Raw genomic sequence first — 112257 nt, 5'->3', positions numbered from 1 at the left:
GAGGGCGACGACCACACCGAGCACGATCACGGTCCGCAGCGTGTCCTTCAGGAAGCGCAGAAGTGTGTCGAAGACGGAGGCCGCCGCCGGTTCGGACAGCACGGTCGGTGGCAGATGGTCCAGGTAGTAGCGGCGGGCGACGACGAGCGCGATGGCCACAACGAGACAGCCGAAGGCCGCTCCCAGGGCCGCCTTCGCCAGGGCACGGCGGCGACGGCGGGCCAGCAGGACGCCCGCCGCTCCGAGCAGCAGGGTGATCACCGGCATCCAGTACCCGGCGAGGTCCAGCGCGTGTGCCGCGTCCTGGAACTGGTCGAGCTTGTCGGACTTGAACAGGACCACCTGCTTCTCGACGGTCGGGACATGGGACGCCACCTGCACCCCGGCGTCCACCAGTTCCTTCTTGACCTGTTCCACGGCGGTTCCGACGTCGAGGGTCACGGTGCCCTCCTCGACGCCGATCGCCCCGCGCCCCTTGCCCGTGAGGGCGTGCACCACCGCGGAGTGGGCGGTGCGGTTCGCCGTGACCCACAGCTTCTCGAACCGATCGCTCTCCACGAAGCGTTTCGCCACCTGGTCAGCGGCCGCGTTGGCGGCCTCGTCGACCTGGGGGGCCAGCGCCTTGACGGCGTCGGCCGCGCGGGGCGGCAGCCCCTGCGACTTCAGCCAGTTCGAGATGTCGGTGGTGATCTGCTTGCCGTTCACACGGACGTCCACCGCGTCGACGAGCCGGTGGCGCACCGCGTCCTCGATGTCGCGGTCGGTGGCGAGCGGCTTCATCGTCTTGACGTAGCGGTCGGTGTCGAGGGCGATGTCGTGCACCCACACCGTGATCACGGTGACGGGGACCAGGATGCACGCGAGGACGATCAGCACCGCCGAGGCCGTGCTCCGCACGATCTTGCCCGCACGATCCCCCTGTGGTGGGTTCGACATCCGCCCTCCGGCCTCGGGACACCGGCCGTGACCGGCCGCGCTCGTGTCCATTCCCGCCGAACTCGGGGGTTGCGGCATCCCGGAGTGGGCCATCCGGACGCTGCGTCGACCGCGTTGTCACGCACTGTGTGGGCGATGTCTCGTTCGGTGGAGGATCGCCAGGTCAGCGCGGGTACGCCAGGCCCCGGTCGGGTCCCGTACGGGTGCCCCGAGTGGCCGTTCCACGGCCCCGAACCTAGCGTCGTACTAAAATTTCCGGCTTGTTACGGAGCTGGAGCCGGACAACCCCAGGCAAACCTGCGGGCCCGCCAGCGCCCCGGAGGCATCCGGGATCGAGACGCGAGGACCGGATGGCAGCGATTCACGAGAGCGATGCTCTCGGCCTGCTCGACGATGAGCTCCGCGAGAAGTTCGGCGACACGGCCCGTTTCTCCGGGGGCCCCGCGGCCTCCCCGCGCACGCTCGTCGACGTCTTCGACGCGTCGGTGCGCTCGTACCCGGACGAGCCGGCACTGGACGACGGCACGACCAGCCTGACCTACCGGGCGCTGGCCGTCGAGGTGGAGCGGCTGCGGCGGGCGCTCGGCGCGGCCGGGGTCGGGCTCGGTGACCGGGTGGGTGTGCGGGTGCCGTCCGGCACCAACGACCTCTATGTCGCGATCCTCGCCGTGCTCGCGGCCGGCGCCGCCTATGTCCCGGTGGACGCCGAGGACCCGGACGAGCGGGCCGAGCTGGTGTTCGGGGAGGCGGATGTACGGGCCGTCGTGGGCGCCGGGCACGAGCTGACCGTGCACTCCCGCAGTGACGTTCCCGCCGCACGCCCCGGTGTCGAGCACGACGCCTGGATCATCTTCACGTCCGGCTCCACCGGGAAGCCCAAGGGCGTCGCCGTCTCCCACCGCAGTGCCGCCGCGTTCGTGGACGCCGAGGCCGCGCTGTTCCTCACCGAGGAGCCGATCGGGCCCGGCGACCGGGTCATGGCGGGTCTGTCGGTCGCTTTCGACGCGTCCTGCGAGGAGATGTGGCTGGCGTGGCGGTACGGCGCCTGTCTGGTGCCGGTGCCGCGTGCGCAGGTCAGGAGCGGTGCCGATCTCGGGCCGTGGCTGGTGGAGCAGGAGATCACGGTCGTGTCGACCGTGCCCACGCTCGCCGCGCTCTGGGAGCCGGAGACCCTCAACGACGTACGACTGCTGATCTTCGGCGGTGAGGCCTGCCCGCCGGAGCTGACGCAGCGGCTGGTGACCGAGGGCCGCGAGGTCTGGAACACCTACGGGCCCACCGAGGCGACCGTGGTGGCCTGTGCTGCGCTGATGAGCGGCGAGGAGCCGATCCGGATCGGGCTGCCGCTGAACGGCTATGAGCTGGCCGTCGTGGACGAGGCCGGGGAGCCCGTGGCGATGGGTGAGAGCGGGCAGCTCGTCATCGGTGGCGTGGGGCTCGCGCGGTATCTCGACGCCGAGAAGGACGCGGAGAAGTACGCGCCGCTTCAGTCGCTGGGCTGGGAGCGGGCGTACCGCAGTGGTGACCTCGTCAAGGCGGAGCCGGAGGGTCTGGTCTTCCTCGGGCGGGCCGACGAGCAGATCAAACTCGGTGGGCGGCGGATCGAGCTCGGCGAGGTGGACGCCGCGCTGCAGGCACTGCCCGGTGTCGCCGGTGCGGCGGCCGCCGTGCGGACCGCCCGCAGTGGGAATCAGCTGCTGGTCGGGTACGTCGTCACGCAGGACGGCTGGGACCAGGCGACCGCGGTGGAGAAGCTGCGGGCGGAGCTGCCGGCCGCGCTGGTGCCGCTGCTGGCGCCGGTGGACGACCTGCCGACCCGTACGAGCGGCAAGGTGGACCGCAACGCCCTGCCGTGGCCGCTGGAGGGCCTGGAGAGCAGCGGCCCGGCCGAGCACCTCTACGGCACCGAGGCGTGGCTGGCGGAGCAGTGGACCGAGGTGCTCGGCATCCCCGTCACCAGCGCCTCCGACGACTTCTTCGCGATCGGCGGTGGCAGTCTGGCCGCCGCGCAGCTGACGACGCGGCTGCGGACCCGCTATCCGAGCGCTGCCGTCCTGGACATCTACCAGCAGCCGGTGCTGCGCAAGCTGGCCCGGCACCTCGAGGAGTCGGCGCACGACGACGGGGCGGAGCGGATCGTCGCGCCGTTGCCCCGGCGTGCGCAGCTGATCCAGCTGCTGCTGCTCGTTCCGCTGTTCACGGTGCTCGGTCTGCGCTGGACGGTCGCGCTGGCCGCGCTCGGGAATCTGCTGCCGGCCTACGGGTGGCTGCCGACGGCGCCCTGGTGGCTGCTCACGGCCGGGGCCGTGGTGCTGTTCAGCCCGCCCGGACGGCTCGCGCTGGCGGCCGGCGGGGCGCGGCTGCTCCTCAAGGACGTGAAGCCGGGCCGGTATCCGCGCGGTGGCCGTGTGCATCTGCGGCTGTGGACGGCCGAGCGGCTCGCCGAGTTCAGCGGGGCGACCTCGCTGACCGGGGCCTGGCTGGAGCGGTACGCGCGGGCGCTGGGCGCCAAGGTCGGGCCCGAGGTGGACCTGCACTCGCTGCCGCCGGTCACCGGTCTGCTCAAGCTCGGGCGCGGTGCGGCGGTCGAGTCCGAGGTGGATCTGTCCGGGTACTGGCTGGACGGGGACCGGCTGGAGATCGGCGCGGTCAAGGTCGGCGCGCACGCCGTCGTCGGCACCCGCAGCATGCTCTTCCCGGGCGCCCGCGTCGGCAAGCGGGCCGAGGTGGCACCCGGCTCGGCGGTGACCGGGCAGGTCCCGACCGGGCAGCGCTGGGCGGGCGCGCCCGCGGTCAAGCTCGGCAAGGCCAAGCGCAACTGGCCCAAGGACCGGCCGCGGCGCGGCACGTACTGGCGGGTGATGTACGGCCTGACCGGCTTCGCGCTCAGCGCGCTGCCCGTGCTGGCGGGCGCGGCCGCCTTCCTCGTGGGCCGGGTGTTCTTCACGCCGGACTCGCCCCTGGCGGGCGCCGCGTCGGCCCTCGTCCCGGCGACGCTCGCCTTCGGGGCTGCGTACGCGCTGCTGATCCTGGTCGCCGTACGGCTGCTGAGCCTCGGTCTGCGGGAGGGCACGCATCCCACGCACAGCCGGGTCGGCTGGCAGGCCTGGACCGTCACCCAGTTGATGGACCGCGCCCGCGACACCCTGTTCCCGCTGTACGCGGGGCTGGCCACGCCGGTGTGGCTGCGGCTGCTCGGGATGCGGATCGGGCGGGGCGCCGAGGTGTCCACGGTGCTCGCGCTGCCGAGTCTGACGACGGTCGGCGAGGGTGCGTTCCTGGCCGACGACACGCTGACCGCGCCGTACGAGCTCGGGGGCGGCTGGATGCGGATCGGGCGGGCGCAGATCGGGCGTCGGGCGTTCCTCGGGAACTCGGGGATGACCGGGCCGGGGCGGTCCGTGCCGGACGGCGGTCTGGTCGGTGTGCTGTCGGCGACGCCGAAGAAGGCCAAGAAGGGCACCTCGTATCTGGGGCTGCCGCCGGTGAAGCTGCCGCGGGCCGCGTCCGACGGCGACCGGAGCCGGACGTACGAGCCGCCGGTCCGGCTGCTGTGGGCGCGAGGGATGGTGGAGCTGTGCCGGCTCGTGCCGGTGTTCTGCTCGGCGGGGCTCGCGGTGCTGACCATCGCCGCGCTGTGTGCGCTGGAGGTCTGGGCGCCGCTGCTGTCCGGGCTCGTGCTGCTGGCGGCGGGTGCCGCGGCCGGGCTGGTGTCGATCGTCGCGAAGTGGCTGCTGGTGGGGCGTCATCGCAGCGGGGAGCATCCGCTGTGGTCGTCCTTCGTATGGCGCAACGAGCTGGCCGACACCTTCGTCGAGGTGCTCGCCGTGCCGTGGTTGGCGGGCTCGGTACCGGGTACGCCGGTGATGACGGCGTGGCTGCGGGGGCTCGGCGCGCGGATCGGCAAGGGCGTGTGGGTGGACAGCTACTGGCTGCCGGAGACGGATCTGGTGACCCTGGAGGACGCCGCGACCGTGAACCGGGGCTGTGTGCTCCAGACACACCTCTTCCACGACCGGATCTTGCGGACGGATACTGTGGTTCTCCGTGAGGGCGCGACGCTGGGTCCTGGCGGGATCGTTCTGCCGGGTAGCGCGATCGGGGCCCGCACGACACTGGGTCCCGCGTCGCTGGTGATGGCGGCGGAGTCGGTCCCCGACGACACCCGGTGGCTCGGCAATCCGATCGAGGCATGGCGTTCCTGAGCGCGGCCCGCTCAGGGCCGGAGAGCAGTGGGCTGGCACGGAGTGGCAGCGGTACGGCGCAGGGAGCACAGACAGCAGTGGCAGTTCAGCAGACGGCGGGCGCGGACCCGTACTTCCCGGAGCACGGCGACCCCCGCTACCGGGTGCACCGGTACGAGCTGGCGCTGGACTACCGCCCTGGCCCGAACCGGTTGTCGGGGACGGCCCGGATCAACGCGATAGCGGGCCGGGCACCGCTCACCGAGTTCATGCTGAACCTGGCCGACTTCAAGATCGGGCGGGTCCGGGTGGACGGGCGCCAGCCGCACTACACACACCGCGGCGGCAGGCTGCGGCTGCGCCCCGCGAAGCCGATCCGGGCCGGGGCGGCCTTCACGGTCGAGGTGCACTGGTCGGGCAACCCCAAGCCGGTGAACAGCCCCTGGGGCGGGCTCGGTTGGGAGGAGCTGGAGGACGGGGCGCTGGTGGCGAGCCAGCCGATCGGGGCGCCGTCGTGGTACCCGTGCAACGACCGGCCGGCCGACAAGGCGTCGTACCAGATCTCGATCACCACGCCGTCGGCGTACGCGGTGGTGGCGGGCGGGCGGCTGCTGACCCGGACGACCAAGGCCAGCACGACCACCTGGGTCTACGAGCAGGCCGCCCCGACGTCCAGCTATCTCGTCGGACTGTCGATCGGGAAGTACCAGACGGTGCTGCTGGGCGACCCGGGGCTGGGCGGGGTGCCGCAGCACGGGCACATCCCGGCGCATCTGCTGGCGGACTTCTCTCGGGACTTCGCGCGCCAGCCGCAGATGATGGACGTCTTCCAGGAGCTGTTCGGGCCGTACCCGTTCGACGAGTACGCGGTCGTGGTGACCGAGGAGGAACTCGATGTGCCCGTCGAGGCCCAGGGGTTGTCGCTGTTCGGCGCCAACCACGTGGACGGGGCGCGGGGTTCGGAGCGGTTGGTGGCGCACGAGCTGGCGCACCAGTGGTTCGGCAACAGCGTGTCCATCGCGGACTGGCGGCACATCTGGCTGAACGAGGGGCTCGCGAAGTACGCGGAGTGGCTGTGGTCGGAGCGCTCGGGCGGGCGTACCGCACAGCAACTCGCTTCCGCCGCACACCGGTTGCTGTCGTCGATGCCGCAGGATCTGCGCCTTGCCGACCCCGGCCGTAAGGCCATGTTCGACGACCGGCTCTACGAACGCGGCGGGCTGACCCTGCACGCGGTGCGCTGCGCGCTGGGTGACATCGCCTTCTTCCGCATGCTGCGCAGCTGGGGTCAGCTGCACCGCAACGGGACGGTCACCACGGCCGCCTTCGCCTCGCACGTGGCACGGTTCGCGACCGAGCCGGTGGAGGAGCTGCTGCAGGCATGGGTGCACGGGGCGTCGCTGCCGCCGCTGCCGGGGGCCCGGACGCGGGCGGCGGGCTAGGGGCGCCTCGCTACTGCGAGGTCCATTTCGTCATCCAGCTGTCGTTGAGCGCGGAGATCAGCCGCTCGCAGCGGGCGACCAGGGCGTCCTCGGTGGCCGGGTCGGTGTGCTCGCCGGTCTCGCGGTGCCGTTCCACGGTGTCTTCGAGGGCGGCGGCGGTGGAAGCGAACCGGGCCTGCTGATAGGCGTAGTTGGCGGCCAGGCCGTGGGCGCCCACGGCGGCGCCCGCGGTGGTGGCGACGGCCACCCATGCGGCCGCCTGCTCCACCGCGAACGCACCCGCCAGGGCGCCCAGCAGCACTCCGGTCACGCCCAGCGCGAGTTCGGTCCCGCGGACCAGGGCGAGGCGGCGGCCCATCGTGCGGGCGCGCGCCAGGTAGTAGCCCCCGATCTGCGGCGTCAGACAGCACTCGATGTAGGTGTCGACGTCCGACACGGCGGGCAGCCGCCGCACCGCCGGGGTGATGCCGAGGGTGGCGGGGACGAGGTGGGCGGCATCCTGGCGCACGTCTTTGAGACGCTGTGCCAGGACGGCGCGGGCGTCGGGGCCCCGGTAGGGCGTCACGCCCGCCAGCCACATGTGGATCTCCCGCTTCATCGCCTCGCTGGTCACCCTGAGCCCGGTCCAGTCGCGTACGGCGGCGGGGCCCGCGTGTCTGGAGACGAGCGGTATCAGTCCGGTGGCGGAGGCGGCGCCGAAGGCCAGTGCCTTGCCCAGCATGCTCTGAGCGGTCATGACCTGGGAGGCGGCGGTGCCCAGTACGGCGGCGGCCAGCCCGAGCACGAGGCTCCACGTCCTGGCCCGCTCGATGGCCGTCTTCGCCCGGTCCGCCGCCTGCGACCACACGCTCTGCTGGTCCCAGGCCCGCGCCGCCACGGTGTCGGCCGCCCGTTCGGTCGTCATGTCAGTACCTCGCGGCAGGAGCGTGGGCCGGGGCGCCCGCCCCGGCCGGCAGGCGTGGGCAGGTGCGTTCATAGGGTCGTCCGGGCACGTACTGCCGCCACTCCGCCGCGGTGAGGTTGCGGTCGACGAGGTCGCAGCCGTACCGCACCCAGGAGTCGAAGTCCCGGTTCCACAGGCGTGCGGTGTCGTCGGTGCCGGCGGAGGCGATCCACCGTCCGTCGGGGCTGAAGGCGACGGCGAGGATCTCGCCCCGGTGGCCGGTGAGGACGCGTCCGGCCGGCTTTCCGGTACGTGCGTCCCAGGTCCGTACGGTGCCGTCGTCCCCGGCGCCGGCGACGAGACGGCCGTCGGGGCTGAAGGCGACATCCTCGACGCCTGCGGTGAACCCGGTGAGGGGGGTGCCGCGCTGTCGGCGCGTCGACATGTCCCACAGGCGCACGGTGTGATCGAGGCTCGCCGTCGCGAGCAGCCGGCCGTCGGGGCTGAACGCCACTTCCTGCACGGCGTTCGTGTGTCCCTTCAGCGGCTCTCCGGCACGCTTCCGCCCGGCGACGTCCCACATCAGCACGGTCTGGTCGTCGCTCACCGAGGCCAGCAGCCGGCCGTCCGGGCTGAACGCGACGCCGTTCACCAGCTCACCGTGCCCGCCGGGCAGGGCGCCGAGGCTCCGGCCGGTGTCGACCGACCACATCCGCACCTCGGCGTCTCCGGCCGCGGCGGCCAGCAGCCGGCCGTCGGGGCTGAACACGATGTCCATGACGCCCTCGTGGGAGCCGGTGAGGGTCCGCAGCCGGGGCCGATCGGGGCGCAGGCCCCACAGCCGTACGGTGTCGTCCTCACCGGCGGTCGCGAGGAGGCTCCCGTCGGGGCTGAACAGCGCCCGGTAGACCTGGCCGGTATGGCCGCGCAGCACCCGGGCGGTGGCCGTGTCCCGGCCGTGGCGCCACAGGCGTACGGTGCCGTCCTCGCCCGCGGTGGCGAGCAGCCGGCCGTCGGGGCTGAACGCGACGCTGTCGACGTCGCCGTCATGTCCGACGAGGGGCGTGCTGACGGAGTGGGTCCGGGTGACCTGCCAGAGCCGGGCCGTGCGGTCCCAGCTGGTGGTGACGAGCCGCTTGCCGTCCGGGCTGAAGACGACCTGGTTGACGAGGTTGGTGTGCCCGGTGAGCGGCAGGCCCTGCGGAGTCCCGGTGCGCGCGTCGTACAGCCGGGCCGTCCCGTCCTCGCCCGCGGTCGCGAGCAGCCGGCCGTCGGGGCTGAAGGCGACGGACCAGATGTCGCGGCTGTGGGCGTCGATGTGCCATCCGCGAGGGTGTCCGGAGGCGGTGTCCCAGAGGCGGGCGGTCCCGTCGGCGGCGGCGGTGGCGACGCTGCGTCCGTCGGGGCTGAAGACCACACGGCGCAGCCGGTCCCTGTGGCCCTTGAGGACCCGCACCTGGCGTGGGGCGCCCGGTCCGAGGCTCCACAGCCGTGCGGTCATGTCCCAGCCGGAGGTGGCGAGGAGGCGCCCGTCGGGACTGAAGTCGACTCCCGTGACGGCCTCCCGGTGGCCGGTCAGGACGTCGCGCAGCCGCTTTTCGCGTACGTCCCAGAGGCGCACGGTGCCGTCGAGGCTCGCGGAGGCGAGGGTGCGGCCCGCGGGGTCGAAGGCAAGGTCGTGCACCATCTCCGCATGTCCTTCGAGCACGGCGGTCGGCCGCCGCTTCGCCACGTCCCAGAGCCGGATGCCGCCGTCCAGGTCGCCGGTGGCGAGGAGGCGGCCCGAGGGGTCGAACTCCACTTCGGTGACCGCGGATCGATGCGCGGTCAGGGGCTCGCCGAGCGGAGCGCCCGTCGTCGCGTTCCACAGTCGGACGGTCCGGTCCCAGCCGCAGGTGGCGAGCAGACGGCCGTCGGGGCTGAACGCCGCTCCCTGGACCTGGTCGGGGTGGGCGAGCAGGGTCGAGGCGTGGGTGATCCTGGACAGTCCGGTGATCAGGCCGGCCGGTGGCTGGGGCTCCGGGCGGTCCTGGTGGGCCACGCTCAGGCTCTGGAGGCCGACGAGGACGGCCACGTCCGGTCGGCTGTCGACGAGTTGATCCGACTCGGCACTGAGTTTGCCGGCGAGGGCCAGCCGGGCCCGGGATTCGGCGCGTGCGTTGCTGACGTAGGCGAGCCCGGCGGCCAGGACCGTCAGGACCAGCAGCACGCTCAGGCCGGCGGCGAGTGAGCGCAGACGTCGGTTGGAGCGCTTGGCCGCTTCGAGCTCGCTGGTGGCCTGAGCGCGGCTGGCGGTGAGGAACTGGCGTTCCGGCGGGCCGAGTTCACGGGGGTGCCGGCCGGCCCAGTCCTCGAAGGCGTCGAGCCGGGCCCCGCGCAGCAGGTAGGCCTGGTCCTGGTCGCCGCGTTCCCAGTCGGCGGCCAGCCGTTCGAGGTCGGAGCGCAGCCGCAGCAGGTTCCGGGACTCCTCGATGCGGTCCCGCAGCGGCGCCCACTGGCGCAGCAGTGCTTCATGAGCGACCTCGACCGTCGCCCCGTTGCGGACGAGCAGACGCGCCTCGACGAAGGCGTCGACCACGCGCTGTTCATCGGCGGCGAGTTCGCCGTGGGGGACGCTTCGGCCGGCCGGGGGCCGGTCGCCCTCCACGGCGGCGAACTTCAGAAGGGTGGGCAGTACGGCGCCGCCCATGTCGCGTCCTTGCAGTTCCAGGTGGATGCGGTCCGCCCGGCCGCGCAGCGCGCCCACGACCCCGCCGAGCCGCTCGTAGTGGTCGCTGGTCACGGCTCCGGCGTCGGCGGCGAGGAGATACAGCTCGCGCAGGGTGTAGGCCAGCAGGGGCAGTGCGTCGCCGCCGGTGGTCTCCGCGACGATGCGGGTGACGAGGCCCGCTTCGAAGGTCAGCGCGGCCTGTTGCGCGGGACGTTCGATGACCTCGGACAGCCGGTCCGGGCTGATCGGCTGGACGAGGACGGAGTCGTCGACGGCCTCGGCGAGTCCCGCACGCTCGGGGCCGGCGGCGGTCAGGAACTCCGAGCGCACGGTGACCAGCACCCACAGCGGGCTGTCGGGGCCCAGGCTGTCGCGCAGGAGCCGCAGGAAGGAGTGCTGTTCCGTGACGCCGGTCAGGCTGAGCAGTTCCTCGGCCTGGTCCACGGCGACGAGGACGGCACGGGTTTCGCCGTCGGCCCCGGACGGGCGGGCGAGTTGTTCGGCGATCCGGGTCAGGGCGGCCGGGCCGTCGGCGAGGGCCCGGCGGAGTTCGTCGTGCGTTCTCGGGTGGCCCTGGTCGGCGAAGGCGCGTACCAGGGCGTCGATCAGCCGGGCGGTGGGCCGTCGTCCGGGCCGGAAGGGCGGCAGCACCACCCAGCGGTGCCGTCGGCGCAGGAGGCGGGGCAGGACTCCCGCGCGCATCAGCGACGACTTGCCGCTGCCCGACGGTCCGACCACGGCCACGAACCGGCCGCCGTCGTACCGCATGACGGGGTCCAGTGCCCGCAGCAGCCGCTCGATCTCGCTGTCCCGCCCGAAGTACACGGCCGCGTCCGCCGTCGAGAACGGCTCCAGTCCCGGATAGGGCGGGCGGGCCGGATCCCGGTCGAAGGAGTCGGCGGCGGTGATGCCGGCCAGCCGCAGTCCTTCCAGGATCCGGCCGAAGACCTGTTCACCCTGCCTGAGATCCACCCATTGGGCATCGCTGAGGATGCCCGGGCGGGGCGCGTCGTCGAGCCGCACGGGAACGACCGGCCGCTTGGCGCGCCGTGCGTGGGTGAGCTCGGCGAAGCACCAGTGCGATGCTCGCGACGCCGCGCTCGCCAGGTAGATCACCGCGTCGGCCCGGTGCAGCTGCCGGTAGAGCTCCGTCTCCCACCGATGGCCCGCGGGGATGCCCGCGTCGGGGTCGATGTCGAGGAACAGGCCCTCGAACCCGACCGACTTGAGCCAGTCGGCGACGCGCTGCGCCACGGCACGGTCCTGGCTGCTGTGGCTGATGAACAGCTGGGGCATCGCTACGGCGTCGGGGTGGGCGACGGCGGGTACGGGATGCGCTGCAGGTACCACTTCTCACCCTGGTCCGAGGTGGCCAGGTTCGTGTTCGCCAGCGGCACCCTGTAGGTCCTGTCGTTCTCCCGGTAGACGCACTGGTAGTTCTCGATGATGCGGGCGGCGTCGGCGGGCCGCAGGGCGCAGGAGAACTCCTTGGGCGCGGCGAGATACTTCCAGCCCTTGTCCTCCCACCAGAACCCGGAGTTGTCCCCACGGCTCAGCATTTGATTGAAAAGGATCGCTGTACCGTTGGGCCCCGCCTGGCAGACATGATCCTCGACCACAATGCGGCCGACTTTCTCCAGATATTTGCAGGAGAACTTGTCCGGGGGCTCATAATCCTGCGCGAATGCGGCGAGTGAAATGTTCTTCTTCGGCTTCTTCCGTTTGGCGAACGCGTCGGTGGCGGCGGCCAGTACCAGGGCACCGACCAGCGCCACGACGAGTAAGCCAATCAGGGCACGGCCTCGGGTCAAGGCACGATCGATCAACAAGGACTTCCCTTTCGGGCAGGCATGTGTGAGGTCAGCACCTCATTTGGCGCCAGAATTCGACTTCACGTACGAATCGGGTACGCGGGCCAGTCGAATAGGACCGATTCAAGCGGCACGAGATTACTGGGCCCACATATTCCGAGTCAACCCGGAATTTCCGCTCTCAATTCCGGGGCGGGAGTGACGCATAATGGTGCCCATGTCTCGCCGCGCCTCACGTTCCCAGCCGCACCCCACGAGCACCGTCTGCCCGTGCGGGCTGTCCGAGCCGTACGACCGGTGCTGCGGCCGGTATCACTCGGGCACCGGGGCCGCGCCCACCGCCGAGGCGCTGATGCGGTCGCGGTACTGCGCGTTCGTCAAGGGCGATGTCGCGTATCTGCTGCGGACCTGGCATCCGCGGACGCGGCCGGCGCGGCTGGAGCTCGATCCGGGGATGCGGTGGACCGGGCTGGAGATCCTGGACACGGCGGACGGTTCGGCCTTCCACACCACGGGGACGGTGGCCTTCCGGGCCTCGTACCGGGGTGGGTCGCTGCATGAGCGGAGCAGGTTCGAGCGGGTGGACGGGGCCTGGGTGTACGTGGACGGGGAGTTCCCGAGTTAGGAGGGTTCCTGCGTTGGCGGATGCCCTACGGCGCCAGGATGTCCAGTTCCTGAAGTGCTCCGACCGTGATCTCGCGGGTCAGGTGCTCCGCTCGTACCGCGTCGCCCGCGCGGACCGCCTCGGCGACCTGGACGTGCAGGGTGACCGCCGCCGGGTCGGGGTCCTCGAACATGACCTCGTGGTGGGTGCGGCCGGTGAGGACCTCGGCGACCACATCGCCCAGGCGCGCGAACATCTCGTTGCCGGAGGCGTTGAGGATGACGCGGTGGAAGGCGACGTCGTGGACGAGGTAGCCCTCCAGTTGGTGGCCGCGTGAGTGGGCGACCATGCCGAGGGCGCACTCGGTGAGTTCGGCGCACTGGTCGGCGGTGGCGTGCTTGGCGGCCAGGCCGGCGGCGACCGGTTCGATCGCCGAGCGCAGGACCGTGAGCGAGCGCAGTTGCCCGGGGCGGTCGGCGCCGGCCAGGCGCCAGCGGATGACCTGGGGGTCGTAGACGTTCCACTCGGACTTCTGACGGACCGTGACGCCCACGCGGCGGCGGGACTCGACCAGGTGCATGGACTCCAGGACGCGGACCGCCTCGCGCATCACCGAGCGGGACACCTCGAAGCGCTGCGCCAGTTCGTCGGTGCGCAGGACGCTGCCCGGCGGGTACTCGCCGGCGGTGATCGCGGGGCCGAGTGTTTCCAGTACATGGCCGTGCAGACCCCGGCCCGGAGTGGTCATGCACTCAGCGTACGCGGTGGATCACGATCCTAAAAAGTCAGACTTATACATCACACACTCTTGAATTCGTCGTACCTATGGGTTTCAGTTGCGTCGACATCACGTGTCGACGAGGACAGCAGACAGTGAGGCAGCGATGAGTACCCCCCATGTCGTCGTGGTCATGGGCGTAGCGGGCACCGGGAAGACCACCATCGGTCCCCTGCTCGCGGCCCGGCTCGGCGTCCCCTATGCCGAGGGCGACGACTTCCACCCGCAGGCCAACATCGCCAAGATGTCGGCCGGCGTCCCGCTCGACGACGACGACAGGTGGCCGTGGCTGGATGCCATCGGCGCCTGGGCGCACGGGCGGGCCGGGCTCGGCGGGGTGGTCAGCTGCTCGGCACTGAAGCGGTCCTACCGTGACCGGCTGCGGGCCGAGGCGCCCGGGGTCGTGTTCGTGCACCTCAGCGGCGACCGGGCCCTCATCGAGGACCGGATGGCGCACCGGCAGGGGCACTTCATGCCGACCGCGCTGCTGGACTCGCAGTTCGCCACGCTCCAGCCGCTCCAGGCCGACGAGGCCGGGGTCGCGGTGGATGTCACCGGCAGCCCCGAGGAGATCACCGGGCGGGCCGTCGAAGCGCTGAACGGGATTCCCGAGTCGGCCGCGTAACCCGCACCACCCCCGCTCCACCCCCCGGCAGCCGCCGGACACCCCCCACGGCAGTACCCCCTCCCCAACCCCCGTCTCTGCAAGGGAAACCCCCGTGACCAGACTCAGCGTCGAGATGCTGGCAGCGGACACCGTCGAGCCCATCACCTCGGCCGGCCACGCTCAGCTCGGTGTCGCCGTCCTGGTGGGCATCGGCGTCATCGTCCTGCTCATCACCAAGTTCAAGCTCCACGCCTTCCTGTCGCTGACCCTCGGCTCGCTGGTGCTCGGCGCCATCGCCGGGGCGCCGCTCGACAAGGTCATCGCCAGCTTCACCACCGGGCTCGGCACCACCGTGGCCGGCGTGGGCGTGCTGATCGCGCTCGGTGCGATCCTCGGCAAGATGCTCGCCGACTCCGGCGGCGCCGACCAGATCGTCGACACCATCCTCGCCAGGGCGAGCGGCCGTTCGATGCCCTGGGCGATGGTGCTGATCGCCTCGGTGATCGGTCTGCCGCTGTTCTTCGAGGTCGGCGTGGTGCTGCTGATCCCGGTCGTGCTGATGGTCGCCAAGCGCGGCAACTACTCGCTGATGCGCATCGGCATCCCGGCCCTCGCCGGTCTGTCCGTGATGCACGGCCTGGTCCCGCCGCACCCGGGCCCGCTGGTGGCGATCGACGCGATCGGCGCCAACCTGGGTGTGACGCTGGCGCTGGGCATCCTCGTCGCCATACCCACGGTGATCATCGCCGGTCCCGTGTTCTCGCGGTACGCCGCCCGCTGGGTCGACGTCCCCGCTCCCGAGCGGATGCTGGCCGAGACCCGAGGTTCCGCCCAGGACGCCACGCAGGGCGTCGCCAAGGACGCGGAGAAGCGGCCCGCCTTCGGGGCCACGCTCGCCACGATCCTCCTCCCCGTCGTCCTGATGCTCTCCAAGGCGCTGGTCGACATCGTCATCGACGACCCCGAGAACAGCGTCCAGCGGGTCTTCGACGTCATCGGCTCGCCGCTGATCGCGCTGCTGGCCTCCGTGCTCGTCGGCATCTTCACCCTGCTCAGGCCCGCGGGCTTCAGCAAGGAGCGGATCTCGCCGCTGGTCGAGAAGAGCCTCGCCCCGATCGCGGGCATCCTGCTCATCGTGGGCGCCGGCGGCGGCTTCAAGCAGACGCTGATCGACACCGGCGTCGGCCAGATGGTCCTGGAGATCTCCGAGGACTGGTCGATCCCGGCGCTGCTGTTGGCCTGGCTGATCGCGGTGGCGATCCGGCTCGCGACCGGTTCGGCGACCGTGGCCACGGTTTCCGCGGCCGGTCTGGTCGCCCCGCTCGCGGCCGACATGTCGACGACCCACGCCGCCCTGCTGGTCCTCGCCATCGGCGCCGGCTCGCTGTTCTTCAGCCATGTCAACGACGCCGGTTTCTGGCTGGTGAAGGAGTACTTCGGCCTGAACGTCGGACAGACCGTCAAGACCTGGTCCGTCATGGAGACGATCATCTCGGTGGTCGCCGGCGGTCTGGTCCTGCTGCTCTCACTGGTCATCTAGCACTGCGACGCCTTCAGGGACACGACGATGACGGCTCACCCCCTCTTCGACATCAGCGGCCGCACGGCCCTGGTCACCGGCTCCAGCCGGGGCATCGGCCTCGCGCTCGCCCGCGGTCTGGCCGAGGCCGGCTGCACGGTGGTCCTCAACGGACGGAACGCGCGGCGCCTGGCCGAGGCCGCCGGGGAACTCCTTGGCGATGTGCACACGGCCGTGTTCGACGTGACCGACGGCCCGTCCGTGGCCGCCGGGATCGCGGACGTCGAGGAGCGGGTGGGCCCGCTCGACATCCTGGTCAACAACGCGGGGATGCAACTGCGTGCGCCCCTGCTGGAGTTCGGGGACGCGGACTGGCACCGCATCCTGGACACCAATCTCACCAGCGCGTTCCTGGTGGGCCGGGAGGCGGCCCGCCGGATGACGGAACGCGGCCACGGAAAGATCGTGAACATCTGCTCGCTCCAGAGCGAGGTGGTCCGCCCCGGCATCGCGCCCTACGCCGCCACCAAGGGCGCGCTGAAGATGCTCACCAAGGGCATGTGTGCCGACTGGGGCCCGTCCGGCGTGCAGGTCAACGGCCTGGGCCCCGGCTACATCGAGACCGAACTGACCCGGCCCCTGGTCGAGGACGCGGAGTTCAGCGCCTGGGTGCGCCGCCGCACCCCGGCCGGACGCTGGGGACGCACCGAGGACCTGGTCGGCGGCGTGCTGTTCCTCGCCTCCCCGGCCGCGGACTTCGTCAGCGGACAGGTGCTGTACGTCGACGGCGGCATGACCAGCGTGCTGTGAAGGAGGCCCGAGGGATGCTCGGTTGTGTGATCCACGGACAGGGCGATCTGCGGGTCGAGGAACTGCCGGTGCCGCTCCCGGGCCCCGGACAGGCGCTGGTGGCCGTACGGTACGGCGGGATCTGCGGCTCCGATCTGCACTACTGGCGGCACGGCGGGGTCGGCGACTTCCGCTTGAGGGAGCCGATGCTGCTCGGGCACGAAGTGGTCGGGACGGTCGTGGCGTACGGCGACGGGGCCTCGGGTCCTTCGGTCGGTACGGCCGTCGCCGTACACCCCGCCACCCCCTGCGACATCTGCCCGGAGTGCGCGGACGGGCGGCGCAACGTGTGCCGGGACACCCGCTACCTCGGCAGCGCGGCCCGCTTCCCGCATGTGCAGGGCGGTTTCGCGGCCCGGATCGCCGTTCCCGCCGACCAGGTGCGGCCGCTCCCCGCGGGCCTCGATCCGCGGCGGGCGGCTCTCGCCGAGCCACTGTCGGTCGCGCTGCACGCCGTGCGGCGGGCCGGAGCGGTGGCCGGGAGGCATGTCCTGGTCACCGGTGCCGGGCCCATCGGATGTCTGGTGGTCGCGGCGGCGCGGGCGGCCGGCGCGGCGAGCGTGACGGTGACGGACCTGCTGCCGGCGGCACTGGAGTACGCCCGTGCCGCCGGGGCCGACACCGTCCTACGGGCCGACGATCCCGGCGCTGCCGGGTGGCCCGCCGAGGTGGACGTGGCGATCGAGGCGTCCGGGGTGGCCGCCGGTCTGGACACCTGTCTGCGGCTGGTGCGGCGCGGTGGTGTCGTGGTGCAGCTGGGGATGCTGCCGCCGGGGCAGAGCCCGTTCGCGGGCAACCTCGTGGTGAGCCGGGAGGTCGAGCTGCGCGGGGCGTTCCGCTTCGACACGGAGTTCGACGCGGCGCTGGAACTGCTCGCCGCCGAGGGCGCGTTCGACGGGCTGGTCAGCGCGGTCGTGCCCGTGCGCGACGCCGAGGAGGCGTTCGCGCTGGCGGCCGACCGGAGCCGTTCGTGCAAGGTGCTGCTGGACTTCGGAGGCTGAACCTCCGCCGTGCGGGGTGTCGGAACTCGCACCGACGATCACCGGTAGTGGCTTCCATGGAGACGTCTTCGACCCGATGATGAGGTGACCCCTGGAGGCCGCGTCAGCCGTCGGGGGCGAGGACTTCGGGGGGCGTCATGGCGGTTTCCCTCGGGATGCGCATCTCGGGGCTGCTCTTGGTGGGTGCGGTGGCGGTGGCCGCCGCGGCCTTCACCGATGACGGAAGTGGTCCGGCGGACGGCAGGGGTGGCGGGGGCACCGTCGTCACCGCCGACCCGACGGCCGGTGCCGGAAAGCCGCCGACCGACCCGGCGGGCAACTCCTCCGCGCCGGTGGGGCAACGGCCCGACGGGCACATCGGGGCACCCGCGGCCACGGGCACGCCCGGCCCTCCCCCGGTCATCGGCACGCCGAGCCAACCACCGCACCCCTCACCCAGCCCTTCCGCGAGCCAGAGGGTCCTCGAGGTCCCCGACTGGCTGCCACCGGGCCCCGCTTCACCGGACGCCGACGGCATCCCCGACCCTGCGAGCGTGTACGACCTGCTGAGCGACCCCGCCGAGTGCGGGGCCGCCCTGGACGTGATCCCCCGGCTCACCGCCGAGGACGATCGGACCCTGCTCCACGGTCTGGCCACCGCCTGTCTGGCCGTGCAGGGCGAGGGCGGCGACTGGGAGCAGGCGGTCCGGGACCACGCCGCCCTGGCGGACACGGCCGACTCCTGCAAGGGACGGGCCGCCCACGCCGTGCTCGGCGCGCTGCTCGACTTCCATCGGCGGCACCCCGAAGGCACGGTGCGGCTGAAACCCGCGTCGGGCCCGCCCGCCTGCGGCTACCGGATCGCCGGGGTGGACACGGGCGGCGACGGCACGGCGAAGCCGGGGGAGGTGATCGGGATCGAGCTGGCCGACGTGTACTTCGACCTCGCCGAGGTGCTGCGCGAGGGCGTCGTGAGCGTCGGTGGACTGCCGGTTTCCCTCGTGCAGTCGGGTGCGGGCGACCGGGCGTCGCTGTCCGTCGTCGTACCGGCACTGGAGCCCGGCCCGGTGGAGGTGGCCGTACGGTACGGGGGAACCGAGGTCCGGCTGCCGGATGCCTTCACGGCCACGGCTCCCGACGTGGTGCCGGAACCGAGCGTGGACACCGGCACCCCCGCTGCTCCGGCGGCGGATACGGCTGCGGCTCTGACCACCTCATGGTCGCCAGAGCCGGTGCTCCCGCTCGGCCCACTCCCGGCTGACCAGGCCGGTGCGCATGCCGCGGCGGGCCTCGGGATCCCCCAGCGCCATGCCGATGTGGCCGGCGAGGACGATGCCGACGGTCAGCGCCAGCCAGTCGTGCACGAAGGTGGCGCTGGTGCGCCACTGCAAGGGCGTGAGATGCGTGAACCACATGATGAGTCCGGTGCCGAGCATCACCAGCGTGGCGCCCGCGATCCAGGCCGCGTAGATCTTCTGCCCGGCGTTGAACTTCCCCGCCGGACGCGAGGACCGCTGCTTGTCGCGCCGCAGGGCGGCCCGCAGCCAGACGCGGTCGTGCGGGCCGAAGCGGTTGAGGAAGCCCAGGTCGGCACGGAACAGCCGGGAGGCGAGCCCGGCCAGGACGGGCACCGGCAGGGCGAGGCCGGCCCACTCGTGGATACGGACCACCAGCTCGCGGCGGCCGACGAGTTCGGCGAACTGCGGGATGTACAGACAGGCCGCCGTCACCACGCACACGCCCATCAGCAGGGCCGTCGTGCGGTGCACCCAGCGCGTGGCCGGACCGAAGCGCCGGACGCCGGTGGTCGCGCCGGGGGCGTCAAGTCGTAGGCTCATCGTCGCGTCCGTTCGAGCGGCCGACCCAGGCGTCGACGTCGTATCCCCGTTCCTCCCAGTAGCCCGGCCGCACGTCCTTGGTGACGGTGATGCCGGAGAGCCACTTGGCGGACTTGTAGAAGTACATGGGGGCGACATAGAGGCGGACGGGGCCGCCGTGGGCGTGGCCGAGGTCCTTGTCCTGCATGCGCAGCGCCACCATGACGTCGGCGCGGCGGGCCTGGTCGAGGGTCAGGCTCTCGCTGTAGGCGCCGTCGAAGCAGGTGAAGCGCACCGCGCCGGCTCCGTCGCGCACTCCCGCGGCATCCAGCAGCCGGGACAGCCGCACCCCCTCGAAGGGTGTGCCGGGGACCCGCCAGCCGGTGACGCACTGGACGTCGCGGACCAGCCGGGTCTGCGGCAGGGCGCGCAGGTCGGCCAGGGTGTAGCTCCGGGGGCGGTCGACCAGTCCGTCGACGGTGAGGCGGTAGGTGGTGGCGTTCTTGCGGGGTACGGAGGAGGTCACCGAGTAGTAGCGGAAGCCGCCGCCGTTGGGCAGCAGGCCGGTCAGACCGGTGGGGTCCTTGTCGGAGGCGCCCGCGAGGAAGGACTCCAGGCCGCGCTGGAGCGTGGGCGCGGTGACGACGCCGAGGGCGCCCAGGCCGAGCGTGCCGAGCAGCACTCGGCGGCCGATCGGTGTGCCCCGCGGCTCTTCGGGCTGTTCGTTGTCCACCTACTCATCGAACACCCGCGCCCCCTCGCCGGACCAGGGAACGCGGGTGCCCGTCAGATTTCCGTAACCACCTCTCACCTGGCTCTCATGAGTCGCCGTGAGCGGCCTTCTCCAGCTGGAACGCCTCGTTGCCGAGCCCGATGCGGGCGTGCCGCTCGGGGGCGCGGGAGCGCAGCAGCAGCCCCTGGACCACGCCGACCGCCAGGGCGAGGGCGATGACGGCGGGCAGCGCCCAGCTCAGGGACGAGCCGGGGCCCGCCCCGATCAGGACGTCGAAGTCCTTGACGGTGTAGACGACGATGAAGAGCAGCGCGAGAACGGCCAGGCCGGAGGCGGCGAGCCGCCAGAACTGGGCAGCGGCGGCACCCCGTCGCAGGAAGAACACGATCACCGAGACCGAGGCGGCCGCCATCAGCGCGGTGACGCCCAGCGCGCCGAGGCTGCCCATCCAGGTGAACAGGTGCAGGACGGGGGCGGTCGGGTCGCCGACCGGGCCGTCGTCGGCGATCGCGAAGGCGGCGACGACCACGAGCGAGACGCCCGTCTGCAGCAGCGAGCCCGTGCCGGGGGCGCCGCTCGCTCCGCTGGTGCGGCCGAACGCGGCGGGCAGCAGGCCCTCGCGGCCCATGGCGAAGGCGTAGCGCGCGACGACGTTGTGGAAACTGAGCATCGCCGCGAACATGCCGGTCACGAACAGCACGTGCAGGACGTCGGTGAACGTCTCGCCCAGCAGATCGGTCGTGAGGAAGAACAGCAGCCCGGCGCTCTGCTTCTCGGCGGTGCCGACGATCGCCGAGGGCCCGGCGGCGACGGTGTACGCCCAGCAGCTGATCGTGTAGAAGACCGCGATGCCGCCGACGGCCAGGAACATCACGCGGGGCACGAGGACGTGCGGGCGGCTGGTCTCCTCGGCGTAGACGGGGGCCTGCTCGAAGCCGAGGAAGGCGGCGACGCAGAAGCACAGGGCGGTGCCGATGCCCGCGCCGCTGAGGGTGTCCGGGTTGAAGGCGTGCAGGGACAGTCCCTCCTTCGCCGGGTCGGCGATGGCCGCGATGTCGAAGATGACCACGAGGACGACCTCGATGATCAGCAGGACACCGAGCACGCGCGCGTTGAGGTCGATCTTCAGCCAGCCGAGCGCGCCGACCAGGAGGACGGCGAGGAGGGCCGGTATCCACCAGGCGACCTCCATCTCGAGGTACGTGGCGAACAGCCCGGAGACCTCGAAGCCGAAGATGCCGTAGATGCCGACCTGGAGGGAGTTGTAGGCGACGAGTGCGACCATCGCGGCGCCGGAGCCGGCCGTGCCGCCGAGGCCGCGGGAGATGTAGGCGTAGAAGGCGCCGGCGTTGTGGACGTGCCGGCTCATCTCGGCGTACCCGACGCTGAACAGGGCGAGGACGGCGCCGAGGATCACGAAGAGCAGCGGCTGGCCGAGGATGCCCATCACCCCGAAGGTCGTGGGCATGACACCCGCGACGACCATCAGGGGCGCGGTGGCGGCGAGCACGGACAGCAGCAGGCCCGTGGTGCCCAGCCGGTCGGCGCGCAGGGCGCGGTCCTGTCCTTTGAACGTACTGATGCCACCGCCGTCGGCGGTGGCTCTGCTCGTACTGGAACTGCCCGTCGTCATCGAATGACCGTCCTTCGTCGGGTCGGGGGCGCTGGTGTGCGGTCGGTGTCGGTGCGGGTTCGTCGGGGCGGTGCGGGTTGTCCGAGGCGGTGCGGGTTGTCCGCGGTTATGGCCGTCGGGGTGGGTGGCCGTCAGGGATGTCGCCGTCGAGGGTGTGCGGCCGTCGGATGTGCTGTGCTCCTGCCGCCGCCCCTAGGCCGTGCCGAGGGCGGTGTCGCGGGCGGTGCGGAAGGCGGCGTACGGATCGCGATCGGGGTAGGACCAGGGCGACGGGGTGGCGTGTTCGCCGATGCGGTGGAAGAGGGCGGCGGCCTCGGCGCCCCGGCCCTCGCACACCTTTGCGTGCGCGAGGAAGTTCAGGTCGATCAGCCGGCGCGGGTGGCCCTCCTGCTCCCACTCCAGCCACCAGTCGAAGGCGGCCCGCATCACCTGCCGGGCCCGGCGGCCCGTCCAGTGCCCGGAGGCGACCGCGTCCCGCGGCTCGTGGCCGGCCGCCGCGAGGACGCGATAGCGCTCGGCGTGCGCGATGACCGGCAGGACGGCGAGCGGGGAGTCGGCGGGCGCCTGCTCCGCCGCCGCGTTGGCGAAGTCGTAGACCTCGTGCAGCGGGTCGGTGCCGGTGCCGGACTGGTGCTCGGCGAGCCGGGCGATCATCAGGTGGTGGGCGTGGTGGTGGTCGGCGTACCGGGCGCGCACCTCGGCGAAGAGGCGGCGCACCTCCGGCTCGGCGCCGAGGTTCTTCTCCAGCATGAGCAGCCCGAGCCAGGGGGTCGGATCGGCGGGCGCCAGCGCGGCGGCGGCGTGGCAGGACTCGCGGGCCCGGACCGGCTTCTCCTTGCCGCGCAGGGCGCGCCGCACCTGGGCGAGGCCCAGCAGAACGGCGGCGTCCACGGAGTCCGGCTCGGCGAGCAGCCAGTCGCGGGTCCAGGGGACGCAGTACTGCTCCTGGGCGAGGACGGTGACGCGGTGCCCTCTGCGGTCCCAGTCGTCGCCGGTTCTGGCGAGCAGCGAGCGTGCCGTCTGCCACCTGCCCTGGGCGAGGGCGGAGCGGGCGGCGGCGAGCTCGGCGTCGTCGAGGGCCGCGTCGTAGGCATGGGCAGCGCGCTTTCGGCCGCGGCCCAGAGGGGGTGGTGGGGACACCGGCTTGGGTCCTGTGGTGAGCAAATCGTGGACTGTCATCAAGCGATCACTCGCAGCAAACCCCCGCCAAGGGTTCACGTCAAGTGCCGCAGACGCGTTACACGCGTCAACTACTGTTACTGATGGGGCAGTTGCGACATTCAACCTGTCCACAATGCCGGATTTGTTCGTACTGTGTGGCGTACGTCATGGCGGTGTCCGTTTGGGCACCGCACGATGGTGGAACGCGCACGCCGGGCCAGGGGCCGCTACAGTCGGCCCTTAACGCACCCCGTCCCAGCCCGGCAGGATTCGAGGTACGCAGCGTGTCGCTCCAGATCCTCATACTCGCCGTGACCGCCGCGTGCTGTCTTGGATTCGGATTCGTCCTCCAGCAGAACGCGGCCCAGAAGGCTCCGCTCAGCGACTTCCTCTCGCCGCGGATCCTGCTGGACCTGATGAAGGTGCCGCGCTGGCTCGGCGGCATCGGCCTGATGGTGGTCGGCATGGCCCTGGGCGCGATGGCCCTGGGCCAGGGCGAGATCTCCCTGGTGGAACCCCTGCTCGCGACGAACCTGCTGTTCGCGCTGATGCTCTCCCGCCGTCAGACCAAGCAACCCCTCGGACGCCAGGGCTGGACCGGCCTCGCGCTGCTCGCGGGCGGTGTGACGGCGTTCATCGTGGCCGGCCAGCCGACCGGCGGCACGGCCACCAGCGACCCGTTCCGGCACTGGCTGATCATCGGCGTCATGGTCGGCGTGGCCCTGCTGCTGACGGCGTACGCCAAGCGTTCCCGGCTCAGCTCGGGCCCCGCGCTGCTGGCGACCGCAGCCGGTCTTCTCTACGGCGTGCAGGACGCCCTGACCCGGGTGACCGGGGAGCGGTTCGCCGAGGGCGGCATGGCGGAGGTCCTGACCGGCTGGCAGCCGTACGCCGTGGTGGCGCTCGGCCTGACCGGGCTGATCCTGGTCCAGAGCGCCTTCGAGACGGCCTCCCTGCGCATGTCCCTGCCCGCTCTGACCGCCGCCCAGCCGCTGGCCGGCATCCTCTGCGGCGTCGGCTTCCTCGGCGACCGGCTGCGCACCGACGCGGGCGCGCTGGCCTGGGAGGCGGCCGGGCTCGCCGGGATCGTGGTCGGCATCATCATGCTCGGCACGCACTCGGCGATGCCGTCCGGGGCGATCCAGCCGAAGCGCACGCCGGCCTTCCAGACGCCCTGACCGCGTCCGGGCCGTCCCTGCTTGGATGGCCCCATGAGCTCTGCTGACGAGATCCTCGACATCGTCGACGAGAACGACCGGGTCGTCGGACGGTCCCCGCGCGGCGAGGCCTATGCGAAGGGGCTGCGTCACCGCTGCGTCTTCATCGAGGCACGCGACGCCGAGAACCGCCTCTTCGTGCATCGCCGCACCCCCACCAAGCTGGTGTTCCCCTCCCAGTACGACATGTTCGTGGGCGGGGTGGTCGGCGCGGGCGAGTCGTACGACGACGCCGCCCTGCGTGAGGCGGAGGAGGAGCTCGGGGTGAGCGGGCTGCCCCGGCCGACGTTCCTGTTCAAGTTCCTGTACGACGACGGCGCCGGGCAGACCTGGTTCTCGGCCGTGTACGAAGTGCGCTGCGAGCTTGAGGTGAGCCCTCAGGTCGAGGAGGTCGCCTGGCACGACTTCCTGCCCGAGTCCGAGGTGGAGCGGCGGCTGACGGACTGGGCGTGGGTGCCGGACGGCCTGGCGGCGTACGAGCGGCTGCGGGCCCATCGCGCCGCCCGCTGAGCCGGCCCCGGGCGGCTGGCTCCGGCGTCGTCCCGGCGGAGCGGAGCCACCCGCTGAGCCGGCCCCGGCGGGCGGATCCGGCTACGTCCCCGGCGGAGCGGCCGGATAAGGTCGGGCATGTGAGCGAGTTCGTGCGAAACGTCCGGCTGTGGTTCGCGCCGCAGGAGGTGCGCCAGGAGGGCGGCACCCCCGACTACCGGTTCTCGCTGGCGAACGAGCGCACCTTCCTGGCCTGGCTGCGGACCGCGCTCGCGCTCATCGGCGGCGGCTTCGCGGTCGACCAGTTCCTGCCGGACCTGCGCTGGGGGTGGCGGGTCGGCCTGGCCCTCGCGCTGCTCGCGGCCGGCGTGCTGTGCTCGCTGCGCGCGGTCAATCACTGGGTGCGCTGTGAGCGGGCGATGCGCCGGGGCGAGGACCTGCCGGTGTCCCGCTTCCCCGCGGTGCTGAGTCTCGTGGTCGCCGTCGTGGCCGTCGCGATGGTCGTCGTCGTGCTCGTCGGGTGGGAGGGGTGAGCGCCTCGGCAGCAGCGGAGCCGCTACGGGACCCGGGACTGCAGCCCGAGCGGACGCGGCTGGCTTGGCGCCGTACGACGCTGTCCGGCACCGTGGCCGCCGTGCTCGCCATGAGGACCGCGCTGCACGGGGGTGTCTCGGTGACCGGGGCCCTCGTCTGCGCGCTGTGCTGCTGTCTGTGGCTGGGCTTCCTGGCCCTCGCCCACCGCCGTATCCGTGCCCTCACGTCCTCACCCCGGCCCGTGCCCCTGGCGCCCCGGCACGCCACGGCGACCGTCCTGATCACGGTGGCCCTGGCCGCGTGCGGGGCGGCGCTGCTGTTCTGAGGCCGAACGGGGCGGCGCAGGGCCCTTTTCTCGCCCCCGCCGCCCCTACCCGTCCCATCCATCCCCGGGGGCTGCCGCCCCCGGACCCCCGCTTCGGCCTGAACGGCCTCGTGCTCAAACGCCGGACGGGCTGAAAAACTCAGCCCCTCCGGCGTTTGAGGAGCGGGGTCTGGGGCGGAGCCCCAGAAGGATGGGACGGGTAGGGGCGGCGGGGGCGAGAAACTGTTCGGGCCGCCCACCCACCGCTACTCCGCCCCCTCTGCCTCCTGCCCCTGCTCCTGCCACAACCCGTCCGGTGTCGCCGCCTCCTCCGTGTCCCAGTCCACGGTGACCACGATCTTCCCCCGGGTGCGGCCCTCCTGGTTCAGCCGGTGGGCGTCCGCCGCGCGCTCCAGCGGGAACGTCTCCGAGACATGCACGGTCACCACGCCCTGTTCCGCCAGCTCGGACAGCCGCAGCAGATCCTCGGCGTCCGGGCGGACGAAGTAGTAGCGGCCGCCGTAGTCCACGACGTCGGGGTCGGCGATCGACACCAGGCGGCCCTCGGGCGCCAGCAGATTGGCGGACGCCTTCAGCGCGTCACCGCCGACCGTGTCGAATGCCGCGTTCACACCCTCGGGGGCCAGCCCGCGCACGCGTTCCGTGAGACCGTCGCCGTACTCCACGGGTTCCCCGCCGAGGCCGCGGACGAAGTCGTGGTTGCGCTCGCTCGCCGTGCCGATCACCCGGGCACCCAGATGGCGGGCGAGCTGGACGGCGATCGAGCCCACGCCGCCCGCCGCGGCGTGCACCAGGACGGTCTCGTCCCGCTTGACCTGGAGCACCCTGGTCAGGACCTGGTACGCGGTCAGCCCCACCAGAGGCAGTCCGGCCGCCTCCTCCCAGGTGAGGTTGCGGGGCTTGCGGGCGAGGGTGCGCACGGGAGCGGCGACGTACTCGGCGAAGGTGCCCCGGGAGAGGAAGTCCTCACGGACGTATCCGATGACCTCGTCGCCGACGCCGAACTCCGTGACGGATACGCCCGGCTGCACCACCACACCCGCGACGTCCCACCCCGGAACCACCGGGAAGACCGGTTCGATCAGCCGGTCCATGTAGCCCTCGCGGCACTTCCAGTCGACCGGGTTGACCGCCGCCGCCCGCACCTTGACCAGCACGGAGTCGGGCCCGACCCGTGGGTCGCGCACATCTCCGTATGCGAGCGCCTCGGGCCCGCCGTAGCTTGAGTAGCTGATCCCCTTCATGGCTCCGACCCTCCGGGGTGACCGCACGCCACGCAAGCCGAATGGCCGGATATGCGGCGTTCGCGTGGCAGCCTGTCGCACGTCATCACCCGCTCCTCCGAAGGTGAGCACCATGACCACCCTCCACACGGAACACCGCTCCCACACCCACGCCCACGGCCCCGCCTGCGGACACACCGCGGTGCCGCACGGCGACCACACCGACTACGCGCACGACGGCCATCTGCACCGCGAGCACGCCGGGCACTGGGACGAGTGCGAGGCGGACGGACACCACGCGCACGACGGCCACGCCCATCAGCACGGCGCCGACTGCGGGCACGAGAGTGTGCTGCACGGCGACCACGTCGACTACCTCCACGACGGCCACCGGCACGCCGCGCACGACGGCCACTGGGACGATCACTGAGCTCGGAGGCGCATCGCCGAGTCCAGAAACGCCCCATGAACAGCTCCCCGGCGCCCGGCGCGGGGAGCTGTCGGCCTATCGTGGCCCCGATCACGTTCGGCTCCCGCACTGGACTACATACCGACTGGTCGGCATCATGAGACAGGTCCCGTTCACCTGCCTTTGAGGAGCCCTGTATGAGCCCCGACCATCCGCCCGGACTCGATCTCGAACGGCTGCGCGGCCTGCTCGAGCGCGAGCTGCCCGGTCTGGCGCAGGGTCCGCTGACCGGCCGGCTGATCGAGGGTGGACGGTCGAACCTCACCTACGCGGTCTCCGACGGCACCTCGAACTGGGTCGTACGACGTCCTCCGCTCGGCCATGTCCTCGCCACGGCGCACGACATGAAGCGTGAGCACCGGGTCATCAGCGCCCTGTACCCGACGGACGTGCCGGTGCCGCGGCCGGTGCTGCTGTGCGAGGACGAGGAGGTGCTCGGGGCTCCGTTCTACGTGATGGAGTTCGTCGAAGGCACCCCGTACCGCACCGCCGACCAGCTGGCCCCGCTCGGCCCGGAGCGCACCCGGGGCGCGGTGCTGTCGCTGGTGGACACCCTCGTCGAGCTGCACGCGGTGGACCCGGCTTCGGTCGGCCTCGAGGACTTCGGGCGGCCCGAGGGCTTCCTGGACCGCCAGCTGCGCCGCTGGGGCAAGCAGCTGGACGCCTCCCGCAACCGTGAGCTGGCCGGCATCGACGAGCTGCACGCGACGCTCGGCCGACAGCTGCCCACATCCCCCGCCGCGACCGTGATCCACGGCGACTACCGCCTCGACAACGTCCTGATCGGCGAGGACGACCGGATCAAGGCGATCCTCGACTGGGAGATGTCGACGCTCGGCGACCCGCTGACCGACCTGGGCCTGCTGGTGATGTACAGCATGCCGCTGGGCATGGCGCAGTCCCCGGTCTCCACGACCGCCGAGGCACCCGGGCACCCCGCACCCTCCGAACTCATCCAGCGGTACGCCGAACGCTCCGGGCGCGATGTCTCCGCGGTCTCCTGGTACACGGCGTTCGCCTGGTTCAAGCTCGCCGTGATCCTGGAGGGCATCCACTACCGCTACACGCTGGGCCAGACGGTCGGCCGCGGTTTCGACCGCATCGGCGACCTGGTCCCGGTCTTCATCGAGCACGGCCTGACCACTCTTCAAGAAGGCATCCAGGAGGGCTGACGGACATGGACTTCGCGTTCGACGCACGCACCGAGGAACTGCGCGCCAAACTGCTGGCCTTCATGGACGAGCACGTCTACCCGGCCGAGGCGGTCGCGGAGGAGCAGCGGGCGGCGCTGGCGTCCCCGTGGGACACCCCGGCCGTGGTGGAGGAGCTCAAGGCCGAGGCCCGCAGGCAGGGTCTGTGGAACCTCTTTCTGCCCGACACCGAGTACGGCGCCGGTCTCACCAACCTCCAGTACGCCCCGCTCGCCGAGATCACCGGCCGTTCCCCGCACCTGGCACCGACGGCCACGAACTGCGCGGCGCCCGACACCGGGAACATGGAGGTGCTGTCCCAGTTCGGCGACGAGCAGCAGAAGAAGCAGTGGCTGGAGCCGCTGCTGGCGGGTGAGATCCGCTCGGCGTTCGCGATGACCGAGCCGGACGTGGCCTCCTCGGACGCCACCAACATCACCACGCACATACAGCGGGACGGCGACGAGTACGTCATCACCGGCCGCAAGTGGTACATCTCCGGGGCGATGAACCCGGACTGCAAGATCCTCATCGTGATGGGCAAGACGGACCCGGACGGCGCGGACATCCGCCGTCAGCAGTCCATGGTCCTGGTCCCCCGCGACACCCCGGGCGTCACGATCAAGCGCGCCATGCAGGTCTTCGGCTACGAGGACCACTCCCACGGCGGCCACGCCGAGGTGATCTTCGACCACGCGCGCGTGCCGGTGTCCAACCTCATCGGCGAGGAGGGCGGCGGCTTCGCCATCGCCCAGGCCCGGCTCGGCCCCGGCCGGATCCACCACTGCATGCGGCTGATCGGCATGGCCGAGCGGGCGATCGAGCTGATGTGCCGCCGGGCCGCCTCCCGCACGGCCTTCGGCAAGGCGCTGGCCCAGCAGGGTGTGGTGCACAACTGGATCGCCGACGCGCGGGTGACCGTGGAGCAGCTGCGGCTGCTGGTCCTCAAGACCGCCTGGCTGATGGACACCGTCGGCAACAAGGGTGCCCACACCGAGATCCAGGCCATCAAGATCGCCACCCCGCGCGCGGTCGTCGACATCCTCGACCGTGCGATCCAGCTGCACGGCGCGGGCGGCGTCAGCCAGGACTTCCCGCTGGCCGAGCTGTACGCCGGGGCGCGCACGCTGATGATCGCGGACGGGCCGGACGAGGTGCACCAGCGGTCGCTGGCGCGCCGGGAGTTGAAGAAGTACCTGTGAGCTGAAGTCCCGGTCAGCTAGGGCCGCAGAGCCCTCAGCAGCAGGTCGGCCAGGTGGTCGGCGAGCTGCTGGGGGCTCATCGGGCCGTCGGGGCGGTACCAGGTCGACAGGTGGTGCACGGAGCCGAAGTGGTAGTCGACCACCAGGTCGGCCGGGGTGGCCGTGGAGAAGACGCCCGTCTGCTGGCCCTCTTCGATGAGCGCACGGAAGCGTTCGTGGTAGCGCCGGCGCTCGGCGCGCACCTGTTTGTTCTTCTCCGGGCTCAGGTGGTGCATCGAGCGGAAGAAGATCATCGCGTCGTCGAGGTTCTCGATGGTCGTCACCACGACGTCCGCCGCGGCGCCCCGAAGCCGCTTCTCGATGGGCTCGTCGGCGTCCGCGAACGCGTCGAGCCGCTCCTGCTGGACGCGCAGCACGCGCGCGTACACCTCGTGCAGGAGGTCGTCCTTGGAGCCGAAGTAGTGGTACAGCGCGCCCTTGGTGACGCCTGCCGCCTCCACGATCTCCTGCACCGAGGTGCGGTCGTAGCCCTGCTCCGCGAAGAGCCGGGTGGCGGCGGCGAGCAGCCGCTGCGGGACGGGCGTACCGTCTCCGTCCGTCGTCCTGGCCACTGTGCCGCCACCTGCCCTTCCGAGGTGTTCCGCTTGCCTTCGTGCCGTGCGCTGTCTAGCCGTTGTTCGCGCGGGAACGGAGTTCCCGACGGAGGATCTTCCCACTCGCCGTCTTCGGCAAGTCGGGCAGGACCTCCACCTGCCGCGGGTACTTGTAGGCGGCCAGTCTCTCCCGGCAGTACGCCGCGAGTGCGTCGGGGTCCGCTTCGGCACCCGGACGGAGGCTGATGTACGCCTTGACGGTCTCTCCGCGGTACCCGTCGGGCACGCCGACGACGGCCGCCTCGCGCACCGCCGGGTGCGTGTAGAGCACGTCCTCGACCTCGCGCGGCCAGACCTTGAAGCCGGACGCGTTGATCATGTCCTTCTTGCGGTCGACGACGTACAGCCAGCCCTCGGCGTCCATGAAACCGATGTCGCCGGTGCGCAGTTCGCCGTCGGGGAAGGTCTCGGCGGTGGCGTCGGGGCGGCGCCAGTAGCCGGGGACGACCTGCGGTCCCCGGACGACGATCTCGCCCTGCTCGCCGAACGGCACCTCCTCGCCCTGGTCGTCGACGATCCGTACGACCGTCTCGGGCCCCGGCACGCCCACGGCGAGCGTCCCGGAGGCCGGGTCGACGGGGGCCTCCAGGCCGGGCGGTACGGCGGCGCAGGGGGCGGTGCACTCGGTGAGGCCGTAGCCGTTGCGGATGTACGGCCCGAAGCCGGCCCGGAACTTCTCCACCAGGGCGGGCGGCAGCGGGGCGCCGCCGGAGGAGATGTTGACGAAGGACGCGAAGTGCTCGCGGCGGACGTCCGGGTGGGCGGCCAGCGCCATGAAGGCGGTCGAGGGGCCGACGGTGTAGTGCGGCCCGTGCTCGGCGAACGCGTCGAGCACGACGCCCGCCTCGAAGCGGTACGCCAGCACCAGCAGCCCGGCGCTGTTGAGGCAGGCGGCGAACTGGGCGACCATCCCGGTGATGTGGAACAGCGGCGCCATCGCGAAGTAGACGGGCGCCTCGGGCAGCGCGAGGCCGGTGCGCTGCCGCTCGGCGTTGTACATGATGTTGCCGTGGGTGTTGGTGGCGCCCTTGGGCGTGCCGCTGGTGCCCGAGGTGTAGCTGATCAGCGCGATGTCGGAGGGGCCGGGGTCGCGGCCCTGCGGCGCCTTGTGCCCGCCGCGCGCGACCGCCGCGAGGTCGTCGGCGTCGGCGGCCTGCGGGAGCCGTTCGAAGGTGAGCACGCGCGCGTCGCCGCGGGTCTGGAAGTCCAGCTCGCACCCGGTGAGCACGATCCGTACGGGCGAGCCGGCGGCCGTCTCGCGCAGATACGACTCCCAGGCCCGGTCGGAGCAGATCAGCGCGGCCACGTCGCCGTCCCTCAGGACGTGGGTGACCTCCCCCGACTTGTACATCGGGTTGACGGGCACGACGACCGCCCCCGCCTTCCAGGCGCCCAGCACGGCGAGCACGAAGTGCGGGGAGTTCTGCAGCAGGACCGCCACCCGGTCGCCGCGCTCCAGGCCGCGCTCGGCGAGGTGCCCGGCCACGGAGTCGCTGAGCTCGTCGACCTCGCCGTAGGTCAGACGGCCGTCGAAGTAGGCGAGGAAGGGCCGGTCGGGGCTCTCGGCGGCGACGCGGCGCAGGGCGTGCACGAGGGAGTCGTCCGGCGTTATCGAGGCGCGCTGGGTGTCGCTGAGCAGCGAGAGCCAGGGCTTGGCCGCGTATCGGGAGCCGGTCACCGGGTCTCCTCCCACTTCTGCTGGAGGTGGTTCATGCCGGCCAGCCAGCGGTCGGGATCACCGGCGCGCGCCTCGTAGAACCCGGCGACCTCGGGGTGCGGCAGGATCAGGAAGCGGTCCTCCTCCATGCCCTTGAACAGGGCGTCCGCGACGTCCTCCGGCGCGATGGCGGTGGGCTTGAGCACCAGGTCACCGGCGGTGCCGGTGGCGGCGAGCATGTCGGTGCGGACGCCCTGCGGGCAGATCGCGTGGACCTTGATCCCGCGGTGCCGGTACGTCAGCGACAGGTACTCGGCGAAGGCGTACGCCCCGTGCTTGGTGACGGCGTAGGGCGCGGCGCCGATCATGGTGAGCAGCCCGGCGGCGGAGACGGTGGAGACGAAGCGTCCGCTGCCGCGCTCCAGCCACTCGGGAAGGAGGGCGTGCGCGGCCCGGACATGAGCCATGACATTGACGTCCCAGGACAGCGACCACGCCTTGTCGTCGCCGAGGTCGTCGAGATCCGGCCCGCCGAAGGCGACCCCGGCGTTGGCGCAGTAGACATCGACGACACCGCCGAGCGCGTCCCGTGCGTCGGCGACGACCGCGGAGGCGTCGCCGGGGACAGCGATCCCGCCGATCTCGTCGGCGACGGCAGCGGCCTTGGCGGCGTCCAGGTCGTTGACGACGACCCGGGCGCCCGCGGCGGCGAACCGACGGGCGAGCGCGGCCCCGATGCCACCCCCCGCTCCGGTGACGACCACTCCGGCATCCTGCACGGCTTCCACCATTGGTCTCCTTCGACTGCGGCTCACCTTCGACGGCCAGACTAACCGGTCGGTATGTCCGATGGAAGGCCGACTGCCACCCCGCAGGGGCGCGGGGCCGTATCGATGTGCGGCTCCGCCGCGTGGGCGCGACGAGCCACGAACCACCGGCACCTTCCCCACAACCTGCGGGAGCAATACCGTGCCCCCCATGCGCCTATCCAGACGAGCTCTCCTCGCAGCGACAACGGCAGCAGCATCCCTACCTTCGGCAGCGGCGGCAGCCGAACGCACCGGCAACCTGCGCACCGGCTTCGAGCGCCTCGCAGCCGACGGCTACTCCGTCCTGGACGGCCAGAAGGTCGGGATCGTCACCAACCCGACCGGCGTGACCAGGGACGTCCGGCACATCGTAGACGTCATGCACGCCGACAAAAGGGTGAATCTGAAGGCCGTCTTCGGCCCCGAGCACGGTTTCCGCGGCACCGCCCAGGCAGGGGGCTCGGAGGGCCGCTACGACGACCCGGCGACCGGGCTCCCCGTCTACGACACGTACCTCAAGAGCGGCCGGCCGCTGGCCGACATCTTCACCGCCTCCGGCGTCGACACGGTCCTCTTCGACATCCAGGACGCGGGCGCCCGCTTCTACACCTACATCTGGACCCTCTACGACTGCATGGAGGCGGCCCAGCTCGCCGGCAAGCGCTTCGTCGTACTGGACCGGCCGAACCCCGTGACCGGCCGTTCCGCCCAGGGCCCCGTCCTGCACATGGAGTTCTCGACCTTCGTCGGGCGCAGGCCCATCTCGCAGGCGCACGGCATGACGGTCGCCGAACTGGCCAGGCTGTTCAACGGGGAGTTCCTCACCACCCCGGTGCCCCTGGAGACCGTACCGATGACGGGCTGGAAGCGGTCCGCGTTCTACGACGCCTGGGGGCTGCCCTGGGTGCCGCCGAGCCCGAACATGCCCACCCCGGACACCGCCCTGGTGTACTCGGGCACCTGTCTCTTCGAGGGCACCAACCTCTCCGAGGGGCGCGGCACCACCCGCCCCTTCGAACTGCTCGGCGCGGAGGGCATCGACCGGCGCTGGGCGGCAGCGGCCAACGAACTGCGCCTGCCCGGCGTGCACTTCAGGGAGGCGTACTTCGCGCCGACGTTCTCGAAGTTCCAGGGCAAGACCGTCGGCGGCGTACAGATCCATGTCCACGACCGCGCCGCCTACGACCCCGTCCGCACCGGAGTCGCCCTGCTGGTGACCGCCAAGAAGGTGTGGAGCGGGTTCGCCTGGCGCTCGGACAACTGGATCGACAAGCTCACCGGGAACAACCGGGTCCGCACGCTGATCGACGCGGGCACGAGCGCCGACGAGGTGGTCGCGGACTGGCAGCGGGAACTGTCGGCGTTCCGCCGGACCCGCCGGGAGTATCTGCTGTACACATGAACGGCCCACGGATGAGTGACGACGTATGGCCATTCCCGCCCGCCGGCAGGACGATGCGCCCGTAGCGCACCGTCACGGGGGCAAGGGGGCCTGTCATGGCGAAACCGGCAGTGGGCGTGACTCCTTACTGGGAGCTGACCTTCGACGCGGACGGGGACCCGGACGCCGGACGGCGGGACCGGCTGCTGGCCGGGGTGGCTCGGCACGACGTCCGTGATCTGATCGTCTTCGCGCACGGCTGGAACAGCGACCGCTCCGGCGCGACCCGGCTCTACGACGGCTTCTTCGCCCCGATCCCGCGCCTCGTGCCGGAGGCGAGGGTCGGGTACGTGGGCGTGGTCTGGCCGTCGATGCGGTTCTCCGACGAGCCGATCCCGGACTTCCCGCGGGCCGTGGCGGCCGAGATGCCGCGCCGGCCGGTGCTCGACAAGGACACGCGGCACGCGCTCCTGGAGACGTTCCCGGGGCGGGCCACCGTGATCGACCAGATCGCGCGGCTGCTGGACCAGCAGCCGCGCGAGGAGGCCGAGTTGGATGAGTTCGGGCGGCTGGTGCGGCTGCTGGTGGACGTCGTGCCGCCGGGGCCGCAGGCGCTGTTCGCCGCGGACACGCTGTGCGAGGGGGTGCCGCAGGACTCGCCGGACCTCTTCGCCGGCCCCACGGCGGCCGTGTGCGAGGACTTCGCGCAGGCGCTGACCCATCTCGAAGCGCCGGACGGCACGCCGGAAGGTGCGGCGTCCTTCTCGTTTCCGAACCCGTGGGAGGGCGCTCACGAGCTGCTGCGGCAGGCGACGTACTACGCGATGAAGCGGCGTGCGGGAACGGTGGGCGAGCGCGGGCTCGGCCGGGTCGTGGGGCAGCTGGCCGCGGGCTCCCCCGAGGTGCGGGTGCATCTCGTCGGGCACAGCTTCGGCGCGCGGCTGGTGTCGTTCGCGCTGCGCGGACTGCCGAAGGGTGTGCGCACGGTGAAGTCCGTGACCCTGCTCCAAGGCGCCTTCTCGCACTACGCGTTCGCGTCCCGGCTGCCGCACGACACCCGGGCGGGCGGGGTGCTGGAGGGCCAGCACAACCGCATCGACGGACCGCTGGTCTGCTGCTACTCACGGCACGACTCGGCCCTGTCCACGATGTACCCGCTGGCCTCCCGCATGGCCGGGGACGCGCGCGGTATCGCGGCGCCGGACGTCGGCCGGATGCTGGGCGCCAAGTGGGGTGCGATGGGGCACGACGGGGTGCAGGCGGTGCCGGGGACGAAGTCGTACAAGCTGGCGGACGCGCTGAAGGCGAAGCTGCCGGCGTCGGGCTGCGTGAACGTCGACGCGGCGGGGGTGGTCAAGCGGGGCGGGCCGCCCGCTGGGGCGCACAGCGACATCGTGCACCGCGAGCTGGCGCAGCTGGTGCTGGCGGCGGGGCGCATCCGCTGACCCCGCCGCCTGCCGCTCAGGTCACCTGTGTGACGTGAACTCCACGACCTGCTGATACGTCGGCCGGTTCTGCCAGCTGATCTTGCCGTGCTTGATGCCGCCCAGGGTCCGCTGGACGATGGAGTCGGCGCACCACTGGTCGCCCGCCGCGCACTGGTCGTCACCGGGGTAGACCTGGGCCGCGGTCTTGCCGGCGGCCTCCTTCAGGGTGCTGATCAGGATGTCCCGGCAGGCGGCGAGGCTGCCCCCGCCGCAGTACTTCCGGTCGAGCGGGCCCTGTACGGACTCGCCGAGCACGGCCCGGATGTCCTTGTCGACATAGCTCCACCAGCCGTACTGGAAGGAGCTTCCGGCGTGCGAGCCGGTCGGGCCGTGCCCGGCCGACGGGGACTCGTCGATGGGCAGGCTCGCGGTCATCGCGGCGTACAGCTCGCTGCCGAGGCCCGGTTCGAACTCGGCCTTCACCAGCAGCGGCCACCACGCGTCCAGGATGCGGATCGCGTCGGCGTCCGCGTACTTCTTCGACCCGGCGGACGTCTCGGTGCGCTTGCCGCCGGCCGACAGCCACGTCCGGAGCTTGGTCACGGCCGCCGCTGCCGTGGTGTCGGTCACCGGGGAGCTGCCGACCACCTTGAGCACATCCGGCAGGACGTCCTCGGCGCGCAGGTCGGCGAGGCCCGCGTCGGCCATCGCCTTCACCAGGGAGGCGCGGGTCACGCCGCCCGCGTCGACCAGCTTCTTCACCCGGCTCTCCAGCAGATTGCCGCGGTGCACCGAGCCGTCGCCCCAGGGCGCGGTCGTGTAGTCCTTGGCCTGCTTGTTGTTCCAGGAGATGTAGTAGTCCTGGTCGATGGAGTTGGGGTGCTCGGACGGCGGGGTGTAGGTCGCCGTGTTCGTCGCCGGGTCCCAGCCGCGCCATTCGTACGGCTGCCGCGCCCAGACCGGGAACTCCGCGTCGACCCCGGTGGCACGCACCGGGTTGTTGCCGCTGTTGTAGTAGGCCGTGTGCTCGGAGTCGGCGTAGAACCAGTTGAAGGTGTAGGTGATGTGCTGCGCCGCCCTCTGGAAGTCCTCGGGGCCCTTGACGTAGTCGGGGTCGTTCAGCATCTGGAAGCCGATGATGGAGTCGGCCTCGTGCATATAGGAGGAGCGCAGGGTGGTGTAGGCGACCTTCTTGCCGCCGACGGTCGCGCGGTGGGTGACGGGACCGTACTTCGTGCGCCAGACCCGCATCGTGTAGGAGCCCGCGGGGGTGCTGTCGGCGGTCGTGGGCTTCCAGGCGTTCTTCTGCTCGATCTTCTCCATCGCCGTGCAGGTGCCTCGGTAGAGGTAGTGGTAGTCGTCCTGGCACAGCTCGACGGCGTAGGTGTCGATGATGTCCTGGCCGGAGGTGGTGGCGCTCCACGAGTAGTCCTGGCCGCGGCCGAGCTCGACGTACATGCTCAAGCCGGCGAAGGAGGCGCCGCGGGCGCTGATGCCGGGGCCCTGGATCTCCTGGAGGAGCAGCAGCTGGGGTGCGAAGTAGCCGGTCTGCGGTCCGAAGACGGCGACCGGGTGGCCGCTCGCGGTGTGCTCGCCGCCGACCACGAGGGCGTTGGACATGCCCCGCTTCGCCGAGGTCATGGCCGTGCGGGCGGCCGTGGTCGAGGCGGTGGACGCCGCCGCGCCGGACGCGCTGCCCGTGCGGTCGTACACGAGCTGCTCCTCGCTCACCGAACCGGCGTCGGGCAGGGCCCCGCCCTGCGGGTCGGCGGGCTTGGTGGCGTACGGGAAGCTCTTGTCGTGGACGGTGACGACGGCCTCGGGGTCGTTGCGCTCGCGGAACGACTCCCACAGCTCGGTGCCCTCGGCCACGCCGTACTTCTCCTGGGCGGCCAGCAGGGAGATCGCGTTGTTGACCTCGCCGCCGCCTCCGGAGCCGAACAGGGCGCCGATCACCGAGCCCAGCGCGACCAGGTCGGTCTGCTTGAAGTGCTCGATCGTGCCGGCGTTGGTGACGGAGTCCTTGTGGCCGGTCAGGACGTACTCGCCGGGGAAGTAACGGCCGCTGTCGGAGGCGTCGATGTAGGCGTTGATGCCGTCGAGGTAGGCCTTGGCGTCGGCCAGGGCCAGCCGGCCGCGTTCGCCGTTGGAGGCCACGGCGCTGTCGATCTGCGCCTGGAGCTCGGCCTCGGTATACGGCGCGTTGCGCCAGAACTGCTGCTCAAGGCCCTGGTTGGAGGGCGCGCCGCCCGCGAAGGTGGTCAGTTGGCCACGTCCGACGTGGCGGAATACGTCCATCAGCCACAGCCGGTCCTGGGCCGCGGCATAGCCGGCCCCGAACTCCGTGCCGTATCTGGTGGTACCGGTGATGTGCGGCACACCCGTCTTCTTGTCACGGACGATCGTCACATCGCTGCGCCCTGCGGGACTGACGGTGGAGGCGACTTGGTCGGACGGGACGCCGAACGAGGCGTCGTTGAAGAAGTTGAGAATCGTCGCGTTGGTGAGGCCGGAGTAGCCCTTGGCCAGGTTGGCGTACGGTCCCAGCTGGTCCTCCGCGTGTTCCGGCTGGGTGCCGAAGGCCTGGTTGAGCAGGATCTGGGCGAGGGTGGCGTTGCCGTTCTGGCCCGGCGGCAGGATGTCGGAGCACTGGTTCCCGCAGTGGTCGTTCGCGGCGGTGGCCTCGGCCGCCGCGGCCGGGGACGCGGCGGCCGCCGGGGAAAGAGGTGACAAAAGACCGGCAATCAGCGCGCATACGGATGCCGCCTTCAGGAACCCGGGGGATCCGCCGGGAGTTCTCAGTCTGTTTGGCGCGGTGCGTGGGGTACGCCGTGGCATGGCAGCTCCTACCGACGAGGGTGGGCCGAGAAGTGTTACCGGCGGTATCCCCGGGATTGAAGATGAACATGCGTCAGTTTTTGAGTCACGAGGGATCGCTTTGGAGGTCATCGGAAATCGGATGGAGCCGAATCGCTTGTCGATACGTCTATTCGTCAACGCCGTGCGAAGGCCGTGCGGCAACGCCGAAGTGACCGAAGTACAGGTGCAGATGTGACGGAGGTGCAGGGCGATGGCCGGTTTCCGGAGTCTGGCGAGACAGGTGCGCGATCCGCGGTGCGATCTCGCGCTGCGGCGCTACTCGCTGCGTAAGTGCCTGGAGCGGTTCGCTCCTTACGGGCACAGGGCGACCTGGGACCACTTGTGCTCCCGGGCGGGATTCGGTCCCGAGGACCGCTCCCCCGACCCGGCGCGGCTCGTGGCCGCGTTGGAGGAGCTGGAGGAGGCGCGTTCGGTCTGGCTGGCCTACGAGGTCGAGTTCGCCGAGCGGCGCAAGAAGGAAAAGCACGACGGACTGCGCAGGCCGGGCAGCGTGGACGACTGGCACCGGCTGACCTGGGGTGGTTTCGGAGTCGCCTGGTGCGACGACCCCCGGGTCCACCCGCAGGAACCCCTGGCCGAGGTGCTGCGCCGACTGATCGCCGCGCTGGAGCGCGACCCGGGCGCGGAGTGCCCGGCATGCAGCGGGGGGCGGCTGATCTGGAAGTACGACCTGGCCCATGAACCCTCGTCGGGCCCGGTCTGCACGGACTGCGGGATCGTGGTGCCGCGTCCGGTGCTCACGCCCGAGGCGCTGGCCGCGGCCAGGCGCGGACGGCGGCTGCTGGTGTCCGCCTAGTACGACGGGGGTGCGCCGGGGATGCCGCACCCCCCTTTGCCGGGGCAGCGACGACGGTTGCCGGGCAGCGACAGCTGTCAGTGGTGACTGGCACCATCGACGCATGATCCAGGTGTGTCTCAACGGGCAGCGCGGAGCGGACGGCGGCGCCGTGGTGCCGCTCTCGCCCGAGGCGCTGGCGGACTCCGCGGCCGAGGCCGTCGCAGCCGGGGCCACGGACATCCACGTCCACCCCAAGACCCCCTGCGGACAGGACAGCCTGTCACCGCGGGTGCTCGCGCCGACCCTGCAGGCGATACGGGCCCGGGTGCCGGTGCCGGTCGGGGTGACGACGGGCGCGTGGGCGGAGCCGGATCCCGTGGCGCGGCTGGACCGTGTCCGCAGCTGGACGGTGTTGCCGGACCACGCCTCGGTCAACTGGCACGAGGAGGGCGCCGAGGACGTCGCGGCGGCGCTGATGGAGCGGGGCGTGGGCGTGGAGGCGGGCATCTGGTCCGGGACGGACGGGGCGGCCCGGTTCGCCGCCTCACCGCTGGGGCCGCGGGTGCTGCGGGTGCTGGCGGAGGTGACGGACCCATCGGCGCGGACGGCCGAGGCGACCGCGCGGGCGCTGCTGGCCGACCTGGGCCCGGCGTTCGGCCGCCCGGTGCTCCTGCACGGCGAGGACGCGGGTGCCTGGCCCGTGCTGCGGCTGGCGGGACGGCTGGGGCTGGCGACCCGTATCGGCCTGGAGGACACCCTCACACTGCCGGACGGGGAACGGGCCCTGTCCAACGCCCGGTTGGTGACCGAAGGGCTGATCCAGTACGGCCGGAAGCCCGAGTGCCGGGCCGAGGGACCGCGACGATAGCAGGGGCTAAACGGGTCGCTCCATCCCTTTCCCGTACGGACAGTTGGGGGCGATGAAACGCAACCCGAGCACCTGAAGGAGCCCCCTCATGTCGACACTGCGTGTCACCGCCGAAGTGCTGACCGTCCATGAACATCCCAACGCCGACGCGCTGGAGCTGGCCCAGGTGGGCCTGTACCGGGCCGTCGTCGCCAAGGGCGCGTACCGCACCGGTGAGGCCGCCGTGTACATCCCCGAGCAGGCGGTGCTGCCGGCCGGCCTGATCGAGGAGCTGGGGCTGACCGGGCGGCTGGCGGGCAGCGGGGCCGACCGGGTCAAGGCGGTGCGGCTGCGCGGTGAGCTGTCGCAGGGGATCGTGTGCCGGCCCAAGGCACTGGGCGAGGTGGATCTGACGCGGGCGGCGGCCGAGGGGACCGACTTCGCCGAGCTGCTCGGGATCACCAAGTGGGTGCCGCCGATCCCGCCGACGATGTCGGGCGATGTGGAGTCGGCGCCGGATCTGCTGCCGTGGGTCGACATCGAGAACATCCAGCGGTATCCGGACATCTTCACGCCCGGTGAGCCGGTGGTGCTGACCGAGAAGCTGCACGGGTCGGCGTGTCTGCTGACGTATGTCGCCGACGAGGAGCGGGTGTACGTCTCCTCCAAGGGCTTCGGTGCGAAGTCGCTGGCGCTGCGCGAGGAGGCGCGGAACCTGTACTGGCGGGCGGTGCGCGGTCACGGCGTCGCCGAGGCGGCGGCCCGGCTGGCCGAACGGCTCGGCGCCCGGCGGGTCGGCATCTTCGGCGAGGTCTTCGGGGCCGGCGTGCAGGACCTGACGTACGGCGCCGACGGTCGGCGCGAGACCCTGGGTTACGCGGCGTTCGACGTGTCCGCGGAGATCGACGGAAGCGTGCGCTGGCTGGACGCGGCGCAGGTCCTGGACGGGGAACTGCCCCTGGTGCCACGGCTGTTCGAGGGGCCCTTCGACATCGGGCGGGTGCTGGAGGTCGCGAGCGGGGGCGAGACCGTGTCCGGGCGCCACCTGCATCTGCGGGAGGGTGTGGTGATACGTCCGGCGGTCGAGCGGTACAGCGCGGTGACCGGCGGCCGGGCGATCGCGAAGGCCGTCAGCCCGGCCTACCTGACGCGCAAGGGCGGCACCGAGTACGAGTGAGCGGAGCCGACGGCTGCCCGCAGACCGCGGGCAGCCGGACTGCCTACGGCGCTGCAACGCCCTCAGAGGCGCGGGGCTGTGTCGATATGCGGGCTCCGCCGCGTGGGCGCGACCAGCCACACCCGACGCGCGCCCGCCCTCCGCCCCGAGGCGTCGAGTTCACAGGCGACCGAACCGACCGACCGAACCGTCACCGCCGACGCCCTCCCCCGCGCTCCACCATCAGTCGCGACCCCGCCATCCGCTCGCCGAAGGCGTCGTCCGGATTGGACAGGACGCAGCTGTCGAGGGAGAGACACCCGCAGCCGATGCAGTCCGTCAAGTGGTCGCGGAGGCGGTTGAGTTGCTTGATCCGCTCGTCCAGCTCGGAGCGCCACGCCTGCGACAGACGGGCCCAGTCCTCGTGGGTGGGGGTGCGTTCCTCGGGGAGTTCGGCGAGGGCGTCCCGGATCGTGGCCAGGGGGATGCCGACGCGCTGCGCGGCCCGCACGAAGGCGACCCGGCGCAGCGTGTCACGGGTGTAGCGGCGCTGGTTGCCGGAGGTGCGCCGACTGCTGATCAAGCCCTTCGACTCGTAGAAGTGCAGGGCGGAGACGGCGGCGCCACTGCGGGCGGAGAGCTGGCCGACCGTGAGCTCGTGAATCTTCTCGGGGATCTGGGGCACCCCTCAAACCTACCTACCCACGTCACCGCCCCGATCCGTTGACAGAGCCCCCGGCACCTAGCATGCTAAGCAGTTGCTTAGACATAGGCACAGGTATCACTCACTAGGCATACGTGACGCGGGAGGCCGGGACATGGCAGAGCCGAGGATCTTCACCTCCGTCGACGACCTGAGGTCGGCGGTGGGCGAGCAACTGGGGTACACGGACTGGCTGGAGGTCGACCAGAAGCGGATCGACCTGTTCGCGGAGGCCACCGGTGACCACCAGTGGATCCACATCGACCCGGAGAAGGCGGCCACCGGCCCCTTCGGGACCACCATCGCCCACGGCTACCTCACCCTGTCGCTGCTCCCGCTCTTCGGCCCCCAGCTCATCAAGGTCGAGGGCGTGAAGATGGGCGTCAACTACGGGACCAACAAGGTGCGTTTCCCCGCCCCGGTGCCCGTGGGCTCGCGGCTGCGGGCCACCGCGACGATCACCGGCATCGAGGATGTGACGGGCGGCGTGCAGGTGTCCGTCGCCTTCACCGTGGAGCGCGAGGGCGGGGACAAGCCGGTCTGCGTCGCCGAGTCCGTCTCGCGCTACTACCTGTAGCCGAAGAGCCGAACCCCTACTTCGCCCCCACCATCCGCAGCACGAGGTCGGCGTACAGCGCGCCGACCTCGTCCGGCGTCCAGGGGCCCTCGACGTTGAACCAGCGGGCCACGTCGATGCACAGCGACAGCACGGCGAGGGTCGTGCCCTTGACGTCCAGGACGTCGAAGTCGCCGGCCGCCACCCCGTCCTCGATGATCGCGCGCACCTCGGCGTCGCACTGCCGGCGCAGCGCGAGGATCTCGGCGCGGGCGTCCGGACCCAGCGAGTCGAGTTCGTACTGCACGACCCGCGCGGTGGTGCGCCCCCCGGCGTGCCAGCGGACGAAGGAGCTCACGGCGTCGGAGAGCCGCTCGGCGGGGGTGCCCTCGCGCCGGGCCGCGGTCCGCAGGATGTCCAGGGCCTTCTCGTGGCCGATCCTGCTGATGCGGTGGAGCAGCTCTTCCTTGGTCTTGTAGTGGATGTAGAGCGCGGCCGGGCTCATACCGGCGCGGCCCGCGATGTCCCGGGTCGTGGTGGCGTGGTAGCCGCGTTCGGCGAAGGCCTCCACGGCGGCGATCAGCAGCCGCCGGGCCGCGTCGGGCGTGACCTCGGCCCACGCCGACGTCTCGCCGCCGGCCGTCTCCTCCGCCGTACTCATCGCTCACTCGCCCCTCTCGCTGACAGAGGGACCACCATACCGCCCAGGGTGAGCGAGCGCTTAGCACGGCCCGTTCGGGCCGCCGGGGTTCTCAGAGCTTCTCGAAGGGGTGGTACGCGGGCCGGTCGGCCTCCTGCCGGTCCCGGATCACCTTGGCGAGCGTGAAGGCGGAGGTCACGAGATACAGGACGGCGATCGCGAGGAAGCCGCGCACCCAGGCGTCGGCGCTCAGTTTGAAGATGCCGATGGCGGTCGCGGCCATGGCGACCGCGAAGGAGGCGACCGCCTGGCCGTAGAAGGCGGCGGTGTTCTGCTGCTTGCCGGATGCGTCACTCATGGGGACAAGGGTCGGCGGATGTGGCCGCCGCCACATCCGCCGAAGTACTCAGAAGGCGGGCGGAGATACTCAGAACGCCGAAACGCCCGTGAGGGCCCGCCCGATGAGCAGCTTCTGGATCTGGCTGGTGCCTTCGTAGAGGGTCATCACGCGGGCGTCCCGCAGCAGCTTGCCCGCCGGGTACTCGTCGATGTAGCCGTAGCCGCCGAAGACCTGGAGGGCATTGTTGGCGGCGCGCACGGCCGCCTCCGAGGCGAAGAGCTTGGCCTTGGAGGACTCCACGGCGAAGGGCTGCCCGCGGTCGATCAGGTCGGCGACCCGCCAGGTCAGCAGCCGTGCCGCGTCCACGTCGACGGCGATGTCGCTGATCAGCTCCTGCACCAGCTGGTGGTGGGCGATGGACTTGCCGAACTGCTCGCGCTCGCCCGCGTAGCGGACGGCCGCGTCCAGCGCGGCCCGGGCCAGGCCGACACAGCCCGCGGCGACCGACATCCGCCCCTTGGCCAGGGCCGCCATCGCGACCGAGAAGCCCTTGCCCTCCTCCCCCAGCATGGCCGACGCGGGGACGCGTACGTCCTCCAGCACCAGCTCGGCGGTGGCCTGGCCGCGCAGGCCGAGCTTGCCGTGGATGGTGCGGCGGGTCAGGCCGGGCGTGTCGGTGGGGACCAGGAAGGCGGAGACGCCCTTGTGGCCCGGCGCGTCGGTGGACCGGGCGAAGAGCAGGACGACATCGGCCCAGGTGCCGTTCGTGATGAACATCTTGGTGCCGTTGACGACGTAGTCCCCGCCGTCGCGCACCGCCCGCGTGGACAGGTTCCCGGCGTCGGAGCCGGTGCCCGGCTCGGTGAGGCCGAAGCAGCCGACCAGCTCGCCCGCGGTGAGCCCCGGCAGCCAGCGGCGCCGCTGCTCCTCGCTCCCCCGGGCCGCGATCGTCTTGGCGACCAGGCCGAGGGAGACCGACACGATTCCGCGCACCGAGGAGTCGCCGCGTCCCAGTTCCTCCGTGACCAGGCAGTACGCGAGATGGTCGCCGCCCGAGCCGCCGTACTCCTCGTCGATCGTCAGGCCCAGGAAGCCGACCTCGCCGAGCTTCTTGACGAGGGCACGGTCCACTTCCTCCGCCCGGTCCCACTCGACGACGTTCGGCGCGATCTCGCGGTCCACGAAGTCCCGGGCGAGTCGGCGGACAGCGGTCTGCTCCTCGCTGAGCTCCAGGTTCATGCAGAGTCACCCCATTGAAAGCCGTGCGCTTGAAAGCCGTACATTTAAATTAGCACTGCTAGTTTCTGTTGGGCAGCCCTACTATGTGCGCCATGGCCCGACCGCGCAAGCCCCTCCTCAGCTATGACCGGATCGTCGAGACGGCTCGCCAACTCGTGGACGCGGAGGGCCTGTCGGCCGTCTCCACGCGCCGCCTCGCCGCCGAGCTGGGGGTGAGCGGGCCGTCCCTGTACAACCACTTCCGCACGAAGGACGAGATCCTGGAGGCGGTCGCCGACTCGGTGAGCGCGCAGGTCGACCTGTCGATGTTCGAAGACGGCCGGGACTGGCGGACCGCGCTGCACGACTGGGCCGTCTCCTACCGGGCGGCCCTGCGCGACCACCCCAACATCGTGCCCGTCCTGGCCCGCGGCCCCGGCCGCCGCCCGGCCGCGCTGCGGCTCGCCGACGCCGTCTACGGCGCGATGGTGGCGGCGGGCTGGCCGGCGGCGCAGGCCACGTCCATCGGCGCGCTGATGCGGTACTTCATCATGGGCTCGGCGCTCGGCTCGTTCGCCGGGGGGTTCGTGGACGACGCGAGCGCGTACGACCCCGCCGACTATCCGCACCTCGGGCAGGCCCACCTCCTCGCCGAGCAGCAGGAGAAGATCGACGAGCGGGCCTTCGAGACCGGGCTGACGGCGCTGCTGGACGGGCTGGCGCGGCAGTACGAGCAGGTCGGGCGCAGCGCGTAGACGCTTCGGCGGCCACCGAAGTGTCCGTGCCCCATGCTGGGAGCCATGACCAGGGACCCCCAGGCACCACAGCTGGCCCGGCTCGCCGCGCTCATCGCCGACGAGACCCGGGCGGCCTGTCTGCTGGCGCTGCTCGACGGGCGGGCGTGGACCGCGGGTGAGCTGGCGCGGTATGCCGGGGTCGCGGCGTCGACGCTGAGCGAGCACCTGAGCAAGCTCGTCGCGGGCGGGCTGCTCGCCGAGGAGCGGCAGGGGCGGCACCGGTACGTCCGGCTGGCCGACGCGCGGGTCGCGCAGCTGGTGGAGGAGCTGGCCGCGCAGGTGTCTCCCGGGGCGGTCCGTCGGCCCCGGAATCTACGGGAGTCCAGCGCAGGGTCGGCCATGGCGCGGGGGCGCACCTGCTACGACCATCTGGCCGGGCGGCTCGGGATCGCGGTCACCGACGCGCTGACCTCGCGGGGGCTGTTGCGGCAGGACACGGGGTTCGCGCTGACGGACTCGGGGATCGAGTGGTTCGACTCGGCCGGCATCGCGCTGGACCGCGCGGGCCGGCGGCCGCTGGCGCGGGGGTGCCTCGACTGGACCGAGCGTCGGCCGCATCTGGCCGGCGTCGCGGGCGCGGCGCTGTGCCGACATGCGCTGGAGGCGCGGTGGTGCGTGCGGATCGGGTCGGAGCGGGCCGTGAAGGTGACTCCGTCGGGGGAGCGGGTGCTGTGGGAACTGTTGGGGATCGAGGCGGGGGCGTTGCGGTGAGGGGGGTGGGGCCGGGGGTGTTGCCGGGGGGTGCCGGGTGCGGGCCGGTGGGGGCTGGTCGCGCAGTTCCCCGCGCCCCTGGCTGGGTGCCGTGAGCGTTGCTCTCGCGGAGCCCGGCGCGCCCTGTGCGGGGTGTCGGGTGCGGGTCCGTGAGGGCTGGTCGCGCAGTTCCCCGCGCCCCTGGCTGGGTGCCGTGAGCGTTGCTCTCGCGGAGCCCGGCGCGCCCTGTGCGGGGTGTCGGGTGCGGGTCCGTGGGAGCTGGTCGCGCAGTTCCCCGCGCCCCTGGCTGGGTGCCGTGAGCGTTGCTCTCGCGGAGCCCGGCGCGCCTTGTGCGGGGTGTCGGGTGCGGGTCCGTGGGAGCTGGTCGCGCAGTTCCCCGCGCCCCTGGCTGGGTGCCGTGAGCGTTGCTCTCGCGGAGCCCGGCGCGCCCTGTGCGGGGTGTCGGGTGCGGGTCCGTGGGAGCTGGTCGCGCAGTTCCCCGCGCCCCTGGCTGGACGCCGTGAGCGTTGCTCTCGCGGAGCCCGGCGCGCCCTGTGCGGGGTGTCGGGTGCGGGTCCGTGGGAGCTTGTCGCGCAGTTCCCCGCGCCTCTGGTGGGTGCCGTGGGCGTTGGCCTGGCGGGGTCCCCTGGGTTCGTGCCCAACGGCCTGGCACTTCCCTGCGATCACGTCTCGTCCGAAATCCGCCGGTCTCTCGTGTCCTTCCTTTCTAGCCTCTGGAGCATGATGAACCTCTCCCCTGCTCGCCGTCCCGATGTGCTCGCCGCCGGTGCGGCCGGCGTCACCGTTGTGATGTGGGCTTCGGCCTTTGTGTCCATCCGTAGTGCGGGGGCCGAGTACTCGCCCGGGGCGCTCGCGTTGGGGCGGTTGCTGGTCGGGGCCGTGGTGCTCGGTGGTATCTGTCTCGTTCGGCGGGAGGGAGTGCCGGCGCGCGCCGCATGGCCCGGGATCGCGATATCCGGGCTGTTGTGGTTCGGGTTCTACAGCGTCGTCCTGAACTGGGGCGAGCAACAGGTGGACGCCGGTACGGCGGCTCTCGTCGTGAACACCGGGCCGATCCTCATCGCACTGCTGGGTGCCCGGCTGCTCGGCGATCCGATGCCGCCGCGGCTGCTCGCGGGCATGGCGGTGTCGTTCGCCGGGGCGGTGACCGTCGGTCTTTCGATGTCCGGCGAGGGCGGATCCTCGGTGCTCGGGGTGGTGCTGTGCCTGCTCGCCGCGATCGGTTACGCGGGCGGCGCGGTGGCACAGAAACCGGCGCTCACCCATGCGAGCGCGCTCCAGGTGACGACGTACGGGTGTCTGGTCGGCGCGGTGCTCTGCCTGCCCTTCGCCGGCCGGCTCGTCGACGACGCGGCGCACGCCTCGCTGTCCGCGACGCTCAACCTGGTCTATCTGGGCGTCTTCTCGCTGGCCCTCGCCTTCACGACATGGGCGTACGCCCTGGCCCGTACGACCGCCAGCCGTATGGGCGCGACCACCTACGCGGTGCCCGCGCTGGTCGTGCTGATGTCGTGGCTGGCGCTCGGCGAGGTGCCGGGGCTGCTCACGCTGGCGGGCGGGGTGCTGTGTCTGGCGGGCGTGGCCGTGTCACGGTCCAGGGCCCGGTCCGCCCGGGTCGTGGCGAGCGTGCCGCGACCCGAGCAGACCCGCGAGTCAGCGTGAACCCGCCTTGGCGGCGAGCACCTTGATGGACAGCAGGGCGATCACGGCGAGGCCGATGATGTACGCGGACACCGCCATCGAAGTGCCCGAGGCCTCCAGCAGCAACACCATGACGAACGGCGCGAGCCCGCCGCCGAGCACGGCCGCGATCTGGTAGCCGAGCGAGGCGCCGGTGTAGCGCATCTCGGGCGTGAACAGCTCGGCGAACAGGGCCGCCTGGGGGCCGTACATGATGCTCAGGAAGCAGCTCGCGACGAAGCTGCCGACCGCCAGCCACAGCAGTGAACCGGTGTCGATCAGCAAGAACAGCGGAACTGCCCACAGGGCTATGCCCGCCGCCCCGATCGCGTAGACACGGATGCGGCCGACCTTGTCGGAGAGCGCGGCGGCGGCCGGGATCAGCACCAGCTGGGTGAGGCTGACACAGAGCGAGACGGTGAGGACCGCGCTCTTGTCCATGTCGAGTTCCCGGGTCGTGTAGTCGAGGACGCCGGTGATCAGGATGTAGAAGGTCGCGGTGTTGACGGCGAAGGAGCCGCCGGCGAGAAGGACCGTGCCCAGGTGGTCCTTGAGAATCGTGCGGAGCGGGCTGCTCTGCTCCGTCTTCTCCTTCTCGGCCAGCGCCCGCTCGGCCTCCCGGAACTCGGGGGTCTCCTCGACTCGGGTGTGGATGTACCAGGCGAGGGCGAGCACGAACAGGCCGATCAGGAACGGCACCCGCCAGCCCCACGCGGCGAACTGCGCGTCGCTGGTGAAGGCTCCGGCCAGCAGGAAGACGGTGTTGGCGCTCACCACGCCGATGGGGACGCCGAGTTGGACGACGCTGCCGTAGACGCCGCGCTTGCCCTCGGGGGCGTACTCGGTGGCCATCAGCATCGCGCCGCCCCACTGGGCGCCGACCGCGACGCCCTGGGCGATGCGCAGGAGGACCAGCAGGATCGGGGCGGCGACGCCGATCGTCTCGTACGTGGGGAGCAGTCCGATGCCGGTGGTGGCGATGCCCATGAGGGTGAGCGCGAGGACCAGCATGGGCTTGCGGCCACGCTTGTCGCCGAGCTGGCCCGCGACGATGCCGCCGATGGGGCGGGCGAGGAAGCCGACGGCGAAGGTGGCGAAGGCGGCGAGTACTCCGGCAGTGGGGCTGCCTGCCGGGAAGTACAGATCGCCGAGGACGAGGGCGGCGGCGATGCCGAAGACGAAGTAGTCGTACCACTCGACGGCCGAGGCGAGGGCCGCCGCTGTGGCCACGCGGCGGCGGTTGACCGTGGGGAGGGCGGTCGTGGTGGCTGGGTGAGCGGAGGGGGCCATGTCCATGCGTGCACACTCCGATGGGTGCGGTGGGGACGTTGGCGGCGAACGTACTGACCGGACGGTATGTGGTCAATGGTTGTGCGGGAAGGTTGCCCGGGGCACCCGAAGGCCCCGGGCGGCCTCAGAGGCTCAGAACACCACCAGGGCGCGGCCGCCCTTGCCCGCGATCATGTTCTCGAACGCCGCCGGAATCCCCTCCAGCGCGATCCGTTCCGTGACCAGAGCGCCCAGGTCCAGCCGGCCCGCGCGCACGTGCTCGGCCAGTACCGGCAGGTCCCGGGCCGGGTCCGAATTGCCGTAGACGCAGCCGGAGAGGGTGCGGCCCCAGTGGAAGATCTCCAGGGCGTTGAAGGTGACCTGCTGGTCCTTGCCGCCGATGCCGACGACCGTGGTGCGGCCGCCGCGCCGGGTGGAGTCCCAGGCCGTACGGATCGTCGTGGCGCGGCCCACGCACTCCACGGCCACGTCCACGCCCTGTTTGCCGGTGAGGCCGCGGATCTCGCGAGCCGTGTTCTCGGAGGCGATCACATAGTCGGTGGCTCCCGCCGCCCGGGCCAGCTCCTCCTTCTCCGGGGAGACGTCGACGGCGACGATCTTCCCGGCGCCCGCGATCCGCGCGGACTGGAGGGCGGCCAGGCCGACGCCGCCGACACCGAACACGGCGACCGTCTCGCCCTCCCGCACCCGCGCCGAGTGGTGCACGGCGCCGTAGCCGGTGAGGACCGCGCAGCCCAGCAGGGCGGCGTCGGTGAGCGGGACGCCGTCCGGGAGCGGCAGGAGGCAGTCGGCGGAGACGACCGTCTCCTCGGCGAAGGCGGCGACGTTCAGGCCGGGGTGCAGTTCGGTGCCCGAGGCGGTGCGGGCGTAGACGTCGGCGGCGCCGTTCAGCGCGTTGGCGCACAGCCAGACCTCGCCGAGCCCGCAGGCATGGCAACTGCCGCACGAGGGCGCCCAGTTGAGGACGACTCCGTCACCGGGCCGGAACGCCGTGACCCCCTCCCCCACGGACACCACCGTGCCGGCGCCCTCGTGGCCGAGGACCGCGGGGACGGGCACGCGCATGGTGCCGTCGGACAGGGACAGGTCGGAGTGGCAGACGCCTGCGGCGGCCAGGCGGACGCGGACCCGGCCGGGGCCGGGGTCCGGCAGTTCGATGTCGGTGACCTCCAGCGGGGCACCGATGGCGGGCAGGACGGCGGCGCGAACCATGTGCGGGCTCCTCAGAACTGCAGGGACTTGGTCTGGAGGTACTCGGCCAGGCCGTGTGCGCCCAGCTCACGGCCCACGCCCGACTGCTTGTAGCCGCCGAACGGGGCGCGGGGGTTGAAGCGGCCGCCGTTGATGTCGACCTGCCCGGTGTCCATCCGGCGCGCGAAGGCCACCGCCTCCGCCTCCTCGCCCGCCCAGACCGCGCCCGCGAGGCCGTACACGGTGCCGTTGGCGATGCGCAGGGCGTCCTCCTCGTCGTCGTAGCGCAGGATCGACAGGACCGGGCCGAAGATCTCCTCCTGGGCGATGGTCATCTCGGGGGTGACGTCGGCGAAGACGGTCGGGCTGACGAACCAGCCCTGCTCGCGCGGCGCCTCGGTGCCGCCCGCGACCAGCCGCGCCCCTTCGACGACGCCCTTCTCGATGTAGCCGAGCACCCGCGCCTGCTGCTTGGCGCTGACCACCGGGCCGATGCGCTCGCCGTACTTCGCGGCGGCGGTGGCGGCGAGCTCCACGGCCTCGTCGTACCGGTCGCGATGGACCAGCATCCGCGTCCAGGCGCTGCACGTCTGCCCGGAGTTGGACATCACGTTGGCGACGCCGACGTTGACCGCCTTGGCCAGGTCGGCGCTCGGCAGGATGACGTTGGCGGACTTGCCGCCCAGCTCCAGGGCGACCTTCTTGACCGCGGCGCCGGCCACCGCGGCGATCTGCCGGCCGACGGCCGTGGAGCCGGTGAAGGAGACCAGGTCGACGCCCGGGTGCTCGGCGAGCGCCTGGCCGGCGACCGGGCCGAGGCCGGTGACCAGGTTGAAGACGCCCGCCGGGACGCCTGCCTCGTGGACCGCCTCGGCGAAGAGCTGGGCGACCAGCGGGGTGTCCTCGGCGGGCTTGAGCACCACCGTGCAGCCCGCCGCCAGCGCCGGGGCGACCTTGGCGACGATCTGGTGGAGCGGGTAGTTCCAGGGTGTGATGGCACCGACCACGCCGATGGGTTCCTGGTACACGGTCGAGTTGCCGACCTTCTCCTCGAAGGCGTGGGTCGCCGCCAGTTCGGCGTACGAACCCGCGACCGCTATCGGTACGCCCGCGTGGACGGCCTGCGAGAAGGTGAGCGGCGCGCCGAGTTCGGCGGCGACGGTCTCGGCGATCTCGTCCTTGCGGGCCACCAGGACGTCCCGGAGGGCGGCCAGCCGCGCGGCCCGTTCGGCGGGAGGGGTCGCGGCCCAGCCCGGGAGGGCGGATCGGGCGGCCCGTACGGCGGTGTCGACGTCGGCGGCGGTGCCGGCCGGGACTCGGCCGATGACCTGTTCGTCGGCCGGGTTCACCACCTCGATCGCGTCCCCGCTCGCGGCGGGCCGCCACGCGCCGTCGATGTACATGCCGTCGTGTGCCTTCATCACGCTTCCTCCCGGGCGGGGCGCCTCGTCGTCCGGCTGTGGTCACCGGGCTAATAAACTAGCGGCGATAGTTTTTGCGCGCCAGACACCCCCGGCGACCAGCCGGACCCCATGACATCAGAAGTCGACCCGCGCCCGGTCGTCCACCCTCCCCACGGCCTCCTGCCCGAAGGCCTTCTCATAGGCGCTGCGGATCTCCTCGATCCTGCGGTCGCTGTCCTGCGCCCGCGCCTCGGGGTAGAGCAGGATCAGCTCGTACGACGTCTCCTTCTCGATCGTCCCGTTGGCGTCCCGCCACTGTCCGCGCCCGCTCTGCGCCGTCAGCCCGTCCGGGAAACCGGGCGTGACCTGCTCGTCGACGAACTCCATGAACTGCCGGTCGGTGACGGCCGGGCCGCCGTCGGGGCGTGCGGTACCGAAGAACAACTGGGTCTCGATGTACGGCTCTCCGCGCGGCGGCACCGCGGCGGTGGTGTCGTCGAGAGCGGCGTACGCGGTCGGCGCGCCGACGGCCAGCAGCAGGCCGGCGACCGCCAAGGAAGCCCGGGTTCGGGTGAGTTGCACGTTCATGCACCCATGACTACCTATGCCCGAGGTGTCTCATTCCTCCAGGTCCGGAAGTCGCGCCGGGGCCGGGCAGATACGGTCGCCGTGCTGGTCGAAGACGAACAGATGGGCGAGGTCGACGAGGAGCGGGACGTGCATGCCGTGCCGGAGGTCGAAGTCCGGGGTGGTGCGGACGATGAGGTCGCCGGGGAGTCGGCCCTCGGGCGGCGCGGGGTCGAGGGCGTCGTCGGCCGGGCGCTCGAGGGCCACCACGGGCCCGGCGCGCAGGGTGCCCGCGCGGTGCCGCAGCCGCTCCAGCACCGAGCCGGAGTCACGGCGCCGGCGCCGGACGGGCGGGGCCGGCCGCGGGGCCTCCAGGTCGGGGACGAGGGCCGGCCGGGAGCCGGTGTTGAAGTGGACGAGGACCTCGTGGCCCTGGAACTCCACATGCTCGACCAGTCCGGTGATGTGCACCTCGCCGGGGCGGGCACTGGCGGGCTCGGCGATCCGGACGGCCTCCGAACGCAGGCCCACGATGACCTCGCGCCCCTGCTGCACCCGTAGCAACTGGTGGTCCAGGCACAGGGGTTCGGGCAGCCGGAGGTACTGCTTGCCCAGGCTGATGGTCATCGCGCCGTCGAGCGGGGCGCGGACGACGCCGCGCAGCAGGTTGATGCGCGGGATGCCGATGAAGGCGGCGACGAAGACGTTGCGCGGCAGCGAGTAGACCGAGCGGGGCGTGCCGACCTGCTGGAGGACGCCGCCGCGCAGCACGGCGACCCGGTCGCCGAGGGACATCGCCTCGGCCTGGTCATGGGTGACGTAGACCGTGGTGACGCCCAGTTTGCGGGTCAGGCCGGAGATCTCGGCGCGCAGATGGTTGCGGAGCTTGGCGTCGAGGTTGGACAGCGGCTCGTCCATCAGGAAGGCGGTGGGGTGGCGGGCGATGGCCCGGCCCATGGCGACGCGCTGGCGTTCGCCGCCGGAGAGCTGGGCGGGGAAGCGGTCGAGGAGGTCCTCGATGCCCAGCATGCGGGCGGTGGCGTCCACCCGGGAACGGGGGTCCTCGCCCGGCGCCTCGATGCGCAGCGGAAAGCCGATGTTGTCGCGGCTGGTCATGCTCGGGTAGAGGGCGAAGTTCTGGAAGACCATCGCGATCCGCCGGTCGGCCGGCAGCAGATCGTTGGCCCACTCGCCGTCCAGGAGCAGTTCGCCCTCGTCGATCTCCTCAAGACCGGCGATCATCCTGAGCACGGTGGACTTGCCGCAGCCGGAGGGTCCGAGCAGCACGAGGAATTCACCGGGCTCGATGTCCAGCGAGAGCCCGCTCACGACGCGGTTGCCGCGTATGTAGGACTTGCTCACGTCGTGCAGAGAGATGGCACGTGTCATGACGGAAGCCCCCGGGCGCTCCGCGGTCGAACGCCTCGTGCGGGTCGCACGGGGCGTGTGAGTCACGGAAGTTAACGGAATGTGTGCGGCCGGGGGAAGGGATCGGGCCGAATCGGGCGGCGCTGTCCATCAGGCGGGCAAACGGACGGCGGGGTTCAGCGTCGGACGGAGGGATTCAGCGTCGGATAGCGGGATTCAGCGCCGGCCGGCGCCCTTCGGCTCACGGGTCGCGGTGAGATGGGCGTAGACGACGACGTTGCCGGTGTAGCCGGTCCTGCGGTTGTAGTTGCCGCCGCAGGTGATCAGCCGCAGCTCCGGCCGGGCCCGGGCGCCGTACACCTCACGGTTGGGGAACTTGTCCTTCTGGTACGTCTTGATGGCGTCGACGGAGTAGACGGCGGTCCGTCCGTCGGCGCGCCGGAGCTCGATGCGTTTGCCGCGCTTGAGTTCGCCGAGGCCGCCGAAGACGGCGGGCCCGGTGTCGGTGTCGAGGTGGCCCACGGCGATGGCGGTGCCCTGCTCCCCCGGGGACGGGCCGTCCGCGTACCAGCCGACCAGGTTGGGCTTCTCCTCAGGGGGCGCGGGCAGGCGCCGCTCGCTGTCGAGGTGCAGGTCCATCAGCGGCGAGTCGACGCTGATGTAGGGGATGACGAGGCGGGTCGCACGGGAGCGGGGCAGGGGGCTCGGGCCGGCGGGGCGCTTGGCGCGCTTGCCGGTGCGGGCGGGCAGGGGTGAGGGGGAGGACGGGGGTGAGGAGGAGGGCGGGGCGGGGGTGCTCGCCCCGAGCGGGGCGGGGGTGCTCGCCGGGACCGTACCGGCGGTCGCCGCGGCCGGCGGGGACGCGGGCGTGGAACGGACCGGGGGCTCGGCGGGCGCCTCGGGAGTGTCGGGAAGTGGATCGCCCGCACGGGGACGGGAGTCGGCGCCCGCCCCGCCGGCACCGTCTCGGGTGCCGGCGGCTCGGACCTCGGAAGCCTCGGCGGAGCCCGGAGCGGTCGTGTCGGCTCCGGGCCTGTCGTGGTTGCACCGGACGCAGACCACCACCAGCGAGAAGGTCAGCACGGCCGTCCTCGCCAGGCGGAAGGCGCGCCTGCGGTACCAGGGCCTGCGTCGTCTACGCGCCATGCGTACGGCGACGGAGCCGGAACCACATCACCCCGCCCACCGCGACCAGGCCGACCACACCGGCACCGGCGACCGTGGTGAAGGCCTCACCACGCGCGATGCCACCACCGCCGGCCGGCGGACCGCCCTGGGGGCCGGGCGAGGGCGTCCTCATCGATGCCCGGCAGTCGACCGTGAACTGCTTCTGCCTCTCCGCGCCCGTCATGCCCGCGAACGACCAGGACAGCTGGTACTGCCCGTCGGGCAGGTTCAGGTCCTCGGTGTGGCCGATGCCGGTGTTGGCCGGGAGGTTGAGGGTCCCACGGAGCGTGGCGCCACCCGTCACCGGCGGCTGGGTCTCGATGCGCCAGGTGACGGCGTCGACGGTCTCGAAGTTGGCGGCGTCGAGGTAGAACCGGCAGACCCTCGGCTCGTCGATCGCGTCCCCGTATTGCGTGCGCTCGACTCCGTCCCACGGCGCCGTGTGGATCTTGAGGGTGCCATTGTCACCGGGTGCCATCGGCGCGGCTGTGGACGTCGGCATCCCGGTGAGCGGGGTCAGCGCGGCGGTCAGCGCCGTGACGGCGGCGATGCGCGCGGCTCGGTGTGGAAGAGGCGTGGTGGGCATGCGAGTCCTCCGAGTCAGACGATTTTCGTACAAATCGCTCTTCGTCTGACTCTCTTTCACATGTGCACGCTAAATCATGGAAGCAGCGCCTTACGGCCCATCAGATACCACTCTTTCGACGCAAGATCGCCCTCGAAAGGCTCGCCTTACCGGCGCCCTCGGACTCCTCCGCCGGCCGCGCGGGCGCCCGCAGCGCCGTGCCGGCCGACACCAGCAGCAGCGCGCCCAGCATCACGAACGGCGCCGCCACGCCCGCGACTCCGGCGATCAGGCCCGCCGACGCCGGTGCGGCGACCTGGCCGAGCCGGTTGCCGGTCAGCCGCAGCGCGAGGGCGGTGGAGCGGGCGCCCTCGGGGGCCGCCTGCACGACCGTCGTCATGGACAGCGGCTGCCCGACGCCGAGGCAGAACCCGAGCACCGCCAGCATCACGGCGAGCGCCCACACCGGCACCGGCAGCGCGATGCCCGCGCACAGCAGGGCCGCCAGCAGACAGGTCACGGTCAGCAGCAGGGTGCGGCCCAGCAGCCGCAGCAGGGGCGTCAGGACCAGACGGCAGGCGATGGTGGCCGCCGCGCGCAGGCTGAGCAGGACGCCGATCATGGCCGGCGCGATGCCCCGGTGCTCGCCTACCACCGGCAGATAGGCGGTGAGGATGTCGGTCGCGGACAGCACGGCGAGGCTGATGAAGATGCCGGCGGGCACGCCCCGGGCGCGCAGGATGCGGTGGACGGGGACCCGTTCGCTCTGTGCCTTGCGGGACTTGGCCGTCGTGCGGCTCTCTATGCGCCACAGCGAGGTGAACGCGACGGCGCCGCCCGCGCCCGCCACCAGCAGGGCCAGCGCGCTGGTCCCCGCCATGTCGGGGCCGCCGATCAGCGCGCCCGCGGCGATCGGGCCGACCAGCTGGCCGAGGGAGGCGCCGATGGTGAAGTGGCCGAAGTTGCGGTCCTGTTCGTGCGGCGCGGACTGGCGGGCGACGAGGGACTGGGCGCCGATCACGAAGCAGAGGTGGCCGAGGCCCATCACCCCACTCCAGACCGCCATCGCCCACAGCGAGTCCGCGAGGCCGCTCAGCGCGCAACCGCCGGATATCAGGACCACGCCGACGGGCAGCAGCGGCGCACAGCGCCCGTGGTCGGTACGCCGGCCCAGCGGGACGGCGACGAAGAGCGGGAGCAGGGCGTACACGCCCGCGATCACACCGATCGCCCGCTCGTCGGCGCCCAGCGCGAGGGCCCGGTAGGAGACGGCGGGCCGTGCCATCGACACCGCCCCCTGCGCGAAGCTGAAGGCGATGACGAGGCGGAGCAGCCAGCCGCGGTTCCCACCGGGCCTCATGGAACGTGTCCTCCGTGAACTGTGTGCGTGGACCGGATGATGCGGATCAGATGATTCCGAAGAGCATGCCCGCGGCGAGGATGACCAGACAGGTGAGGGCCGCCCACTTCACCACGAACCTGGTGTGGTCGCCGAACTCCACCTTGGCCATGCCGACGAGGACGTACACGGCCGGGACGAGCGGGCTCGACATGTGCAGCGGCTGGCCGACCAGGGAGGCTCGGGCCATCTCCAGCGGGGTGACGCCGTGCGCCGCGCCGGCCTCGGCGAGGACGGGCAGGACGCCGAAGTAGAAGCCGTCGTTGGACATGAAGTAGGTGAGCGGAAGGCTCAGCACACCGGTGACCAGGGCCATGTGCGGGCCCATGCCCTCGGGGATGACGTCCACCATCCACTTGGCCATGTGGTCGACCATGCCGGTGCCCTGGAGGACGCCGGTGAAGACGGCGGCGGCGAAGACCATGCCGGAGACGTTCAGGACGTTGTCGGCATGGGCGGCGAGCCGGGCCTTCTGGTCCGGGATGTGCGGGAAGTTCACGGTGAGCGCGAGCGCGGCACCGAGCAGGAACAGCACCGGGATCGGCAGCCACTCCATGATCATGGCGGTCAGCAGGGCGACCGTGAGCAGCGCGTTGAACCAGTAGAGCTTGGGGCGCAGGGTGGGCCGGTCGGGGTCCAGGGCCTGGAAGCGCTCGTCGTCCTCGGTCTCCTCCGCGTCGGTGCCGGAGCCCGAACCGCCCGTCGTCACCGGGGACTTGGCCGCACCGGAGCCGGAGCCCACGAGAACCGTCTCGGCCTCCTTCTCCTCGACCAGGACCTCGTTCAGCGTGAGCACGCCGAGGCGCTTGCGCTCGCGCAGACCGAGGACGTACGAGAGGACGAACACGGCCAGCAGACCCACGGCGAGGGCCGGGATCATCGGCACGAAGATGTCGCTGGCGTCGAGCTTGAGCGCGGTGGCGGCACGGGCGGTCGGGCCGCCCCACGGGAGGGTGTTCATCACGCCGTTGGCCATCGCCGCGACACCGGTCATCACGACCAGGCTCATCTTCAGGCGCTTGTACAGCGGGTACATCGCCGAGACGGTGATCATGAAGGTGGTGGAGCCGTCGCCGTCGAGCGAGACGATGGCGGCGAGGATCGCCGTGCCGACGACGATCCGCATCGGGTCGGCCTTGCAGAACTTCAGGATGCCCCGAACGATCGGGTCGAAGAGGCCGACATCGATCATCACACCGAAGTAGACGATCGCGAACATGAGCATCGCCGCGGTGGGCGCGAGGCTCGTGACGCCTTCGATGACGTAGTCACCGAGCTTGGCGCCCTTTCCGACGAACACGCAGAAGAGTGCCGGAATCAGCACGAGCGCCGCGATCGGCGACATCTTCTTCATCATGATCAGGACCAGGAAGGTCGCGATCATGGCGAAGCCGAGGATGGTCAGCATGAGTGGATACCTAACGTTCGCCCTTGAACATCCCACGAGGGCCGGGGGTGCGACGACGTTAGGTCCCGTCGAACGGCGTTAACAAGACGTTGACATGCGAGCAATAAGCGCAAAACTCCAGGTCAGAGCTTTGCTCAGGTCAGAGCCGTGATCTTTTCGGACACCGGGGTCACCTCGATGGGCACTCCGTTGAGGACCGCGTTGCCCGACAGCGGGTCGAGCAGGCTGCCGTCGAGGAGCTGATTGACGTTGACTCCGGGGTCGGTGGCGGCGTGGCCGAGCCGGGTGCCGGGACGGTCGTGGCCCCAGCCGTGCGGCAGGCTCACCACACCCGGGCGCACCGCGTCGGTGACCTCGGCGGGCGCGGTCACCTCTCCCCCGGCGCCCTTGAGGCGTACGGCCGCCCCGTCCCGTACGCCGAGCCGTTCGGCGTCGGCCGGGTGGATGTGCAGGGTGCAGCGGTTGGAGCCGCCGGTCAGCGCGGGCACGTTGTGCATCCAGCTGTTGTTGGAGCGCAGATGGCGGCGACCGATGAGGACGAGCCCGTCGGGGCGGTACCGCATGGCCTCCCGCAGCCGGGGCAGATCGCCGGCGATGGGCTCCGGCAGCAGCTCCACCTTGCCGCTGACGGTCTTCAGCGGTTGCGGCAGGCGGGACTTGAGAGGCCCGAGGTCGATGCCGTGCGGATGCGCGAGCAGCTTGTCGAGGGTCAGCCCGTCGGGTCGTACGCCGAAGCCGTCGCCGTAAGGGCCGAGGCGCAGCATCATGTCGAGCCGTCGCTCCGGACCGCTCACGCCGGTGAGCCGCCCGGCGAGTTCCTGCGGGTCGCGGCCATGGACGGGCGAGTGGGCCTCCTTGACGGCCTTGCCGAGCGTCTGCCCGATGACGAGGTCGTCGACCGCGGACGGGTCGGCTCCGTGCATGCCCGTGGCGGCCAGGATGAGCCGGGCCAGGATCTCGGACTCGGCCATGCGGCCCGGCTCCAGCGGGACGGCGGCGCGGGTGTAGCGGACCTGGTTGCGCACGGCGAGGGTGTTGAAGGCGAAGTCGTGGTGCGGGCTCTGCGAGGGCGGGGGCGGCGGCAGCACGACGTCGGCATGCCGCGAGGTCTCGTTCAGGTAGGGGTCGACGCTGACCATGAAGTCGAGCGAGTCGAGGGCCTTGTCGAGACGGTCGCCGTCGGGGGCGGACAGCACCGGGTTGGACGCGACGGCGACCAGGGCGCGGATGGGCTCGCCCTCGGCGGTGGCCGTGTCGATCTCCTCGGCGAGCGCGGACAGCGGCAACTCGCCCTTGGCCTCGGGGTGCCGGCTCACCCGGGAGTGCCAGCGCCCGAGCGCGAAGCCGTGGCCGGGCCCTGCGGGGCGGGGTGTCTTGTCGGTGGCGGCCTGCGGGAAGAGGGCGCCGCCCGGGCGGTCGAGGTTACCGGTGAGGATGTTGAGGACGTCGACGAGCCAGCTGGCCAGGGTGCCGTGCGGGACGGTGCAGCTGCCGATGCGGCCGTAGACGGCGGCGGTCGGGGCGGCGGCGAGCTCGCGGGCGAGGGCGCGGATGGTGCCGGCGTCCACGTCACAGGCGTCGGCGACGGCCTCCGGGGTGAAGTCCCGTACTTCCGCGCGGAGTTCCTCGACGCCTTGGACGTGCGGCGCAAGGTCCCCGAGGTCGACCAGGTCCTCCTCGAACAGGACGTACGCCATCGCGGCCAGCAGCAGTGCGTCGGTGCCGGGCCTGATCGCGACGTGCCGGTCGGCGAGCCTGGCGGTGCGGGTGCGGCGCGGGTCGATGACGGTGAGGGTGCCGCCGCGGGCCTTGAGCGCCTTGAGCTTGCCCGGGAAGTCGGGGGCGGTGCACAGGCTGCCGTTGGACTCCAGGGGGTTGGCGCCGATGAGGAGGAGGTGGTCGGTGTGGTCGAGGTCCGGGACCGGGATCGCGAGGGCGTCGCCGTAGAGCAGCCCGCTGGAGACGTGCTTGGGCATCTGGTCGACCGTGGAGGCGGTGAAGACGCTGCGGGTGCGCAGGCCGGCCATGAGGACCGGCGGGTAGAGCGCGCCGGCCACGGTGTGCACATTGGGGTTGCCGAGGACGACGCCGACGGAGTGGGGGCCGTACCGCTCGACGACCGGCCGCAGGCCGGCGGCGACCGCGTCGAAGGCCTCCTCCCAGGTGGCCTCGCGCAGCTCGCCGTCCTGGCGCACGAGCGGGGTGCGCAGCCGGTCGGGATCGCCGTCGACGGCGCCGAAGGAGGCGCCCTTGGGGCAGATGAATCCCTGGCTGAACACGTCGTCACGGTCACCGCGGGCACCGGTGACCGCGGTTCCCTCGATCGTGAGCGTCAGGCCGCAGGTGGCCTCGCACAGGGGGCAGATACGCAGGGCGGTGCGGGACATGGGTCCTCCCGGAGGTGGCGGCGGCACTGGCGCGCGGACTCGGACCGAGCATACCGACCGGTATGCACGGCGGGGAGTCCCCTCCGGGGATCAGGTCGGAAATTCGCGAGAGGCGGGTCCGGCGAAGGGCCGGCTCCAGGGGGAGGCCGACCGCCGCGGGGCCTCAGTCCAGCACCCGCGCCAGATACGCCCGCAGCAGTTCCCGGGCCTCCTCCAGGATCCGTTCGTCGCCCTCCGGAGCCACCCGGAAGGCCAGGTGGACCAGCGTGTCGGCCGTCTCGACGGAGACCAGGAAGGTGCGGCGCAGATCCTCGTCCGGTTCGCGGTCGAGGTAGCCGGAGAGCAGGTCGGTGAGCCGGTCGGCGACCCGGTGGTTGGGTTCGCCGCGGGTACCGACGGGGATCTGGTTGCCGAAGTCGACCAGGGAAAAGCCGGGCGCGGTGCGCTTCATGGCGATGTACTCGTCGAGCACGGCGTCCATCGCCACCCGCCAGCCCCCGTCGGCGGTCCCTTCCAGCCGCTCGGTGACACGAGCGGTGTAACGCTCCAGATTGCGCTGGGCGAGGGCGTCGGCCATCTGGCGTTTGTTGCCGAAGAACCGGTAGACCGAGCCGATGGGGACGCCGGCCCGCTGGGCGACGGCCCGGGTGCTCAGGTCGTCGTAGCCGACCTCGTCGAGGAGGTCGGCGCAGGCGTCGAGGATCCTGGTGAGACGTTCTGCGCTGCGCCGCTGCACGGGCGCCCGACGAAGCGTTGCTGGATGGGGCACGGTCTTCATGATGCCTTTCCGGCTCGGTCCGGTGAACCCTGCCCCCCGGTACGGAGGCGGGTACCCGGTGCACTCAGTGCTGCGCTCGGTGAGGAGGCGGATGCGGTCGGTGTCGCGGTCGTCTCAGTTTCCCGCTCCGTCTCCGTCCCCACCCCTGTCCCCGACCCCGACCCCGACCCCGACCCCGACTCCGACCCCGACTCCGACCCCGTCTCCGATTCCGAGGCCGTGACGTCGGCCGTGCTCTCCACGGGGTCGCCGTCCACGGCCCACACCGTGCCGTCGTCGGCGTACAGCCGGACGGTGACCTGGTGCGTGCCGCGTGGGACGAGGTCGGCCGGGAGGCGGTATCCGGGGGTCCGGAGCCGGGTGACGAGACGGCCGTCCACGAAGAGGTACGCGAGCCCGCGCCCGGCCACCGCCCGCGCCTCGGCACCGGCGGGCGAGAAGCGGAAGCCACGCAGCGTGAGCGTCACGTCCCAGCCGCCCCCGGTTCCGGCTTCACCCGACCCGGAGTCGGCGTCGGGGTCCGGCTGGACCTCTATGGCGACCTCGGGCGCCTCGTCCTTGTCGACCTCGCGGTAGTGCCGCCCGTCGTCGTCCGTGTCGTCGAGGACCTTGCCCACCGGGGAGGACGACACGACCCCGTCCCGGGCGTCGCCGGAGCCGCAGCCGGCGGATCCGGTCAGCAGCAGGACACAGACCGCCGACGCGGCGAGCTGGGTCCGTGTCCACGACATGTCCGGAGACTAGAACACGGGTCCGACAGCCGAATCCCCCTTGAGTCGGGTCGGCATCCGTTTCCGGTCGTACCCGCAGAGGAGGACCGGCCGATCTCTTGCGCCGGGGAAATCGCAATCCTACGGTAAGGCATAGGAATCAGATCTCAAGGGAGCGATCATGAGCGGGGACACGCGGAAGACCGCGGAAGGGCTGACCTACCTCTCCGGTTTCGGCAACGAGCACAGCTCGGAGGCGGTACCCGGCGCCTTGCCCGAGGGCCGGAACTCACCCCAGCGCGCCCCGCTGGGCCTGTACGCGGAGCAGCTGAGCGGTTCGGCGTTCACCGAGCCGAGGGCACACAACCGCCGCTCCTGGCTGTACCGCATCCACCCCTCGGCCGCACACCCGGCGTTCACCCGCACGGACAACGGCGCGATCCGTACGGCCCCCTTCACGGAGTCGGTGCCCGACCCGAACCGGCTGCGCTGGAACCCGCTTCCCGAGCCCGCCCCCGGCACCGACTTCCTGGCCGGCCTGTGGACGCTGGGCGGCAACGGCGACGCGAGCCAGCGCACCGGCATGGCCGTGCACCTGTATCACGCCAACTCCTCGATGGACCGCGTCTTCAGCGACGCCGACGGCGAGCTCCTGATCGTCCCGGAGCGCGGCGGGCTGCTGCTGCGCACGGAGTTCGGGATGCTGCATGTGGAGCCGGGACATGTGGCGCTGATTCCACGTGGGGTGCGCTTCCGTGTGGAGCTACTGGATGACTCCGCCCGGGGCTATGTGTGCGAGAACTATGGGGCCCCCTTCCACCTCCCCGACCTCGGCCCGATCGGCGCCAACGGCCTCGCCAACGCCCGGGACTTCAAGGCGCCGGTGGCTGCGTACGAGGAGGTCGAGGGCCCGGTGGAGGTGGTGAACAAGTTCTGTGGCAACCTCTGGACGGCCCTGTACGACCACACACCCCTCGATGTGGTCGCCTGGCACGGCAACCATGTGCCGTACAGCTACGATCTGCGCCGTTTCAATGTGATCGGCACCATCTCCTACGACCACCCCGACCCGTCGATCTTCACCGTGCTGACATCCCCCTCGGACACCCCGGGCCTCGCCGGCGTCGACTTCGTGGTGTTCGCGCCACGCTGGCTGGTGGGAGAGGACACCTTCCGGCCGCCGTACTTCCACCGGAACGTGATGAGCGAGTACATGGGCCTCGTCGAGGGCGCCTACGACGCGAAGGCGGAGGGCTTCGTGCCGGGCGGCGGTTCGCTGCACAACATGATGTCGGCGCACGGCCCGGACCGGGAGACGTTCGATCGCGCGAGCGCCGCCGAGCTGAAGCCGCAGAAGATCGACGACGGTCTGGCGTTCATGTTCGAGACCCGCTGGCCGGTGACGCTGACCCCGCAGGCGGCCGGCGCCGACCACCTGCAACAGCGCTACGACGACGTCTGGCGTGGCATGGAACGCCACTTCCGCCCCTTGCAGTAGAGATCCCCTACCGGTACGGATGGCCCCGTGACCTCCTTCGCCCCTGACTCGATCGTCCTGAACCGCAAGCTGCCGCTCTGGTACCAGGTGTCGCAGTCGCTGCGCGCCTCGATACTGGGCCGCCGACCGCAGGACCCGCTGCGGCTGCCCACCGAGGAGCAGTTGGCGGAGCACTACGGCGTGAGCGTGCTGACCATGCGGCAGGCGCTGAAGGAGCTGGAGGACGAGGGCCTGATCACGCGCCATCGCAGACGCGGCACATTCATCGAGCCGGACGCCCGCCGGGGCGCCCCCGTGCGGCTGCTCGGCTCGGTGGACGCGATCGTGGCCCAGCAGTCCGGTATGGCGACCGAACTGCTGGACCACGGCCGGACACAGGTGCCGGCCGCACTCGCCGAGCACTTCCCGGACATCGACGAGGTGGCGACGTATCACCGCCTGCGCAGCGACGAGAAGACGGGCGAGCCGACCAACCACGCCCGCAACTACGTCCGCCCCGAACTGGCGGCGCGCATCGATCTGGAGGACCTCGTGCGCTGGCCGATGACGAAGGTGCTGCGGGACGTCGTCGGGGCGGACATCGGCCGCATCACGGACGCGGTGGAGGCGAGACTGGCCGACCCGGAGACGGCGAAACTCCTCCAAGTCCCGCTGCTGAGCCCGATCCTGCACTACACGGGCGTGACGTACGACGCGGAGGGCAGGGTCCTCGACGCGGCCGTCATCCACTACCGGGGCGACCGCTTCTCCTTCACGGTGACCCTGGACGCGACGTAGCCCCGCCGGCAGAAGCGCGGTGCGAAGCCCGCGGCCCGGTGGCGGCCGGTCGCGCAGTTCCCCGCGCCCCTTACGGGGCGCTGCCCTGCCCCGCCTGTCGGACCCAGGCCGTACGATGCCCAGCGTGACGCACGACGACGCTCCGCCGCTGGCGGACCTCATGCCGTGGTCCGTCGCACCGCCGCGGCTCGGCCGGGGGTGGCCGGCGGGCCCCGACGCGGCGACCCTCAAAGCCCGCTGGGACGCCTTCGTGAAGGCCGAGGGCCCGGACCGGGAGACCCTGCTGGAGCCGACCCGCTCCCGCAACCTGCACTCCGCGGCCGGCCAGCTCCCCGGCCAGGACACCGGCACGGAGAAGCTCCTGCGCGCCACGGGCCCGTGCCCGGAGCCGGTACGCGTCCTGCACGCCCCCTTCGACGAACAGTGGCTGATCCCCGACCACCGTCTGATCGACGCGGCCCGCCCAGAGCTGTGGCGGGTGGCGGACGAGCACCAGGTCTTCGTCCTGGAGACGGCCGAGTCCGGCCTGCTGGCGACCTCTCTCCTGCCGCTGCTCCGCCCGGGCCGCGTCCGCCCGCTGTACCGCCGCCCCGGCGGCACGGAACCCAATCTCGCGCCCGGCCTCCTGGAGCACCTCAGCGACCGGCTCGGCGGACCGGTCGAGCCGCTGGACCTCCTCGCCTGGACGCTGGCGGCCGTACGCCCGGACCTCACCGTCCCCCTCACCGCCGACCCGGACCTGTGGGCACACGGCGTCGAGTCGGGCCACCGCGCCCTGTGGCTGATGCGCCGCAACGGCGACCGCCCGAAGCTGCCCGGCGGCCGCCGCCCGTACGTCCGCGCGCCGCTCCCCTCCCGTCCCCTGACGTTGGAGTACGACCGCGACGAGGAGGCCCTGCTGCTGGACGAGGGCCGTATCTCCCCGGTCCCGCCGGAGGCCTGGCACTACGAGGTGGCCGGCGTGAGGGTCCTGGAGCAGTGGTTCACCGCCCGCGTCACGGAGCCCGAGCCGGGCACCCTGGCAGCGATCCGCCCGGCCACGTGGCCGCAGACGTGGACGTCAGAGCTGCTGGAACTGATCACAGTCCTGGCCCTGCTGGCGGAACTCCAGCCGCTGGGCGATCAGTTGACGTCTCCCATCACCGCGACCGACCTCCGCAAAGCCGCCGTCCTACCGGTCCCGGGACCGGCCCGCAGACCGGCATCAGTCCTGGACGGGCACGAGGAAGGCCCAGAGGGTCAGCTCACGTTGGTCTAAGCGCCCTGAAGGGGCGCGGGGCTGTGTCAATATGCGGCTCCGCCGCGCGTGCGCGACCAGCCCCCACAAGCCCGCGCCCGAACGACTACGTGTCTCGGCACTTGGGATCAAAAGCGTCCAGCACCCGTTCCAGCGCCCGCCGGAACACCCCCTCCAGATCGATCGGCCCACTGTCCGCCATGAACGCCGCGGCGAGACGCGGATAGTTTCCGGTCGCGACCTGGCTGCCGAGATACGCGATACGGACCGCGTTCTCCTCCTCCTCGGACCACGGCATGGAACGGGTGCGCTCGGCGGTGGCGATCTCGTTCGCGGTGTACGTCGTCACGACACCGTTGAGCAGCGCGACCAGCTCCATCTTCACGCTGTACGGAACGTCGAGCGGTTCGAGACAGGCCAGACAGTGCTCCAGATAGCGCAGGGTGTTGGGGCTGAAGCCGTACACCCCTGACATCAGCCGGGGCACCCAGGTGTGGCGGTGCATGATGGCGCGGGTCTCCTGCGCGTTGCGGATCATGTCGGCACGCCAGTCACCCGAGGGCTCCGCGATCTCGTGCTCGGCACCGACCGCGTCGACCATCAGCTCGTACAGGTCCTCCTTACGGGGGACGTAGTTGTACAGCGACATGGTCCCGCAGCCCAGTTCGGCCGCGACATGCCGCATGGACACGGCATCCAGCCCGCCGGCGTCGGCGATGCGCACCGCCGCGGCCGCGATGTCCGCGCGCGTGAACGCGGGCCTGGGACCGCGCCCGGTCCGCTCGGGACGCGCCCAGATCACTTCGGGTACGGCAGCTCGGCCCGCCATCGATCATCACCTCGGCCACCATCCTAGTTACGTACAGCGTACGTAGTGCGCTATGGTCGACCCATGACTTCTACGTACGCTGTACTTAGTGAAGGTCTGGAGAAGCGCTTCGGGCCCAAAGGAGCCGTGGTCCACGCCCTGCGCGGACTCGATCTGGCCGTCGCACAGGGCACCGTCTGCGGCCTGCTCGGCCCGAACGGCGCGGGCAAGACGACGGCCGTACGGCTCCTGACGACGCTGCTGCGGCCGGACGCCGGCTCGGCCCGGGTCGCCGGGCACGATCTGCTGCGGGACCCGGCGGCCGTCCGCCGCAGCATCGGCGTCACCGGACAGTACGCGTCGGTCGACGGTGACCTCACGGGCCGCCAGAACCTTCGGCTGTTCGCCCGGCTGCACCGGGTGCGCGGCCCGGCCGAGCGGGCCGCCGAGCTGCTGGACCGCTTCGGCCTGACCGAGGCTGCGGACCGGCCGGCGTCCACGTACTCGGGCGGGATGCGCCGCCGCCTCGACCTCGCGGCGAGCCTCGTGCGCCGCCCCGACGTGCTCTTCCTCGACGAGCCCACGACCGGCCTCGACCCGGCCAGCCGCAACCGGATCTGGGACGCCGTACGAGAGCTGACCGCCGACGGCACGACGGTGCTGCTGACCACGCAGTACCTGGAGGAGGCCGACCAACTGGCCGACGACATCGCCCTGGTCGACCGGGGCCGGGTCGCGCACCGGGGCTCGCCCGCCCAGTTCAAGGCGGCCATCGGCGCCCACGTGGAGGTCGTCGTCGCCGATGCCGACGTCCTGGTCAAGGCCGCGGCCGTACTCGATCAACTCACGGGCGCGGAGCCGTCGTTCGACCACGACCGGCGCTCCGTCGGCGCGGTCACCCGGGACGCCACACTGACCCTGCCCCGGCTGGTGCGTGAACTCGACGCGGCGGGTGTGCCGTTGCTGGACGCGAGCATCCAGCCACCGACGCTCGACGACGTCTTCCTGCGACTCACCGAGGAGAGTGCCGCATGAGCACCCTGACCTACGACGGCGGCGCGATGCTGGGCCGGCAGCTGCGGCGGATCCGCAACAACCCCGGCCTGCTGATCCTGACCCAGACGATGCCGATCACCATGCTGCTGTTCTTCGGCTACGTCTTCGGCAGCGCGCTTGCGATGCCGGGCGAGCAGTACCGGTCCTTCCTGGTGCCGGGACTCCTGGTGGCGACCGCGGCCAACGGGATCATGACCGGGATGTTCCAGGCCGCCCAGGACACCCATCGCGGGGTGATGGACCGGCTGCGGACCCTGCCGATGAGCCGGGCGGCCGTACCACTGGGGCAGGCCGCCGCGGATCTGGTCGTGACGGCCGCGGGGACGGTGCCGTTCCTGCTGGTCGGGCTCGCGGTGGGATGGCGGATCGAGGGGTCCGCGCTCGACGCGGCGGGCGCCGTGGCACTGCTGCTGCTGTTCCGGTTCGCGACCACGTGGATCGGGATCTTCCTGGGGCTGCTCACCCGGAACGAGGAGGCCGCCGGCCAGCTGGGCGGGGCGACCTTCATCCTGCCGCTGCTGTCCAACGCCTACATTCCGACGAACGGCCTGCCGGGCTGGCTGCGCACCGTCGCCGAGTGGAATCCGATCAGCGCGGTCACCACGGCGCTGCGGGACCTGTTCGGCAACGCGCCCGTGCCGCAGGACGCCGCGTGGCCGGTCGCGCATCCGGTCGCCGGGTCGCTGATGTGGTGCGCGGTACTCATCGCGGTGTTCGCGCCCCTCGCCGTGCGGCGGTACGGGCGCGGCGAGGGATAGCACCCCGGGTGGGGAGGACCGGGGGCCGTCAGGACCGTCTCGTCAACGTCCGTGCGCGGCTAGGCGTTACGCACGGGACGCGGGCCGGTGAACGAGGCGGGTGGACTTGGGGGACGTGCCCGCGCCCGGGTAGCACTCCGGGACACCGCTGCGTGCCGTGGGGATGACGGCGGCGACAGCGCGGTGCCGGGACGGAGCCTGCCACCGAGCGCGGGCCTCGTAAGTCGCGCGAGGAACGCCGGTGCGGCTCAGCGCCCGCCGAACAGCGAACGCCGGAGCCGGCGCAGCGGGGCGAAGAGCGAGACACGACTGACCCGCGCACCTCGGTCGCTGCGCTCGTGCGCCTTGTCACGCGTGGTGAGCTCACGCATCAGTGAAGTCGCCTCGGCCGCCTCCCGCTGCGGCACGGCGGGGCCCGCCAGCACCGAGAGATGGCGGTCGAGGCGCGAACTGGTCGCGCTGCTCCCGCAGGTGATCGCAGGGACCCTGGCCCTGCTGCGCACTGTTATCTGATCCATGTCACTCCCCACCCGTACGAGTCCATCCGGCCCGGGCAGGCTAACCCTATCGCCCCGGTGGGGCACTCGTGTATCGCGGTCACAGGATTCACCTTCCCCGTAAGGGTGTTGACGACTCGCGCCCGGTTACTCTCCGAATCCAACCGATTTCAGGGCGAGTTGGACAACTGGCTGGCTGGTGGGCTGGGGTGATCCCCCGTCGGGCTCGACGGTCACAGCCAGTGACGTCGCCGACTTGTCGAGACCGGACGCGACCAAGGGCGTGTCGCCGTCGAAAAGCCCCAGGGAGCGCGGTTGCACATCGGGGCGCATCAGCCAGAGCTGGTGCACCCGGCCGCTCGGCAACTTGCCGTATCCGCTCAGAGTGACGACGGCGCGCCCCTCCGATGCGGAAGCCACCACTCCGATCGTCCGGCCCTCGGCGTCCTCGCCGGCGGTCGCGCGGGCGTCGGGCGCCCCCAGAACGTTAGCGATCTCACTCGCCTGCGCCTGCTGGGCGTCCAGCTGATCCTGTGTCCGGTTCGCCTGGACGGCGAACAGGGAGGCGACGACGAGGGCCGCGGCGGCCGTGGCCGTGGCGAACGGCACGAACAAGGGCCGCCTCGGCGCACGGGAGCGCGGCGGCGGCTGGTTGCCCCACACATGCGGCGGCAACTGCGTCGCACGCGCGTGTGCCGACTCCCGCCCGGCGGACTCCTGCGGAGTGGCACGTACGGCGGCCAGGACCCGGTCGCGCATCGCGGCGGGCGGCGCGGCGGCCGTCGACCAGGCCAGACGCACGGCATCCTCGGTCAGGGCGCGCACCTCGACGGCGCAGCTGTCGCAGTTCCTGAGGTGCTTCTCGAAGCGGTGCCGCTCGCCGGGCTCCAGCGCGTCGAGGGCGTAGGGCGCGGCGAGGGAGTGCAGGTCCTCGCGGCGCAGCAGGCGGTCGACGAAGCTCACGCGACACCTCCCAGGCACTTGCGCAGCTGGGTGAGTCCGTCGCGCATCCGGGTCTTGACCGTGCCCAGCGGCAGTGACAGCCGCTCGGCCACTTCACGGTAGGTGTAGCCGTCGTAATAGGCGAGAGTGACCGACTGGCGCTGGAGGGCGGTGAGGCGATCCAGGCAGCGGCGCACCCACTCGCGTTCGAGGCCGGCCTCCACCTCCTCGGCCACGTGGTCGAAGGCGGGGTGGTTCGCACGCAGGGCCTCGCGCTGCTCGCGCTCGCCGGCCGCGCGGGCGCTGCGCACCCGGTCGACGGCGCGGCGGTGGGCGAGGGTGAGGATCCAGGAAAGGGCGCTGCCCCGGCCCGGGTCGAACTTCGCCGCGGACCGCCACAGTTCGAGCAGCACCTCCTGCGCCACCTCCTCCGACTGGGCGGGGTCGCGCACCACACGCCGCACGAGCCCGAACACCGGTCCGGAGACCAGGCCGTACAGCTCCTCGAAGGCCTTCTGGTCACCGCCCGCCACGAGCACCAGCAGCTCGTCCGCCTCCAACTCGTCTCCCCCTCCAGCCAGACCGCATCTCGGCCGCCTTGTCCCACGAGGTATTCGCAACGAACACACCTCCGGATGGGGTTACGGATCAACGGACCGAAAAAACGGGTCGAGCAGCCGAAAAATTTGTTTTCGAGATCGACCAATCCGGCCGGCCCCCGGCTCCGAATCCCGGTGCGTCAGGCAAGTTGGCACTGAGGACGGACGGCATGACACCTAATTCCAGGAGCGGTGCGGGACGCAAGGGCCTCGCGACCCTCGTTTGTGGTGCGCTGGCCGCCGGGGGGCTCGCAGCCGCCGGCGTCGCCGCGCTGGAACCGGGGGCGGCCTCCGCCTCCAGCCACCGGGAGGCCCCGCTCATCTCGGGGACCCCGCAGTACGACAACACGGACGTGTACGCGTTCGTCAGCCCGGACAAGCCGGACACGACGACGATCGTCGCGAACTGGATCCCGTTCGAGGAACCGGCCGGGGGGCCGAACTTCTTCCCCTTCGCCGAGGACGCGCAGTACGACCTCCACATCGACAACAACGGCGACGCGCAGGGCGAGCTGCTGTACCGGTTCACCTTCGACACGCACGTCAAGAACAAGAAGACGTTCCTGTACAACACGGGTCCGGTCGAGAGCCTCGACGACAAGGACCTCAACGTCACGCAGACCTACGACATCGAGCTGATCAAGCTCAAGAACCAGAAGCTCCTGTCGAAGACGAAGATCGCCAACGATGTTCCGGTGGCGCCTTCGAACGTCGGCAAGGCATCGATGCCGGACTACGCCAAGCTGCGCAAGCAGGCCGTGCACGAGCTGCACGGCGGCACCACGACGTTCGCCGGCCAGGCGGACGACCCGTTCTTCCTGGACCTGCGCGTCTTCGACCTGCTGTACGGCGGGAACCTCTCCGAGGTCGGCAACGACACGCTCAAGGGCTACAACGTCAACTCCATAGCCCTCCAGGTCCCGACCCACATGATCACCGAGTCGGCGGACCAGCCGATCGTCGGCATCTGGTCGACGACCCAGCGGCAGAACGCCAAGGGCTACTACGAGCAGGTTTCGCGCCTCGGCAGCCCGCTGGTCAACGAGGTCGTCAACCCGATCAAGGACAAGGACAAGTTCAACGCGTCCGCGCCCTGGGACGACGCCCAGTTCCTGAAGAACGTCACCAACCCCGAGCTGCCGAAGCTCATCGAGGCGATCTACAAGATCCCGGCGCCCGACGAGCCGCGCAACGACCTGGTCGACGTCTTCCTCAAGGGCGTCAAGGGACTCAACCAGCCGCCGCACGTGCGCCCGGCCGAGGAACTGCGCCTCAACACCTCGATCAAGCCGACGGCGGAACCCAAGCGCCTCGGTGTCCTGGACGGCGACAACCAGGGCTTCCCGAACGGCCGCCGCCTCACCGACGACGTGATCGACGCCTCGCTCCAGGTCGTCGAGGGTGAGCTGCTGGGCGCGAAGAACGACCTGGGCGACGCGGTCGACAAGAACGACAAGGACTTCGAGAAGGCCTTCCCGTACGTCGCCCTGCCGACCGAGGGCTCACGCGGTCCGCTCGCCAAGGGCACCGACGGCGGCACGGACGTCCGCAGCCAGCTCGGCGACGCGCTCGAGCCGGCGGGTGCCTCCGGCGGTACGGACAACATGGCCCTGATCGCCGGCTCGGCAGGTGCGGGTGCGCTGGGGATCCTGCTGATCGGCGGGGCGCTGATGTGGTGGCGCCGGATGCGGGACCGGGCGTACTAGGGCGCTCCGCGGGGTGCGGTGGTCGGTCGTGTGCCGGTCCGTTGTGGCTGGTCGCGCCCACGCGGCGGAGCCGCAAATCGATACAGCCCCGCGCCCCTTAGGGCGTTGCCCGTACGCCCCTTTACTGGCGCGGCCCGCGAAGTACTCATCCCCCACGGCGCGGGCCGCGCCGCAGCACGCGAGAAGGAATCGAGGAGAGGGCATGGCCCCGCGCAAGAACGACGACGCCCCCGAGAACGAGGCTTTTCAGCCCGTCCGGCGTTTGAGGACGAGGTCCGTTCAGGGCCGAAGCGGGGGTTCGGGGGCGGCAGCCCCCGAGGACGGGAAGGGTGAGGGCGGCGGGGGCGAGACCCGTGTCGCCGCACTGCGGCGTTTCGCCGCGGCCGCACGCCGACACCGTGCGCTGCACCTCACCGGCTGCGCCGCACTGCTCGCCGTGGCCCTCACCGCCGGCTCCATCGCCCTCGGGGCAGCACGGGACAACACGGGCGAGCGCGTCGCCCCGGCCTCCGCCGCCGTCTCCCCCGGCCTGCTCACCACCGGCGACCTGGACACCGGCATCGCCTCCCTCCAGGCCCACCTCCGCGACCAGCCGAAGGACTACGGCAGCTGGTCCGCCCTCGGCCTCGCCTACGTCGAGCAGGCCCGCACCAAGGGCGACCCCTCCCGCTACCCCCAGGCAGAACAGGCGTTCCAACGCTCACTCGCCCTGTCCCGGGACAACGACCAGGCCCTGGCCGGCCAGGCCGCCCTCGCCGCCGCCCGGCACGACTTCGAGGACGCCCTGAAGTACGCCGACCGGGCCCTGAAGGTGAACCCGTACAGCGAACGAGCCCTGTGCACCCGCGTCGACGCCCTCGTCGAACTCGGCCGCTACGCCGACGCCGCCAAGGCCGCCGACACGGCCGACGACCGCCGCCCGGGCATCCCGGTCTTCACGCGCTACGCGTACGTACGCGAGCTGCGCGGCGACGTACGGACGGCCGAGCGCGTACTGCAGCAGGCGCTCTCCTCCGCCGTCTCCCCCGGCGACCTCGCCTACGTCGCCACCCAGCTCGGCCAACTCGCCTGGAACCAGGGCAACTACGACACCGCGCTCACCCACTACGCCCGCGCCCTGGCCGCCGACGAGAACTACCTCCCCGCCCTGGAGGGCCGCGCCCGCGCACAGGCCGCGAGCGGCGACAGGGCAGCCGCGCTCAACGGCCTGAAGGACGTCGTCTCCCGCTACCCGCTCCCGGGCCCGCTCGTGGAACTCGGCGAGCTGTACGAGTCGGCCGGCGACCAGGTGAAGGCCGACGACCAGTACGCCCTCGTCGACGCCTGGACGGCCCTCGCCCGCGCCAACGGCGTCAACGCCGACCTCGACACGGCTCTCGCGGCCGCCGACCACGGCGACAAGGGGTCCGCCCTGCGCGCCGCACGGGCCGAGTGGGACCGCCGGCGGACCGTGCACACCGCGGACGCCCTCGCCTGGGCGCTGCACGTCAACGGCAAGGACGAAGAAGCCCTCCCGTACGCCCGCAGGGCCACGGCCACCGGCTACCGCAACGCCACGTTCCTGTACCACCGGGGCGTCATCGAACACGCCACGGGCGACGCCGAGGACGCCCGCGCGCACCTGAAGGCCGCGCTGAAGCTGAACCCCGGCTTCTCCGCGCTGGGCGCCCGTGAAGCCCGCACGGCACTCAAGGACCTGGAGGCGGCCAAGTGACTCCCCGTCGTCTGTTCGCCTCCGGCGCCGCCGTCCTCACGGCGGCCTGCGCGCTCGCGCTGTTCGCCTCCCCTCCCGCGAGCGCGCACCCCCTCGGCAACTTCACCGTCAACCGCTACGACGGCCTGGTCGTCGCCCCCGGCGCACTGCGCGTCCACCACGTCGAGGACCTCGCCGAGATCCCGGCGACGCAGGCGAAGCCCGACATCGAGAAGGCGGGCATGGCGACGTGGGCCCGGCAGCGCTGCGAGAGCGCCGCGCGGGGCAGTGAGGTCACCGTGGACGGCCGTACGGTCGATCTCACGCTGAAGAGCAGCCACGCGCGCGTGCGCCCCGGCCAGGCCGGCCTGGACACGCTCCGGGTGGAGTGCCGGCTCTCGGCGCCGATCTCGCAGGACGCGACCGTCGCCGTCGGCTTCCGCGGCGCGGGCGCGGAGTCCGGCCCGGGCTGGCGGGAGATCACGGCACGCGGCGACCGTATGACGCTCACCGCGTCGGACGTGCCGAAGCAGTCGGTGTCCGCCGAACTGACCACGTACCCGGAGGAGTTGCTCTCCTCGCCGGCCGACACCGCGACCGCGTCGCTGCGTGTGCGCCCCGGCGGCCCCGCCCTCACCGAGTCGGAGCAGGACGCCCCCGCCGCCTCGGTCCTGCCGCGCGGCGCCGACCGCTGGACGCGTGCCCTGGACGACCTGGTCTCCCAGCGCGAACTGACCTTCGGCTTCGCCGCGCTCGCCCTGGTCATCGCGGTCTTCCTGGGCGCGATGCACGCGCTCGCGCCCGGTCACGGCAAGACCATCATGGCCGCGGTGGCGACGGCACGCGGCGGCCGGGCACGCCTGAAGGACGTCATGCCGCTGGCGGCCTCGGTGACCGTCACCCACACCCTGGGCGTGGTCGCCCTGGGCCTGCTGATCACGGCCGGCTCGGCCGCAGCGCCCTCGGTGATCACCTGGCTGGGCATGGCGAGCGGCGCCCTGGTGCTCGCGGCGGGCGCCACCCTCGTACGCCGCGCCTGGCACATCCGCAAACACGGCTACGGGCACGGTCACGACCACGACCACCCGCACGGCCACGGTCACTCACACGACCATGACGACCACGCCCACGACCATCCCCACGAGCACTCCCACGAGCACTCCCACGAGACGAGCGACCACGCCGCCGACCGCGCACGCGAACCGGTCCTGGTCGCCGCGCACGCCCACACCCCGGCCGAAGGAACCGCCCCGTCCCCACAGGCCCACCTCCACTCACACGCCCCAGCAGAGCACCACAGCCACGAACGCGATCACGCACACCCGCACCCCCATTCCCCCACCCGCAAACACGGCCTGCTCACCCACACCCACGGCGGTTTCACCCACACCCACTCCACCGCCCCCACTCTCCGCGGCACGATCCTCCTCGGCTTCGCCGGTGGCCTGGTCCCCAGTCCCTCCGCGGTGGTCGTGCTGGTCGGCGCGGCGGCGCTCGGCAAGGCGTGGTTCGGGCTGCTGCTCGTCGTGGCGTACGGCGTCGGACTCGCCCTGACGCTGACCGCGGCCGGGTTCGCCGTGGTCAAGCTGGGTACCGGTGTCACCCGGGTCCTGGACAGGCGCCCCCGCTGGACCGTGCACCCGGTCACGGCCTTCCTGCGCCGGACCGCCCCGCTGGCGTCCGCGCTCCTGGTCGTGCTGCTCGGGGCCGGATTGGTGTTCAAGGGGGCGGCATCCGTACTCGGCTGAGCTACTTTTGGGAAGAAATCGCACGGAGTGGAGATTTCGCACGGATGCGAATGGGGGACGCCCGTGTCCGAAGAACACGGCAGTGAACGGGTGATCGCGGGCCGCTACCGCCTCCTGTCCCCGCTCGGCGAGGGCGGCATGGGCACCGTGTGGCGGGCCCGCGACGAGGTGCTGCACCGCGAGGTGGCGGTCAAGGAGGTACGGGCGCCGGCCGGGCTGGCGACGTCGGAGGTCGAGCGGATGTACGCCCGCCTGGAGCGTGAGGCGTGGGCGGCGGCGCGGGTCGCCAACCGCAATGTCGTCACGGTCTACGACGTGGCCACGCAGGACGGCCGGCCCTGGATCGTGATGGAGCTGGTCCGCGGTATCTCGCTGGCCGAACTGCTAGACGCCGAGGGACCGTTGAGTCCGCAGCGTTCCGCACACATCGGCGCCGAGGTGCTGTCCGCGCTGCGGGCCGCGCATGACGCCGGGGTGCTGCACCGGGATGTGAAGCCGGCCAACGTGCTGATGTCGAACGACGGCCGGGTCGTGCTGACCGACTTCGGTATCGCGATGGTCGAGGGAAGCTCCGCGCTGACGATGACCGGTGAGGTCATCGGCTCCCCCGAGTTCCTCGCCCCGGAGCGGGCGCTGGGCCGCACGCCGGGCCCGGAGTCCGACCTGTGGTCCCTCGGGGTGCTGCTGTACGCGGCGGTGGAGGGCAACTCCCCGTTCCGGCAGAACACCCCGCTGAGCACCTTGCGCGCGATCGTCGACGACGAGCTGCCCCCGCCGCACCGGGCCGGTCCGCTGGCTCCCGTCATCGAGGGACTGCTGCGCAAGGACCCGGCCGAGCGACTGTCGGCCGAGCGGGCGGAGCAGGATCTGCGGATCGTCGGGGCGGGCGGGACCCCGCGCGCGGACACCGTGCAGGCGTCCCCGTACACCCCGACCGTCGCGGCGTTCCCGGCTCCGTCGCAGACCGCCCCGACGGCCCCGGTCCCGGCGCCGGAGCCGACCCGGCCCGTGACTCCCGGCCCGGCGACGGCCCCGGTCCGGCCCGACCGCAACCGCCGTGCCGCCCTCACCCTGATCGCGGGCATCGCCGTCCTCGCGCTGGCCGTGGCGGGGCTGACGTACGCCCTGCTCAACCGTGGGGGCGGCGGCGGGGACGCGGGGAACGACGGCACCACCAGCCAGGTGGGCGGCGGGACCACGCAGAAGGAGACCGAGGACGAGGGCGGCACCGGTGGGGAGGACAGTCCGGAGCCGAGTCCGAGCGAGAGCCGTACCAGCGCTCCGGCGCCGCAGTCCGTGACGGTGGCGCTGACGGGCTCGAACCTGGAGTACTCCGGGGCGTGTCCGCCGCCGAGCGGTGAGGCGCCCGCCTTCACGGCCTCGTTCACGGTGGGGCGGCTGCCGGCCGAGGTCACCTATCGCTGGGTGTCCGAGGACGGCAAGGTGATGGACCAGGGCTGGAAGACCCTGTCGTTCCCGGAGGGCGGTGGGCGCACGAAGCAGGACCGGGCGTTCGTGACGACGTACGACGACAGCGGGACCTTCGAGAACCAGATCAGCGTCGAGGTCCGCGACCCGGTGAAGACGACGTCGAACTCGGTGCCGTTCTCGGTGACTTGTGAGACGGAGACCCCGACGGGCGGGGTCTCGCAGTCTCCTACCGAGTCGCCGGAGTCGTAGGAGAGCCGGCGCTCGGCGGGATACTCAGGTCGCGCTGTTCAGGACCGGGAGATATCCACCCGACTGGCCCGCGGCCGTCGGGTGGTAGGACTCGGGGATGTTGAGCCAGTTCACGGAGTGCATCCACGAGCTGCCGGAGCAGAGCTCGTGGCCGGTGAAGGTGGTTCGTACGTCGCCGAAGGTGAACCCGTGGTCCAGGGCGCGCTTCTCGGTGGCGGCGTCGATGTAGTCGGCGGCGTCGTTGAGCGCCCTGCGCTTGGTCTCGGACAGGCCGAGGCACCCGGACGCGCCCAGCTTGTAGAAGCGGGGGTAGCCGAGTACGACCACCTGGGCGGACGGCGCCTTGGCCCGGATGGCCGAGTAGACGGTGTCGAGCCGGCCGGGCAGCGTCGAGTCGACGAACGCCTTGGCGGTGTTGATGCGTGAGACGCAGGCGCTGTCACCCTGCAGCACACAGGTCGTCATGATGTCCGCGAATCCGGCGTCGTTGCCGCCGATCGAGATGGACACCAGTGCGGTGGCGGAGGTGAGGGGACCGAGTTGACTGGCGGTCACATCACCCGTTTGAGCGCCCGAGCAGGCCGTGAAGTCGAAGGACGAGGGTGAGTTCGCGGCGGCCCACAGGTAGGGGTACGCCTTCGTACTGCGCTTGCAGTCGCCGCTGGAGCCGATGTAGCTGCCCGCGCCGAGGCCCGAGGAGTAGGAGTCGCCGAGCGCCACATACCCGCCGATTGCGGCGGTGTCGGCGGCCTGCGCGGTGGCCGCCCCGGTGAGGGCGGTGCCGACGGCGAGGAGGAGTGAGGCGACGTATACGGAAAGTCGGGAACGTCTCATGGAACCTCCCTATAGCAGGATCTCTGCCATAACCGTCGTACCAACTACGCGTGTTGACGGGAAGTGCCCATGCCAAGAAAAATTTCGTGTTCATGACAGCATTGTTGACAGGTCGTCAACTCTCTTGTCCCTCACCTCCGGGCGGCAGATCCTTTACCTCGGCCCAGGAACGGGAACGCGACGTTCCGGGCTGTGCGTGCGCCCCGCACGCGCCCCCCACATGTGCGCCCACCACATGCGCACCGCCTGGAGGAGGACTCCCTCGCAATGGCACAACTGCGTAGCAAGAACGTCCGGTTCACCGCGATAGCCGGCCTGGCGACCGCCGCGCTGGTCGGTGGACTCACCGCCCTCCCCGCCCAGGCCGCCCCGGCCGAGGGCAAGGTCCTGGCCGCCGGCTCCCCCACGGCCGTCAAGGACAGCTACATCGTCACGCTGGACAAGAGCGCCGGCCTCAAGGCGTCCTCGGCCGCCGGCAAGGACCTGGTCGAGGAGTACGGCGGCACGGTGAGGAAGACGTTCACCAAGGCGCTGAACGGCTACACCGCCACCCTCTCCGCGGACGAGGCCACAAGACTCGCAGCCGACCCGGCGGTGGCCTCCGTCGAGCAGAACCAGCGCGTCCACCTGGCCGACACCACGCAGACCAACGCCCCCTGGGGCCTGGACCGCATCGACCAGGCCGCGCTTCCGCTCTCCGGCACCTACACCTACCCGGACACCGCGGGCAGCGGTGTCACCGCGTATGTGATCGACACAGGTGTGCGCATCACCCACCAGCAGATCAGCGGCCGCGCCTCCTACGGCTACGACGCCGTCGACGGCGACACCACCGCCTCCGACGGCAACGGCCACGGCACCCATGTGGCCACCACCATCGCGGGCTCGACGTACGGCGTTGCCAAGAAGGCGAAGATCGTCGCGGTCCGGGTGCTCGACAACAACGGCTCCGGCACCACGGCGGGCGTGATCGCCGGCATCGACTGGGTGACCGACAACCACTCCGGCCCCTCCGTCGCCAACCTCTCGCTCGGCGGCGGCGCCTCCAGCACGCTGGACACGGCGGTGCGCAACTCCATCGCCGGCGGCGTGACCTACGCGGTCGCGGCGGGCAACAGCAACGCCAACGCCTCCTCGTACTCCCCGGCCCGGGTCACCGAGGCCATCACCGTCAGCGCCACCACCAGCTCCGACGCCCGCGCCAGCTACTCCAACTACGGCTCGGTCCTGGACATCTTCGCGCCGGGCTCGTCGATCACGGCGGGCTGGAACACCAGCGACACCGCGACGAACACCATCTCCGGTACGTCGATGGCGACGCCGCACGTCGCGGGCGCGGCCGCGGTCTACCTGGCGGGCCACACCTCGGCCACTCCGGCCGCAGTGGCCTCCGCACTCACCGGGGGTGCCACCGCCGGTGTGGTCACCAGCCCCGGCAGCGGCTCCCCGAACCGGCTGCTGAAGCTCGTGCCGTGACGCGCCTTCGCACCGCCTGAACCACCGGTCCCCGCAGGCCCCACGGCTGCGGGGACCGTCCGTTCGGGACCGGGACACGAACACATGTCAAGAGGCCGTCCGCATCTTGACGGCCGATACGGCGCTGAGCCACATTGAAGCCCGGCATCCGGCGCTTCGGGGGGCAAAGTCGCCAATGCAGACCTTACGTATCAAGGCACGTATCAAGACAGACTCGGCTCAGGAGGCCGAGCGTGCGCGACCAGGTCCGGGGAGGGACCTGACGCCGCTGCTCGCGGGCGCCGCGACGGCCGTGGGGGTGATCGGCGCGGTCCTCGCGCTGGTCGACTCGGGCTCGCCGCTGCGCGGACCCTTCACGCTGTTCTTCCTGCTCGCGGCACCGGCCGCGGCCATCGCCGCCGCGCTGCGCGGGCTGGAACCGTTCGGCCGGACCGTGGCCTCGGTTGCGGGCGCGGTCGTCGTCAACATGCTGGTGACCCAGGGCATGCTCGCCGTGCACCGGTGGTCGGTACGCGGCGGAATCGTGGCGGTGACCGCGATCAGCGCGCTCATTCTCGTGCTCGTCCTGGTGCGGCGGCTGCGCGGCCGTACGACGCGAAGGCGGACTGACTGACGTGGACATCAGCGTGTACCGCCCCGGGGAGCTCAGCTCCGCCGACCGGGCGGCGTGGACATCGATGCAGTCCAAGGCCCATCTCCAAGGCTCGCCCGAGCTGGGCAACCCCTTCCTGTCCCCCGAGTTCGCGCTCGCCGTCGGCCGCTGCCGGCGCGGAGTGCGGATCGCGGTGGTACGGGAGGGCGGCGAGCCGGCCGCGTTCTTCCCGTTCCAGCGAACGGCGTCCGGCGTGGGCCGGGCCATCGGCCTCGGCGTCTCGGACGCCCAGGGCGTGGTGCACCGGCCCGGGTTCACCTGGGAGGCCCGGGAGCTGCTGAAGGCGTGCGGGCTCGCGGTGTGGGAGTTCGACCACCTGGTCCAGGGCCAGGCGGCGTTCGAGGCGGAGGCCTCCGGCACGTACCCGTCCCCGGTCATGGACGTCGACCAGGGGTACGAGACGTATCTGACCCAACTCCGGGAGCGGGCACCGAAGTTCACCAGGACGACGCTCGCCAAGGAGCGCAAGCTCGGCCGGGACCACGACGGCATGCGGTATGTGCACGACGAACGCGACCCGGCGGCGCTGCGCACGCTGATGGCCTGGAAGTCGGCGCAGTACCGCAGGACCGGGCGCAGCGACCGCTTCGCGCACGCGTGGATCACGCTGCTCGTGGAGCAGCTGTTCCACACCCGCTCGGAGCCGTTCGCCGGGATCCTGTCGGTGCTGTACGCGGGCGGCAAGCCGATCGCCGCGCACTTCGGGCTGCGTACCGAGCGGGTGCTGGCCTGCTGGTTCCCGGCGTACGACCCGGCGTTCTCGAAATACTCGCCGGGCCTGGTCCTGCACCTGCGGATGGCCGAGGCCGCCGCCGCCGACGGGATCGCCTATCTCGATCTCGGCCGGGGCCAGAAGGAGTACAAGGACTCCCTGAAGACACGTGAGTTGACGGTGTCGGAGGGGTGGGTGACCAGGCGTCACCCGGTCGCGTTCGGACACCGGGCACGCCGTGCCCCGGTCCGGGCGCTGCGCAACACCGTGCAGACACGGCCGGAGCTCTTCGAACCGGCGGACCGGCTCCTCAAACGCATGGGGAAGATCCGCTCGGGACGTGGCCAGGGACGTGGCTAACTCCGGTCAAACCAACAAAAACGTGAGGGCTCGTTCCAGCTCTTGCCATACAGGCGCAATCGTCAATACCGTCGTACATCTCACTCGCATCGGACGGTCGTAAGCGGCTCTAGGGGAGGGCTCAAGGACCGCGACGGTCCCGACGCGGGGCGTGGTAGGGGGGTGCTCGGTGAAAGGTGTTCACACTTCGGTGTTCCCACTTGCGACCGGGTCGTGCCGCGCGACCGGCTGCCGCTCTTCGGGTGGCCGGCCAGAATTGCCAGCTCACCACACGCGTACGGAGATCCGTTCCTCCGTGCCGTGAGTGAGAAGAACCCCCCTTTCGAACCGGACACATAGCCGGGCCGCCCAGGGGCGGGCGGTCCACCGGACGAGAGGGACCTGACTCATGAGTTCTGTTCTGCGCCCGGCGGTCGCGGGCCAAGATCCGTCACCGGTCGGCAAGTACCGGCCCATCTCCTCGCACCTGGCCATCGCGCCGCCGGTGAGCGTGGTGATCCCGGCCATGAACGAGGCGGAGAATCTGCCGTACGTCTTCAAGACCCTTCCGGACTGGATCCACGAAGTGGTCCTGGTGGACGGCAACTCCACCGACGACACCGTCGAAGTGGCCCGTGAGCTGTGGCCCGAGGTGAAGGTCGTGCGCCAGCGCGGCAAGGGCAAGGGGGATGCCCTGATCACCGGGTTCGAGGCGGCCACAGGCGACATCATCGTGATGGTGGACGCCGACGGCTCGGCGGACGGCCAGGAGATCGTGTCGTATGTGTCCGCCCTGGTCTCGGGCGCGGACTTCGCCAAGGGGTCCCGCTTCGCCAACGGCGGCGGCACCGACGACATGACGCCGATCCGCAAGCTCGGCAACTGGGCCCTGTGCACGGCCGTCAACCGCAAGTTCGGCGCCCGCTACACCGATCTCTGCTACGGATACAACGCGTTCTGGCGGCACTGCCTGGACAAGATCGAGCTCGACTGCACCGGGTTCGAGGTGGAGACCCTGATGAACATCCGGGTCGTCAAGGCGGGTCTGAAGGTGCAGGAGATACCCAGCCACGAGTACCTCCGCATCCACGGTACGAGCAATCTGCGGGCCGTGCGGGACGGGCTGAGGGTGCTCAAGGTGATCCTCAAGGAGCGCTCCAACCGGCGCGCCCTGCGCAGCCGCAGGAACCACTCCCAGATGCTCGACTCGGTCCGCTCGGTTCGGGGAGAGGCGTCTTGAGCGGTCCCGACATCTCCGTCGTGATCTGCGTGTACACCGAGGACCGCTGGGAGGACATCCTCGCGGCGGTCTCCTCGGTGCGGGCGCAGGCGTACCCGGCGCTGGAGACGCTGCTGGTCGTGGACCACAACGCGGCACTCCTGGACCGGCTGAGCAAGGAGTACAAGGAAGCGACCGATGTGCGGGTGCTCGCCAACGCGGGCCCCCGCGGCCTGTCCGCCGGCCGCAACACCGGCATCGCCGCCTCCTACGGCGAGGTCATCGCGTTCCTCGACGACGACGCCGTGGCCGAGCGGGACTGGCTCAGGCACTTCGCCGCCGGCTACGCCGACCCGCGCGTGATGGCCGTCGGCGGGCGCACCGAGCCGATCTGGGCGTCGGGGAGGCGCCCCGACTGGTTCCCGGAGGAGTTCGACTGGGTCGTCGGCTGTACCTACCGCGGCCTGCCGCAGGGCCGGGTCGAGGTGCGCAACGTCCTCGGCGGCAACGCCTCCTTCCGGCGTACGGCGTTCGACTTCGCGGGCGGTTTCGCCACCGGCATCGGACGCGACGGCGACCGGCTGCCGCTGGGCGGCGAGGAGACGGAGCTGTGCATCCGGCTCACCCGGGCCAGGCCCGACGCGGTGCTGCTGATCGACGACCGGGCGGTGATCCACCACCGGGTGCCCGAACCGCGCGAGCACTTCCGGTACTTCCGCACGCGTACCTACGCCGAGGGCCTCTCCAAGGCGCTGGTGGCCCGAAGTGTCGGCGCCGACAAGGGACTCGAGTCCGAGCGCCGGTACACCACCCGGGTGCTGCCGGCCGGGGTGGCGCGCGGGCTGCGGGATGCCGCACTGGCCCGGCGGGGCGGTGCGGGCCGGGCGGGCGCGATCGTGGCGGGCGTGCTGACGGCGGCCGGTGGGTACGTCGTGGGGAGTGTCCGGGTGCGCCGAGGGGGCGTTACGTACTCGGTGGTGGGCATCGAGGGGGAACCGCGCTTCAAGGGGGGAAGCAGATGACCGACGGGCGCGTGCCCATTCTCATGTACCACGCCGTCTCCACCGCGCCGAACGACGCCACCCGCGAGCTGTCGGTGGCACCGGAGGCGTTCGCGGAGCAGATGGCGCTGATCGGCGACCTCGGCCTCACCCCCGTCCGCACGGCCGATCTGGCGGAGCGCTGGCGGTCCGGCAAACCGCTGCCCGAGCGGCCGGTGCTGATCACCTTCGACGACGGCTACGAGGGGGTACACCGGCACGCCCTGCCCGTGCTCGCCGAGCACGGCTTCGCGGCCACGGTGTTCGTGTCCACGGGCTGGCTGAAGGGCCCGCACGACACGGGCGGCGGCCTGGACACCATGCTCGACTGGGACCAGGTCCGCGAGCTCGCCGGGGCGGACGTCGAGATCGGCGGCCACAGCCACACGCATCCACAGCTCGACCAGCTCCCGGACGGCAGGCTGCGCTCCGAGCTGATCCTGTGCAAGGAGATCATCAGCGATCAACTCGGCACCGTTCCGGCCTCGTTCGCCTATCCGTACGGCTACTCCAGCCGCCGGGTGCGCGAGGCGGTGCGCGAGACCGGGTACGGCCAGGCGCTCGCCGTCAACAACGGACTGGCGCGGCGCCGGCAGGGGCCGTACGCGCTCACCCGGCTCACCGTGCGCCGCACCACCGGCATCGAGGAGTTCGGGCGGATGGTCGAGGGCCGTGCCATCGCCCGCACCTTCGCCAGGGACCGCGCCCTCACCAAGGGGTACGCCGTGGTCCGCAGAGCCCGACAGGTCCGCCGGAAGGCCATCCGTTCCCGTGTCTGACACGACGACCACGACCGAGCCCGCATCGACCGACGCGAAGGCGCCCGAGCAGTCGGGGCGCCGCCTTCGCCTGCCCGGCCTGGGCGGGTCCTCCGGGGGCAGCCAGCTGTTCCGCAACGCCTACGCCCTGATGCTCAACACCGGCGTCTCCGCCGTGCTGGGGCTCGGCTTCTGGCTGGCCGCCGCCCGCTACTACTCCGAGTCCGCGGTCGGCCAGGGGTCGGCCGCGATCGCCGCGATGAAGTTCCTCGCGGGGCTCACCGCGGTGACCCTGACGGGTGCGCTGGCCCGCTTCATCCCCGTCGGGGGACGCAGGAGCGGCCGGCTCATCTTCCAGACGTACGCGGGCAGTTGTGTGATCGTGGCGCTGGCCGCCGGAGTCTTCCTGCTGACGCTGGACCTGTGGGGGCCGTCGTACCGGTTCCTGGACGGGCCGCTGAACGGGCTGTTCTTCGTCGTGGCCGTCGTCGCCTGGAATCTGCTCACGCTCCAGGACGGGGTGCTGACCGGGCTGCGCAGCGCGGTGTGGGTGCCGGTCGGCAACACCGTGTTCTCGGCGGTGAAGCTGGGGCTGCTGGTGGCCTTCGCGGTGGCGATCCCCACCGCCGGTGTCTTCGTCTCATGGGTCGCGGCCATCGCGGTGTCGGTGCTGCCGCTGGGCTGGCTGGTGTTCCGGCGGCTGGTGCCGCGCCATGTGGCGGCGACCGAGGAGCACGCCCGTCCGCCGTCGCTGAGGGAGATCGGGCGGTTCCTGGCGGGCGACTACACCGGCTCGCTGTTCTCGCTGGCCGTGGTCTATCTCATCCCCGTGATCGTGGCGGCGCAGGTCTCCTCCGAGGACAACGCGTACTTCTACATCACGGCCACCATCGGCGGCACCGTCAATCTGCTCGCCATCAACATGGGGGCCTCCCTCACGGTCGAGGGCGCGCACGATCCCGGCCGGCTGGCCGCCAACACCCGTGCGGCGCTGAAGCGCATGGCGCGGATCATGCTTCCGGTCGCCGCGATCCTGTTCTTCGGGGCGCCCTGGATCCTGGGCGTGTTCGGCCCGGGCTACGCGGACGCGGCGACCCCGCTGCTGCGCTGGTTCGCGGTCGGCGGACTGCTTCGGGTCGTCATGGAGACGTACTTCGCGGTCCTGCGCGCCCAGAGCCGCACCGCGGGACTGGCGTGGCTGCAGGGCCTGTTGTGTGCCCTGGTGCTCGGTCTGACGCTGGTGCTGCTCCCCCGGATGGGTCTGACCGGCGCGGGCGTCGCCGAGATCGCCTCGCTGTCGGTGATCGTCGCGATCGCCGCGCCCAAGCTGTACCGGACCGCGCGGGCGACCTCGGCCGAGGTGCCCGAGGACGCCGCTCCCGACGGCGACCTCGCCGACCTGGGGGCGCGCGAGGTGCCCGAGGGGGCGCGCAAGCGGGGGCCCGGCTGGGCGCTGGACAGCGACACGCTCGCGCTCGGCATCCATGTCGACTTCGACCATCTGGAACGCCGGCCCGACGTCCGCCCGGGACCGGGGACGCCGCCCACGGGCACGCCGCGGATCCGGCCGGAGCACCGACCGACCTGGGCCCGTACACCGGAGTTCGGTCTGCCGGTGGAGGAGCGCCGGGCGTCAACGCAGCCCGCCGAGGTGGACGCCCCGTTCGAGGACGAGTTCGACGCGGGCAAGGGCGAGGCGGCCGCACCGGAGGAACGCGAGGAGGCTGTCGTACGGGAGGAGGCCGCCGTTCGGCAGGAGGCTGCCGTACGGGAAGAGCCGCCCATGCACGAAGAGCCCGTACCGCTGCCCGACGCGGGCGCGCCGAGCGGGCGCGGGCGGCTGCTGCCGACCCGGCTCGGGGTGATCCTCGGCTGTCTGCTGATCGCCGCGCTGCTGCTGTACTGGGTGCCCGCGCTGCGCCTCGGCGAGAGCGACCTGGACGGCATGGGCGGGCTCGGGCTGATCTCGGTGCTGCCGCCGCCGACGCTGCTCGGGGCCGCGCTGCTGGCGGTGACGTTCGCGTCGCTGCTGTGGCTGGGCCGTGAGCACCGGGCGCTGCTGCTGCTCACGCTGCTCGCGACGGTCGTGTCGCTGCACGCCCTGCCCGCCCTGATCGAGACCGAGCCGCGGTTCGCGACGGCCTGGCAGCACCTGGGCTTCCTCGACTACATCGACCGCACCGGCTCGGCCGTGCCCGACCTGGACGCGCGCTGGAGCTGGCCGGGCTTCTTCGCGGTGGCCGCGTTCGCCGCGAAGGCGTGCGGGGTCAGCGACCCGACCGAGCTGATCCGCTGGTGGCCGCTGGCGATACAGCTGCTGTACCTGGTCCCGATGTTCCTGCTGGTGCGCCATATGCGGGCGAGCTGGCGGGCCAAGTGGACCGGCATCTGGGTGTTCGTGCTCAGCGGCTGGGTCGGCCAGGACTACTTCTCCCCGCAGGGCTTCACCTACCTGCTGTACCTCGTCTTCGCGGCGATCCTGCTGGTCTGGTTCCGCGCGCCACGGGTGATCTGGACGAAGCGGCGGCCCGGCGAACTGGAGGTCGAGCCGACGGACCGGCGGCAGCGGGCCGTGCTGCTGATGGTGGTCACGGGACTGTTCGCGGCGAGCGTCCCGGCCCACCAGCTCACGCCGTTCGTGATGCTGGGCGTGCTGACGGCGCTGGTCCTGATCGGCAGGTCCGAACTGCGCGGTCTGCCCATCCTGTTCGGCGTGATGGTGACGGTGTGGATCGGCTTCATGGCCGAGCCGTACTGGTCGGGCCACTTCGACGAACTCTTCGGCGGGGTCGGCGGCGTGGGCTCGAACGTGTCGTCGTCGGTGTCCGGTCGTATCGAAGGCGGCAGTTCGACCCACAAGCTGGTGCTGTACGTGCGTGTGCTGCTGGCCGGCGGTGTGATGGCGTTCGCCTGCTGGGGCTGGTGGCGCCGCCGCTTCCACCACTACCGGGAGCGTTCGCTGCTGGTGCTGACCTTCGTGCCGTTCCTGGGCTTCGGGATGCAGTCGTACGGCGGCGAGATGGCGCTGCGGGTGTTCATGTTCGCCCTGCCCGGCGCGGCCCTGCTGACGGGTCTCGCGTTCTTCCCGCGCACCGGCGTCACCGCCAAGGAGCGCGACAAGGACCGGGTGAGCCTCGCCCCGCTGGCCGCGCTGATGGCGGGCCTGGTGCTGATGGGCGGCTTCCTGGTGGCCCGCTGGGGCAATGAGCCGTTCGAGCGGGTCAAGCCCGGCGAGGTCGCCGCCATGGAGTACGTGTACGCCCATGACGATCCGAGCCTCAGACTGCTGTGGCTGAGCAGCGACCCGGTGAACGACGTGACACCCGCGATGCCGTGGGGTTCGCGGGACATGGAGAAGGTCTCCTACCTGCCGACGCAGGCACCCGTCGACCCGGTGCTGGTGTCGGGCCTGGTGAAGGCGCTGAAGGACGCGGGCCCGAACTCGTATCTGATGATCAACCGCGGTCAGGTCACCTACCTCCGGCTGGACGTGGGCTATTCGGCGAGCTGGGAGACCCGGCTGCTGCAGAACCTGGACAAGCGTCAGGAGCTGAAGCGGGTCTTCGCCAATGCCGACGTGACGATGTACGCGCTGCGCAAGCAGCCGGCGGGTGCGGTGCCGAAGGCCGATCCCGGGCCCATCGGGCCGCAGGTGACATGGACGCCGTGGTCGGTGGTCGGCGGGCTCGCGGCGGTGGCGCTGATCGTGCTGCTGATGGCCCGCGAGATCGTCCGGGTGGCGATGGCGCCGAGCGTGCGGCAGCTGCGCTGGCTGCAGAGCAGTTTCTGGTTCTCGCTGCCGCTGCTGGCGGTGCTGCTGGCCTCGTTGGTGCAGCGGTTCCTGACGATCAAGTGAGAGCCGTGCCGGTCAAGTGGCTCAACGCTCCAGCCACTTGACCTCGTACGCCTGGAACTCGGCCTCCTTGCCGTCGATCTTCACGGTGGTCTGCCGGTCGAGGGTGTTCACGGCCAGGACCACCTTGTCGGTGGCCAGGACCCGCACGTCGGGCTTGTCCACGGACACCTGCCGGTACTCCGTCCCGGGCCCGAACTCCTCGCTGAACCTGGACACCAGGTCGTACATGGGCAGCCTCGCGCCGCCGTCCGCGGTGTCGGTCGGCGTCCACAGACAGCCGGCGCACTCGGCGCCCTTCTCCTTCTCCGGGTTCCAGTAGAAGGCGGAGGTGGTGCCGCCCTCGGCCAGCGCGATCATCCCGGCTGCCTGGACGGCGCCGCGGCGGGCCTCGGACCAGCCCTTGCGGTCGTCGTTGCCGTCGGCGGGCTCGACGTAGTACTCGGCCCACCACAGCGGCAGATCGCCGGTCTGCCCGCGCACCCACCGGCTCACGGCCGTGAACTTGTCGGTGGCCGTGAACTCGTCGGGCAGGAGCTCGTCGTCCCGGGTGTAGCTGGAGCCGTCCACGACGACGAAGTCTGCGCCCGCCTTGTGTTCGTTCCAGTACCCGAAGGCGTCGACGGTGCGCTGGTCCAGGGCGCCCCAGGGGCCGGTGAGGGCCTTCGAAGCCTCCTCGGCGCGCGGGTCGACGCTGTCCATCACGAGGTACGGCCCGCCCACCATGATGTCCGGGTTGACCTTCTTCAGCGCCCGGTAGACGAGGTTGTACAGCTGGGTGTAGCCCTCGTAGTCCCAGCGGGCCTCGGCGTCGTTCCAGAAGCCCTTGAACTCGTTCCAGACGATGAAGTGGCGTACGTCCGGGTAGCGCTTGGCGACGGTCACGGCGAGCGCGGCGTAGTCGTCGAAGTGCTCGGGGTCGGGCGCGGTCTCCAGCGTGGCCTGGCTCCAGTCGGTGTTGTCGACGCCGGCCTCGCCGCCCTTCATCCAGTCGGGGGCGCAGCACAGGGTGACGACCGGGGTGCTGCCGGAGGCGCGGACGAAGTCGATGCGGCGGTCCATCGCCTCGAAGTCGTAACGTCCTCGGACCGGCTCGGGGTTGTCGGCGCCCCAGCCCATGAGGTGCTGGATCTGCGGCAGCCCTCCGGCGTCCGCGAGCCGTCCCTCGACGCGCTTGACGGCGGCGGACGCGCCCTCGTCGGCGCTGTGCTGGGTGTGGGTGAAACCCCAGCCGACCTGCGGGTTGCTCGCGTCCGGCGTGGCCGACGGGTTGCCGTGCGGCTTGTCGCCGTCGCGGGTGGTGCCGTCGGTGTTCACGCCGTTCCCCGGCAGTGTGTTGAGGAGGGTCACGACCAGGGCCAGAGCGGCCGCGCCCACGCCGAGCAGCGCGGTGAGCCGCCACCGCCGTGCCCCCGAATTCCACCCATGACGTCCCATCAAGGACAACGGTAACGGGGGTCCCGGCCGCTCGGGCAGGTTTCGGCTCCACACGGTCCTGTAACAGAGTGCGGGGCCTCGGGCGAGCGCGACCGGGGGGCCGGGGATGGGGGCGCACGCACCGGACGTGCACCGTTGGCGGGATCTGGCACGGAAACCGGGTGCACGGGGCCGCCGCGTGCCGGATCATGGCCGCATGTCTGCGAACCCACACGACGCTCTGCCGATCCGGCTCAACGTCGACGACAGCGACTCGCCGTCCGACGTCGTCGACGCGCTGTTCCTCGGCCGCTTCGCGACGGGCGAGCAGCCGTACTCGCACGCGGCGAACATCGACCGCGTACGGTCCGGGGCGACGCTTCTGCCGCCGGGCGCCCGTGTGCTGCGCACCGCCCGCGACGACGACCGCAGCGCGACGCTGGCGGAGGGCGACGGCTGGACCCTGCTGATCTCCCGCTGGAACCGCGGCGCCGACGTCACCGTGACGGCGACCAGCGAGGAACTGGCCGAGCGGGTGCTGGGCGAGGCGACGGACGGCGCGGCCGACGAGCCCGAACCGCAGCCGGAGAACGTGACCATGGGCTTCTGGTACGTCTCCCCCAGGCGCGGCCCGCACCGCACGACCCGGCAGATCTCGGCGGGCACTTGGGACGAGGTGCGGGCCAACTACACGGCGCCGGTGGCGGACGCGATGGACCGGCTGATGAAGACGACCCCGGAGGACATCGCGGGCCGGCTGCTCCTGCTGCACGGCCCGCCGGGCACCGGCAAGACGTCGGCGCTGCGGACGCTGGCCCGCTCGTGGCGGGACTGGTGCCAGGTGGACTGCGTCCTGGACCCGGAGCGGCTCTTCTCCGATGTCGGCTATCTGATGGACATCGCGATCGGCGAGGACGACTCGACGGGCAAGGGCCGCTGGCGGCTGCTGCTGCTGGAGGACTGCGACGAGCTGATCCGGGGCGAGGCGAAGCACACGGCGGGCCAGGCCCTGTCGCGGCTGCTCAACCTGACGGACGGGCTGCTGGGCCAGGGCCGCAACGTCCTGGTCGGCGTGACGACCAACGAGGACCTGGAGCGTCTGCACCCGGCCGTCGTACGCCCCGGCCGCTGTCTGGCCCGCATCGAGGTGGGTCCGCTGACGCGTCGCGAGGCGGTGGGCTGGCTGGGCACGGACGAGGGCATCGGCCGGGAGGGCGCCACGCTGGCGGAGCTGTACGCGCTGAAGCGGGGGACGTCCCCGACGTCACTGCCGGATCCTCGGGACGGGGCGGACGCGGGGTTGTATCTGTAGTGCTTTGATGGACGTATGACCCTGTTCGTGGGTACGTCGGGGTGGCAGTACAAGGACTGGCGGGATGTGCTGTACCCGGCCGACGTGCCGGTGCGTCTCTGGCTGGAGGAGTACGCCGCGCACTTCGCCACGGTCGAGATCAACAACGCCTTCTACCGGCTGCCGACGCGGGAGAACTTCGAGGCGTGGCGGGACCGGGTGCCGGAGGATTTCGTGGTCGCGGTGAAGGCGAGCCGCTATCTGACGCACATCAAACGGCTACGGGATCCCGAGGAGCCGGTGACCCGGCTGATGTCCCACGCGCAGGGGCTGGGCGCCCGTCTGGGCCCGGTGCTGCTGCAACTGCCCCCCACGCTCCGGGCGGACGCGGGACTGCTGGACGCGTGTCTGGCGTGCTTCCCGTCCTCGACGCGGGTCGCGGTGGAGCCACGGCACGACAGCTGGTGGACGCGTCAGGTGCGCGAGGTGCTCGAGTCCCGGGGTGCGGCCCTGTGCTGGGCCGACGTCGAATCCCGCCCGGTGACGCCCCTGTGGCGCACCACCGACTGGGGCTACGTCCGTTTCCATGTGGGCCGCGCACATGTGTGGCCGCACTATGGCCGACAGGCTCTGACGACGTGGGCGGAGCGCATCACGGACATGTGGCCGCACGCGGAGGACGTGTACGCGTACTTCAACAACGACCCGACGGGCGCGGCGGTGCAGGACGCGATGACGTTCGCCCGGGCGGCGACGGCGGCGGGCCTGGAGCCGACACGCACCCCGAAGCACCTTCTCTCACCGGCCTGACAACCTGCCTACTCCCCGTAAGCCGCCCGCAGGGCGTCCCGTACGGCGCCGAGCGCGTCCGCCTCCGTCAGCCCCAGCCGACGGGCACGATCGACGTAACTCTGGGCAGCCGAGGCGAGCTCCCGTTCCGCGGCCGAGCCGGCGGCGGCCACGAACGTGCCGTTGCGGCCCCGCGTCTCGATCACCCCGTCGCTCTCCAGCGCCCGGTACGCCTTGGCGACCGTGTTGGCCGCCAGCCCCAGCGTCTCCGCGAGGCCCCGCACGGTCGGCAGCCGGTAGCCCACCGGCAGCGCCCCCGACCGCGCCTGCTCCGAGATCTGCGCCCGCACCTGCTCGTACGGTGCGGCACTGTCGTCGATGTGGATCTTCAAGGTCACAGGGCCGATTGTCCCGTACCCGCCGGAAAATGAGAGGCATCCGCGCGCATCCGCCCGTAGCGTGCGCCTCCATGACCGTGACCGTGCGCGACCTCCGCCCCGAAGTGCCCGCCGACGTCGAGCGTTTCGCCCACAGCCGCCACCTCGCCCTCCCGTACATCCTGTGGACCCCGGAGGCCGTCAGACACCGCCAGGCCCACACCCATCCCGACGCCCATTACCGCTCCCTCGTCGCGGAGGAGGACGGCGAGACGATCGGCACGGCCCAGGTCGGCATGGCGTACGACAGCCCGGAGCCCGGCCAGGGCTATCTCAACGTCTACGTACGCCCGGACCGCACCCGCCGCGGCGCCGGCGAGCTGCTGGTCCGCGCGGCCGAGGAGCACCTGGGCTCGGTGGGGGCGACCAAGCTGTTCACGTGGGTCCTGGACGAGCCGGGCAACCGTGCGTTCGCCGAGCGGCACGGCTACCGCGCGAGCCGCTCCGCCCACTTCCTGCGCCTGGACCTGGCGGGCGGCACACTGCCGCCGCTCCAGGACCCCCCGCCCGGCGTCGAGCTGCGCACGGCCGCCGACTTCGCGGACGACCCGCGCCCGCTGTTCCGGCTCGACGCGGAGACGACGTCGGACGAACCGAGCGACGTGGGCGCCGAGTTCACCGACTACGAGGCATGGCTGGCGGAGACCTGGAAGCATCCGCTCCTCGACCTGGACCTGACGTCGGTCGCCGTCGTCGACGGCTGTCCCGCCGCCTTCAGCTGCGCTTTCACGGACCGCGCCACCCTCCCCCACTCTCGACTTCGCTCGAGCGGGGGGACCCCCATCTCGACGGCCATGACCGGCACCGCCCGCGCCTACCGCGGCCGGGGCCTGGCCAAGCTCGCCAAGAACGCCTCCCTGCACCGCGCCCGCGCGGCCGGCTACCGGGAGGCGTTCACCGGCAACGACACCGACAATGAACCCATGCTGGCGATCAACTTCTGGTTCGGCTACCAGATCTGTGCGACGGAGGTCCGCCATGCCCGCGAACTCGGCTGAGCGGCCGCGCTCCCTGGACGTGGTCCTCGTCAAGGGCGGCCGTACGAAGATCCGTTACCCGGCCGAGCTGGTCGCCGACGACGGCACCCGGATCGCCGTGCGCGCCCCCTGGGCCGGGGCCGGCGTCCGCGACTTCGGCTTCGTGCGGTTCGAGCCGGGCGATGTCTTCACGGAGTACTACTGGCGCGACCGCTGGTACGCCGTGAAGGAGGTCCGCGACGCCGCGGGCGCCCTCAAGGGCTGGTACTGCGACATCACCCGCCCGGCCACGCTGTCGGGCACCGAGCTGGTCGTCGAGGACCTGGACCTGGACCTGTGGCGCTCCGCCGACGGCAAGGACGTGCTGCGTCTGGACGAGGACGAGTTCGCCGAGAGCGGCCTGGCGCGGTCGGACCCGGAGGCGGCCGCCGCGGCCGTGGCGGCCCTCGACGAGCTGGAAGCGCTCGCCACGGTCGAGGGCGGCCTGGAGTCGCTGCTGGCCTAGGGCCCCTGCTGCCGGCCCAGGGTCCCTCGGGACGGCGCCGGTCTTGCCGCTCGTTCAGGCCGTCGCCACCACGGCGTACCGTTCGTCGGCCACCGGCCTGCCCCACAGGGCCTCGTCGTCGGACAGGTGCTCCACCCGCACCTGCCCGGCGAGCGGGGCGAGGAGGCCGGTGAGCCGGTCCACCGGTATGCCCGCCGGGACGGCCCCGGCGACGGTGTCCCACACGCCCTCGACCAGCACGAACCGGCCTCCCGGGCGCAGCAGCCCACGCCAGTGCCGCAGCACCCGGCCCGGGTCGGGCAACGCCCACAGGACATGCCGTACGAGCACCACGTCGAACCGCTCCTCCCCCACCGGGGGCATCGCCGCGTCACCGACGAGGAACACCGCGTCACGCCCGGCGAGCTTGGCGCGGGCGAGATCGACCATTGCCGGGGACCGGTCCACTCCGGTGACCCGGTGCCCCTGCTCGGCCGCGAGGAGCGACAGGCTGCCGGTGCCGCAGCCCAGGTCGAGTACGTCGGAGGCGCGCTCGGGCAGCCAGGACCGCAGCCGGGAGGCCCATGCCTGGCGCACCTCGGGGTCGCGCAGGCCGTGGTCGGGCTCGTCGTCGAAGGTGGCGGCGGCCGAGTCCCAGTCCAGGTCCGCCGCTGTGATGGCGTGTTCACCGTTCGTCATGCGGCCAAGAGTGACACCCGCCACTGACAGTCCGATCGTGACTGCCGCCACTGACAGGGCGGGTACCGATGAGGAACTCTCCCCGAACGGGTCTACCCCGGTGAGAACGCGGAACTCGGTAGGCCCTGAAGGAGGCAGCCATGCGCCGTGTAACCGTGCAGAAGCCCCTGAAGAGGCAGTCCAGCACCCGCCGCCGGGTCCAGGAGGAGGCCGAAGAGCGCCCGTCGGGACGACCCGAGGTCCGCAAGGACATCGCCCGAACCTGGTGGCCGGACAGCTGAGAAGCCCTGCCGGCCGCATGAGACGCGTCAGGTGAGCCGCTTGCGGTAGTGGAACCGGTCGTACCGGCCGTCCACCCGGCGCTCGACGAGCTCATAGCCGTATCTCGGGTAGATCTTCTGGTTCTCCCACATCAGGGCGTTCGTGTAGAGCCTGACCTCGGGCAGGCCCAGCGCACGCGCGCGTGCGTCCACGAAGTGCAGCAGCCGTCTCCCCACGCCCCTGCCATGGGCGTCGGGGTGGACGGCGATGCTGTCGAGGAACAGATGGTCCTCGTGCGCCTCGATCACCACGAGCCCGATCACGGGATCACCCGTCACGAACACCTTCCCCGCGGCCACGTTCGCCGCGTGGTCCGCCGTCATGGGCACGGGGGCCACTCCGATGCGCTCGATGTACGGCGTGTACGCCGCGTCCGTCACGGCCTTCACCGCCGGCACGTCCACGGCCGTCGCGGGCCGGATCTCCTCGCTCGCCATGGCCCGAACGCTACCCAGGCCCTTGCGGAGTGACCGTCCGCGGCTCGGCGCAAGGGGGTCCACCGCCTCGTCCGCATGCACGTCCCCGGACCACCCCTTAGCGTGGACTGCGTGCGTTCCGCCAACACCGCCTCGGCGCCCCCACAGCGAACACCGGCCGGTCTCGCGGACCCGCACGCCTACGCGAGCGGCGATGACATCCGGGCCAACTGATGCGCCAGGGCCGTCCGGTACCCGCCGGCTCGCCTCGCCCACGACGCTCCAGGCGGTCCGTCCTGCCCTTGCTGATCCCCATCGCGATCCTGATCGTGGTGGCGGTGGCCGTTGGCTCGTGGCTGCAGTTCACCGAGCGGCAGACGGCCGACACGGTGCACACCGTCGGCTCCTCGGCCGCCGACCGGGTGGATGTGGAGGCAGTCGTCCAGAGCGTCGACGCCGTGGGCAGAGAGCTGGTCCTGCGGGTCTGGGTCACCCCGCGCGGGGCCCTCGGCGAGGCGGACGGGGCGGCCCCGGTGGCCGATCTCAGCCTCGACACCTCGGGGGCGACCCTCAGCGACCTCAAGTTCGCGGCGCACGAGCGGGTCGCGGCGAGGGACGTGCAGGTCTCGCTCACAGGCGGATCGATCAGTGACTACCCGTTCGACACCTATGAGACCGACATCGCGTTCCGGGCGCGGTCGGGCGGCGAGCAGGTGCCGGTACGGATGCTGTTCTCCAACAACGACACGCTCTTCTCGGTCTCCGCGGAACCTGTGCCCTCCCGGCAGGAGGCCGTGGTGGCGCTGGGGCTGACCCGATCGGGCAGCCTGCTCGTCTTCGCGGTCTTCATGATGGTGGTGATGTGGGCGCTGGCGGCGTCCGTGATCATCGGGGCCTGGTACCTGGCGACCGGCAGCGAGGGCCTGGTCTGGCCCGGTCTCGCCTGGATGGCCGCCACCCTGTTCGCCCTCGCCGCGTTCCGCAACACCGCCCCCGGCACTCCCCCGATCGGCTGTGTGCTGGACTGGTTCGCCTTCCTGTGGGCCGAGACCGTCATCGCCCTCTGCCTGGTCACCGTGGTCATCACCGGCGTCACCAAGGGCCTGCGTCACGACGCGCCGCCCGCGTAGTGCTCCGCCGCCCCCATCCTGAGCCCCTGGTTAGCCGTACCTTAAGGCGGCCCTAAAGATCGCCATCACCCGCCTCCAGCAGGCGATTTCGCGGTTTCCTCGGGCTAGCTTCTGATCGCCCCCACGGGATTCACCCCACACGTCAGAACCCTTGAGGAGATCTCCCATGTCCGCACGCCGCAAGGCCGCCGCTGTCGCCACCCTCGGCCTGACCCCGCTCGCGCTGACCGCCCTCGCCACCGCGCCCGCTTCGGCGCACGGCTCGATGGGCGACCCGGTCAGCAGGGTGTCGCAGTGCTACGCGGAGGGACCGGAGAGCCCGAAGTCCGACGCGTGCAAGGCGGCGGTCGCGGCGGGTGGCACGCAGGCCCTCTACGACTGGAACGGCATCCGCATAGGCGACGCGGCAGGCCGGCACCAGGAGCTGATCCCGGACGGCAAGCTGTGCAGCGCGAACAGCGAGGAGTTCAAGGGCCTGGACCTGGCCCGCGCCGACTGGCCGGCCACGAGCGTGAGCAGCGGGTCGTACACGTTCAAGTACCGCGTGACCGCCCCGCACAAGGGCACCTTCAAGGTGTACATCACCAAGCCGGGTTACGACCCCGCGAAGCCGCTGGCCTGGGACGACCTGGACCTGGCGAACCCGGTGGCGACGGTCACCGACCCGGCGGCGTCGGGCGGCTTCTACACGTTCTCCGGCAGCCTGCCGCAGCGCTCGGGCAAGCAGTTGCTCTACGCGGTCTGGCAGCGCTCGGACAGCCCGGAGGCGTTCTACTCCTGCTCGGACGTCACCTTCGGCGGGGCGAGCGGCGGCGGCACCGGCAATGCGGACGACGCCGACAGCGGCAGCGGCGACTCGGGCGACGAGGTCTCCCCGGCCCCGAGCGCCTCCGCGCCCTCCGAGGAGCAGATCGAGGCCGGTGCCGACCAGTCGACGATCGAGCACCACGGCCACGGTGACCAGGACGCCAGTACGTCGGCGGAGCCGGCCGCGGCGGACGGGGACGACCCGTCCACCGCCCCGGCCAACCGGCCGAAGGCGGCGGGCGCCACCGAGAACCTTGCCGAGACCGGCGGGGACAGCAGCACGGCGTATCTCGCGATGGGCGGTGCGGCGACGCTGGCGCTGGGTTCGGCGGTGCTGTTCGCCTCGGTGCGCCGGCGGGCGGCAGGCAGCGGCCGGCGCGGCCACTGACGAAGGGACTCCGGGGCCTGAACGGCGGCTCAGGCCGGTCAGGCCCCGGCGGTGTGCCCGCGCTCAGACGCTCAGCTGAACACGGACGCGCAGGTGGTGGGACGGGCGTGGGCGGGGTCGAGCGCGTTGGCCACCTCGTGGAAGGCGATCCGGTCGGTGAGGCCGATGAGCGCGTGCTCGGAGATGTCGACCGCGCACAGGTCCTGGAGCAGGACGTTCTTCACGTCGGACCCGGTCAGGAACTGGGTCCGCCACGGCGTGACCACCTCGTCGTACTTGGTGGCTATGACCGTGTAGCGCACGCCGGGGACGGTGTCGCCGCCCGCGTTGAGCTTGGTCATGAACGCGGATCCGACGACCTGCTGGGCGAGGGCCGGGGTGGCGGTGCTGAGCAGGTCCCCGGCGCCGGGGAAGTACGGCAGCAGGTTGGCGAGCCCGGACAGGGTGGTGCCGTGGTTGTTGGGCGCGATGCCGACGAGCGCGTTCACCTTGCCGGCACCGCCGAGGAACTTGAGGTAGTAGCGGGGCATCATGCCGCCCTGCGAGTGGCCGACGAGGTCGGCCTCGGCAGCGCCGGTCGCGGCGAGCACCTTGTCGACATAGGCGGACAGTTGCTCCGCCGACTTGTCGATGGGACCGAGGGCATGGAAGAACGGCACGCCCGGCAGTTGGCCGTAGTCGAGGGAGAAGACGCAGTAGCCGCGGTCCGTCAAGTAGGGCGCGAGTCCCAGCCAGTTGTCGACGGAGTTCGCGAAGGTGCCGTGCACGAGGACGACGGGGCGGGGATGTGCGGCGGACGGCTTGCAGGAGTAGTCGTTCCAACCGCTGCTGGAGGCCGCCGTCGTTTCGGCGGCCTGGGCGGTGGTGGCGGCGGGGACAACGGCGACCGCGGCGGTCAGGAGGAGCGCGGCCAGCGGTCTGAGCACTCGTTTCCAGGGCAGCATCGGGTGATCTCCTTGCGGCTCAAGGGAGGTACGACGGCCTTACGCCCTGTGATCCGGATCACGAGGATGCTGTTCACTCGTCAAGTTACGGGCGAGTAGTAGACGTGTGAAGTTACGCGTCAGTAAAAACTTCCAGTGATAGTAAGAGGCGCGTTTACATCTACGGCCGAACCCTCACCAGGTAGGCCTGATGGGGCCATTGGGTGCGATGCGCGACAATTGCCCCAGCAGCGCCCGCACCTGCGCCTCCCCCAGCACGTCGGCCCACGCCCGGACGGCATCGGCGGCCGCCTCCTCGGCGGCCCGGGTGCAGGCCCACCCCCGCGCGGTCAGCACGACCAGCCGGGCCCGCGCGTCATCGGGATGCGGCCGCCGCTCGGCGTACCCCTTGCGCACGATCTCGTCCACGAGCTGACTCGCGGCCTGCTTGGTCACGCCGAGATGGACGGCGAGGTCGGTGGCGGTGGCGCCGCCCGGGGCGAGCCGGGCGAAGGCGAAACCGTGCGCGGGCCTGACCCCTTCGAAACCCCGGGCGACCACGCCGTCGTTGATGCGTTGCGTGAGTTCACCGGCGACGGCGAGCAGGGCGGCGGACAGGGCCATGGCTTCGGAGTTCTGCACGCAGGCATTGAAACACCCTTGACGAATCGGTCAAGCAGCTTGACCATAGACATGTAGTCAAGCTGCTTGACCATCTTCGGCAGCCCTCTTCGACAGGAGGCACCCATGCCCGTGATCCGAGCGTCCGAAGCCGTCACCCACGAGATCCACGGCGCCCGCTTCGTCTCGTACGCCACCCCCCTGACCGGCAGCAAGGAGCTCTGCGCCTGGCGCGGTGAGATCCCCGCGGGGACCAAGGCACCCGCCCACACCGTCAACCGGGAGGAGATCCTGCACCTCCTCGACGGCGAGCTGCTGATCACGCTCGACGACCGCACCGACCTGATCACCCCGGGCGACACCCTGATCATCAACCCCGGCGCGACCCTGACCGTCGAGAACCCGACCGAACGGACCGCCGTCACCTGGGTCACCACATCCATCGGCCTGACCGCAGAGCTGGCCGACGGCACGCTCATCACGCCGCCGTGGGCCAACTGACCCGCGCCCAGGGGGAGCTACGCGGCGAGCGACCCCGGCATCACCGCGTGCGGCCCGAACTTCGCCCGCGCCCGGTCCGCGACCTCCTCGATACGCCGGGCCTTCTCGTCGAGCGGGTCGAAGGTGAGCTGGTAGGAGGCCTGCTCGGCGGGGTCGAGCCCCTCGGCGCGCAGGGCGAGCGCCCGGACGCGGGCGCGCTGGAGGCCGAGCCCCTCGTACATGCCGTACGCCGCCCTGGTCAGCGCCGCCGAATGGGCCGTCGGTTCCTTCAGGGTGCGGCTGCGGGTCGTCGAGGAGCGGTCGGCGTAGCGGACGGTGAGGGTCAGAGTGCGGCAGACCTTGTCCAGGGCGCGCAGCCGGGCGCCCAGTTCCTCGGCGGCCGACAGCAGGGCACGGCGGTGCCGGTCGGGGTCCAGCTCGTCGCGGGTGAAGGGGCGTTCGGTGGCCAGCGACCGCGACACCCCGTCCGGGACGACCCGGCCCCGGTCGATTCCGCCCGCCTTCTCGCGCAGCTCGCGGCCGGCCTTCGCACCGATCAGCCGCTGGAGCGTGGACAGCGGCGCGGCGGCGACCAGGCCGAGGGTGTCGAGACCGTACTCGCACAGGGTGCGGGCGGTCGTGGCGCCGACGCCCGGCAGCGCGGCGACGGGCTTGTCGGCGAGGAACTCCGTGACGGCGTCCTCGGGAACCGCACAGGTCACCCCGGGCCGCGCCTCACCCAACGCCACGCGGGCCAGCATCGGCCCCGGACCGGCGCCGATCGCGCAGTCGACCCCGTGATGGGCGAGGGCACGCACCCGGATCACCGACGCGAGCTCGACCGCGTCCCGCCCGAAATAGCGCTCGGCGCCCCGCAGATCGGCCAGTGCCGCATCCGGTGGCAACGCCTGGACGACCGGCGTGAAGTCCTCCAGCAGTCCGAGCAGTCCCGGCAGGGCCGCCTCGTGCGCCGACGGCAGTTGGAAACGTACGCAGAGGATGGTCATCCCGCACTCCCCGGACTCTGGTGCCACAACTTCCGTACCTGTGAAGGCTCTTGACCCGCCGGTCGCAGATCGGCCCACGGGTTCATTTCGTATCCGGTCGGCATGTGGATTCGCCGGCCGCGCGCAGGATCCCCGCCCCCGTCCTGCGCCGACTCCGGCACCGGCTCCGCCAGCCGCGCCGCCACCACGTCCAGGCCGCCCTCGGCGCGCAGCTCGATCAGCTCGGCGAGGTTCCAGGCGGCGGATCCCACCACGCTCAGACTGCGCGGCCCGCGCCGCTGCACGACGCCCCGCACCAGCAGCAGCCAGGAGTGGAAGACGGTGTGGGCACACGCATCGTGCGAGTCGTCGAAGAAGGCAAGGTCCACCAGCCCCGTCCCGTCGTCCAGGGTGCTGAAGATGACCCGCTTGCCGGACCGGATCGGCGGCGTCTGGGTGGCCGCCTTGGCCCCCGCGACCAGCACGGTCTCCCCGTGCTTCGCCTCCCGCAGCCGCCGCGCCGACACGACTCCCAACTCGTCGAGGAACGCCCGGTGGTCGTCCATCAGATTCCGCGAGGCATCCATCGACAGCACTCCCAGCTCGGCGCTGAGCCGCTCCGCCGAGGTGAGGTCGGGCAGCCCGGCAGCGGCGGTCTTCCGCCCGCCGGCCAGCGGAAGCTGCCCGCCCCCACCACGCCGGGCGCCCCGGTGCAGTTCGGTCAGATGCAGTTGCAGATCACGCCGGTTGGCCCCGAAGGCGTCCAGCGCGCCGACCTGGGCGAGCCGCCCCGCGAGCGGCCGACTCGGCCGGCCCCGCTCCCAGAAGTCGAGCAGCGAGGCGTACGGCTGCCCGTCCGCGATCCGTGCCGCCTCGGCCTCGCTGATGCCGTGCACGTCGGAGAGGGCGAGCCGCAGCCCCCACACCTTTCCCGCACCCTTCGACTCCCCTGATTCAGACACCAGTTCGATACGGTGGGCGACTCCCGACGCGTTCACATCCAACGGCAGGATCGGCACCCCACGCCGCCGCGCGTCCGCCAGCAGCAGCCGCTTCGGATACATCCCGGGATCATGGGTGAGCAGCCCGGCGTAGAAGGCGGCCGGATGATGGGCCTTCAGCCAGGCCGACTGATAGGTCGGCACGGCGAAGGCGACCGCGTGCGCCTTGCAGAAGCCGTACGACCCGAAGGCCTCGACGATCTCCCAGGTCCGCCGAATGGTCTCGGCGTCATACCCGCGCGCCGCCGCATGCTGCGCGAACCACACCCGGATCCGCCCCTGCGACTCGGGATCGGACAACCCGCGCCGCACGCGGTCTGCCTCGTCCCGCCCGCAGCCGGTCATGATGTGCACGATGTCGATGATCTGCTCGTGGAAGACGACGACCCCGTACGTCTCCCGCAGCGGCCCCTCCAGATCCTTGTGCGGATACCGCACCGGGGCCCGCCCGTGCCGCGCCTCGATGAACGGCCGCACCATGTCGGCGGCGACCGGACCGGGCCGGAAGAGCGAGATGTCGACGACGAGATCGTGGAAGGTGGCCGGCTGGAGCCGCCCGACCAGATCCCGCTGGCCCGGCGACTCGATCTGGAAGCAGCCCAGCGTCTCGGCGGACCGCACCAGCCGATAGGTGGCCGGATCCCCGTCCGCCACCCCGTCCAGGTCGACCCGCTCCCCCGTGGCCCGCTCCACCTCCGCGACCGCGTGCGCCATCGCCGACTGCATCCGCACACCCAGCACATCGAGCTTGAGCAGCCCGAGGTCCTCGACGTCGTCCTTGTCGAACTGCGACATGGGGAAGCCCTCGCCGCTGGTCGGCATGACCGGCGTACGGGAAAGCAGCGAGGCATCCGAGAGCAGCACCCCGCACGGATGCATGGCGATGCCGCGCGGCAGGGCGTCGAGCGCCTCGACCAGCTCCCACAACTTGCCGTACCGCTCCCGCTCCCCTGCCAGTTGCCGCAGCTCAGGCAGCTCCTCCAGCGCCGCACGGGCATCCCGCGCGCGAATGTGCGGGAAGGACTTGGCGATCCGGTCGATGTCGGCGGGGTCCATGGACAGGGCCGCACCCACATCCCGTACGGCATGCCGCACCCGATAGGTCTCCGGCATGGAGACGGTGGCGACCCGCTCACTCCCGAACCGTTCGATGATCGCGCGATACACCTCCAGCCGCCGCGCGGACTCCACATCGATATCGATGTCGGGCAGCACCGGCCGCCGCTTGGACAGGAAGCGCTCCATCAACAGCCCGTGCTCCACGGGATCGGCGTGCGCGATGCCGAGCAGATGGTTGACGAGCGACCCCGCACCGGACCCACGGGCGGCCACCCGAATCCCCATCCCCCTTACGTCGTCGACAACTTGGGCGACCGTCAGAAAATAGGAGGCGAACCCGTGGTGGGCGATGATGTCCAGCTCCTGATGCATCCGCTCCCAGTACGCCCGCCGCCCGTCGTAGCCGCGCAGCACCATGCCCGCCACCGCCCGAGAGGCAAGCGCCCGCTGAGCAGTCCGCGTCCCGGCCCCGACGAGATGCGGCTCGGGAAAGTGAACGGTGCCGATCCCGAGATCGTCCTCGGGATCGACAAGACACTCGGCGGCGGTAGCCCCGGTCTGCTCCAGCAACCGATACGCGGTATCCCGCCGAAACCCCGCGGCCTCGACAACCCTTTCCGCCACCCGAGCCATGTCCCCCGCACCCTTGAGCCACGCCTCCCCGGAGTCCAGTTCCCCCCTGGTGGCGTCGATGGGCACGAGCCGCCGCGCGGCGTCCAGCACATCGGCGACCGGCCCCAACCCCGGGTCGGCGTACCGCACCGCGTTGCTCAGCACGGGCCGTACCCCCTGCTCGGCGGCGAAGCCGACGGTACGGGCGGCCAGCCGCAGCGAGCCCGGACCGGTGCCCTTGCGCCCGTGCCAGACGGCCTCCAGCCGCAGGGAGTCGCCGTAGACCTCCCGCCAGGGCGCCAGCAGCCGGCCGGCCCGATCGGGCCGGCCGGCGGCGAGCGCCCGCCCGACGTCGGAGTCGGCGCCGAGCAGAACGATCAGCCCGTCCCCCCGGTTGTCGCCCCGGGGCAGCACCGGCGCTCCCTCCCCACCCTGCGCAGCCGAAACGATTCGGCATAGATCACCCCACCCCCGGGCCCCGTCCCGCCCGAGAAAGGTGACCCGAGGAGCCGACTCATCGACAAAGGCCCCACCCCGCACCGGAGCCCGCCGCCGCGCACCGTCCCCCGCCCCCGAGGGCCCGAACGCCTCCACGGCCAGCTCCACACCGAACAACGGCCGCACCCCCGCCGCCGCGCACGCCTTGGCGAACCGAACCGCACCCCCGAGCGAGTCCCGATCGGTGAGCGCCAGCGCATCCATCCCCCGCTCGGAGGCACGCTCGGCCAGCCGCTCCGGGTGCGAGGCGCCGTACCTCAGGGAGAACCCGGAGACGGTGTGCAGATGCGTGAAGCCCGACACACGCACCTCCCGCGCCAGCGATTCCGAGCCACCGCTCGAACATCAGTTCCCAACTCTCCCACCCCCACCATAGACCATTCCGGGACCGTTATCGAACACTCGTACGACATCCGTTCGGCCGCCTCCCACCTGCACAAACACCCCCGGCCCCGGACGGTGGGGGCATGACGCAGACCCCCGGCGCCGACACTCCCCACCCCTCCTTCCTGGCCGAGGTGAAGGACGCCGTCACCCCCCGGGCCACGATCCTGGTGACCGGCACGGTGGTCTTGGCCCTGCTCTTCATCGCCTCTTATGTGGGCGCCCTCCACGACCCGAAACCCAAGAACGTGCCCTTGGGAGTAGTGGCCCCCCAGGTGGCCGCCCAGCAGACGGTGGACCGGCTGGAGAACCTGCCCGGCGACCCACTCGACCCCCGCGCCCTGCCCGACGTGGAGACGGCCCGCGACCAGATCCTGAACCGCGAGATCGACGGCGCCCTGGTGATCGACCCGACCACCACCACGGACACCCTCCTGGTCGCCACCGGAGGCGGCAGAGCACTGGCCGCCACCCTGGAGGCCCTGGTCGCCACCCTGGAAAGATCCGAGGCCCGCACCCTGCGCACCGTCGACGTGGCCCCGGCCGACCGACAGGACTCCAACGGCCTGACGTCCTTCTACGTGACCGTGGGCTGGTGCGTGGGCGGCTACCTCTGCGCATCGATCATCACGATCAGCTCGGGCGCCCGCCGCCCCACCCTCAGACGCTCGGTGATCCGCCTCATCGTGATGGCCCTGGTAGCAGCCGTCGCCGGCCTGGGCGGCGCCCTGATCGCCGGCCCGATCCTGGGTGCCCTGCCCGGCAGCATCGCCGCCCTCTGGGGCGTGGGCACCCTGACCGTCTTCGCGGTGGGCGCGGCCACCCTCGCCTTTCAGGCCGTCTTCGGCCTGGCCGGAATCGGCTTGGCGATCCTGATCGTGGTGATCCTGGGCAACCCGAGCGCGGGCGGCGCCCTGCCACCCCCACTGCTCCCCCCGTTCTGGCGGGACATCGGCCCCGCCCTACCCCCCGGAGCAGGCACCTGGGCAACCCGCTCGATCGCCTACTTCAAGGGCAACGACACGACGAACTCCCTACTGATCCTCTCGGCCTGGACGGTCGCAGGAACAGCAATCACCCTCCTGGCAGCGGCGATACGCGGCAAGGACCGAACGCCGAACGGGCCTGCCACACCTGCCCCGACGGCGACTGCGGGCCCGTAGGGGCCGGCCGCGCAGTTCCCCGCGCCCCTAAACACAAAGGGGGGTTGCAGCCCAGCCGCGTACGGCGGCAAGGGGACGTGCCGGGGGGTGTCCGCCCGCAGCGGCGGGCGTCAAAAAACAGCACCCCCCTGAGAACAGCAACCGCCCGACCGAGGACGGACACCCCCCGGCACGGCCCCGACCCACCACACACACCGCAGACGCTACCCGCACCCCCACTCACACCAGCGGGCCGCCGCAGGCATCCCGGCCCCAACGCGAAAGCCCCGCCCCCACACCCCGGGGACGGGACTCCGCAAGCTACGTACCGTCAGCCGATCTCAGTACCCGTGGCAGACAGCGCCTCGGTCACCGGCTGGAAGAACGTCTCCCCACCGGAGGTGCAGTCACCACTGCCCCCGGAGGTCAGACCGATCGCCTTGTCGCCGGAGAACAGCGAACCACCACTGTCACCCGGCTCGGCGCACACATCGGTCTGGATCAGCCCGTTGACGATGTCACCGTTGCCGTAGTTCACGGTCGCGTCGAGCCCGGTGACCTTGCCGTCGTGCACCTGCGTGGTCGACCCGCTACGGGTGACCTCCATACCGACGGTGGCCTCCGCGGCCCCGCTGATGGCCTGCGCCGACCCGTTGTAGAGGTTCACCTCACTCGGGTGCTCGACCTCCGCGGTGTACTTGACCAGCCCGTAGTCGTTGTCCGGGAAGCTGGAGTCCGCGTTGGTGCCGATCGCGTTGCCGTCCGCGTCCGACCACTCCGTGATGCCCTCGGTGCAGTGCCCGGCGGTCAGGAAGAACGGCTCGCCGCCCTTGACCACGTTGAAGCCGAGCGAGCAACGCCCGCTGCCACCGGTGATCGCGTCACCACCCGCGATGAAGGGCTTGAACTCCCCCTTCGACCGCTTCAGTTCCGCCTTGGCACCCAGCCCGTCGACGACCTTGCCGAGCTTGGCCCACTCGGCGTCGGACACCGTACGGTCGGCGGTGACGACGACCTTGTTCGTGGCTGGGTCCGTCACCCAGGCCGTACCGGGAATCGTCGCGTCCTGCTTCAGCGTCGTACGCGCGCTCTTCAACTCGGCGAGCGAGTTCTCGACGACGCGTGCCTTGGCGCCGGCCGCCTCGACGGCATCGGTGGCGGCCTCGTCGAGGACGTTCACCACAAGGCTCTTGGCCTGTGCGTCGTAGTACGTGCCCGCGGCATCGCCGCCCAGGTCCTTGACCAGCGTCGAGGCGAGCTTTCCGGCCGCGGAGACCGACAGGGTCTTCGGCGCGGACGTCTCAGGCGTCTCGCTGGCGTTCGCAGTCTGCAAGGTCACGCCCGCGGCTACCAGTGCGGCGATACCCGCACCTGCCACGGCTGCACGCCGCTTGGGTATGCGTCGGTGCTTCAACTTACGTCCTCCTGTGGGGGGTCGGCCCGAGAGGTTGTGGGGACCTCGCCGGACCGGAAGGCGTACGGCCACGGGTACGGCTCACAACAAAAGCCACGTCCGCGCCGGTTGAACAAGGTTCACTATTCCTAGGTTCGAAGGGAGCACACAAGGTCGACTTCAGGACGCGCGTAGAACACGTTTGCACGCCCCTTCTGTCTTGACCGTGCACAGTCACGCACGCCCTCTTCGCTCAGCAAACACTGCAAGCGAGCGAATCATAAGCAGCGCGTGAGGTCTACTCCTGTCTCAAAATCGATCCTTCGGGATCCGGATCCAAGCGAGGTTCACCGGAGGGAAGTTCATCCCGTCCGGTCCGAGATTCAACAGATTCGGCTTGCTGCGAGCCGTCACCCGACTCCCGCCCGGAAGACGCAACTGACGTCCCTTTTTCCAGAAATCGCAGCAATTCAACCGGAATCGGCAGCACCAGCGTGGAGTTCTTCTCGGCCGCCACCGCCATCACCGTCTGAAGCAACCGCAACTGAAGGGCCGCCGGCGCGTCGGACATCTGATGAGCCGCCTCGGCCAGCTTCTTCGAGGCCTGAAGTTCGGCGTCGGCGTTGATGACCCGCGCCCGCCGCTCCCGGTCGGCCTCGGCCTGCCGCGCCATCGACCGCTTCATGGTCTCGGGCAGGGACACGTCCTTGATCTCCACCCGGTCGATCGTCACGCCCCACTCGACGGCCGGGCTGTCGATCATCAACTCCAGCCCCTGGTTGAGCTTTTCGCGATTGGACAGCAAGTCGTCGAGCTCGCTCTTGCCGATGATGGAGCGCAGCGACGTCTGCGCCATCTGCGAGACCGCGAACCGGTAGTCCTCCACCCGTACGACCGCCTCGGCCGGCGCGGTCACCTTGAAGTAGACGACGGCATCGACCCGCACGGTCACATTGTCCCGAGTGATCCCCTCTTGGGCGGGAATGGGCATCGTCACGATCTGCATGTTCACTTTGCGCAGTTTGTCGACACCCGGCACGATCATCGTGAACCCGGGCCCGCGCACCTGCGGCCGGAGCTTCCCGAGGCGGAAGACCACGCCCCGTTCGTACTGCTTGACGACCCGCGCGGCCGTCGCCACGTAGACCAGCCCGGCGGACGCGAGCGTCACTCCCGCCGCCACCAGCTCCTCGACCATCACCGACCCCCAGGGTCCGACGTGGGCGCATTACAGCGGAGTACTGCCTGTACGTCGACGGTAACCCCGCGACCGAAGCAAGGGCGAGCCCCCGCACGCCAGTTGCGCACGGGGGCTCACTTGCTGCCGGCTGCCGCCGACTGCTGGTCGGACCGAACAGATCCGGAACGAAGCGCCAGTAGACCGTCAGTAGACGCTGACGCCGTACGCGCTCAGGGCCTCGGTGACCGGCTGGAAGAAGGTCGTACCGCCGGAGGAGCAGTTGCCGCTGCCGCCGGAGGTCAGACCGTACGCGGTGCCGTTGCTGCCGTAGAGCGAACCGCCGGAGTCGCCGGGCTCGGCGCAGACGGTGGTCTGGATCAGGCCGCCGACGATGTCGCCGCCGCCGTAGTTGACGGTCGCGTTCAGGGCGGTGACCCGGCCGCTGTGCGTGCCGGTGGTGGAGCCGTCACGGATGACGGTGGTGCCCACGCTGGGCGTGGCCGCGCGGGTGATGTCCACGCCGTTCGCGGTGCCGGGCCTGCTGACGGAACCGGAGTAGCGCACGATGCCGTAGTCGTTGCCCGGGAAGCTGGAGCCGGCGGTCGAGCCGATGACCGTGGTGCGGCCGGAGTTGGAGTACCAGGTGCCCGCGCCGTCGGTGCAGTGGCCGGCGGTCAGGAAGTACTGGTTGCCGCTGCTGTCCTGGACGTTGAAGCCGAGCGAGCAGCGCCAGCTACTCGCATAGATGGCGTCGCCGCCCTGGATGAACTTGCTGAACTTGCCGGCGGTCCGCTTGATCGTGAGCGCGTCGGCATTGCTGCCCGCCTGCTCCTTGATCTTCGCTATCTCCGCCTGGGAGACCGTGCTGTCGACGGTCACCGTGACACGGTTGGTCTTGCTGTCGACGGCCCAGGCGGTGCCGGGTACGTCGGCCTTCAGCACGGAGCCGCTGACGCTCTTGAGCTGGGCGGCACTGAAGGTGGCGGGAGTCTCCGCGGCGGTCGCGTTGGGGATCGCGATCGCGGCCGCGGCAACGAGGCCGGTGGAAACGGCGATCAGCCGGGTCCGTCTCGTAATGCCGCTGCGGGGGGTGGTGCGCTTGATCCTCACTTTTCGTTCCCTCCAAGGGAAGTCGGGGGCCCGCGTGGGGTCGGGGCCCGGTGAGGCGCAGTCAGTCGGGCCGTTGTCCGGATTCCGAACACGTCGTGCCCCTGACAAGCGCTGAGGGGAGTATTCGGTCGAACGACCGGTCGGCACAAGGGCGCCTTTCGGCCGTCAACTTTTGAACCATCTGTGTGAGTTGGCCGCTCCTGCCCCTGTCAGGGCCGGTCGGAGCCGGTCGGCGCAGCTTGCGCTCCCCCGGGCGACGGCGAGGCCGGGCATGTTGCCAGGTGGCGCAAAGGAACGCCCGAAGTGGTCGCCGAAGACGCGGGGCGGCAGCATGGCGCGGTTGAGCTCGCAGCGCACGGGCCGTGCATCAGGGGATGTCCGGAAGTGACCGACGTCTACGCGAAGCGCTCAGCAACCGTCGCAGGGGCAGCAGCAGTCGCACCCGTCGCAGTCGCAGTCACGGCAGCAGCCCTCGCGCTTCTTGCGGGACCACGGACCCTCGTACTCCTTGGCACAGCACAGCTTGCAGGTGCAGCACAGCAGCCAGAACATCCCGCAGCCGGCCCAGAACCCACGCCGCCCCTTCGGCGGCTGCGGCGCCGGCCCACCGCCGAACCCGCCGAAGTCACCGCCACCGCCACCGCCGCCTCCGCCGAAGCCACCGCCGGCCGCTCCCCCACCGCCGGCGTACGGGTTGCCGCCCGCGTAGGGGTTCCCACCGGCGTACGGATTCTGCGGCGCCCCGTACGGACCGGGCTGCCCCGGTTGCCCCGGCTGCTGCGGCGGCTGTCCGTACGGCCCGGGCTGCCCCGGCTGATACGACGCGTGCGAGGCGTGGGACGCACAGACCGGCACCGTGCCGAACGCCCGGTCCACCGAGCGCCGCAGCTCGTGCACCAGCAGAAGGTGGGCGAGCCCCGGATCCGTGAACTCCACCTCGCGCAGCGCCAGCCGCACTCCGTGCACGGCGTCGTCGGCGAGCCGACGCGCCTCGGCGAGCGAGGTCCCGGTCGCGGTGAGAGGGTTCCACGCACCCGCCTCGGCGTCGGCAGCCCGGTCCTCCACGGCGTCCAGGAGGTGGGCCAGCCGCCCGAACAGGCGCCCGGCCTCGGCGAGCGGTTCGGCGTTGTGCGGCCGTCCGGCCAGGACCGCGGTGTGCGCGAAGGCGGCGGCGGTCGCGGTCTCGGTCGGTTCGGTCACGGCGAGGACCGGCGTCCCGATCCCGGCGAGCGCCTCGATGCCGGCCTGCCGGTCGACCGCGTCGACGAGTACGGCGGTGTCGAACCCGACGGCCGACCCGCCGCGGGCACCCGCCGCGCCCCACCCCGCGGCCACCCGGCGCGCGGCGAGCGCCACCGGCCTGCGGGCCAGCAGCCCGTCCCGGTCGGCGACATGGTCACGGATCTTGGCCGAGGCGAGCACCAGCGAGACGGCGGCGGCGAGCCGGGCGCCCTCGCCCTGTGCGACGGACGCGGTGCGCATCCCGCGCAACGGGCACGGTCCCGCCGTACGCCGCAGCCCGCTGTCCCTGTCCGACTGAGCCTCTGTCAGAACGGAGATGAGGAGCCCGTCGTAGTTCGTGACGATCCGCGCGAACTGACCATGGTCCCCGCGGAGCGAGAGGCACAGCCCGCACAAATGCGCCATCCATTGCCCGGTGAGGTTCTCTCCGAGACGATGACGACAGGGCCTGACGATTCCGAACACGACGCTCCCCCGAGGTTCTTACGACGCATCTACGACGCTGAGCTGCCGCATCGTACCGACCCCCGTGCCGATGGCCACGGCCGACTCGTTCACCCGTACGCCCCCCGGCTCACCCATACGCCGCGAAGAATCATATTTCACTCCCAGTCAGCAGCCGTACGTGGCATGCCCCTTGGGGGACCTGGGCTCTCGACGTATTCGCTGTGCACCAGTACCGTCACAAACCCCCCGCGCGGCGTCTATCCACTTGGCGTGACGTCCGCATCATGGATGACCATAGGGATGCGGAAGGCAAAAGAGACCGCTGTGAGAGGAGGCGTCCATGGGATCGGTACGCAAGGCGAGCGCCTGGCTGGGCCTCGTCGACGACAACGATGACGAGCGTTACTACGACGACGACTACTCCGAGGGGACCGAGCCCGGGGAGGCCTGGGTCACCGACCCGCGGGTCAAGGTGGCCACGGACGTGGCCGAGGAGAAGGGCCGCCGGATCGGCACGGTCACTCCGGACAGCTTCCGGGACGCCCGCGCCATCGGTGAGCTGTTCCGGGACGGGGTCCCGGTCATCATGAACCTCACGGCCATGGAGCCCGCCGACGCCAAGCGCGTCGTCGACTTCGCGGCCGGGCTCATCTTCGGTCTGCGCGGCTCGATCGACCGGGTGTCCAACCGGGTGTTCCTGCTGACCCCGGCCGACACGGAGATCATCAGCGGCGAGCGCGCGGCTCACCGCGAGGACGGCTTCTACAACCAGAGCTGAGGCAGGGCCGTTCACCGGCCCTGCCCCCTGGTGGGTCAGCGGAAGGCGTCGAGCCCGGTGAGCGCCTTGCCCAGCACGAGCTGGTGCATCTCGACGGTGCCCTCGTAGGTGAGCACCGATTCGAGGTTGGTCGCGTGCCGCATGACCGGGTATTCGAGTGAGATCCCGTTGGCACCGAGAATCGTCCGTGACGTACGGCAGATGTCGATGGCCTCGCGGACGTTGTTCAGCTTTCCGAAGCTGACCTGTTCCGGACGCAGTCGACCGGCGTCCATCCGCCGCCCCAGATGGTGGGCGAGCAGAATTCCCTTGTGCAGTTCGAGCGCCATGTCGGCGAGCTTGGCCTGGGTGAGCTGGAAGCCCCCGATCGGCCGGCCGAACTGCTCCCGCGTCTTCGCGTAGTCCACGGCGGCCTCGAAACAGGACCGCGCCGCGCCCATGGCACCCCAAACGATCCCGTACCGGGCGTGCGAGAGACAGCTGAGCGGCCCCTTGAGCCCGACGACCTCCGGCAGCACGGCGTCGGCCGGCAGCCGTACGTCGTCCATCACGAGCTCACTGGTGACGGAGGCACGCAGCGACAGCTTGTGCTTGATCTCCGGCGCGGAAAATCCGTCACTGCCGGCAGGGACGACGAACCCCCGGATCCCCTCCTCCGTCTGCGCCCACACGACGGCGACGCCGGAGACGGACCCGTTGGTGATCCACATCTTCCGCCCGTTGAGGACCCAGTCGGAGCCGTCGCGCTTGGCGTACGTCCGCATGGAGCCCGGGTCGGAGCCGTGGTCGGGCTCGGTCAGCCCGAAGCAGCCGATGACCTCACCGGAGGCCATGCGGGGCAGCCACGCCTGCTTCTGCTCCTCGCTCCCGAACCGGTGAATGGCGTACATGGCGAGGGAGCCCTGCACGGACACCAGCGACCGGATCCCGGAGTCGGCTGCCTCCAGCTCCAGACAGGCGAGCCCGTACTGCACGGCGGAGGCCCCGGCGCACCCGTAGCCCTTCAGGGACATCCCGAGAGCGCCGATCTCCCCGAGCTCCCGCGCGAGCTCACGGATCCCCGGCAGTTCGCCCTTCTCGTACCACTCGGCGACATACGGCAGGACGCGATCCGCCGCCCACTCCCGCACGGTGCCCCGGATGGCCAGGTCCTCGGGCTCCAGGAGGTCGTCGATGCCGAGGGGGTCGGCGGGGTCGAACGGGGGCAACTTCGAGGACGCGGACATGGGAGACCCTCCGGCAACGAATTAAACTAGCACCGCTAGTCACGGCTGTGCGCCAGACGCTACGACGCAGTGTCCCGTACGTCCAGTACGCCTTCCACGCACGGGAGGAGGCTCGTCAGGCGGAGACGCGGGACTCCACGACTTCCCTCGGCTTCGGCAGCTCCACGCTCTCCGCCTCGCACTGCATGGTCCGCGGCAACCGCAACGCCATCGCCGCCCCCAGCAGCAACAACCCCGCACTCACGAGCAGCGTCACATGCAGCCCGTGCACGAACGCGTTCCGCGCCGCGTGCTGGAGGGCCGCGCCGGCCGAGCCGCCGAGCTGCCCGGCGACCTCGTAGGCCTCCCCCAACGAGTGCGAGGCCGCCGTGGAGGC

Annotated in this window: 101 protein-coding genes (2 of these 101 only partly in view); 49 read left to right on the top strand and 52 right to left on the bottom strand. The window is 71.4% G+C overall.

Annotated features, from left to right (window positions below; all coding sequences use genetic code 11):
* Window positions 1-936, bottom strand: partial view of a hypothetical protein gene (locus ACFPQ9_RS18885; RefSeq protein ID WP_380854249.1) — the 5' portion only. 333 nt of this gene lie to the left of the window's left edge; 936 of the gene's 1269 nt are visible here — the first part of the coding sequence; the start codon lies at window positions 934-936; its stop codon lies off the left edge, out of view.
* Window positions 937-1286: 350 nt separating this feature from the next.
* On the opposite strand from ACFPQ9_RS18885, the gene ACFPQ9_RS18880 reads away from it, so the two are divergent.
* Together ACFPQ9_RS18880 and ACFPQ9_RS18875 are read left to right on the top strand one after the other, a co-directional pair.
* Window positions 1287-5141, top strand: a complete 3855-nt coding sequence (locus tag ACFPQ9_RS18880) for a Pls/PosA family non-ribosomal peptide synthetase (protein WP_380854247.1) — start codon at window positions 1287-1289, stop codon at window positions 5139-5141.
* Between the two features lie 77 nt (window positions 5142-5218).
* Window positions 5219-6562, top strand: coding sequence for a M1 family metallopeptidase (locus tag ACFPQ9_RS18875; RefSeq protein WP_380854245.1), 1344 nt, complete (start codon window positions 5219-5221; stop codon window positions 6560-6562).
* Between the two features lie 10 nt (window positions 6563-6572).
* On the opposite strand, the gene ACFPQ9_RS18870 is transcribed toward ACFPQ9_RS18875, so the two are convergent.
* From ACFPQ9_RS18870 to ACFPQ9_RS18860, 3 genes are read right to left on the bottom strand one after another with little or no spacing between them, the layout of a single operon-like run.
* Window positions 6573-7466, bottom strand: a complete 894-nt coding sequence (locus ACFPQ9_RS18870; RefSeq protein ID WP_380854243.1) for a DUF4231 domain-containing protein — start codon at window positions 7464-7466, stop codon at window positions 6573-6575.
* A 1-nt stretch (window position 7467) separates the two neighbouring features.
* Window positions 7468-11451 (bottom strand): nSTAND1 domain-containing NTPase, encoded by a 3984-nt coding sequence (locus ACFPQ9_RS18865; protein WP_380854241.1) that lies wholly within the window; start codon window positions 11449-11451, stop codon window positions 7468-7470.
* A 2-nt stretch (window positions 11452-11453) separates the two neighbouring features.
* The gene (locus ACFPQ9_RS18860; RefSeq protein ID WP_380854239.1) at window positions 11454-11981 is read right to left on the bottom strand and encodes a hypothetical protein; all 528 of its coding nucleotides are present in this window, start codon (window positions 11979-11981) and stop codon (window positions 11454-11456) included.
* 202 nt (window positions 11982-12183) lie between these two features.
* Here ACFPQ9_RS18860 and ACFPQ9_RS18855 point away from each other — a divergent pair, with 202 nt between their 5' ends.
* Window positions 12184-12591 carry a YchJ family protein gene (locus tag ACFPQ9_RS18855; RefSeq protein WP_380854237.1) on the top strand — a complete coding sequence of 136 codons (408 nt, stop codon included), beginning with the start codon at window positions 12184-12186 and terminating at the stop codon, window positions 12589-12591.
* Window positions 12592-12616: 25 nt separating this feature from the next.
* On the opposite strand, the gene ACFPQ9_RS18850 is transcribed toward ACFPQ9_RS18855, so the two are convergent.
* Window positions 12617-13318, bottom strand: a complete 702-nt coding sequence (locus ACFPQ9_RS18850) for a FadR/GntR family transcriptional regulator (RefSeq protein WP_380854235.1) — start codon at window positions 13316-13318, stop codon at window positions 12617-12619.
* A 136-nt stretch (window positions 13319-13454) separates the two neighbouring features.
* On the opposite strand from ACFPQ9_RS18850, the gene ACFPQ9_RS18845 reads away from it, so the two are divergent.
* The 4 genes from ACFPQ9_RS18845 (at window position 13455) to ACFPQ9_RS18830 (ending at window position 17324) form a co-directional block, all read left to right on the top strand.
* Window positions 13455-13973, top strand: a complete 519-nt coding sequence (locus tag ACFPQ9_RS18845; protein ID WP_380854233.1) for a gluconokinase — start codon at window positions 13455-13457, stop codon at window positions 13971-13973.
* Window positions 13974-14067: 94 nt separating this feature from the next.
* Window positions 14068-15495 carry a GntP family permease gene (locus tag ACFPQ9_RS18840; protein WP_380854231.1) on the top strand — a complete coding sequence of 476 codons (1428 nt, stop codon included), beginning with the start codon at window positions 14068-14070 and terminating at the stop codon, window positions 15493-15495.
* A 27-nt stretch (window positions 15496-15522) separates the two neighbouring features.
* The gene (locus ACFPQ9_RS18835; protein ID WP_380854229.1) at window positions 15523-16284 is read left to right on the top strand and encodes an SDR family oxidoreductase; all 762 of its coding nucleotides are present in this window, start codon (window positions 15523-15525) and stop codon (window positions 16282-16284) included.
* A gap of 14 nt (window positions 16285-16298) precedes the next feature.
* Complete coding sequence (locus tag ACFPQ9_RS18830) at window positions 16299-17324, top strand: L-idonate 5-dehydrogenase (RefSeq protein WP_380854227.1); 1026 nt, start codon at window positions 16299-16301, stop codon at window positions 17322-17324.
* 103 nt (window positions 17325-17427) lie between these two features.
* Here the strand turns inward: ACFPQ9_RS18830 and ACFPQ9_RS18825 are convergent, their stop codons facing one another.
* The 7 genes from ACFPQ9_RS18825 to ACFPQ9_RS18795 form a co-directional block, all read right to left on the bottom strand.
* A complete protein-coding gene (locus tag ACFPQ9_RS18825) occupies window positions 17428-17706 on the bottom strand; it encodes a hypothetical protein (protein ID WP_380854225.1) in 279 nt (92 codons plus the stop codon).
* A gap of 115 nt (window positions 17707-17821) precedes the next feature.
* A complete protein-coding gene (locus ACFPQ9_RS18820) occupies window positions 17822-18097 on the bottom strand; it encodes a hypothetical protein (protein ID WP_380854223.1) in 276 nt (91 codons plus the stop codon).
* A 59-nt stretch (window positions 18098-18156) separates the two neighbouring features.
* The gene (locus tag ACFPQ9_RS18815; protein ID WP_380854221.1) at window positions 18157-18468 is read right to left on the bottom strand and encodes a hypothetical protein; all 312 of its coding nucleotides are present in this window, start codon (window positions 18466-18468) and stop codon (window positions 18157-18159) included.
* A gap of 49 nt (window positions 18469-18517) precedes the next feature.
* Complete coding sequence (locus ACFPQ9_RS18810) at window positions 18518-19141, bottom strand: cytochrome b/b6 domain-containing protein (RefSeq protein WP_380854219.1); 624 nt, start codon at window positions 19139-19141, stop codon at window positions 18518-18520.
* Window positions 19125-19853, bottom strand: coding sequence for a molybdopterin-dependent oxidoreductase (locus tag ACFPQ9_RS18805; RefSeq protein ID WP_380854217.1), 729 nt, complete (start codon window positions 19851-19853; stop codon window positions 19125-19127). The genes ACFPQ9_RS18810 and ACFPQ9_RS18805 overlap by 17 nt, the downstream gene beginning before the upstream one ends.
* Before the next feature lie 85 nt (window positions 19854-19938).
* The gene (locus ACFPQ9_RS18800) at window positions 19939-21486 is read right to left on the bottom strand and encodes an APC family permease (protein ID WP_380854215.1); all 1548 of its coding nucleotides are present in this window, start codon (window positions 21484-21486) and stop codon (window positions 19939-19941) included.
* 192 nt (window positions 21487-21678) lie between these two features.
* The gene (locus tag ACFPQ9_RS18795) at window positions 21679-22650 is read right to left on the bottom strand and encodes a hypothetical protein (RefSeq protein WP_380854213.1); all 972 of its coding nucleotides are present in this window, start codon (window positions 22648-22650) and stop codon (window positions 21679-21681) included.
* 281 nt (window positions 22651-22931) lie between these two features.
* Between ACFPQ9_RS18795 and ACFPQ9_RS18790 the strand changes: the two genes are divergently transcribed.
* From ACFPQ9_RS18790 to ACFPQ9_RS18775, 4 genes are all read left to right on the top strand, one after another.
* Window positions 22932-23825: a DMT family transporter gene (locus tag ACFPQ9_RS18790; protein WP_380854211.1), complete on the top strand. Its 894-nt coding sequence runs from the start codon at window positions 22932-22934 to the stop codon at window positions 23823-23825.
* 33 nt (window positions 23826-23858) lie between these two features.
* Window positions 23859-24374 (top strand): NUDIX hydrolase, encoded by a 516-nt coding sequence (locus ACFPQ9_RS18785; protein ID WP_380854209.1) that lies wholly within the window; start codon window positions 23859-23861, stop codon window positions 24372-24374.
* Between the two features lie 119 nt (window positions 24375-24493).
* The gene (locus tag ACFPQ9_RS18780) at window positions 24494-24886 is read left to right on the top strand and encodes a YidH family protein (protein ID WP_107909219.1); all 393 of its coding nucleotides are present in this window, start codon (window positions 24494-24496) and stop codon (window positions 24884-24886) included.
* Window positions 24883-25212, top strand: coding sequence for a DUF202 domain-containing protein (locus tag ACFPQ9_RS18775; RefSeq protein ID WP_380854206.1), 330 nt, complete (start codon window positions 24883-24885; stop codon window positions 25210-25212). Before ACFPQ9_RS18780 ends, ACFPQ9_RS18775 begins: the two co-directional genes overlap by 4 nt.
* 245 nt (window positions 25213-25457) lie before the next feature.
* Here ACFPQ9_RS18775 and ACFPQ9_RS18770 read toward each other — a convergent pair whose 3' ends face one another.
* Window positions 25458-26456: an NADP-dependent oxidoreductase gene (locus tag ACFPQ9_RS18770; protein ID WP_380854205.1), complete on the bottom strand. Its 999-nt coding sequence runs from the start codon at window positions 26454-26456 to the stop codon at window positions 25458-25460.
* 112 nt (window positions 26457-26568) lie between these two features.
* On the opposite strand from ACFPQ9_RS18770, the gene ACFPQ9_RS18765 reads away from it, so the two are divergent.
* The 3 genes from ACFPQ9_RS18765 to ACFPQ9_RS18755 all read left to right on the top strand — a co-directional run bounded on the left by ACFPQ9_RS18765 (window position 26569) and on the right by ACFPQ9_RS18755 (window position 29296).
* On the top strand, window positions 26569-26865 hold the full coding sequence (locus ACFPQ9_RS18765) for a hypothetical protein (RefSeq protein ID WP_380854203.1): 297 nt from the start codon (window positions 26569-26571) through the stop codon (window positions 26863-26865).
* Between the two features lie 176 nt (window positions 26866-27041).
* Window positions 27042-28076, top strand: a complete 1035-nt coding sequence (locus tag ACFPQ9_RS18760) for a phosphotransferase family protein (protein WP_380854201.1) — start codon at window positions 27042-27044, stop codon at window positions 28074-28076.
* Between the two features lie 5 nt (window positions 28077-28081).
* Window positions 28082-29296: an acyl-CoA dehydrogenase gene (locus ACFPQ9_RS18755; protein WP_380854199.1), complete on the top strand. Its 1215-nt coding sequence runs from the start codon at window positions 28082-28084 to the stop codon at window positions 29294-29296.
* A gap of 17 nt (window positions 29297-29313) precedes the next feature.
* On the opposite strand, the gene ACFPQ9_RS18750 is transcribed toward ACFPQ9_RS18755, so the two are convergent.
* The 3 genes from ACFPQ9_RS18750 to ACFPQ9_RS18740 are packed head-to-tail and all read right to left on the bottom strand — an operon-like array spanning window position 29314 to window position 32397.
* On the bottom strand, window positions 29314-29907 hold the full coding sequence (locus ACFPQ9_RS18750; RefSeq protein WP_380854197.1) for a TetR/AcrR family transcriptional regulator: 594 nt from the start codon (window positions 29905-29907) through the stop codon (window positions 29314-29316).
* 55 nt (window positions 29908-29962) lie between these two features.
* A complete protein-coding gene (locus tag ACFPQ9_RS18745) occupies window positions 29963-31627 on the bottom strand; it encodes a class I adenylate-forming enzyme family protein (protein WP_380854195.1) in 1665 nt (554 codons plus the stop codon).
* A complete protein-coding gene (locus ACFPQ9_RS18740; RefSeq protein WP_380854193.1) occupies window positions 31624-32397 on the bottom strand; it encodes an SDR family oxidoreductase in 774 nt (257 codons plus the stop codon). The genes ACFPQ9_RS18745 and ACFPQ9_RS18740 overlap by 4 nt, the downstream gene beginning before the upstream one ends.
* A 187-nt stretch (window positions 32398-32584) precedes the next feature.
* Between ACFPQ9_RS18740 and ACFPQ9_RS18735 the strand changes: the two genes are divergently transcribed.
* Together ACFPQ9_RS18735 and ACFPQ9_RS18730 are read left to right on the top strand one after the other, a co-directional pair.
* The gene (locus tag ACFPQ9_RS18735) at window positions 32585-33817 is read left to right on the top strand and encodes an exo-beta-N-acetylmuramidase NamZ family protein (protein WP_380854191.1); all 1233 of its coding nucleotides are present in this window, start codon (window positions 32585-32587) and stop codon (window positions 33815-33817) included.
* 95 nt (window positions 33818-33912) lie between these two features.
* Window positions 33913-35241 carry a serine-threonine protein kinase gene (locus ACFPQ9_RS18730; protein WP_380854189.1) on the top strand — a complete coding sequence of 443 codons (1329 nt, stop codon included), beginning with the start codon at window positions 33913-33915 and terminating at the stop codon, window positions 35239-35241.
* A 21-nt stretch (window positions 35242-35262) separates the two neighbouring features.
* On the opposite strand, the gene ACFPQ9_RS18725 is transcribed toward ACFPQ9_RS18730, so the two are convergent.
* Window positions 35263-38061, bottom strand: a complete 2799-nt coding sequence (locus ACFPQ9_RS18725; protein ID WP_380854187.1) for a penicillin acylase family protein — start codon at window positions 38059-38061, stop codon at window positions 35263-35265.
* A 232-nt stretch (window positions 38062-38293) separates the two neighbouring features.
* Between ACFPQ9_RS18725 and ACFPQ9_RS18720 the strand changes: the two genes are divergently transcribed.
* The 3 genes from ACFPQ9_RS18720 to ACFPQ9_RS18710 all read left to right on the top strand — a co-directional run bounded on the left by ACFPQ9_RS18720 (window position 38294) and on the right by ACFPQ9_RS18710 (window position 40905).
* Complete coding sequence (locus ACFPQ9_RS18720) at window positions 38294-38899, top strand: hypothetical protein (RefSeq protein ID WP_380854186.1); 606 nt, start codon at window positions 38294-38296, stop codon at window positions 38897-38899.
* A gap of 103 nt (window positions 38900-39002) precedes the next feature.
* The gene (locus ACFPQ9_RS18715; RefSeq protein ID WP_380854185.1) at window positions 39003-39749 is read left to right on the top strand and encodes a 3-keto-5-aminohexanoate cleavage protein; all 747 of its coding nucleotides are present in this window, start codon (window positions 39003-39005) and stop codon (window positions 39747-39749) included.
* A gap of 88 nt (window positions 39750-39837) precedes the next feature.
* Complete coding sequence (locus ACFPQ9_RS18710; RefSeq protein ID WP_380854183.1) at window positions 39838-40905, top strand: RNA ligase (ATP); 1068 nt, start codon at window positions 39838-39840, stop codon at window positions 40903-40905.
* A 190-nt stretch (window positions 40906-41095) separates the two neighbouring features.
* Here the strand turns inward: ACFPQ9_RS18710 and soxR are convergent, their stop codons facing one another.
* Entirely contained in the window at window positions 41096-41569 is a 474-nt protein-coding gene (soxR, locus tag ACFPQ9_RS18705) for a redox-sensitive transcriptional activator SoxR (protein ID WP_380854181.1), read from the bottom strand.
* 133 nt (window positions 41570-41702) lie between these two features.
* Here soxR and ACFPQ9_RS18700 point away from each other — a divergent pair, with 133 nt between their 5' ends.
* Window positions 41703-42164, top strand: a complete 462-nt coding sequence (locus tag ACFPQ9_RS18700) for a MaoC family dehydratase (protein WP_380854179.1) — start codon at window positions 41703-41705, stop codon at window positions 42162-42164.
* Window positions 42165-42180: 16 nt separating this feature from the next.
* On the opposite strand, the gene ACFPQ9_RS18695 is transcribed toward ACFPQ9_RS18700, so the two are convergent.
* The 3 genes from ACFPQ9_RS18695 to ACFPQ9_RS18685 all read right to left on the bottom strand — a co-directional run bounded on the left by ACFPQ9_RS18695 (window position 42181) and on the right by ACFPQ9_RS18685 (window position 44362).
* Window positions 42181-42804: a TetR/AcrR family transcriptional regulator gene (locus ACFPQ9_RS18695; RefSeq protein ID WP_380854177.1), complete on the bottom strand. Its 624-nt coding sequence runs from the start codon at window positions 42802-42804 to the stop codon at window positions 42181-42183.
* Window positions 42805-42895: 91 nt separating this feature from the next.
* Window positions 42896-43141: a YiaA/YiaB family inner membrane protein gene (locus ACFPQ9_RS18690; protein WP_380854175.1), complete on the bottom strand. Its 246-nt coding sequence runs from the start codon at window positions 43139-43141 to the stop codon at window positions 42896-42898.
* Between the two features lie 69 nt (window positions 43142-43210).
* The gene (locus ACFPQ9_RS18685; protein WP_380854173.1) at window positions 43211-44362 is read right to left on the bottom strand and encodes an acyl-CoA dehydrogenase family protein; all 1152 of its coding nucleotides are present in this window, start codon (window positions 44360-44362) and stop codon (window positions 43211-43213) included.
* Between the two features lie 92 nt (window positions 44363-44454).
* Here ACFPQ9_RS18685 and ACFPQ9_RS18680 point away from each other — a divergent pair, with 92 nt between their 5' ends.
* The 3 genes from ACFPQ9_RS18680 to ACFPQ9_RS18670 all read left to right on the top strand — a co-directional run bounded on the left by ACFPQ9_RS18680 (window position 44455) and on the right by ACFPQ9_RS18670 (window position 47511).
* Window positions 44455-45096 carry a TetR/AcrR family transcriptional regulator gene (locus ACFPQ9_RS18680; protein ID WP_380854171.1) on the top strand — a complete coding sequence of 214 codons (642 nt, stop codon included), beginning with the start codon at window positions 44455-44457 and terminating at the stop codon, window positions 45094-45096.
* Between the two features lie 33 nt (window positions 45097-45129).
* Window positions 45130-45849 carry an ArsR/SmtB family transcription factor gene (locus ACFPQ9_RS18675; RefSeq protein WP_380854169.1) on the top strand — a complete coding sequence of 240 codons (720 nt, stop codon included), beginning with the start codon at window positions 45130-45132 and terminating at the stop codon, window positions 45847-45849.
* Window positions 45850-46572: 723 nt separating this feature from the next.
* Window positions 46573-47511 (top strand): DMT family transporter, encoded by a 939-nt coding sequence (locus tag ACFPQ9_RS18670; RefSeq protein ID WP_380854481.1) that lies wholly within the window; start codon window positions 46573-46575, stop codon window positions 47509-47511.
* Here the strand turns inward: ACFPQ9_RS18670 and ACFPQ9_RS18665 are convergent.
* The 12 genes from ACFPQ9_RS18665 to ACFPQ9_RS18610 all read right to left on the bottom strand — a co-directional run bounded on the left by ACFPQ9_RS18665 (window position 47503) and on the right by ACFPQ9_RS18610 (window position 61783).
* Window positions 47503-48825, bottom strand: a complete 1323-nt coding sequence (locus ACFPQ9_RS18665) for an MFS transporter (RefSeq protein ID WP_380854167.1) — start codon at window positions 48823-48825, stop codon at window positions 47503-47505. The genes ACFPQ9_RS18670 and ACFPQ9_RS18665 overlap by 9 nt on opposite strands.
* A gap of 126 nt (window positions 48826-48951) precedes the next feature.
* Entirely contained in the window at window positions 48952-50031 is a 1080-nt protein-coding gene (locus ACFPQ9_RS18660; protein ID WP_380854165.1) for a Zn-dependent alcohol dehydrogenase, read from the bottom strand.
* An 11-nt stretch (window positions 50032-50042) separates the two neighbouring features.
* Window positions 50043-51431: an aldehyde dehydrogenase family protein gene (locus tag ACFPQ9_RS18655; RefSeq protein WP_380854163.1), complete on the bottom strand. Its 1389-nt coding sequence runs from the start codon at window positions 51429-51431 to the stop codon at window positions 50043-50045.
* A 117-nt stretch (window positions 51432-51548) separates the two neighbouring features.
* Window positions 51549-52001 (bottom strand): DUF3574 domain-containing protein, encoded by a 453-nt coding sequence (locus tag ACFPQ9_RS18650; RefSeq protein ID WP_380854161.1) that lies wholly within the window; start codon window positions 51999-52001, stop codon window positions 51549-51551.
* 30 nt (window positions 52002-52031) lie between these two features.
* Complete coding sequence (locus ACFPQ9_RS18645) at window positions 52032-53369, bottom strand: ABC transporter ATP-binding protein (RefSeq protein ID WP_380854159.1); 1338 nt, start codon at window positions 53367-53369, stop codon at window positions 52032-52034.
* A 195-nt stretch (window positions 53370-53564) separates the two neighbouring features.
* Window positions 53565-54494 (bottom strand): class F sortase, encoded by a 930-nt coding sequence (locus ACFPQ9_RS18640; RefSeq protein WP_380854157.1) that lies wholly within the window; start codon window positions 54492-54494, stop codon window positions 53565-53567.
* Window positions 54484-55101, bottom strand: a complete 618-nt coding sequence (locus tag ACFPQ9_RS18635; protein ID WP_380854155.1) for a hypothetical protein — start codon at window positions 55099-55101, stop codon at window positions 54484-54486. The genes ACFPQ9_RS18640 and ACFPQ9_RS18635 overlap by 11 nt, the downstream gene beginning before the upstream one ends.
* A gap of 100 nt (window positions 55102-55201) precedes the next feature.
* Window positions 55202-56440, bottom strand: a complete 1239-nt coding sequence (locus tag ACFPQ9_RS18630; protein ID WP_380854153.1) for an MFS transporter — start codon at window positions 56438-56440, stop codon at window positions 55202-55204.
* A gap of 46 nt (window positions 56441-56486) precedes the next feature.
* Complete coding sequence (locus ACFPQ9_RS18625) at window positions 56487-57923, bottom strand: CitMHS family transporter (protein WP_380854151.1); 1437 nt, start codon at window positions 57921-57923, stop codon at window positions 56487-56489.
* 98 nt (window positions 57924-58021) lie between these two features.
* Window positions 58022-60274: a molybdopterin oxidoreductase family protein gene (locus ACFPQ9_RS18620; RefSeq protein ID WP_380854149.1), complete on the bottom strand. Its 2253-nt coding sequence runs from the start codon at window positions 60272-60274 to the stop codon at window positions 58022-58024.
* Window positions 60275-60437: 163 nt separating this feature from the next.
* Window positions 60438-61052: a TetR/AcrR family transcriptional regulator gene (locus ACFPQ9_RS18615; RefSeq protein ID WP_380854147.1), complete on the bottom strand. Its 615-nt coding sequence runs from the start codon at window positions 61050-61052 to the stop codon at window positions 60438-60440.
* Window positions 61049-61783, bottom strand: coding sequence for a hypothetical protein (locus tag ACFPQ9_RS18610; RefSeq protein ID WP_380854145.1), 735 nt, complete (start codon window positions 61781-61783; stop codon window positions 61049-61051). The genes ACFPQ9_RS18615 and ACFPQ9_RS18610 overlap by 4 nt, the downstream gene beginning before the upstream one ends.
* Before the next feature lie 160 nt (window positions 61784-61943).
* Between ACFPQ9_RS18610 and hmgA the strand changes: the two genes are divergently transcribed.
* The 3 genes from hmgA (at window position 61944) to ACFPQ9_RS18595 (ending at window position 65295) form a co-directional block, all read left to right on the top strand.
* On the top strand, window positions 61944-63260 hold the full coding sequence (gene hmgA / locus ACFPQ9_RS18605) for a homogentisate 1,2-dioxygenase (protein ID WP_380854143.1): 1317 nt from the start codon (window positions 61944-61946) through the stop codon (window positions 63258-63260).
* Window positions 63261-63287: 27 nt separating this feature from the next.
* The gene (locus ACFPQ9_RS18600; protein WP_380854141.1) at window positions 63288-64037 is read left to right on the top strand and encodes a GntR family transcriptional regulator; all 750 of its coding nucleotides are present in this window, start codon (window positions 63288-63290) and stop codon (window positions 64035-64037) included.
* Between the two features lie 115 nt (window positions 64038-64152).
* Window positions 64153-65295: a type ISP restriction/modification enzyme gene (locus ACFPQ9_RS18595; RefSeq protein WP_380854139.1), complete on the top strand. Its 1143-nt coding sequence runs from the start codon at window positions 64153-64155 to the stop codon at window positions 65293-65295.
* 85 nt (window positions 65296-65380) lie between these two features.
* Here the strand turns inward: ACFPQ9_RS18595 and ACFPQ9_RS18590 are convergent, their stop codons facing one another.
* A complete protein-coding gene (locus ACFPQ9_RS18590) occupies window positions 65381-66103 on the bottom strand; it encodes a TetR/AcrR family transcriptional regulator C-terminal domain-containing protein (RefSeq protein WP_380854137.1) in 723 nt (240 codons plus the stop codon).
* Between the two features lie 63 nt (window positions 66104-66166).
* Between ACFPQ9_RS18590 and ACFPQ9_RS18585 the strand changes: the two genes are divergently transcribed.
* A complete protein-coding gene (locus ACFPQ9_RS18585) occupies window positions 66167-67117 on the top strand; it encodes an ATP-binding cassette domain-containing protein (protein ID WP_380854135.1) in 951 nt (316 codons plus the stop codon).
* Complete coding sequence (locus ACFPQ9_RS18580) at window positions 67114-67896, top strand: ABC transporter permease (RefSeq protein ID WP_380854133.1); 783 nt, start codon at window positions 67114-67116, stop codon at window positions 67894-67896. Before ACFPQ9_RS18585 ends, ACFPQ9_RS18580 begins: the two co-directional genes overlap by 4 nt.
* Window positions 67897-68144: 248 nt before the next feature.
* On the opposite strand, the gene ACFPQ9_RS18575 is transcribed toward ACFPQ9_RS18580, so the two are convergent.
* From ACFPQ9_RS18575 to ACFPQ9_RS18565, 3 genes are all read right to left on the bottom strand, one after another.
* Complete coding sequence (locus ACFPQ9_RS18575; RefSeq protein WP_380854131.1) at window positions 68145-68414, bottom strand: hypothetical protein; 270 nt, start codon at window positions 68412-68414, stop codon at window positions 68145-68147.
* 126 nt (window positions 68415-68540) lie between these two features.
* Window positions 68541-69356, bottom strand: a complete 816-nt coding sequence (locus ACFPQ9_RS18570) for an anti-sigma factor (RefSeq protein WP_380854129.1) — start codon at window positions 69354-69356, stop codon at window positions 68541-68543.
* Window positions 69353-69895 (bottom strand): sigma-70 family RNA polymerase sigma factor, encoded by a 543-nt coding sequence (locus tag ACFPQ9_RS18565; protein WP_380854127.1) that lies wholly within the window; start codon window positions 69893-69895, stop codon window positions 69353-69355. The genes ACFPQ9_RS18570 and ACFPQ9_RS18565 overlap by 4 nt, the downstream gene beginning before the upstream one ends.
* A 209-nt stretch (window positions 69896-70104) precedes the next feature.
* Here ACFPQ9_RS18565 and ACFPQ9_RS18560 point away from each other — a divergent pair, with 209 nt between their 5' ends.
* The 4 genes from ACFPQ9_RS18560 to ACFPQ9_RS18545 all read left to right on the top strand — a co-directional run bounded on the left by ACFPQ9_RS18560 (window position 70105) and on the right by ACFPQ9_RS18545 (window position 76761).
* On the top strand, window positions 70105-71640 hold the full coding sequence (locus ACFPQ9_RS18560; RefSeq protein WP_380854125.1) for a DUF4331 domain-containing protein: 1536 nt from the start codon (window positions 70105-70107) through the stop codon (window positions 71638-71640).
* A gap of 202 nt (window positions 71641-71842) precedes the next feature.
* On the top strand, window positions 71843-73354 hold the full coding sequence (locus ACFPQ9_RS18555) for a tetratricopeptide repeat protein (RefSeq protein ID WP_380854123.1): 1512 nt from the start codon (window positions 71843-71845) through the stop codon (window positions 73352-73354).
* Window positions 73351-75081 (top strand): sulfite exporter TauE/SafE family protein, encoded by a 1731-nt coding sequence (locus tag ACFPQ9_RS18550; protein ID WP_380854121.1) that lies wholly within the window; start codon window positions 73351-73353, stop codon window positions 75079-75081. Before ACFPQ9_RS18555 ends, ACFPQ9_RS18550 begins: the two co-directional genes overlap by 4 nt.
* A gap of 63 nt (window positions 75082-75144) precedes the next feature.
* On the top strand, window positions 75145-76761 hold the full coding sequence (locus ACFPQ9_RS18545; RefSeq protein WP_380854119.1) for a serine/threonine-protein kinase: 1617 nt from the start codon (window positions 75145-75147) through the stop codon (window positions 76759-76761).
* A 24-nt stretch (window positions 76762-76785) separates the two neighbouring features.
* On the opposite strand, the gene ACFPQ9_RS18540 is transcribed toward ACFPQ9_RS18545, so the two are convergent.
* The gene (locus ACFPQ9_RS18540; protein ID WP_380854118.1) at window positions 76786-77595 is read right to left on the bottom strand and encodes an SGNH/GDSL hydrolase family protein; all 810 of its coding nucleotides are present in this window, start codon (window positions 77593-77595) and stop codon (window positions 76786-76788) included.
* 267 nt (window positions 77596-77862) lie between these two features.
* Between ACFPQ9_RS18540 and ACFPQ9_RS18535 the strand changes: the two genes are divergently transcribed.
* From ACFPQ9_RS18535 to ACFPQ9_RS18505, 7 genes are all read left to right on the top strand, one after another.
* Window positions 77863-79071 (top strand): S8 family peptidase, encoded by a 1209-nt coding sequence (locus tag ACFPQ9_RS18535; RefSeq protein WP_380854116.1) that lies wholly within the window; start codon window positions 77863-77865, stop codon window positions 79069-79071.
* A 175-nt stretch (window positions 79072-79246) separates the two neighbouring features.
* Window positions 79247-79684, top strand: a complete 438-nt coding sequence (locus tag ACFPQ9_RS18530) for a hypothetical protein (RefSeq protein ID WP_380854114.1) — start codon at window positions 79247-79249, stop codon at window positions 79682-79684.
* Window position 79685: 1 nt separating this feature from the next.
* Entirely contained in the window at window positions 79686-80795 is a 1110-nt protein-coding gene (locus ACFPQ9_RS18525) for a GNAT family N-acetyltransferase (RefSeq protein WP_380854112.1), read from the top strand.
* 388 nt (window positions 80796-81183) lie between these two features.
* On the top strand, window positions 81184-82014 hold the full coding sequence (locus ACFPQ9_RS18520; RefSeq protein ID WP_380854110.1) for a glycosyltransferase family 2 protein: 831 nt from the start codon (window positions 81184-81186) through the stop codon (window positions 82012-82014).
* Window positions 82011-83015 (top strand): glycosyltransferase family 2 protein, encoded by a 1005-nt coding sequence (locus ACFPQ9_RS18515; protein WP_380854108.1) that lies wholly within the window; start codon window positions 82011-82013, stop codon window positions 83013-83015. Before ACFPQ9_RS18520 ends, ACFPQ9_RS18515 begins: the two co-directional genes overlap by 4 nt.
* Complete coding sequence (locus tag ACFPQ9_RS18510) at window positions 83012-83812, top strand: polysaccharide deacetylase family protein (RefSeq protein ID WP_380854106.1); 801 nt, start codon at window positions 83012-83014, stop codon at window positions 83810-83812. The genes ACFPQ9_RS18515 and ACFPQ9_RS18510 overlap by 4 nt, the downstream gene beginning before the upstream one ends.
* On the top strand, window positions 83805-87647 hold the full coding sequence (locus ACFPQ9_RS18505) for a lipopolysaccharide biosynthesis protein (protein WP_380854104.1): 3843 nt from the start codon (window positions 83805-83807) through the stop codon (window positions 87645-87647). The genes ACFPQ9_RS18510 and ACFPQ9_RS18505 overlap by 8 nt, the downstream gene beginning before the upstream one ends.
* Before the next feature lie 21 nt (window positions 87648-87668).
* Here the strand turns inward: ACFPQ9_RS18505 and ACFPQ9_RS18500 are convergent, their stop codons facing one another.
* Window positions 87669-89081 (bottom strand): GH39 family glycosyl hydrolase, encoded by a 1413-nt coding sequence (locus tag ACFPQ9_RS18500; protein ID WP_380854102.1) that lies wholly within the window; start codon window positions 89079-89081, stop codon window positions 87669-87671.
* 196 nt (window positions 89082-89277) lie between these two features.
* On the opposite strand from ACFPQ9_RS18500, the gene ACFPQ9_RS18495 reads away from it, so the two are divergent.
* Both ACFPQ9_RS18495 and ACFPQ9_RS18490 read left to right on the top strand, forming a co-directional pair.
* Window positions 89278-90372, top strand: a complete 1095-nt coding sequence (locus tag ACFPQ9_RS18495) for a DUF5925 domain-containing protein (RefSeq protein WP_380854100.1) — start codon at window positions 89278-89280, stop codon at window positions 90370-90372.
* Window positions 90373-90387: 15 nt separating this feature from the next.
* A complete protein-coding gene (locus tag ACFPQ9_RS18490) occupies window positions 90388-91161 on the top strand; it encodes a DUF72 domain-containing protein (protein WP_380854098.1) in 774 nt (257 codons plus the stop codon).
* An 8-nt stretch (window positions 91162-91169) separates the two neighbouring features.
* Here the strand turns inward: ACFPQ9_RS18490 and ACFPQ9_RS18485 are convergent, their stop codons facing one another.
* Complete coding sequence (locus tag ACFPQ9_RS18485; protein ID WP_380854096.1) at window positions 91170-91538, bottom strand: GntR family transcriptional regulator; 369 nt, start codon at window positions 91536-91538, stop codon at window positions 91170-91172.
* Between the two features lie 71 nt (window positions 91539-91609).
* Here ACFPQ9_RS18485 and ACFPQ9_RS18480 point away from each other — a divergent pair, with 71 nt between their 5' ends.
* On the top strand, window positions 91610-92575 hold the full coding sequence (locus ACFPQ9_RS18480; RefSeq protein WP_380854094.1) for a GNAT family N-acetyltransferase: 966 nt from the start codon (window positions 91610-91612) through the stop codon (window positions 92573-92575).
* Window positions 92556-93059, top strand: a complete 504-nt coding sequence (locus tag ACFPQ9_RS18475; RefSeq protein ID WP_380854092.1) for a ribonuclease FAU-1 family protein — start codon at window positions 92556-92558, stop codon at window positions 93057-93059. Before ACFPQ9_RS18480 ends, ACFPQ9_RS18475 begins: the two co-directional genes overlap by 20 nt.
* Before the next feature lie 54 nt (window positions 93060-93113).
* Here the strand turns inward: ACFPQ9_RS18475 and ACFPQ9_RS18470 are convergent, their stop codons facing one another.
* Window positions 93114-93737: a class I SAM-dependent methyltransferase gene (locus tag ACFPQ9_RS18470; RefSeq protein ID WP_380854090.1), complete on the bottom strand. Its 624-nt coding sequence runs from the start codon at window positions 93735-93737 to the stop codon at window positions 93114-93116.
* Between the two features lie 140 nt (window positions 93738-93877).
* On the opposite strand from ACFPQ9_RS18470, the gene ACFPQ9_RS18465 reads away from it, so the two are divergent.
* Entirely contained in the window at window positions 93878-94018 is a 141-nt protein-coding gene (locus ACFPQ9_RS18465; RefSeq protein ID WP_380854088.1) for a hypothetical protein, read from the top strand.
* A 27-nt stretch (window positions 94019-94045) separates the two neighbouring features.
* On the opposite strand, the gene ACFPQ9_RS18460 is transcribed toward ACFPQ9_RS18465, so the two are convergent.
* Entirely contained in the window at window positions 94046-94495 is a 450-nt protein-coding gene (locus ACFPQ9_RS18460) for a GNAT family N-acetyltransferase (RefSeq protein WP_380854086.1), read from the bottom strand.
* A gap of 275 nt (window positions 94496-94770) precedes the next feature.
* Between ACFPQ9_RS18460 and ACFPQ9_RS18455 the strand changes: the two genes are divergently transcribed.
* The gene (locus ACFPQ9_RS18455; protein ID WP_380854479.1) at window positions 94771-95604 is read left to right on the top strand and encodes a DUF4436 family protein; all 834 of its coding nucleotides are present in this window, start codon (window positions 94771-94773) and stop codon (window positions 95602-95604) included.
* 166 nt (window positions 95605-95770) lie between these two features.
* The gene (locus tag ACFPQ9_RS18450; RefSeq protein WP_380854084.1) at window positions 95771-96799 is read left to right on the top strand and encodes a lytic polysaccharide monooxygenase; all 1029 of its coding nucleotides are present in this window, start codon (window positions 95771-95773) and stop codon (window positions 96797-96799) included.
* Window positions 96800-96870: 71 nt separating this feature from the next.
* On the opposite strand, the gene ACFPQ9_RS18445 is transcribed toward ACFPQ9_RS18450, so the two are convergent.
* Together ACFPQ9_RS18445 and ACFPQ9_RS18440 are read right to left on the bottom strand one after the other, a co-directional pair.
* A complete protein-coding gene (locus ACFPQ9_RS18445) occupies window positions 96871-97743 on the bottom strand; it encodes an esterase/lipase family protein (RefSeq protein WP_380854082.1) in 873 nt (290 codons plus the stop codon).
* Window positions 97744-97917: 174 nt separating this feature from the next.
* Complete coding sequence (locus ACFPQ9_RS18440) at window positions 97918-98364, bottom strand: MarR family winged helix-turn-helix transcriptional regulator (protein WP_380854080.1); 447 nt, start codon at window positions 98362-98364, stop codon at window positions 97918-97920.
* 105 nt (window positions 98365-98469) lie between these two features.
* Here ACFPQ9_RS18440 and ACFPQ9_RS18435 point away from each other — a divergent pair, with 105 nt between their 5' ends.
* Window positions 98470-98844, top strand: a complete 375-nt coding sequence (locus ACFPQ9_RS18435; protein ID WP_380854078.1) for a cupin domain-containing protein — start codon at window positions 98470-98472, stop codon at window positions 98842-98844.
* A gap of 17 nt (window positions 98845-98861) precedes the next feature.
* Here the strand turns inward: ACFPQ9_RS18435 and ACFPQ9_RS18430 are convergent, their stop codons facing one another.
* Together ACFPQ9_RS18430 and ACFPQ9_RS18425 are read right to left on the bottom strand one after the other, a co-directional pair.
* Complete coding sequence (locus tag ACFPQ9_RS18430) at window positions 98862-99830, bottom strand: DNA polymerase Y family protein (protein WP_380854076.1); 969 nt, start codon at window positions 99828-99830, stop codon at window positions 98862-98864.
* Window positions 99827-103282: a DNA polymerase III subunit alpha gene (locus tag ACFPQ9_RS18425; RefSeq protein ID WP_380854074.1), complete on the bottom strand. Its 3456-nt coding sequence runs from the start codon at window positions 103280-103282 to the stop codon at window positions 99827-99829. Before ACFPQ9_RS18425 ends, ACFPQ9_RS18430 begins: the two co-directional genes overlap by 4 nt.
* A 164-nt stretch (window positions 103283-103446) precedes the next feature.
* Between ACFPQ9_RS18425 and ACFPQ9_RS18420 the strand changes: the two genes are divergently transcribed.
* Entirely contained in the window at window positions 103447-104526 is a 1080-nt protein-coding gene (locus ACFPQ9_RS18420) for an ABC transporter permease (protein ID WP_380854072.1), read from the top strand.
* Between the two features lie 310 nt (window positions 104527-104836).
* On the opposite strand, the gene ACFPQ9_RS18415 is transcribed toward ACFPQ9_RS18420, so the two are convergent.
* The 4 genes from ACFPQ9_RS18415 to ACFPQ9_RS18400 form a co-directional block, all read right to left on the bottom strand.
* Entirely contained in the window at window positions 104837-105919 is a 1083-nt protein-coding gene (locus ACFPQ9_RS18415; protein ID WP_380854071.1) for a S1 family peptidase, read from the bottom strand.
* 277 nt (window positions 105920-106196) lie between these two features.
* Window positions 106197-107096 (bottom strand): slipin family protein, encoded by a 900-nt coding sequence (locus tag ACFPQ9_RS18410; RefSeq protein ID WP_380854069.1) that lies wholly within the window; start codon window positions 107094-107096, stop codon window positions 106197-106199.
* 186 nt (window positions 107097-107282) lie between these two features.
* The gene (locus tag ACFPQ9_RS18405) at window positions 107283-108188 is read right to left on the bottom strand and encodes a S1 family peptidase (RefSeq protein ID WP_380854067.1); all 906 of its coding nucleotides are present in this window, start codon (window positions 108186-108188) and stop codon (window positions 107283-107285) included.
* 408 nt (window positions 108189-108596) lie between these two features.
* Window positions 108597-109895, bottom strand: a complete 1299-nt coding sequence (locus ACFPQ9_RS18400) for a DUF5685 family protein (protein WP_380854065.1) — start codon at window positions 109893-109895, stop codon at window positions 108597-108599.
* A 322-nt stretch (window positions 109896-110217) separates the two neighbouring features.
* Between ACFPQ9_RS18400 and ACFPQ9_RS18395 the strand changes: the two genes are divergently transcribed.
* Window positions 110218-110655 carry a cell division protein SepF gene (locus ACFPQ9_RS18395; RefSeq protein WP_030954768.1) on the top strand — a complete coding sequence of 146 codons (438 nt, stop codon included), beginning with the start codon at window positions 110218-110220 and terminating at the stop codon, window positions 110653-110655.
* A 35-nt stretch (window positions 110656-110690) separates the two neighbouring features.
* Here ACFPQ9_RS18395 and ACFPQ9_RS18390 read toward each other — a convergent pair whose 3' ends face one another.
* Window positions 110691-111881 (bottom strand): acyl-CoA dehydrogenase family protein, encoded by a 1191-nt coding sequence (locus ACFPQ9_RS18390; protein WP_380854062.1) that lies wholly within the window; start codon window positions 111879-111881, stop codon window positions 110691-110693.
* 115 nt (window positions 111882-111996) lie between these two features.
* Window positions 111997-112257, bottom strand: partial view of an MFS transporter gene (locus ACFPQ9_RS18385; RefSeq protein WP_380854060.1) — the 3' portion only. The gene runs 1341 nt beyond the window's last position; the window shows 261 of its 1602 coding nt (coding positions 1342-1602); its start codon lies off the right edge, out of view; the stop codon is at window positions 111997-111999.

Origin of the sequence: Streptomyces coerulescens (genome assembly GCF_042657965.1) — a bacterium.
In the GTDB taxonomy this organism is placed as follows: Bacteria; Actinomycetota; Actinomycetes; order Streptomycetales; family Streptomycetaceae; genus Streptomyces; species Streptomyces coerulescens.
This window is presented reverse-complemented; position numbering and strand designations above follow the sequence as displayed.

What these genes read in the sequence shown, in the direction of transcription:
- ACFPQ9_RS18615 (WP_380854147.1), bottom strand. Translation starts at nt 61,052, where the DNA reads ATGAAGACCGTGCCCCATCCAGCAACGCTTCGTCGGGCGCCCGTGCAG.
- ACFPQ9_RS18665 (WP_380854167.1), bottom strand. Translation starts at nt 48,825, where the DNA reads ATGGACATGGCCCCCTCCGCTCACCCAGCCACCACGACCGCCCTCCCC.
- ACFPQ9_RS18595 (WP_380854139.1), top strand. Translation starts at nt 64,153, where the DNA reads ATGCCCAGCGTGACGCACGACGACGCTCCGCCGCTGGCGGACCTCATG.
- ACFPQ9_RS18510 (WP_380854106.1), top strand. Translation starts at nt 83,012, where the DNA reads ATGACCGACGGGCGCGTGCCCATTCTCATGTACCACGCCGTCTCCACC.
- ACFPQ9_RS18390 (WP_380854062.1), bottom strand. Translation starts at nt 111,881, where the DNA reads ATGTCCGCGTCCTCGAAGTTGCCCCCGTTCGACCCCGCCGACCCCCTC.
- ACFPQ9_RS18810 (WP_380854219.1), bottom strand. Translation starts at nt 19,141, where the DNA reads ATGAGCCTACGACTTGACGCCCCCGGCGCGACCACCGGCGTCCGGCGC.
- ACFPQ9_RS18845 (WP_380854233.1), top strand. Translation starts at nt 13,455, where the DNA reads ATGAGTACCCCCCATGTCGTCGTGGTCATGGGCGTAGCGGGCACCGGG.
- ACFPQ9_RS18465 (WP_380854088.1), top strand. Translation starts at nt 93,878, where the DNA reads ATGCGCCGTGTAACCGTGCAGAAGCCCCTGAAGAGGCAGTCCAGCACC.
- ACFPQ9_RS18685 (WP_380854173.1), bottom strand. Translation starts at nt 44,362, where the DNA reads ATGAACCTGGAGCTCAGCGAGGAGCAGACCGCTGTCCGCCGACTCGCC.
- ACFPQ9_RS18710 (WP_380854183.1), top strand. Translation starts at nt 39,838, where the DNA reads ATGTCGACACTGCGTGTCACCGCCGAAGTGCTGACCGTCCATGAACAT.
- ACFPQ9_RS18430 (WP_380854076.1), bottom strand. Translation starts at nt 99,830, where the DNA reads ATGACCATCCTCTGCGTACGTTTCCAACTGCCGTCGGCGCACGAGGCG.
- ACFPQ9_RS18590 (WP_380854137.1), bottom strand. Translation starts at nt 66,103, where the DNA reads ATGGCGGGCCGAGCTGCCGTACCCGAAGTGATCTGGGCGCGTCCCGAG.
- ACFPQ9_RS18490 (WP_380854098.1), top strand. Translation starts at nt 90,388, where the DNA reads ATGACCCTGTTCGTGGGTACGTCGGGGTGGCAGTACAAGGACTGGCGG.
- ACFPQ9_RS18855 (WP_380854237.1), top strand. Translation starts at nt 12,184, where the DNA reads ATGTCTCGCCGCGCCTCACGTTCCCAGCCGCACCCCACGAGCACCGTC.
- ACFPQ9_RS18395 (WP_030954768.1), top strand. Translation starts at nt 110,218, where the DNA reads ATGGGATCGGTACGCAAGGCGAGCGCCTGGCTGGGCCTCGTCGACGAC.
- ACFPQ9_RS18585 (WP_380854135.1), top strand. Translation starts at nt 66,167, where the DNA reads ATGACTTCTACGTACGCTGTACTTAGTGAAGGTCTGGAGAAGCGCTTC.
- ACFPQ9_RS18500 (WP_380854102.1), bottom strand. Translation starts at nt 89,081, where the DNA reads ATGGGACGTCATGGGTGGAATTCGGGGGCACGGCGGTGGCGGCTCACC.
- ACFPQ9_RS18575 (WP_380854131.1), bottom strand. Translation starts at nt 68,414, where the DNA reads ATGGATCAGATAACAGTGCGCAGCAGGGCCAGGGTCCCTGCGATCACC.
- ACFPQ9_RS18690 (WP_380854175.1), bottom strand. Translation starts at nt 43,141, where the DNA reads ATGAGTGACGCATCCGGCAAGCAGCAGAACACCGCCGCCTTCTACGGC.
- ACFPQ9_RS18410 (WP_380854069.1), bottom strand. Translation starts at nt 107,096, where the DNA reads ATGGTCGAGGAGCTGGTGGCGGCGGGAGTGACGCTCGCGTCCGCCGGG.
- ACFPQ9_RS18530 (WP_380854114.1), top strand. Translation starts at nt 79,247, where the DNA reads ATGCAGACCTTACGTATCAAGGCACGTATCAAGACAGACTCGGCTCAG.
- ACFPQ9_RS18460 (WP_380854086.1), bottom strand. Translation starts at nt 94,495, where the DNA reads ATGGCGAGCGAGGAGATCCGGCCCGCGACGGCCGTGGACGTGCCGGCG.
- ACFPQ9_RS18480 (WP_380854094.1), top strand. Translation starts at nt 91,610, where the DNA reads ATGACCGTGACCGTGCGCGACCTCCGCCCCGAAGTGCCCGCCGACGTC.
- ACFPQ9_RS18830 (WP_380854227.1), top strand. Translation starts at nt 16,299, where the DNA reads ATGCTCGGTTGTGTGATCCACGGACAGGGCGATCTGCGGGTCGAGGAA.
- ACFPQ9_RS18630 (WP_380854153.1), bottom strand. Translation starts at nt 56,440, where the DNA reads ATGAGGCCCGGTGGGAACCGCGGCTGGCTGCTCCGCCTCGTCATCGCC.
- ACFPQ9_RS18785 (WP_380854209.1), top strand. Translation starts at nt 23,859, where the DNA reads ATGAGCTCTGCTGACGAGATCCTCGACATCGTCGACGAGAACGACCGG.
- ACFPQ9_RS18435 (WP_380854078.1), top strand. Translation starts at nt 98,470, where the DNA reads ATGCCCGTGATCCGAGCGTCCGAAGCCGTCACCCACGAGATCCACGGC.
- ACFPQ9_RS18880 (WP_380854247.1), top strand. Translation starts at nt 1,287, where the DNA reads ATGGCAGCGATTCACGAGAGCGATGCTCTCGGCCTGCTCGACGATGAG.
- ACFPQ9_RS18495 (WP_380854100.1), top strand. Translation starts at nt 89,278, where the DNA reads ATGTCTGCGAACCCACACGACGCTCTGCCGATCCGGCTCAACGTCGAC.
- ACFPQ9_RS18475 (WP_380854092.1), top strand. Translation starts at nt 92,556, where the DNA reads ATGCCCGCGAACTCGGCTGAGCGGCCGCGCTCCCTGGACGTGGTCCTC.
- ACFPQ9_RS18870 (WP_380854243.1), bottom strand. Translation starts at nt 7,466, where the DNA reads ATGACGACCGAACGGGCGGCCGACACCGTGGCGGCGCGGGCCTGGGAC.
- ACFPQ9_RS18450 (WP_380854084.1), top strand. Translation starts at nt 95,771, where the DNA reads ATGTCCGCACGCCGCAAGGCCGCCGCTGTCGCCACCCTCGGCCTGACC.
- ACFPQ9_RS18760 (WP_380854201.1), top strand. Translation starts at nt 27,042, where the DNA reads ATGAGCCCCGACCATCCGCCCGGACTCGATCTCGAACGGCTGCGCGGC.
- ACFPQ9_RS18700 (WP_380854179.1), top strand. Translation starts at nt 41,703, where the DNA reads ATGGCAGAGCCGAGGATCTTCACCTCCGTCGACGACCTGAGGTCGGCG.
- ACFPQ9_RS18770 (WP_380854205.1), bottom strand. Translation starts at nt 26,456, where the DNA reads ATGAAGGGGATCAGCTACTCAAGCTACGGCGGGCCCGAGGCGCTCGCA.
- ACFPQ9_RS18420 (WP_380854072.1), top strand. Translation starts at nt 103,447, where the DNA reads ATGACGCAGACCCCCGGCGCCGACACTCCCCACCCCTCCTTCCTGGCC.
- ACFPQ9_RS18640 (WP_380854157.1), bottom strand. Translation starts at nt 54,494, where the DNA reads ATGGCGCGTAGACGACGCAGGCCCTGGTACCGCAGGCGCGCCTTCCGC.
- ACFPQ9_RS18445 (WP_380854082.1), bottom strand. Translation starts at nt 97,743, where the DNA reads ATGCTGCCCTGGAAACGAGTGCTCAGACCGCTGGCCGCGCTCCTCCTG.
- ACFPQ9_RS18800 (WP_380854215.1), bottom strand. Translation starts at nt 21,486, where the DNA reads ATGACGACGGGCAGTTCCAGTACGAGCAGAGCCACCGCCGACGGCGGT.
- ACFPQ9_RS18645 (WP_380854159.1), bottom strand. Translation starts at nt 53,369, where the DNA reads ATGACACGTGCCATCTCTCTGCACGACGTGAGCAAGTCCTACATACGC.
- ACFPQ9_RS18520 (WP_380854110.1), top strand. Translation starts at nt 81,184, where the DNA reads ATGAGTTCTGTTCTGCGCCCGGCGGTCGCGGGCCAAGATCCGTCACCG.
- ACFPQ9_RS18755 (WP_380854199.1), top strand. Translation starts at nt 28,082, where the DNA reads ATGGACTTCGCGTTCGACGCACGCACCGAGGAACTGCGCGCCAAACTG.
- ACFPQ9_RS18835 (WP_380854229.1), top strand. Translation starts at nt 15,523, where the DNA reads ATGACGGCTCACCCCCTCTTCGACATCAGCGGCCGCACGGCCCTGGTC.
- ACFPQ9_RS18535 (WP_380854116.1), top strand. Translation starts at nt 77,863, where the DNA reads ATGGCACAACTGCGTAGCAAGAACGTCCGGTTCACCGCGATAGCCGGC.
- ACFPQ9_RS18675 (WP_380854169.1), top strand. Translation starts at nt 45,130, where the DNA reads ATGCTGGGAGCCATGACCAGGGACCCCCAGGCACCACAGCTGGCCCGG.
- hmgA (WP_380854143.1), top strand. Translation starts at nt 61,944, where the DNA reads ATGAGCGGGGACACGCGGAAGACCGCGGAAGGGCTGACCTACCTCTCC.
- ACFPQ9_RS18730 (WP_380854189.1), top strand. Translation starts at nt 33,913, where the DNA reads ATGGCGAAACCGGCAGTGGGCGTGACTCCTTACTGGGAGCTGACCTTC.
- ACFPQ9_RS18820 (WP_380854223.1), bottom strand. Translation starts at nt 18,097, where the DNA reads ATGGAAGTCGAGCAGCGCGCCGAGCACGGCGTGGGCGGCCCGTCCCTT.
- ACFPQ9_RS18560 (WP_380854125.1), top strand. Translation starts at nt 70,105, where the DNA reads ATGACACCTAATTCCAGGAGCGGTGCGGGACGCAAGGGCCTCGCGACC.
- ACFPQ9_RS18555 (WP_380854123.1), top strand. Translation starts at nt 71,843, where the DNA reads ATGGCCCCGCGCAAGAACGACGACGCCCCCGAGAACGAGGCTTTTCAG.
- ACFPQ9_RS18850 (WP_380854235.1), bottom strand. Translation starts at nt 13,318, where the DNA reads ATGACCACTCCGGGCCGGGGTCTGCACGGCCATGTACTGGAAACACTC.
- ACFPQ9_RS18715 (WP_380854185.1), top strand. Translation starts at nt 39,003, where the DNA reads ATGATCCAGGTGTGTCTCAACGGGCAGCGCGGAGCGGACGGCGGCGCC.
- ACFPQ9_RS18670 (WP_380854481.1), top strand. Translation starts at nt 46,573, where the DNA reads ATGAACCTCTCCCCTGCTCGCCGTCCCGATGTGCTCGCCGCCGGTGCG.
- ACFPQ9_RS18735 (WP_380854191.1), top strand. Translation starts at nt 32,585, where the DNA reads ATGCGCCTATCCAGACGAGCTCTCCTCGCAGCGACAACGGCAGCAGCA.
- ACFPQ9_RS18635 (WP_380854155.1), bottom strand. Translation starts at nt 55,101, where the DNA reads ATGCCCACCACGCCTCTTCCACACCGAGCCGCGCGCATCGCCGCCGTC.
- ACFPQ9_RS18620 (WP_380854149.1), bottom strand. Translation starts at nt 60,274, where the DNA reads ATGTCCCGCACCGCCCTGCGTATCTGCCCCCTGTGCGAGGCCACCTGC.
- ACFPQ9_RS18660 (WP_380854165.1), bottom strand. Translation starts at nt 50,031, where the DNA reads ATGGTTCGCGCCGCCGTCCTGCCCGCCATCGGTGCCCCGCTGGAGGTC.
- ACFPQ9_RS18540 (WP_380854118.1), bottom strand. Translation starts at nt 77,595, where the DNA reads ATGAGACGTTCCCGACTTTCCGTATACGTCGCCTCACTCCTCCTCGCC.
- ACFPQ9_RS18470 (WP_380854090.1), bottom strand. Translation starts at nt 93,737, where the DNA reads ATGACGAACGGTGAACACGCCATCACAGCGGCGGACCTGGACTGGGAC.
- ACFPQ9_RS18610 (WP_380854145.1), bottom strand. Translation starts at nt 61,783, where the DNA reads ATGTCGTGGACACGGACCCAGCTCGCCGCGTCGGCGGTCTGTGTCCTG.
- ACFPQ9_RS18725 (WP_380854187.1), bottom strand. Translation starts at nt 38,061, where the DNA reads ATGCCACGGCGTACCCCACGCACCGCGCCAAACAGACTGAGAACTCCC.
- ACFPQ9_RS18655 (WP_380854163.1), bottom strand. Translation starts at nt 51,431, where the DNA reads ATGAAGGCACACGACGGCATGTACATCGACGGCGCGTGGCGGCCCGCC.
- ACFPQ9_RS18765 (WP_380854203.1), top strand. Translation starts at nt 26,569, where the DNA reads ATGACCACCCTCCACACGGAACACCGCTCCCACACCCACGCCCACGGC.
- ACFPQ9_RS18580 (WP_380854133.1), top strand. Translation starts at nt 67,114, where the DNA reads ATGAGCACCCTGACCTACGACGGCGGCGCGATGCTGGGCCGGCAGCTG.
- ACFPQ9_RS18650 (WP_380854161.1), bottom strand. Translation starts at nt 52,001, where the DNA reads ATGAACGTGCAACTCACCCGAACCCGGGCTTCCTTGGCGGTCGCCGGC.
- ACFPQ9_RS18680 (WP_380854171.1), top strand. Translation starts at nt 44,455, where the DNA reads ATGGCCCGACCGCGCAAGCCCCTCCTCAGCTATGACCGGATCGTCGAG.
- ACFPQ9_RS18865 (WP_380854241.1), bottom strand. Translation starts at nt 11,451, where the DNA reads ATGCCCCAGCTGTTCATCAGCCACAGCAGCCAGGACCGTGCCGTGGCG.
- ACFPQ9_RS18740 (WP_380854193.1), bottom strand. Translation starts at nt 32,397, where the DNA reads ATGGTGGAAGCCGTGCAGGATGCCGGAGTGGTCGTCACCGGAGCGGGG.
- ACFPQ9_RS18720 (WP_380854186.1), top strand. Translation starts at nt 38,294, where the DNA reads ATGGCCGGTTTCCGGAGTCTGGCGAGACAGGTGCGCGATCCGCGGTGC.
- ACFPQ9_RS18695 (WP_380854177.1), bottom strand. Translation starts at nt 42,804, where the DNA reads ATGAGTACGGCGGAGGAGACGGCCGGCGGCGAGACGTCGGCGTGGGCC.